98 protein-coding genes, 2 tRNA genes and 2 pseudogenes (2 of these 102 running past the window's edge) are annotated in these 115,343 nt (G+C 58.3%); 80 read left to right on the top strand and 22 right to left on the bottom strand.

Going from position 1 to position 115,343, the window contains the following annotated elements:
- The 8 genes from ABXR19_RS00780 to ABXR19_RS00745 all read left to right on the top strand — a co-directional run.
- A protein-coding gene (locus ABXR19_RS00780; protein ID WP_354599162.1) for a carbon-nitrogen hydrolase family protein crosses the window boundary here: on the top strand, nt 1-116 show its 3' end. It extends 697 nt beyond the left edge of the window; the window shows 116 of its 813 coding nt (coding positions 698-813); its start codon lies beyond the left edge, outside the window; the stop codon is at nt 114-116.
- Nucleotides 117-136: 20 nt separating this feature from the next.
- A complete protein-coding gene (tldD, locus tag ABXR19_RS00775) occupies nt 137-1,588 on the top strand; it encodes a metalloprotease TldD (protein ID WP_354599161.1) in 1,452 nt (483 codons plus the stop codon).
- A 289-nt stretch (nt 1,589-1,877) separates the two neighbouring features.
- Nucleotides 1,878-3,092, top strand: coding sequence for an acetylornithine/succinyldiaminopimelate transaminase (locus ABXR19_RS00770; RefSeq protein ID WP_354599160.1), 1,215 nt, complete (start codon nt 1,878-1,880; stop codon nt 3,090-3,092).
- 51 nt (nt 3,093-3,143) lie between these two features.
- On the top strand, nt 3,144-5,750 hold the full coding sequence (locus tag ABXR19_RS00765) for a PAS domain-containing hybrid sensor histidine kinase/response regulator (RefSeq protein ID WP_354599159.1): 2,607 nt from the start codon (nt 3,144-3,146) through the stop codon (nt 5,748-5,750).
- A gap of 181 nt (nt 5,751-5,931) precedes the next feature.
- Complete coding sequence (carA, locus tag ABXR19_RS00760) at nt 5,932-7,077, top strand: glutamine-hydrolyzing carbamoyl-phosphate synthase small subunit (RefSeq protein ID WP_435594288.1); 1,146 nt, start codon at nt 5,932-5,934, stop codon at nt 7,075-7,077.
- Between the two features lie 155 nt (nt 7,078-7,232).
- The gene (gene carB / locus ABXR19_RS00755; RefSeq protein WP_354599158.1) at nt 7,233-10,442 is read left to right on the top strand and encodes a carbamoyl-phosphate synthase large subunit; all 3,210 of its coding nucleotides are present in this window, start codon (nt 7,233-7,235) and stop codon (nt 10,440-10,442) included.
- Between the two features lie 5 nt (nt 10,443-10,447).
- Nucleotides 10,448-10,924, top strand: a complete 477-nt coding sequence (greA, locus tag ABXR19_RS00750; protein ID WP_354599157.1) for a transcription elongation factor GreA — start codon at nt 10,448-10,450, stop codon at nt 10,922-10,924.
- 4 nt (nt 10,925-10,928) lie between these two features.
- Nucleotides 10,929-11,381 carry a DUF4149 domain-containing protein gene (locus ABXR19_RS00745; protein ID WP_354599156.1) on the top strand — a complete coding sequence of 151 codons (453 nt, stop codon included), beginning with the start codon at nt 10,929-10,931 and terminating at the stop codon, nt 11,379-11,381.
- Between the two features lie 53 nt (nt 11,382-11,434).
- Here ABXR19_RS00745 and ABXR19_RS00740 read toward each other — a convergent pair whose 3' ends face one another.
- Nucleotides 11,435-11,911, bottom strand: coding sequence for a YhbY family RNA-binding protein (locus tag ABXR19_RS00740; protein ID WP_354599155.1), 477 nt, complete (start codon nt 11,909-11,911; stop codon nt 11,435-11,437).
- A gap of 47 nt (nt 11,912-11,958) precedes the next feature.
- On the opposite strand from ABXR19_RS00740, the gene ABXR19_RS00735 reads away from it, so the two are divergent.
- The 26 genes from ABXR19_RS00735 (at nt 11,959) to fusA (ending at nt 38,955) form a co-directional block, all read left to right on the top strand.
- The gene (locus tag ABXR19_RS00735; protein WP_354599154.1) at nt 11,959-12,576 is read left to right on the top strand and encodes an RlmE family RNA methyltransferase; all 618 of its coding nucleotides are present in this window, start codon (nt 11,959-11,961) and stop codon (nt 12,574-12,576) included.
- Nucleotides 12,577-12,689: 113 nt separating this feature from the next.
- On the top strand, nt 12,690-14,585 hold the full coding sequence (gene ftsH / locus ABXR19_RS00730) for an ATP-dependent zinc metalloprotease FtsH (RefSeq protein ID WP_354599153.1): 1,896 nt from the start codon (nt 12,690-12,692) through the stop codon (nt 14,583-14,585).
- An 80-nt stretch (nt 14,586-14,665) separates the two neighbouring features.
- Nucleotides 14,666-15,508, top strand: coding sequence for a dihydropteroate synthase (folP, locus tag ABXR19_RS00725; RefSeq protein ID WP_354599351.1), 843 nt, complete (start codon nt 14,666-14,668; stop codon nt 15,506-15,508).
- Between the two features lie 52 nt (nt 15,509-15,560).
- Nucleotides 15,561-16,913, top strand: coding sequence for a phosphoglucosamine mutase (glmM, locus tag ABXR19_RS00720; RefSeq protein WP_354599152.1), 1,353 nt, complete (start codon nt 15,561-15,563; stop codon nt 16,911-16,913).
- A gap of 104 nt (nt 16,914-17,017) precedes the next feature.
- Nucleotides 17,018-18,025: a PstS family phosphate ABC transporter substrate-binding protein gene (locus tag ABXR19_RS00715; RefSeq protein WP_354599151.1), complete on the top strand. Its 1,008-nt coding sequence runs from the start codon at nt 17,018-17,020 to the stop codon at nt 18,023-18,025.
- 126 nt (nt 18,026-18,151) lie between these two features.
- Complete coding sequence (gene pstC / locus ABXR19_RS00710) at nt 18,152-19,063, top strand: phosphate ABC transporter permease subunit PstC (protein ID WP_354599150.1); 912 nt, start codon at nt 18,152-18,154, stop codon at nt 19,061-19,063.
- Between the two features lies 1 nt (nt 19,064).
- Entirely contained in the window at nt 19,065-19,988 is a 924-nt protein-coding gene (gene pstA, locus ABXR19_RS00705; protein WP_354599149.1) for a phosphate ABC transporter permease PstA, read from the top strand.
- Between the two features lie 48 nt (nt 19,989-20,036).
- Entirely contained in the window at nt 20,037-20,819 is a 783-nt protein-coding gene (gene pstB, locus ABXR19_RS00700) for a phosphate ABC transporter ATP-binding protein PstB (protein WP_354599148.1), read from the top strand.
- Nucleotides 20,820-20,900: 81 nt separating this feature from the next.
- The gene (gene secG / locus ABXR19_RS00695) at nt 20,901-21,242 is read left to right on the top strand and encodes a preprotein translocase subunit SecG (RefSeq protein ID WP_354599147.1); all 342 of its coding nucleotides are present in this window, start codon (nt 20,901-20,903) and stop codon (nt 21,240-21,242) included.
- A 70-nt stretch (nt 21,243-21,312) separates the two neighbouring features.
- Nucleotides 21,313-21,397 (top strand) — tRNA-Leu (locus ABXR19_RS00690).
- Nucleotides 21,398-21,463: 66 nt separating this feature from the next.
- Nucleotides 21,464-21,838 carry an NADH-quinone oxidoreductase subunit A gene (locus ABXR19_RS00685; protein WP_354599146.1) on the top strand — a complete coding sequence of 125 codons (375 nt, stop codon included), beginning with the start codon at nt 21,464-21,466 and terminating at the stop codon, nt 21,836-21,838.
- A 48-nt stretch (nt 21,839-21,886) separates the two neighbouring features.
- A complete protein-coding gene (locus tag ABXR19_RS00680; RefSeq protein ID WP_354599145.1) occupies nt 21,887-22,381 on the top strand; it encodes a NuoB/complex I 20 kDa subunit family protein in 495 nt (164 codons plus the stop codon).
- The gene (locus ABXR19_RS00675) at nt 22,378-22,977 is read left to right on the top strand and encodes an NADH-quinone oxidoreductase subunit C (protein ID WP_354599144.1); all 600 of its coding nucleotides are present in this window, start codon (nt 22,378-22,380) and stop codon (nt 22,975-22,977) included. The genes ABXR19_RS00680 and ABXR19_RS00675 overlap by 4 nt, the downstream gene beginning before the upstream one ends.
- On the top strand, nt 22,970-24,223 hold the full coding sequence (locus ABXR19_RS00670; RefSeq protein ID WP_354599143.1) for an NADH-quinone oxidoreductase subunit D: 1,254 nt from the start codon (nt 22,970-22,972) through the stop codon (nt 24,221-24,223). Before ABXR19_RS00675 ends, ABXR19_RS00670 begins: the two co-directional genes overlap by 8 nt.
- 13 nt (nt 24,224-24,236) lie before the next feature.
- Nucleotides 24,237-24,713 (top strand): NADH-quinone oxidoreductase subunit NuoE, encoded by a 477-nt coding sequence (nuoE, locus tag ABXR19_RS00665; protein WP_354599350.1) that lies wholly within the window; start codon nt 24,237-24,239, stop codon nt 24,711-24,713.
- A complete protein-coding gene (nuoF, locus tag ABXR19_RS00660) occupies nt 24,710-26,026 on the top strand; it encodes an NADH-quinone oxidoreductase subunit NuoF (RefSeq protein WP_354599142.1) in 1,317 nt (438 codons plus the stop codon). The genes nuoE and nuoF overlap by 4 nt, the downstream gene beginning before the upstream one ends.
- Before the next feature lie 2 nt (nt 26,027-26,028).
- Complete coding sequence (gene nuoG, locus ABXR19_RS00655; RefSeq protein WP_354599141.1) at nt 26,029-28,362, top strand: NADH-quinone oxidoreductase subunit NuoG; 2,334 nt, start codon at nt 26,029-26,031, stop codon at nt 28,360-28,362.
- On the top strand, nt 28,362-29,411 hold the full coding sequence (nuoH, locus tag ABXR19_RS00650; RefSeq protein ID WP_354599140.1) for an NADH-quinone oxidoreductase subunit NuoH: 1,050 nt from the start codon (nt 28,362-28,364) through the stop codon (nt 29,409-29,411). Before nuoG ends, nuoH begins: the two co-directional genes overlap by 1 nt.
- A 3-nt stretch (nt 29,412-29,414) precedes the next feature.
- A complete protein-coding gene (gene nuoI, locus ABXR19_RS00645; protein WP_354599139.1) occupies nt 29,415-29,903 on the top strand; it encodes an NADH-quinone oxidoreductase subunit NuoI in 489 nt (162 codons plus the stop codon).
- Between the two features lie 39 nt (nt 29,904-29,942).
- A complete protein-coding gene (locus tag ABXR19_RS00640) occupies nt 29,943-30,581 on the top strand; it encodes an NADH-quinone oxidoreductase subunit J (RefSeq protein WP_435594293.1) in 639 nt (212 codons plus the stop codon).
- Complete coding sequence (nuoK, locus tag ABXR19_RS00635; protein WP_435594292.1) at nt 30,581-30,886, top strand: NADH-quinone oxidoreductase subunit NuoK; 306 nt, start codon at nt 30,581-30,583, stop codon at nt 30,884-30,886. The genes ABXR19_RS00640 and nuoK overlap by 1 nt, the downstream gene beginning before the upstream one ends.
- A gap of 7 nt (nt 30,887-30,893) precedes the next feature.
- Entirely contained in the window at nt 30,894-32,930 is a 2,037-nt protein-coding gene (gene nuoL, locus ABXR19_RS00630; protein ID WP_354599136.1) for an NADH-quinone oxidoreductase subunit L, read from the top strand.
- Between the two features lie 43 nt (nt 32,931-32,973).
- Complete coding sequence (locus ABXR19_RS00625) at nt 32,974-34,452, top strand: NADH-quinone oxidoreductase subunit M (protein WP_354599135.1); 1,479 nt, start codon at nt 32,974-32,976, stop codon at nt 34,450-34,452.
- 34 nt (nt 34,453-34,486) lie between these two features.
- Nucleotides 34,487-36,043: an NADH-quinone oxidoreductase subunit NuoN gene (gene nuoN / locus ABXR19_RS00620; protein ID WP_354599349.1), complete on the top strand. Its 1,557-nt coding sequence runs from the start codon at nt 34,487-34,489 to the stop codon at nt 36,041-36,043.
- A gap of 69 nt (nt 36,044-36,112) precedes the next feature.
- A complete protein-coding gene (locus ABXR19_RS00615; RefSeq protein WP_354599134.1) occupies nt 36,113-36,640 on the top strand; it encodes an NUDIX domain-containing protein in 528 nt (175 codons plus the stop codon).
- 263 nt (nt 36,641-36,903) lie between these two features.
- On the top strand, nt 36,904-38,955 hold the full coding sequence (gene fusA, locus ABXR19_RS00610; protein ID WP_354599133.1) for an elongation factor G: 2,052 nt from the start codon (nt 36,904-36,906) through the stop codon (nt 38,953-38,955).
- A 72-nt stretch (nt 38,956-39,027) separates the two neighbouring features.
- On the opposite strand, the gene ubiG is transcribed toward fusA, so the two are convergent.
- The 3 genes from ubiG to ABXR19_RS00595 all read right to left on the bottom strand — a co-directional run bounded on the left by ubiG (nt 39,028) and on the right by ABXR19_RS00595 (nt 42,054).
- The gene (ubiG, locus tag ABXR19_RS00605; RefSeq protein WP_354599132.1) at nt 39,028-39,735 is read right to left on the bottom strand and encodes a bifunctional 2-polyprenyl-6-hydroxyphenol methylase/3-demethylubiquinol 3-O-methyltransferase UbiG; all 708 of its coding nucleotides are present in this window, start codon (nt 39,733-39,735) and stop codon (nt 39,028-39,030) included.
- Between the two features lie 101 nt (nt 39,736-39,836).
- Nucleotides 39,837-40,559 carry an OmpA family protein gene (locus tag ABXR19_RS00600; protein WP_354599131.1) on the bottom strand — a complete coding sequence of 241 codons (723 nt, stop codon included), beginning with the start codon at nt 40,557-40,559 and terminating at the stop codon, nt 39,837-39,839.
- Nucleotides 40,560-40,731: 172 nt separating this feature from the next.
- Nucleotides 40,732-42,054, bottom strand: coding sequence for a TRZ/ATZ family hydrolase (locus tag ABXR19_RS00595; RefSeq protein ID WP_354599130.1), 1,323 nt, complete (start codon nt 42,052-42,054; stop codon nt 40,732-40,734).
- A gap of 115 nt (nt 42,055-42,169) precedes the next feature.
- Between ABXR19_RS00595 and gyrA the strand changes: the two genes are divergently transcribed.
- From gyrA to ilvN, 23 genes and pseudogenes are all read left to right on the top strand, one after another.
- On the top strand, nt 42,170-44,776 hold the full coding sequence (gene gyrA, locus ABXR19_RS00590; protein ID WP_354599129.1) for a DNA gyrase subunit A: 2,607 nt from the start codon (nt 42,170-42,172) through the stop codon (nt 44,774-44,776).
- Nucleotides 44,773-45,837 (top strand): prephenate dehydratase, encoded by a 1,065-nt coding sequence (pheA, locus tag ABXR19_RS00585; RefSeq protein WP_354599128.1) that lies wholly within the window; start codon nt 44,773-44,775, stop codon nt 45,835-45,837. The genes gyrA and pheA overlap by 4 nt, the downstream gene beginning before the upstream one ends.
- A 46-nt stretch (nt 45,838-45,883) precedes the next feature.
- Nucleotides 45,884-46,984, top strand: coding sequence for a histidinol-phosphate transaminase (hisC, locus tag ABXR19_RS00580; protein WP_354599127.1), 1,101 nt, complete (start codon nt 45,884-45,886; stop codon nt 46,982-46,984).
- 1 nt (nt 46,985) lies between these two features.
- Nucleotides 46,986-47,855, top strand: a complete 870-nt coding sequence (locus ABXR19_RS00575; RefSeq protein ID WP_354599126.1) for a prephenate dehydrogenase — start codon at nt 46,986-46,988, stop codon at nt 47,853-47,855.
- Between the two features lie 4 nt (nt 47,856-47,859).
- A pseudogene (gene aroA, locus ABXR19_RS00570) lies at nt 47,860-49,146 on the top strand (3-phosphoshikimate 1-carboxyvinyltransferase); the annotation flags it as partial.
- 11 nt (nt 49,147-49,157) lie between these two features.
- Nucleotides 49,158-50,876: an arginine--tRNA ligase gene (gene argS, locus ABXR19_RS00565; protein WP_354599125.1), complete on the top strand. Its 1,719-nt coding sequence runs from the start codon at nt 49,158-49,160 to the stop codon at nt 50,874-50,876.
- A complete protein-coding gene (gene cmk, locus ABXR19_RS00560; RefSeq protein WP_354599124.1) occupies nt 50,876-51,553 on the top strand; it encodes a (d)CMP kinase in 678 nt (225 codons plus the stop codon). Before argS ends, cmk begins: the two co-directional genes overlap by 1 nt.
- A gap of 112 nt (nt 51,554-51,665) precedes the next feature.
- On the top strand, nt 51,666-53,375 hold the full coding sequence (gene rpsA / locus ABXR19_RS00555; protein WP_354599123.1) for a 30S ribosomal protein S1: 1,710 nt from the start codon (nt 51,666-51,668) through the stop codon (nt 53,373-53,375).
- Between the two features lie 20 nt (nt 53,376-53,395).
- Nucleotides 53,396-53,680, top strand: coding sequence for an integration host factor subunit beta (locus ABXR19_RS00550; protein ID WP_354599122.1), 285 nt, complete (start codon nt 53,396-53,398; stop codon nt 53,678-53,680).
- A gap of 86 nt (nt 53,681-53,766) precedes the next feature.
- Nucleotides 53,767-54,063 (top strand): LapA family protein, encoded by a 297-nt coding sequence (locus ABXR19_RS00545; RefSeq protein WP_354599121.1) that lies wholly within the window; start codon nt 53,767-53,769, stop codon nt 54,061-54,063.
- Nucleotides 54,064-54,069: 6 nt separating this feature from the next.
- Nucleotides 54,070-55,245 carry a lipopolysaccharide assembly protein LapB gene (lapB, locus tag ABXR19_RS00540; protein ID WP_354599120.1) on the top strand — a complete coding sequence of 392 codons (1,176 nt, stop codon included), beginning with the start codon at nt 54,070-54,072 and terminating at the stop codon, nt 55,243-55,245.
- A 43-nt stretch (nt 55,246-55,288) separates the two neighbouring features.
- Complete coding sequence (locus tag ABXR19_RS00535) at nt 55,289-56,611, top strand: UDP-glucose dehydrogenase family protein (RefSeq protein WP_354599119.1); 1,323 nt, start codon at nt 55,289-55,291, stop codon at nt 56,609-56,611.
- The gene (gene rfaE1, locus ABXR19_RS00530) at nt 56,608-57,555 is read left to right on the top strand and encodes a D-glycero-beta-D-manno-heptose-7-phosphate kinase (protein WP_354599118.1); all 948 of its coding nucleotides are present in this window, start codon (nt 56,608-56,610) and stop codon (nt 57,553-57,555) included. Before ABXR19_RS00535 ends, rfaE1 begins: the two co-directional genes overlap by 4 nt.
- 3 nt (nt 57,556-57,558) lie before the next feature.
- Nucleotides 57,559-58,563, top strand: coding sequence for an ADP-glyceromanno-heptose 6-epimerase (gene rfaD, locus ABXR19_RS00525; RefSeq protein WP_354599117.1), 1,005 nt, complete (start codon nt 57,559-57,561; stop codon nt 58,561-58,563).
- Between the two features lie 147 nt (nt 58,564-58,710).
- On the top strand, nt 58,711-59,175 hold the full coding sequence (locus tag ABXR19_RS00520) for a ComEA family DNA-binding protein (RefSeq protein WP_354599116.1): 465 nt from the start codon (nt 58,711-58,713) through the stop codon (nt 59,173-59,175).
- 153 nt (nt 59,176-59,328) lie between these two features.
- Nucleotides 59,329-59,652, top strand: a complete 324-nt coding sequence (fdxA, locus tag ABXR19_RS00515; RefSeq protein ID WP_354599115.1) for a ferredoxin FdxA — start codon at nt 59,329-59,331, stop codon at nt 59,650-59,652.
- A 97-nt stretch (nt 59,653-59,749) separates the two neighbouring features.
- Entirely contained in the window at nt 59,750-62,470 is a 2,721-nt protein-coding gene (locus tag ABXR19_RS00510; protein ID WP_354599114.1) for a PD-(D/E)XK nuclease family protein, read from the top strand.
- A gap of 149 nt (nt 62,471-62,619) precedes the next feature.
- A complete protein-coding gene (locus ABXR19_RS00505; RefSeq protein WP_354599113.1) occupies nt 62,620-63,225 on the top strand; it encodes an HD domain-containing protein in 606 nt (201 codons plus the stop codon).
- A gap of 79 nt (nt 63,226-63,304) precedes the next feature.
- Nucleotides 63,305-66,628 carry a UvrD-helicase domain-containing protein gene (locus ABXR19_RS00500; protein ID WP_354599112.1) on the top strand — a complete coding sequence of 1,108 codons (3,324 nt, stop codon included), beginning with the start codon at nt 63,305-63,307 and terminating at the stop codon, nt 66,626-66,628.
- 103 nt (nt 66,629-66,731) lie between these two features.
- Nucleotides 66,732-67,211 carry a CBS domain-containing protein gene (locus ABXR19_RS00495; RefSeq protein WP_354599111.1) on the top strand — a complete coding sequence of 160 codons (480 nt, stop codon included), beginning with the start codon at nt 66,732-66,734 and terminating at the stop codon, nt 67,209-67,211.
- Between the two features lie 239 nt (nt 67,212-67,450).
- A complete protein-coding gene (locus ABXR19_RS00490) occupies nt 67,451-69,151 on the top strand; it encodes an AMP-binding protein (RefSeq protein ID WP_354599110.1) in 1,701 nt (566 codons plus the stop codon).
- Between the two features lie 333 nt (nt 69,152-69,484).
- Nucleotides 69,485-71,149, top strand: a complete 1,665-nt coding sequence (gene ilvB, locus ABXR19_RS00485) for an acetolactate synthase large subunit (RefSeq protein ID WP_354599109.1) — start codon at nt 69,485-69,487, stop codon at nt 71,147-71,149.
- A gap of 1 nt (nt 71,150) precedes the next feature.
- Nucleotides 71,151-71,453: an acetolactate synthase small subunit gene (gene ilvN / locus ABXR19_RS00480; RefSeq protein ID WP_354599108.1), complete on the top strand. Its 303-nt coding sequence runs from the start codon at nt 71,151-71,153 to the stop codon at nt 71,451-71,453.
- 15 nt (nt 71,454-71,468) lie between these two features.
- On the opposite strand, the gene ABXR19_RS00475 is transcribed toward ilvN, so the two are convergent.
- The 3 genes from ABXR19_RS00475 to trxB form a co-directional block, all read right to left on the bottom strand.
- Nucleotides 71,469-71,882, bottom strand: coding sequence for a hypothetical protein (locus tag ABXR19_RS00475; protein ID WP_354599107.1), 414 nt, complete (start codon nt 71,880-71,882; stop codon nt 71,469-71,471).
- Nucleotides 71,883-71,906: 24 nt separating this feature from the next.
- Nucleotides 71,907-72,806 (bottom strand): Smr/MutS family protein, encoded by a 900-nt coding sequence (locus tag ABXR19_RS00470; protein WP_354599106.1) that lies wholly within the window; start codon nt 72,804-72,806, stop codon nt 71,907-71,909.
- 127 nt (nt 72,807-72,933) lie between these two features.
- Nucleotides 72,934-73,890 (bottom strand): thioredoxin-disulfide reductase, encoded by a 957-nt coding sequence (gene trxB, locus ABXR19_RS00465; protein ID WP_354599105.1) that lies wholly within the window; start codon nt 73,888-73,890, stop codon nt 72,934-72,936.
- A 279-nt stretch (nt 73,891-74,169) separates the two neighbouring features.
- On the opposite strand from trxB, the gene ABXR19_RS00460 reads away from it, so the two are divergent.
- The 4 genes from ABXR19_RS00460 to ABXR19_RS00445 all read left to right on the top strand — a co-directional run bounded on the left by ABXR19_RS00460 (nt 74,170) and on the right by ABXR19_RS00445 (nt 79,211).
- Nucleotides 74,170-74,844, top strand: a complete 675-nt coding sequence (locus ABXR19_RS00460) for a Crp/Fnr family transcriptional regulator (protein WP_354599104.1) — start codon at nt 74,170-74,172, stop codon at nt 74,842-74,844.
- A gap of 85 nt (nt 74,845-74,929) precedes the next feature.
- Entirely contained in the window at nt 74,930-77,239 is a 2,310-nt protein-coding gene (locus tag ABXR19_RS00455) for a DNA translocase FtsK (protein ID WP_354599103.1), read from the top strand.
- Between the two features lie 20 nt (nt 77,240-77,259).
- Nucleotides 77,260-77,871 (top strand): outer membrane lipoprotein periplasmic chaperone LolA, encoded by a 612-nt coding sequence (gene lolA / locus ABXR19_RS00450; protein ID WP_354599102.1) that lies wholly within the window; start codon nt 77,260-77,262, stop codon nt 77,869-77,871.
- 17 nt (nt 77,872-77,888) lie between these two features.
- Nucleotides 77,889-79,211, top strand: a complete 1,323-nt coding sequence (locus ABXR19_RS00445; RefSeq protein ID WP_354599101.1) for a replication-associated recombination protein A — start codon at nt 77,889-77,891, stop codon at nt 79,209-79,211.
- On the opposite strand, the gene ABXR19_RS00440 is transcribed toward ABXR19_RS00445, so the two are convergent.
- On the bottom strand, nt 79,208-79,471 hold the full coding sequence (locus tag ABXR19_RS00440; protein ID WP_354599100.1) for a hypothetical protein: 264 nt from the start codon (nt 79,469-79,471) through the stop codon (nt 79,208-79,210). The two genes, ABXR19_RS00445 and ABXR19_RS00440, sit on opposite strands and share 4 nt — an antisense overlap.
- Nucleotides 79,472-79,736: 265 nt before the next feature.
- On the opposite strand from ABXR19_RS00440, the gene serS reads away from it, so the two are divergent.
- The 4 genes and pseudogenes from serS to ABXR19_RS00420 all read left to right on the top strand — a co-directional run bounded on the left by serS (nt 79,737) and on the right by ABXR19_RS00420 (nt 82,849).
- Nucleotides 79,737-81,026 (top strand): serine--tRNA ligase, encoded by a 1,290-nt coding sequence (gene serS, locus ABXR19_RS00435; RefSeq protein WP_354599099.1) that lies wholly within the window; start codon nt 79,737-79,739, stop codon nt 81,024-81,026.
- Between the two features lie 377 nt (nt 81,027-81,403).
- Nucleotides 81,404-81,562, top strand: a pseudogene (locus ABXR19_RS00430) (double zinc ribbon domain-containing protein); the annotation flags it as partial.
- A gap of 102 nt (nt 81,563-81,664) precedes the next feature.
- A complete protein-coding gene (locus ABXR19_RS00425) occupies nt 81,665-82,228 on the top strand; it encodes a hypothetical protein (RefSeq protein WP_354599356.1) in 564 nt (187 codons plus the stop codon).
- 30 nt (nt 82,229-82,258) lie between these two features.
- A complete protein-coding gene (locus tag ABXR19_RS00420) occupies nt 82,259-82,849 on the top strand; it encodes a hypothetical protein (RefSeq protein ID WP_354599098.1) in 591 nt (196 codons plus the stop codon).
- Nucleotides 82,850-82,930: 81 nt separating this feature from the next.
- Here ABXR19_RS00420 and ABXR19_RS00415 read toward each other — a convergent pair whose 3' ends face one another.
- The 6 genes from ABXR19_RS00415 to ABXR19_RS00390 all read right to left on the bottom strand — a co-directional run bounded on the left by ABXR19_RS00415 (nt 82,931) and on the right by ABXR19_RS00390 (nt 90,317).
- Entirely contained in the window at nt 82,931-84,175 is a 1,245-nt protein-coding gene (locus ABXR19_RS00415) for a PepSY-associated TM helix domain-containing protein (RefSeq protein WP_354599097.1), read from the bottom strand.
- A gap of 2 nt (nt 84,176-84,177) precedes the next feature.
- A complete protein-coding gene (locus ABXR19_RS00410; RefSeq protein WP_354599096.1) occupies nt 84,178-86,160 on the bottom strand; it encodes a TonB-dependent siderophore receptor in 1,983 nt (660 codons plus the stop codon).
- A 473-nt stretch (nt 86,161-86,633) separates the two neighbouring features.
- The gene (locus ABXR19_RS00405) at nt 86,634-87,416 is read right to left on the bottom strand and encodes a metal ABC transporter permease (protein WP_354599095.1); all 783 of its coding nucleotides are present in this window, start codon (nt 87,414-87,416) and stop codon (nt 86,634-86,636) included.
- On the bottom strand, nt 87,413-88,309 hold the full coding sequence (locus tag ABXR19_RS00400) for a metal ABC transporter substrate-binding protein (protein WP_354599094.1): 897 nt from the start codon (nt 88,307-88,309) through the stop codon (nt 87,413-87,415). Before ABXR19_RS00400 ends, ABXR19_RS00405 begins: the two co-directional genes overlap by 4 nt.
- Nucleotides 88,310-88,320: 11 nt before the next feature.
- Nucleotides 88,321-89,703 (bottom strand): TonB-dependent receptor, encoded by a 1,383-nt coding sequence (locus ABXR19_RS00395; protein WP_354599093.1) that lies wholly within the window; start codon nt 89,701-89,703, stop codon nt 88,321-88,323.
- A 538-nt stretch (nt 89,704-90,241) separates the two neighbouring features.
- Nucleotides 90,242-90,317: transfer RNA gene (locus tag ABXR19_RS00390), tRNA-Val, on the bottom strand.
- A gap of 125 nt (nt 90,318-90,442) precedes the next feature.
- Between ABXR19_RS00390 and gltX the strand changes: the two genes are divergently transcribed.
- Nucleotides 90,443-91,831: a glutamate--tRNA ligase gene (gene gltX, locus ABXR19_RS00385; protein WP_354599092.1), complete on the top strand. Its 1,389-nt coding sequence runs from the start codon at nt 90,443-90,445 to the stop codon at nt 91,829-91,831.
- 142 nt (nt 91,832-91,973) lie between these two features.
- On the opposite strand, the gene pflA is transcribed toward gltX, so the two are convergent.
- Both pflA and pflB read right to left on the bottom strand, forming a co-directional pair.
- On the bottom strand, nt 91,974-92,816 hold the full coding sequence (gene pflA / locus ABXR19_RS00380; protein WP_354599091.1) for a pyruvate formate-lyase-activating protein: 843 nt from the start codon (nt 92,814-92,816) through the stop codon (nt 91,974-91,976).
- Between the two features lie 118 nt (nt 92,817-92,934).
- Nucleotides 92,935-95,196, bottom strand: coding sequence for a formate C-acetyltransferase (gene pflB, locus ABXR19_RS00375; protein ID WP_354599090.1), 2,262 nt, complete (start codon nt 95,194-95,196; stop codon nt 92,935-92,937).
- Nucleotides 95,197-95,658: 462 nt separating this feature from the next.
- Here pflB and ABXR19_RS00370 point away from each other — a divergent pair, with 462 nt between their 5' ends.
- Both ABXR19_RS00370 and ABXR19_RS00365 read left to right on the top strand, forming a co-directional pair.
- On the top strand, nt 95,659-97,071 hold the full coding sequence (locus ABXR19_RS00370; RefSeq protein WP_354599089.1) for an MBOAT family O-acyltransferase: 1,413 nt from the start codon (nt 95,659-95,661) through the stop codon (nt 97,069-97,071).
- A gap of 32 nt (nt 97,072-97,103) precedes the next feature.
- Entirely contained in the window at nt 97,104-98,249 is a 1,146-nt protein-coding gene (locus tag ABXR19_RS00365) for an SGNH/GDSL hydrolase family protein (protein ID WP_354599088.1), read from the top strand.
- Here the strand turns inward: ABXR19_RS00365 and ABXR19_RS00360 are convergent, their stop codons facing one another.
- From ABXR19_RS00360 to rquA, 3 genes are all read right to left on the bottom strand, one after another.
- The gene (locus ABXR19_RS00360) at nt 98,250-99,314 is read right to left on the bottom strand and encodes an alpha/beta hydrolase (protein ID WP_354599087.1); all 1,065 of its coding nucleotides are present in this window, start codon (nt 99,312-99,314) and stop codon (nt 98,250-98,252) included. It abuts the gene before it with no gap.
- 77 nt (nt 99,315-99,391) lie between these two features.
- Nucleotides 99,392-99,595 carry a cold-shock protein gene (locus ABXR19_RS00355; RefSeq protein ID WP_354599086.1) on the bottom strand — a complete coding sequence of 68 codons (204 nt, stop codon included), beginning with the start codon at nt 99,593-99,595 and terminating at the stop codon, nt 99,392-99,394.
- 174 nt (nt 99,596-99,769) lie between these two features.
- Entirely contained in the window at nt 99,770-100,426 is a 657-nt protein-coding gene (gene rquA, locus ABXR19_RS00350; RefSeq protein ID WP_354599085.1) for a rhodoquinone biosynthesis methyltransferase RquA, read from the bottom strand.
- A gap of 236 nt (nt 100,427-100,662) precedes the next feature.
- Here rquA and ABXR19_RS00345 point away from each other — a divergent pair, with 236 nt between their 5' ends.
- The gene (locus tag ABXR19_RS00345) at nt 100,663-101,124 is read left to right on the top strand and encodes a bacteriohemerythrin (RefSeq protein WP_354599084.1); all 462 of its coding nucleotides are present in this window, start codon (nt 100,663-100,665) and stop codon (nt 101,122-101,124) included.
- 61 nt (nt 101,125-101,185) lie between these two features.
- Here ABXR19_RS00345 and ABXR19_RS00340 read toward each other — a convergent pair whose 3' ends face one another.
- The 3 genes from ABXR19_RS00340 to ABXR19_RS00330 form a co-directional block, all read right to left on the bottom strand.
- Nucleotides 101,186-101,560 carry a c-type cytochrome gene (locus ABXR19_RS00340; RefSeq protein WP_354599083.1) on the bottom strand — a complete coding sequence of 125 codons (375 nt, stop codon included), beginning with the start codon at nt 101,558-101,560 and terminating at the stop codon, nt 101,186-101,188.
- Nucleotides 101,561-101,563: 3 nt separating this feature from the next.
- Nucleotides 101,564-102,655, bottom strand: a complete 1,092-nt coding sequence (gene apbC, locus ABXR19_RS00335) for an iron-sulfur cluster carrier protein ApbC (RefSeq protein WP_354599082.1) — start codon at nt 102,653-102,655, stop codon at nt 101,564-101,566.
- Nucleotides 102,656-102,810: 155 nt separating this feature from the next.
- A complete protein-coding gene (locus tag ABXR19_RS00330) occupies nt 102,811-104,286 on the bottom strand; it encodes a B12-binding domain-containing radical SAM protein (protein ID WP_354599081.1) in 1,476 nt (491 codons plus the stop codon).
- Nucleotides 104,287-104,561: 275 nt separating this feature from the next.
- Between ABXR19_RS00330 and ABXR19_RS00325 the strand changes: the two genes are divergently transcribed.
- The 11 genes from ABXR19_RS00325 to ABXR19_RS00275 form a co-directional block, all read left to right on the top strand.
- On the top strand, nt 104,562-104,861 hold the full coding sequence (locus ABXR19_RS00325) for a DUF7684 family protein (RefSeq protein WP_354599080.1): 300 nt from the start codon (nt 104,562-104,564) through the stop codon (nt 104,859-104,861).
- A 62-nt stretch (nt 104,862-104,923) separates the two neighbouring features.
- Nucleotides 104,924-105,340 carry a GNAT family acetyltransferase gene (locus tag ABXR19_RS00320; protein ID WP_354599079.1) on the top strand — a complete coding sequence of 139 codons (417 nt, stop codon included), beginning with the start codon at nt 104,924-104,926 and terminating at the stop codon, nt 105,338-105,340.
- 70 nt (nt 105,341-105,410) lie between these two features.
- On the top strand, nt 105,411-107,549 hold the full coding sequence (gene metG, locus ABXR19_RS00315; protein ID WP_354599078.1) for a methionine--tRNA ligase: 2,139 nt from the start codon (nt 105,411-105,413) through the stop codon (nt 107,547-107,549).
- Nucleotides 107,546-107,818 carry a hypothetical protein gene (locus ABXR19_RS00310; protein ID WP_354599077.1) on the top strand — a complete coding sequence of 91 codons (273 nt, stop codon included), beginning with the start codon at nt 107,546-107,548 and terminating at the stop codon, nt 107,816-107,818. Before metG ends, ABXR19_RS00310 begins: the two co-directional genes overlap by 4 nt.
- 161 nt (nt 107,819-107,979) lie before the next feature.
- Nucleotides 107,980-109,620 (top strand): SulP family inorganic anion transporter, encoded by a 1,641-nt coding sequence (locus ABXR19_RS00305; protein ID WP_354599076.1) that lies wholly within the window; start codon nt 107,980-107,982, stop codon nt 109,618-109,620.
- Nucleotides 109,617-109,904, top strand: a complete 288-nt coding sequence (locus ABXR19_RS00300; RefSeq protein ID WP_354599075.1) for an acylphosphatase — start codon at nt 109,617-109,619, stop codon at nt 109,902-109,904. Before ABXR19_RS00305 ends, ABXR19_RS00300 begins: the two co-directional genes overlap by 4 nt.
- 125 nt (nt 109,905-110,029) lie before the next feature.
- Nucleotides 110,030-110,632 carry a peroxiredoxin gene (locus tag ABXR19_RS00295; RefSeq protein WP_354599074.1) on the top strand — a complete coding sequence of 201 codons (603 nt, stop codon included), beginning with the start codon at nt 110,030-110,032 and terminating at the stop codon, nt 110,630-110,632.
- Between the two features lie 145 nt (nt 110,633-110,777).
- Nucleotides 110,778-112,391: a methyl-accepting chemotaxis protein gene (locus ABXR19_RS00290; protein ID WP_354599073.1), complete on the top strand. Its 1,614-nt coding sequence runs from the start codon at nt 110,778-110,780 to the stop codon at nt 112,389-112,391.
- A gap of 220 nt (nt 112,392-112,611) precedes the next feature.
- Entirely contained in the window at nt 112,612-113,889 is a 1,278-nt protein-coding gene (locus ABXR19_RS00285; RefSeq protein WP_354599072.1) for an RsmB/NOP family class I SAM-dependent RNA methyltransferase, read from the top strand.
- Between the two features lie 32 nt (nt 113,890-113,921).
- Nucleotides 113,922-115,193 (top strand): mechanosensitive ion channel family protein, encoded by a 1,272-nt coding sequence (locus ABXR19_RS00280; RefSeq protein WP_354599071.1) that lies wholly within the window; start codon nt 113,922-113,924, stop codon nt 115,191-115,193.
- A gap of 2 nt (nt 115,194-115,195) precedes the next feature.
- On the top strand, nt 115,196-115,343 hold the 5' portion of the coding sequence (locus ABXR19_RS00275; RefSeq protein WP_354599070.1) for a mechanosensitive ion channel family protein. Its footprint extends 680 nt past the window's final position; only the first 148 of its 828 coding nucleotides appear in the window; it begins with the start codon at nt 115,196-115,198; its stop codon lies off the right edge, out of view.

Here is a 115,343-nt window from a genome sequence, read left to right as displayed (position 1 = left end):
AGATCGTCGCCAGTCTGGGCGCCGGGGCGGGCGTTGTGTGTGGGCACTTCGATCCGCAAAGAATTGCCAGCGTGCGCGAAAGCCTGCCGGCCCTTAAACACCGAATTTTTGACTGATTACAGGAAGCACCCTTCGCATGAGCCTCACCGCATCGCACTCCGCCCTCGATACCGCCAGCCAGATCCTGCTGGCGCCCTATGGCCTGAGCAACAGCTCGCTGGACAAGACCTTGGGCAGCCTGCTCGGTCACGATCTGACTTACGCCGATCTGTATTTCCAGTATCAGCGCACCGAGAGCTGGAGCCTGGAGGAGGGGATCGTCAAATCCGGCAGTTTCAACATCGAGCAGGGCGTTGGTGTGCGCGCGATTGCCGGCGAACGCACGGCTTTTGCCTATTCGGATGACATCAGTGCGGCGGCGCTGCAGGAAGCTGCGCTGACCGTGCGCTCGATTGCCGCACAGGGTCAGGCGCGGCGCGCCAAGGTCAAGGCTCGGGCGCAACCGCAGGCTTTGTATGCGGCCGTCGATCCTCTGCCTTCGCTGCAAGATGCGGCCAAGATTGCGCTGCTGGAGCGCCTCGAACAATTCGCACGTCAGGAAGATCCACGTGTGCTGCAGGCCATGGCCTCGCTCGCCGCTTCGTGGGATGTGGTACTGGTGGCGCGCAGCGATGGCGTGCTGGCCGCCGATGTGCGCCCCTTGGTGCGCCTGTCGTTGACGGTGATTCTGGAAGACGGCGGGCGTCGCGAGCAGGGCTCGTCCGGTGGTGGCGGACGCAGCGACTACGGCATGTTCACGGATGCCGTGCTGCGCGATTACGCCAAGCGCGCGGTGCATCAGGCCAGCATCAATCTGGCTGCCAAACCGGCTCCGGCCGGTACGATGACGGTGGTGCTGGGCAATGGCTGGCCTGGCATCCTCTTGCACGAGGCCATTGGCCACGGCCTGGAAGGCGACTTCAACCGCAAGGGCAGTTCGGCTTTCGCCGGACGCATTGGCCAGCGTGTCGCGGCCAAGGGCGTCACTGTGGTTGATGACGGCACGCTCGCTGGCCGGCGCGGTTCACTGACCATCGATGACGAAGGCAATCCGACCCGCTGCACCACGCTGATAGAAGATGGCATTCTCGTCGGCTACATGCAGGACATGCACAACGCCGGCCTGATGGGCGTGACACCGACGGGCAATGGCCGGCGCGAATCTTTTGCGCATCTGCCCATGCCGCGCATGACCAATACCATCATGCAGGCCGGCGACAAGGATCCGGCCGAGATCATCGCCTCGGTGACGCATGGCCTGTACGCCGCGAATTTCGGCGGCGGGCAGGTCGACATCACCAGCGGCAAGTTCGTCTTCTCGGCGGCCGAGGCCTACATGATCGAGAACGGCAAGATCACTTACCCGGTCAAGGGCGCAACCCTGATCGGCAACGGTCCGGACGTGCTGAACCGGGTCAGCATGATCGGCAACGATCTGGCGCTGGATCCCGGTGTGGGCACCTGCGGCAAGGATGGCCAGAGCGTGCCGGTCGGCGTCGGCCAGCCGACCCTGCGGATTGATGGACTGACGGTGGGCGGGACGGGTTGAGGCGTTACGCACAGGACTGAGCAATGAGTGCTGAGGACTGAGTAGCTGGAGAGCCGCGCGGGACGGACTTCTTCGGAGGTCTGTCTTGCGCAGGCATATCTGGCGGACTTGTACTGGCATGTGCTTTGTAGATCAACGCGCAGAGCGGCTCTTCAGCTGGCAGATGTCGATGAGCTTCGCCGCCCGTCGGAATGGGAGGGACACAAACAGTTCGCCGCGCTTTGCCCTTAAAATGCTGTCTGGCCGCTCGTGTGGGCGGCCTCGTCTTTTTTGAAAAAGGGGTTTTGAAGTGAAGCCTGCTGTTGAACGCGCCGATTTTGATCGCTACATGGTTCCCGTGTTTTCCCCGCTCGAGATGATTTTCGTGCGAGGCGAGGGCTCACGCCTGTGGGATCAGCAGGGCCGCGATTACATCGATTTTGGTGCGGGCGTGGCGGTCACTTCCCTGGGGCATGCCCATCCTGTAATGGTCAAGGCGCTGACCGAGCAGGCTGCCAAGCTGTGGCATGTGTCGAATTACTACACGAATGAGCCGGCGCTGAGCCTGGCGAAGAAGCTGTGTGAGGCGACTTTTGCCGAGCGCATTTTCTATTGCAACTCTGGAGCCGAGGCCAACGAGGCGGCTTTGAAGCTGGCGCGCAAGTGTGCGGTCGACAAGTATGGTCCGGAGAAAATCGACATCATCGCCTTCAACGGCAGTTTCCACGGCCGGACCTTCTTCACCGTGTCGGTGGGGGGGCAGGCCAAGTATTCGTCAGGCATGGGGCCGAATCCGGCCGGCATCGTGCATATCGATCTGCACGACGTAGAGGCGCTGCGTCGCGTGGTCGGCAAGAACACCTGCGCGATCATCGTCGAGCCGGTGGTGGGCGAGAGCGGCGTGGTGCCGGTGCAGCCGGAATTCCTCAAGCTGTTGCGCGAGTTGGCGACCGAGTTTGATGCCAGTCTGATTTTCGATGAAGTGCAGTCCGGCAATGGCCGCACTGGCGCGCTGTACGCCTATATGAATACCGGGGTGGTGCCGGACATTCTGACCACGGCCAAGGGCATCGGTGGCGGTTTTCCGATCGGTGTGATGCTGACCACCGCTGCGGTGGCGGACAAGCATTTCACCCCCGGCGTGCATGGCAGCACCTTCGGCGGCAACCCGCTGGCCTGTGCCGTGGCAGAGGCGGTATTCGACGTGATCAGTGCGCCGGACGTGCTGGCTGGCGTGAAGCGCAAGGCGGCGCATGCGGCTGAGCGTTTGCGCGCCATGGGTGCGCAGTACGGCTGTTTCTCGGAAGTACGTGAATCGGGCCTGTGGCTGGGCTGCGAGCTGACACCGAAATTTTCCGGTCAGGCTGGCGCGTTCATGGCGGCGGCAGCCAGCAATGGCGTGCTGCACATCGTGGCGGGGCCAAATGTGGTGCGTCTGGCGACCTCCTTGATCATCTCGGATGCCGAGCTGGATGAAGGGCTGGATCGTCTGGAAAAAACCTGCGCGCAGATGGCAGCGCTCTGATTCGATGTTGTGTGACGGGGCGTAAGCCCCGTCCTTTTATGCTTCAGGCTCATGCCGACAAAGCTCAAACCCTCTGATGCATCCAGTCCGGACCTCGCGGCTTTGCGCGATGCCTTGCGTGCACTGGCGGTGCGGACCGGGTTGAACGATAGCTTCGAAGATCCGGGGAGCGAGCCGCTCAAGCTGGCTTGGCGTCTGGTGCGTTTGATGGACCAGCAGCTGCGTGAAAAAGATCGCCTCTCGCTGGCGCTGGATAATCGCCATGACGGTTTGTGGGACTGGGATCTGCGCAGCGGCCAGTTCTTTCTGAGCGAGCTGTGGAAGCGCGGCCTGGGTTACGCCGAGGGGGTGTTCGGCAATACCCGGACGGATTGGGAGTTGTTGATTCATCCTGAAGATGTGGTGGCAGTGCGCGAGCGTATTGAACTGCATCTGGCTGGCGGCAGTGAGGATTTCGAGGCGGAGTATCGTCTGCGCGCACAGAATGGTGACTGGCGCTGGATCGCCACGCATGGCCGGGTGGTGGCGCGTGCGGCCGATGGACAGCCGGTGCGGGTGGTCGGGACGCATCGCAACGTGACCGAGCGCAAGGGCTGGGAGCTGGAGATGCTGCGCGCCAAGGAGGCCGCAGAATCAGCCAGTCGTGCCAAGGGCGATTTTCTGGCCAATATGAGCCATGAAATCCGCACGCCTATGAACGGCATCATCGGCATGACCGAACTGGCGCTGGATACGCAGCTGGATTCCGAGCAGCGCGGCTATCTGCAAACCGTAAAGTCTTCGGCTGAATCGCTGTTGGCGATCATCAACGATATTCTGGATTTCTCGAAGATCGAAGCCGGTAAGCTGGAGCTGGAAGATATCGAGTTTTCGCTGCCGGCAGTGATCTCGGATACCTTCAAGGCTCTGGCTTTACGCGGCCATCAGAAGGGCCTGGAGCTGGTGTTCGGCATCAGTCAGGACACGCCCCAGGTTCTGCGTGGCGATCCGAATCGTCTGCGTCAGGTGCTGATGAATCTGCTCGGCAATGCGATCAAGTTTACCGAGCACGGCGAAGTCGAAGTCTCCGTAAAAACAGTGCTGCGCGAAGGCTCGCAGGTGCGTCTGCAGTTCGATATCCGGGATACCGGGATTGGCATCGCGCGCAGCAAACAGGCGGAGGTGTTCGGCGCTTTCTCTCAGGCGGATACCTCGACGACGCGGCGTTATGGCGGCACGGGCCTGGGCTTGGCGATCTGCCGCAGGCTGGTAGAGCTGATGCGTGGGCGGATCTGGCTGGTTAGCGAGCAGGATGCGGGGAGTACCTTTTCATTTACGATCGAAGTCAGCGCCGTGCGTGATGCGGTCAAGTCCGAGCGACCGGATCCGCGCTATGCGCGCATGAATGTGCTGGTGGTCGAGGCCAATGCCGTGGCGGCGCGCGGGCTGGCGGGGAATCTGCGACGCTGGGGTTTCTCGGTGGATCTGGCGGCCAGCGGCGAAGAGGCCGATGCGCTGCTCAAGCAAGCCAGCAAGAGCGGTTTTCCCTTCGATATCATGCTGATCGACGCGAACATGCCGGATCCGGGCGGTTTCGCCTTGCCGGCCTATTTTCACGGTGAAGGCGCGCCCTGCGACCGGATCATCATGATGATGACCTCGGACAGCCAGCGTAACGATGCGGCGCGTTGCCGCCAGTTCGGGGTGCGCTCGAATGTCGTCAAGCCGGTGTCTTCCAATGACCTGCTCGACGCGATCCGCCTGGCGCTGACGCCAGCGCAGGATGAGGATGAGACGCTGGAAAGTCCGCTGGCCGAATTCCAGATCGATGAAAGCCTGATTCGTGCGCCGGGAGTCTCTCCTCCACAGAAAGCCCGGTCGGTTCTGCTGGTGGAGGACAACCCCGTCAATCAGACCGTGGCGACCAAAATTCTGCAGCGCGCCGGTTATGAGGTCGTCGCAGCCGGTGATGGGCAGGAGGCGATTGAGTGGTTCGAAAAACGGCGTTTTGATCTGATCCTGATGGATGTGCAGATGCCGGTGCTGGGCGGGCTGGATGCCACCAAGGCGATCCGGGCGCGCGAGGCGCGGCGCAGTTGGGCGATGTCCGGGCGCTGGGAGGTGACGCCGATCATTGCTATGACCGCACACGTGATGCAGGGTGATCGCGAACGCTGTCTTGAGGCCGGGATGGATGATTACGTATCCAAGCCGGTTCAGCCCTATGAGCTGTTTGCTGCGATTGAGCGAGTCAGTCGGCGCATGGAGGAGACTGATTTTGAAGGCGGTCTGGCCGCTCTGGCGGCAGGCGTGGATATGGAGGCAAACGACGCACCTGTGGCCGATCTGTCGCAAACCCGTGAGTTGCTGGATGGCGATGAGGCGTCCCTGCATGCCTTGATTGCGATTTTCCTGGCTGATTACGCCAAAAATTATGCTTTGCTGGAGCAGGCCGCGCGTAATCAGGATGGCAAGGTTTTGTGTGCGGTAGCGCATTCAATGAAGTCATCGGTTGGTGTTTTTGGCGCCGTGACGGCTGCAGAGACTGCGCAGCAAATTGAAGTGGCTGCGCGCAAAGGAGATGTGTCGCGGGCGATACATGGCGTGCCGGAATTGCTGGCCGAATTGTCGCGCGTCGCCGCCTATTTGCGCTCGCAATTACCGGAAGAGGGGCCTTGAGGCGCCGGCGATCCTTGCCGGAGGGCCCGGTTTCGGGCTATAATCGTCAGAGTTTGCAAGCGGGACTCGTCTGAAAAGACGGGTCCCGTTTTTCACGTCGGCAGCCCGGCTTGGCCCGTTGTTTTTTGACAGCGATTCAGCACAAGAGGCCCGATTTCACCGGTTTTCAGGAGTATTGATCGTGACGGACATCCTTTACGCCCTTCTCGCCCTCGCTGACGGGACAGTTTTTCATGGACAGGGTATTGGCGCCGTGGGCAGGAGCGTCGGTGAGGTGGTTTTCAATACTGCCATTACCGGCTATCAGGAAATTCTGACCGATCCATCCTATACCCGCCAGATTGTGACGCTGACGCACCCGCACATCGGCAATGTGGGCGTGAATCGCGAAGATTGTGAGTCCGGTCGCGTGTGTGCGGCGGGCTTGGTGATTCGCGATCTGCCGCTGCTGGTCTCGAATTTTCGCTCCGAGCAGACGCTGGATGCGTACATGAAGGCCGAGAACGTGGTGGGAATTGCCGGGATTGATACGCGCAAACTCACACGGATCTTGCGCGAAAAAGGTGCTCAGGCAGGTTGTCTGGTGACATCCACGAATGCCAAGGATCTGAATGTTGAAGCGGCCATTGCCGAAGCGCGGGGTTTTCCCGGTCTGGCTGGTATGGATCTGGCCAAAGTCGTTACGACGGACAAGGCCTACACCTGGACTTCCGGTGAGTGGAAGCTCGGCAAGGGCTTTATCGAGCAGGCTGAGGCGAAGTTTCATGTTGTGGCCTACGATTTCGGCGTCAAGAAAAACATCCTGCATATGCTGGCCGAGCGCGGTTGCAAGCTGACCGTGGTGCCGGCGAAGACTTCGGCTGCCGAAGTGCTGGCCATGAACCCGGACGGTGTATTCCTGTCCAACGGCCCGGGCGATCCGGAGCCCTGCGATTACGCGATTGCTGCTGCACGCGAATTCCTTGAGTGCAAATTGCCAACTTTCGGCATCTGCCTGGGGCATCAGATTCTGGGGCTGGCTGCTGGCGCAAAGACGCTGAAGATGAAATTTGGCCATCACGGTGCGAATCACCCGGTCAAGGACCTGGATTCTGGCCGCGTTTTGATTACCAGCCAGAACCATGGTTTTGCGGTGGATGAAAAAACGCTGCCTGCCAATGTGCGCGCCTCGCATGTATCCCTGTTTGACGGCAGCCTGCAAGGCCTGGTCTGGACGGATCGTCCGGCCTTGTGTTTTCAGGGGCACCCGGAAGCCAGCCCCGGTCCGCATGATGTTGCCTATCTGTTTGACCGTTTCATTGATCTGATGGCGGCAGCAAAACAGTAAGGTGAGAAGGGCAAAAGGGATGGGGTTTTGTCTCGCTTTGCCGTTTTGTCGAAAAGAATTCAGTCTTATGGAGAAGTGAAGAGCGTGTAAGGCCAGGCTGGGTGCAAAGGGTTTTATCCCTTCTCCCTTTCTCCTTCCCTCTTCCCGGTAAAGAAATGCCAAAACGCACAGACATTCAATCCATCCTCATCATTGGTGCGGGCCCGATCATCATTGGTCAGGCTTGCGAGTTCGATTATTCCGGCGCCCAGGCCTGCAAGGCCCTGCGTGACGAGGGATACAAGGTCATTCTGGTCAATAGCAATCCGGCCACGATCATGACCGATCCGAATATGGCGGATGTGACCTACATCGAGCCGATTACCTGGCAGGTGGTTGAGCGCATCATTGAGAAAGAGCGCCCCGATGCGGTGCTGCCGACCATGGGTGGGCAGACTGCGTTGAATTGCGCGCTGGATCTGTGGCGCAATGGCGTGCTGGATAAATACAAAGTCGAGCTGATTGGCGCGACCCCGGAAGCCATCGACAAGGCTGAAGATCGCCTCAAGTTCAAAGACGCAATGACCAAGATCGGTCTTGAGTCTGCGCGCTCCGGCATTGCTCACAGTATGGAAGAAGCAATGGCCGTGCAGGCCAAGCTGGGCTTTCCTTCCATCATCCGCCCGTCTTTCACCATGGGCGGCACCGGCGGCGGGATTGCCTACAACATCGAGGAGTTCAGCGAGATCTGTACGCGTGGCCTGGATCTGTCGCCGACGCGTGAGTTGCTGATCGAAGAATCGCTGCTGGGCTGGAAAGAGTTCGAGATGGAGGTTGTGCGCGACAAGCACGACAACTGCATCATCATCTGCTCTATCGAGAATCTGGATCCGATGGGTGTGCATACGGGCGATTCGATCACCATTGCCCCGGCACAGACCCTGACGGATCGCGAATACCAGATCATGCGCAACGCCTCGATTGCGGTGCTGCGGGAGATTGGTGTGGATACCGGCGGTTCGAACGTGCAGTTCGCGGTCAATCCCAAGGATGGTCGTCTGATCGTGATCGAGATGAATCCGCGCGTGTCGCGTTCGTCGGCGCTGGCGTCCAAGGCTACCGGTTTTCCGATTGCCAAGATTGCGGCCAAACTGGCTGTGGGCTTTACGCTCGACGAACTGCAGAACGACATTACGGGCGGTGTGACGCCGGCATCCTTCGAGCCGTCAATTGACTACATCGTCACCAAAGTGCCGCGTTTCGCATTCGAAAAATTCCCGCAAGCCAATGCGCGCCTGACGACGCAGATGAAGTCGGTGGGTGAGGTGATGGCGATGGGCCGCACTTTCCAGGAGTCCTTCCAGAAAGCCCTGCGTGGCCTGGAGGTCGGCGTCTACGGCCTTGATGAAATCGAGTGCGATCGCGAGGAGTTGGAGCTTGAATTGTCCAACCCCGGTGCGGAGCGCATCTGGTACGTGGGGCAGGGCTTCCGCGAAGGTATGAGTCAGGACGAAGTGCATCAGCTGACCAAGATTGATCCCTGGTTCCTGGCGCAAATCGAAGACATCGTGAAGTCCGAGAAGAATTTGGCCGGCCGTTCGCTGAAGAGCCTTGACGCTGCTGCGTTGCGTGGCCTCAAGCGCAAAGGCTTCTCGGACCGTCGTCTGGCCAAATTGCTCGGTGCCGAAGAAACGGCCGTGCGTCTGCATCGCCATGCCTTGGGTGTTCGTCCGGTTTACAAGCGTGTGGATAGCTGTGCTGCCGAGTTCGCTTCGAGTACGGCTTATATGTATTCCTGTTACGACGAGGAGTGCGAAGCGCTGCCGACGGATAAGAAGAAAATCATGGTGCTGGGCGGTGGCCCGAACCGCATCGGCCAAGGAATCGAATTTGACTACTGCTGCGTGCATGCCGCACTGGCGCTGCGCGAAGATGGCTACGAAACCATCATGGTCAACTGTAATCCAGAGACTGTGTCGACCGACTACGACACTTCGGATCGCCTCTATTTCGAGCCGCTGACGCTGGAGGATGTGCTGGAAATCGTCGCCATCGAAAAGCCGGTTGGCGTGATCGTGCAATTTGGAGGACAGACCCCGCTCAAGCTCGCGCGCGATCTCGAAGCCAATGGCGTGCCGATTATCGGTACCAGCCCGGACATGATTGATGCGGCTGAAGATCGTGAGCGCTTCCAGAAGTTGATCAACGATCTGGGCCTCAAACAGCCGCCAAACCGCACCGCGCGGACCGAGCACGATGCAATCCGCCTTGCTGCCGAAATCGGTTACCCGCTGGTGGTGCGTCCGAGCTATGTGCTGGGCGGTCGTGCCATGGAAATCGTGCACGAGCAGAAGGATCTGGAGCGCTACATGCGCGACGCCATCAAGGTGTCGAATGATTCGCCCGTGCTGCTCGATCGCTTCCTGAATGACGCGACCGAAATTGACGTGGATGCCATGTCTGATGGTACGCAGGTCATCATTGGCGGCATCATGCAGCACATCGAACAAGCGGGCGTGCATTCGGGCGACTCTGCCTGTTCGCTGCCGCCTTACACTTTGTCGGCTGAGTTGCAGGATGAGTTGCGTCGCCAGACCGAGATGATGGCGCGTGGTTTGAACGTAGTAGGCTTGATGAATGTGCAATTCGCCATTCAGGGCGAGACGGTGTATGTGTTGGAAGTGAATCCACGTGCATCACGTACCGTGCCTTTCGTTTCCAAGGCCTGCTCCCTGCCGCTGGCAAAAATTGCTGCACGCTGCATGGCCGGGCAGACGCTGGCTTCGCAGGGCGTGACGCGCGAGATCGTGCCGCCGTATTACTCAGTGAAAGAAGCCGTCTTCCCTTTCAATAAATTCCCCGGCGTGGATACCATTCTTGGCCCGGAAATGAAATCGACCGGTGAAGTCATGGGTGTGGGTAAGACCTTTGCCGAAGCTTTCGTGAAGAGCCAGCTGGCTGCAGGTGCGCGTCTGCCCTCGTCGGGAACGGCATTCATCAGCGTCAAGCAGACCGATCGCCCTAAGGCGGTCGATGTCGCGCGCGAACTGCTGGATCTGGGCTTCAAGGTTGTGGCGACCAAAGGTACCGCAGGCTACCTGAATGAAGCAGGGGTGATGGCAGTGACGGCGGTTAATAAGGTTGGGGAAGGGCGCCCGCATATTGTCGACATGATCAAGAACAACGAGATCGCACTGGTGGTGAATACCGTAGAAGAAAAGCGGCAAGCCATTGTGGATTCCCGTTCGATTCGTACCAGCGCGCTGGCTGCGAAGGTAACGATATTTACAACCATTGAAGGGGCGCGGGCCGCTTGTATGGGCATCCGGCATTTGAATGACCTTGAACCTTATGCGCTGCAGGATCTGCACGCACTGCTGAGCTGATCGCCATGGTAAAAACTCCCTTGACCGTGAATGGTGCAGCAATGCTGCGCGCTGAACTGCACCGCCTGAAAACGGTGGAGCGCCCAAGTGTGATCGCGGCAATTGCCGAGGCGCGTTCGCATGGCGATCTATCTGAAAACGCAGAGTACGATGCTGCCAAAGAGCGTCAAGGCTTTGTCGAAGGACGCATTGCCGAAGTCGATAGCAAATTGTCGACCGCCGAGATTATTGATCCGACCTTGCTGGATGCGGAGGGGCGCTGTGTGTTTGGTGCAACCGTGGATCTTGAGGATCTGAGTTCGGGAGGCCGTGTGCTGTATCAGATCGTGGGTGAGGACGAGGCTGATCTGAAGGCGGGGAAAATCTCGATTAGCTCACCGATTGCACGCGCGCTGATTGGCAAGTATGTCGGTGATGTGGCTGAGGTGCAGGCGCCTGGCGGTGTGCGCGAGTACGAGATCATCGACATTCGCTATATCTGACGCGATGCGCCAGTTCGCCCACTACCTTTACGTTGTTGCCATTACCTTGTGGGTAGGTTCATTGTGGGCAATCGGTTATATCTCGGCACCAACACTGTTTTTATTTGTAGCGGATCGTAGTCTGGCGGGTACCGTGGCAGGCAAGCAGTTTGCTGCTGTGGCTTATCTCGGGATGGCTTGTGCGGCTTATCTGTTTGCTTACCTCTTTTTCAGCGAGGGCGCGCGAGCTTTCAGACTGCTGGTTTTGTGGCTGATTGCGTTGATGCTTTTGTTAGTCCTCGCCGGGCACTTTGGCGTGGCGCCGATCATCGAGCAATTGCGTGGTGCGACCGCACGTGAAATGGTGGAAGGGGTTGTGCGCAACCGTTTCCAGACTTGGCACGGGATAGCGAGCCTGCTCTGGTTGATCCAAAGTGTGCTGGGGCTGGCTTTGGTGACGCAGGTTTTCAGGCGTTGAAACAAAAAAAGGACGGCAACCCTTTCGGGATGCGGTCCTTTGTTTTTTGAGGCTTAACGTGCGCTCTTGCGGGCGCGGCTGCTACCGGCGCTGGGTTTGCGATAGCGCGCTTCTGGAGCCCCTGCCATCGATTTGCGCGGAGCGTTGCCCGTGGTAGGCCGACCAGGGCGCTTGTCGAAGGCAGCTTCTTTTACGCGGGGCGGGCGTTTGCCACGACCCGGACGCTTGGCTTCAGGTGCGGCTTTGACGACATGCAGCTCGGGGTTCTCGCGGAAAATCACGAGCAGTTTGCCGATGCTTTGAACTGCGGCGCATTTGAGTTCGACACAAATCTGCAGCAGATAGGCGGCGCGGGCTTCGCGGTCATCCCCGAAGACGCGGATCTTGATCAGTTCGTGAGCCTTCAGTGCAAGGTCAATTTCTTTCAGGACGGACGCGCTCAGACCGTTACCGGCGATGCTGACTACGGGGTCCAGATGGTGGGCTTTTGCGCGCAGGTCGCGGCGCAGTGAAGATGATATTTCGAGCATTTGAGTGCAATTCCTTTTCCAAACGTTGATTTTACCTGTTATCGACCATGAAACGCAGCAAAACCAGTAAAGGCTGGATGCAGGAGCATCTGAATGACCCATGGGTGCTTAAGGCCAAGGCTGAGGGCATGCGTTCGCGCGCGGTCTATAAGCTTCTGGAAATCGACAAAAAAGACAAGCTCTTGAAGCCGGGCATGGTTGTGGTGGATTTGGGCTCTGCGCCCGGATCCTGGTCACAGGTGGCGGCTCCACGCGTCAAGCCAAGCGGCCAGTTGTTCGCGCTGGATATCCTGCCCATGGATCCTTTGCCGGACGTGAGCTTCCTACAAGGGGATTTTCGCGAGGCTTCGGTATTGGCCGAATTTGAACATTTGCTTGCCGGGCGTGCCGTGGACCTTGTTCTTTCGGATATGGCCCCCAATATGTCCGGGAACGCCGTCAGTGATGATGCCCGGATGATGTATCTGGCCGAGTTGGCGCTGGATTTCGCGCAGCAGCATCTTCGCCCAGGCGGCAATATGCTTATCAAGGTGTTTCAGGGCGCGGGCTTCATGGAGTACCGGACGGCAATGCTGAAGTTGTTCCAGTCGGTGCAGTCGCGCAAGCCGGATGCTTCGCGTGATCGCAGTGCAGAACTGTACTTGCTGGGCGTGGATAAAAAATGATGTGATCGATGGACCGTCGGCTAGATTGATTGTCGGCGGGAACGTTCAGACTTAGAATCGGTCAAGTACAAGTTATATCCGGCAATTTCAGCCGGAGTGAATCGGGAGTCACCTTGAACAACAACGTCTTCAAAAATGCCGCCATCTGGTTGCTGGTACTTGTGGTGGTTTATTCCCTTGTCAGTTCTTTCAGTAACCGTCAGGTTGCTCAGAACACGATGGAGTATTCCCAGTTTATGGATGAGGCCAAAGCAGGCCGCATTGACAAGGTGACGCTGGATGCCCAGAGCGATCTGGCCATCGTGACAACTCAGGACAAGCGTCAGATAACGGTGAATACGCCTCCGCGCGATCTGTTCATGGTCGAAGACTTGCGCAAATATGGTGTGGCCGTTTCCATCAAACCCAGAGAGGAGCAGTCGTTTCTGATAGGTTTGCTGTTTCAGTTGTTGCCGATCGCCTTGATGGTGGGTCTGTTCTTCTTCTTCATGCGGCAAATGCAGGGCGGCGGCAAAGGCGGGGCGTTTTCGTTCGGCAAGAGCAAGGCGCGGATGCTGGATGAATCGGCCAATTCGATCACCTTTGCGGATGTCGCGGGTTGTGATGAAGCCAAGGAAGAGGTCGCCGAACTGGTTGAGTTCCTGCGCGACCCCTCAAAATTCCAGAAGCTGGGTGGCCGGATTCCGCGTGGTGTGCTGATGGTGGGCTCCCCGGGTACCGGTAAAACCTTGCTGGCCAAGGCGATTGCCGGCGAAGCCAAGGTACCGTTCTATAGTATCTCTGGCTCTGATTTCGTCGAAATGTTCGTGGGTGTCGGTGCTTCGCGTGTGCGTGACATGTTCGAAAATGCCAAGAAAACGGCTCCCTGTATCATCTTCATTGACGAAATTGATGCGGTTGGCCGGCAGCGTGGTGCTGGTTTGGGCGGCGGGAATGATGAACGCGAACAGACCTTGAATCAGTTGCTGGTCGAAATGGATGGCTTTGAAGGCGCGTCGGGCGTGATTGTGATCGCTGCGACCAACCGGCCGGACGTACTTGATCCGGCGCTGTTGCGTCCGGGGCGTTTCGACCGTCAGGTTACCGTGCCGCTGCCTGATATCCGTGGCCGTGAACAGATCCTCAAGGTGCACATGCGTAAGGTGCCGGTGGCGCCTGACGTGGATCCGGGCGTGCTGGCGCGCGGAACGCCGGGCATGGCGGGTGCCGACTTGGCCAATCTGGTGAATGAAGCCGCTCTGTTTGCCGCACGCAGCAATAAGCGTCTGGTGGATATGGAAGATTTCGAGCGCGCCAAAGACAAGATCTTCATGGGCGCCGAGCGCAAGTCCATGGTGATCCTGCCGGAGGAAAAGAAAGCTACTGCGTATCACGAGTCTGGGCACGCCATCATCGGGTCTTTGTTGCCTGGCTGCGACCCGGTACATAAGGTTTCGGTGATTCCCCGTGGCCGTGCGCTGGGCGTGACCTGGTCCTTGCCGGAGCGGGATCGTTTCAGTCTGTATCAGGATCAGATGCTGGCCCAGATCAGCATGTTGTTCGGCGGGCGCGTGGCGGAAGATTTGTTTGTGGGCAATATTTCAACCGGCGCATCGAATGATTTCGAGCGAGCAACAGCGATTGCCCGCGATATGGTGACGCGTTACGGAATGTCCGAACTTCTTGGTCCGATGGTTTACGCCGAGAACGACGGGGAGGTCTTTCTGGGGCGTTCTGTGACAACGCACAAAAATGTGTCGGAAGCGACGATGCAGAAGGTCGACTCGGAAATTCGTCGCATCATTGACGAACAATATGCTTTGGCCAAACGCTTGCTTGAAGAGAATCGCGACAAGGTCGAGGCGATGACGGCCGCTTTGCTGGAATGGGAAACCATCGACGCTGATCAGATCAAGGACATCATGGCAGGGCGTGCTCCACGGCCGCCGAAGCCTTTGTCGAGTTCGCAGCCGCCAAAGCCGGATGAGGGCCCGGGAGCTGAGCCGAATGCGCCGGCGCCTGTTGTCTGAGCCACCTCACACTTGAATCAGCCCCGCTTCGGCGGGGTTTTTTGCTTGTATTGTCGAGGATGTTTTGCATGAGATCAGAAGTGCCTGTCTGGCAGTGCGGCCGATTCCGGCTCGAATTCGATGTGCCGGCAATCATGGCGATCATTAACGTGACGCCGGATTCATTTTCGGGCGATGGCTTGGCCGGATCGGTCGAGATGGCTCTAAAGCAGGGCGAGCAAGCTCTACAGGATGGCGCAAAAATTCTGGATGTGGGGGGCGAGTCCTCGCGGCCTGGTGCGGAATCGGTCAGCGTGGACGAAGAGTTGGCGCGCGTGATTCCTGTGGTGGAGGCTTTGGTGGGCTTGGGTGTGCCAGTCTCGGTGGATACGGTGAAGCCGTCAGTCATGCGTGCGGCGATTGCGGCAGGAGCGGCCATCATCAACGACATCAATGCCTTGCGTGCGCCGGGCGCGCTTGAGGCGGTAGCTGCCTCGGATGTCGGCGTGTGTTTGATGCACATGCAGGGCGAACCGCGCAGCATGCAACAAGCGCCGGTTTATGCGGATATTGTCGGAGAGGTGGAAGCCTTTCTGCTGGAGAGGTGCGCTGCGCTTGCGTCTGCAGGGGTGGGTGCTTCAAGAGTGGCTCTGGATCCGGGTTTCGGCTTTGGCAAGACGCTGGAGCACAACCTGAGCCTGTTTCAGGGCATGTCCCGTGTAATGGCCCATGGATACCCGCTCTTGGTGGGGGTGTCGCGCAAAACCATGCTGGGTGCGCTCACCGGACGGGCTGTTGGCGAACGTTTACCTGCCAGTATCGTGACCGCCGTGCTGGCTGCGCAGCGCGGAGCGGCTATTCTGCGGGTGCATGATGTGGCGGCAACGCGCGATGCCTTGGCGATGTGGGCGGCGATTGATCTGGATCGCCCGAACGTCTATTGAGACTTGTCCGTCAGACGGGCACAATCCGCATCCACTTGAGAGGGAATAGAACGTGGCGCGCAAATATTTTGGTACGGATGGTGTGCGAGGGCTGGTTGGGCAGAACCCGATTACTCCCGAATTCGTGATGCGTCTGGGTTATGCCGCGGGCAAGACGCTGGTTGCGCGCGAGCAACTGCAGCCCGGTGAGCATCCTGCGGTACTGATCGGCAAGGACACCCGGATTTCCGGCTACATGCTGGAAGCTGCTTTGGAAGCCGGTTTTGCGGCCGCTGGCGTGCATGTAATTCTTGCCGGTCCGATCCCGACACCGGCCGTGGCTTACCTGACGCGCGCCCTGCGCTTGCAGGCTGGAGTGGTTATTTCCGCCTCGCACAACCCTTACTACGATAACGGCATCAAGTTTTTCTCTGCGGGCGGCACCAAGCTGCCGGATTCGGTCGAGGAGGAAATCGAAGCGCATCTGGATGAGCCGATGGGCTGCGCAGAGTCATCGGCGCTTGGGCGTGCGCGCCGTATCGAGGACGCAGCAGGACGCTATATCGAATTCTGCAAGAGTAGCTTTCCGAACGATCTGAATCTGCGCGGCCTGAAAATCGCGCTGGATTGCGCCAATGGGGCTGCGTATCAGATTGCTCCAAAGGTATTTCACGAGCTGGGCGCCGAGGTGGTGAGTGTTGGCGTCGCGCCGAATGGGCTCAACATCAATGACGGTGTGGGTGCGACGGTGCCTGCCAGTCTGCGTGAGGCCGTGCTGAAGAGTGGCGCGGATATTGGCATTGCGCTCGATGGCGATGCGGACCGGGTGCTGATGTGCGATCGTGCCGGGGAACTCTATGATGGTGACAAGCTGCTCTACGTGATTGCTCGGGCCCAGCAGGCCGAAGGCAAGCTGGATGGCGTGGTCGGCACCTTGATGAGCAATCTGGGTTTCGAACATGCGATCAAGCGGCTGGGTGTCCCATTTTGTCGTGCCAAGGTCGGTGATCGCTATGTGCTCGAGCTGCTCATCGAAAAGGGTTTCAAGCTGGGTGGCGAGAATTCCGGTCATATCATCTGTCTGGATCGACACACTACGGGCGATGGCATCGTTTCGGCACTTCAGGTGCTGGCGGCTTTGCGTCTGCGTAATGAGAGTTTGCCTGAGGCCTGTGTTGACTTGGTTTTTTATCCGCAAAAACTTATCAATGTACGCATGAAAGCCGGCTTTGACTGGATTTCAGATGGCGGGATTGCGGCGGCGCAAGCATCAGCCGAGGCCGAGCTGGGGAGTGAAGGGCGCGTGCTGTTGCGCCCGTCCGGGACCGAGCCCTTGTTGCGCGTGCTGGTTGAAGGTGCGGATGGCGAGAAGGTCGAGCGCTTGGCGCGTCAGATTGCGGCGGCGGTTACATTGGCGGTTGAGTAAACACCAAAAATCAGCTTTCCATGGCGACTGTAGCAAAGCTGTAACAATCCGTTCATATACTCTGTAATGTTGGTGATCCGATCCAACTTGATAGGAGAAATTCAATGAATGGTTTCAAGCTGGCCGCCATGGCCATTGTGATTGCAGCGGGTTTTTCCGCTCTGGCCGCCAAGGCTCAAACAGTCGTCAAGGTCGACGGTTCCAGCACTGTGTTCCCGATTTCAGAGGCGGCAGCTGAAGACTTTCAGAAGCTGAAAAAAGGCGCTGTCAAGGTGACTGTGGGTATGTCCGGCACCGGCGGCGGCTTCAAGAAATTCTGTATCGCCGATGCCTCTTTGCGTATCGATGTGGCGGATGCCTCGCGCCCGATTACGGCAAAAGAAATGGAAGCCTGCAAGGCTGCCGGCGTCAAGTATGTGGAATTGCCGGTTGCGTTTGATGCATTGACGGTGGTCGTCAATCAAAAAAATCCGCTCAACAGCATCTCGGTCGAAGAGTTGAAGGCGATGTGGGAGCCGGCTGCACAAGGCAAAATTACCAATTGGAAGCAAGTTAATCCAGCTTTCCCTGATCGGGAGCTCAAGCTGTTTGGCCCCGGCACAGATTCCGGGACGTTCGAATACTTCACCGAAGCTACGGTCGGCAAGTCCAAGTCTTCACGCGGCGACTATACGGCCTCTGAAGATGACAATGTGCTTGTTCAGGGCGTCTCGCGTGACCTTGGTGGTATCGGCTATTTTGGCTACGCCTACTACGCAGAAAACAAGAGCAAGCTGAAGGCTTTGGCGATTACTCCGGCAGGTGGCAAGACGGCTGTGCTGCCCTCTGAGAAGGCTGTTATTGACGGCAGCTATAACCCGCTGGCGCGCCCGATCTTCATTTACGTGAATGCCGATTCGGCCAAGCGTCCTGAAGTGAAGGAATTTATCGAGTTTTACCTGAAAAATGCAGGCAAGTATTCGCAAGAGGTGAAGTACGTTCCGTTGTCGGCAGCCGACTACAAGCATGCTGCCGATAACTTCGGCAAGCTGCGTACTGGAACGGCTTTTGGTGGTCACAATGAAGTGGGTGTGAAGGTTTCTGATCTGCTTAAGCGCGAACCGAAAGAGTAATTTTGGGCGTGTAAGGGCGAAGCCCCGGGTTCCTTGATGGCGCCCGGGGTTTTTTTCGGTGATTTCAGGTGTTTGGCTTGGTACACTCAGATGATTCAAGTTGCTATAGCAGAGAGTGGGAGCGCCATGAGTGTGGTAAGTGATCGCTTGCGCAAGAGCAGGATGCGGAATATCCGGGAGACCGGAATTGAGGCCATTCTGTTTTTGGCTGCATTCATTTCTGTGGTGACGACGCTGGGGATTGTTTATATCCTGGTGTCTGAGTCCATGGATTTCTTTCGGCATGTGTCGATCGTCGATTTTTTAACCGACACACAATGGACGCCTCTGTTTGACGATGCTCACTACGGCATCATGGTTCTGATTTCCGGCACTCTGACCAGTTCGGCTGTGGCATTGTTTGTTGCTTTGCCGCTCGGTACGGTGATTGCCATCTATCTTTCCGAGTTCGCGAGTTTTGCGGTGCGTGAAGCCGCCAAGCCGATTCTGGAATTGTTGGGCGGGATTCCCACCATCGTGTTTGGCTATTTTGCTCTGATTACGGTTACCCCTTTTTTGCAGTCCTTGTTTCCCGAGTTGCCTGGATTCAATGTCTTGTCTGCCGGCTTGGTAATGGGGGTGATGATCGTTCCTTATGTCAGTTCATTGGCCGAGGATTCCATGCGCGCAGTACCGATGAGTCTGCGCGAGGGCTCTTATGCGATGGGAGCAACGCGCTTGCAGACTGCTTTGCGTGTCGTGTTTCCTGCAGCCATTTCCGGTGTGGGCTCTGGGTATGTGCTGGCAATTTCGCGCGCAATCGGGGAAACCATGATTGTGGCGGTCGCAGCGGGTGGTCAGCCCAATCTGACATTCAATCCGGCTGAATCAGCAATGACTTTGGCTTCATACATTGCCGGCGTTTCGCAAGGCGATCTACCGCAGGATTCTGTCGGTTATCAGACGATTTTTGCTGCCGGCCTGACCTTGATGGTGATTACTCTGGGTCTCAATGTAATGGGCCATTTATTGCGCAAAAAATATCGCGAGGTGTATTGATATGAAAGACGCTGATCTTCAGGCTATTCGTAATCTGATCGCAAGTCACAAGCGCAATGATGCGGTTTTTGCACTGCTGGGTATTCTTTGTTTGATGATAGGTGTGCTGACGCTGCTGGCCTTGTTTGGCGAAATGTGGGTGAATGGCGCGGAGCGCCTGAATCTTGATTTCCTGAGTAGTTTTCCGTCGCGCCGGGCAGGGCAGGCCGGGATTCTGGCAGCGTGGGTGGGGTCTGTATTGGTCATGCTGGTCACGGCTGCGTTTGCGATTCCGCTAGGCGTCGCTGCGGGTGTCTATCTTGAGGAGTACGCGCCGAAAAACTGGATGACCGACATCATCGAGATTAACGTTTCGAATCTGGCGGGGATTCCTTCGATTGTTTATGGCCTGCTTGGGCTGGGGATGTTCGTTTACACCTTGGGTTTGGGGCGCAGCATCTTTACGGCTGGCTTGACCTTGGCTCTGCTGATATTGCCGGTGGTGATCGTGGCGACTCGCGAGTCGATTCGCTCGATTCCGCAGATGGTGCGTGAGGCTGCTTACGCCTGTGGTGCAAGTACCTGGCAGACGGTACGAGATCACATCATTCCCTATTCGGCGCCAGGAATTTTGACGGGCGTGATTATCGGCATGGCCCGTGCTATTGGCGAAACAGCACCTTTGCTGGTGGTTGGGGCTGTGACCTTTATTGCTTATTTGCCGTCGGCGCCTTTTACGGGGGAGCCGACTGCAGGGCTGTTTGATTGGGCGTCTGCGGCCTTTACCGTACTTCCAATCCAGATGTTCAACTGGACTTCACGCCCTGAAGTCGCTTTTCAGGCCAATGCTGCTGCTGCTGGCCTGGTGCTGGTTTGCATGACCTTGCTGATGAACGCCACAGCAATCTGGCTGCGCTATCGTTTGCGCAAAAATATCAAGTGGTAATGCTGCTGCATTGCCGCCATTGAACCGATTTTGCAGAGAGAACATCAGATGACTATTGTGAGCACCCCTGAACGGATAAAGGCTGAAGTCAAGGATTTCAACTTTCACTATGGTGCGTTTCACGCTCTCAAAAACGTGAACATGCCTATCCATGAACGCAAAGTGACGGCCTTGATTGGGCCGTCTGGCTGCGGGAAGTCGACCTTGCTGCGCTCCTTTAATCGCATGCATGATTTGTATCCTGGCAACCGTTATGAGGGCGAAATTCGTTTGCATCCGGATAACACCAATTTGCTCGATAGTGCAGTTGATCCGATTGAAGTGCGGATGCGAATCAGCATGGTGTTTCAGAAGGCGAACCCTTTTCCCAAGTCGATCTACGAAAATGTTGCGTATGGCTTGCGCGTGCGAGGCGAGAGGAGTCGGGCAGTCCTTGATGAGAAGGTCGAGCAGTCCCTGCGTGGCGCAGCGTTGTGGGATGAGGTAAAGGATCGTCTCAACAGCCTTGGTGCGAATTTGTCTGGCGGGCAACAGCAGCGCTTGTGTATTGCGCGAGCCTTGGCGACAGATCCGGAAATCATCCTCTTTGACGAGCCGACTTCGGCGCTGGATCCGATTGCGACGGCAAGTATTGAAGAGCTGGTGACGGAATTGAAGAACAAGGTCACAATATTGATCGTGACGCACAACATGCAGCAGGCTGCACGCGTGTCCGATTACACCGCTTACATGTATCTGGGTGAGATGGTGGAGTTCGGGGTGACTGATCAGATGTTCATCAAGCCGCAAAAAAAGCAAACCGAAGACTACATCACGGGTCGATTTGGCTAGGATGGGCGCGGGTTTTCGTTGACCCCGCGCCTCTGCCTGTCTATACTTCCGGCTTTCGTTAAACAGCGCCTCGGGTCCAATATGGGTAGCTTCTGGTTCAGTCTTTTGCTTGTGCTGCACATCTTGTTGGGATGTTCCGTCATTGGCTTCGTGCTTCTTCAGCACGGCAAGGGGGCTGACATGGGTGCAGCCTTTGGTAGCGGCGCATCAGGCAGTCTTTTCGGATCCTCCGGTTCTGCGAACTTCCTCAGTCGCACAACAGGAATTCTGGCAGCGTTCTTTTTTGTTTCGAGCCTTACGCTTAGCTACTTTGCCTCAAAGTCGCATGTGCAAGGCCCGAGTGATTTGATGGAAGGCGTTGCTGCTCCGGTCGTGCCTGTTGTAGTGCCGGCGTCCGCGCCTGGTCAAGATATTCCGAAGTAAAAAATAGAATACGCGGTATGTGTGGCGGTCTTCGAGGCTGTTACATATAATCCGTGAGTGTTTCAGTAGTGCCGACGTGGTGAAATTGGTAGACACGCCATCTTGAGGGGGTGGTGGCGCAAGCCGTATGAGTTCGAGTCTCATCGTCGGCACCAGAGAGAATGAAACGCCCGCATGTTAGCGGGCGTTTTGCGATGGGCAGTTCCTTGTAGGAGGCAGAAATGCTGAATAACTACTTTCCTGTTCTGATGTTCATCGCTATTGGCTTGTCCATCGGTGTTGCACCAATGGTTTTAGGCCGTCTGTTAGGCCCCAACAGACCAGACCCACAAAAATTATCTCCCTACGAATGCGGATTTGACGCCTTCGAAGAGGCGCGCATGCGCTTCGACGTGCGTTACTATCTGATTGCGATTCTCTTTATCCTGTTTGATCTTGAGGTGGCGTTCTTGCTGCCTTGGGCGTCAATCGTCAAAGAGTTGGCGGGCACTGAGTCGGTTCGTCTGTTCGGGTTCTATGAAATGTTTGTGTTTCTCGGAATTCTCGTAATCGGATACGTGTACGTCTGGAGAAAAGGCGCGCTCGACTGGGAGTGATCTCGCGTCGCGACTGATCCAGGCGCCTATGTCAGCAAAGGGCGCTCTGTGAGTATTGAAGGTGTTTTTCGCGAAGGCTTCGTGACTACCTCGATGGATGCCGTCATTAACTGGACGCGTACCGGGTCGTTGTGGCCGATGACTTTTGGTCTGGCTTGCTGTGCCGTGGAAATGATTCACGCCGGCTGTTCCCGTTATGATCTTGATCGATTCGGCGTCGTGTTTCGCCCGAGTCCGCGTCAGTCTGACCTGATGATTGTTGCCGGCACCCTGTGCAACAAAATGGCACCCGCTTTGCGCAAGGTCTATGACCAGATGGCGGAGCCGCGCTGGGTGATTTCCATGGGTTCCTGCGCCAATGGCGGCGGCTATTATCACTATTCCTATTCTGTAGTGCGCGGCTGTGATCGCATTGTGCCGGTCGATGTCTATGTGCCGGGCTGTCCGCCAACGGCGGAGGCTTTGATTTACGGCATCATTCAACTGCAGAACAAGATACGCAGAACCAGCACTATCGCGCGTGAGGGAGTATCTGCTCAATGACCCGTCTGGAACGTTTGGCCGAGGTTTTGACTCGCGTGCTCGGAGAGCGCGCGGGTGGATTGAGTCTCGATCTAGGTGAGTTGACGCTTGACGTGAGCGCCGCCGACTACATTGAGGTCGCTCATCAGTTGCGAGATCATGAGGAGCTGGGTTTTGAGCAGCTGATTGATCTTTGTGGCGTGGATTATGCTGGCTATGCCGGTCAGATTGCCCATCCGGCCCGCTTTGCTGCGGTATCTCATCTTTTGTCTGTGACGAAGAACTGGCGTTTGCGCTTGCGTGTGTATGCCCAGGACGACAGTTTTCCCGTGCTGCATACATTGAACGATGTCTGGCCCGCGGTCAGCTGGTTTGAGCGCGAGGCTTTCGATTTCTTCGGGATCATGTTTGAGGGGCATCCTGATTTGCGCCGCATTTTGACGGATTACGGGTTTGTTGGTCATCCATTCCGCAAGGACTTTCCTGTGTCCGGATTTATGGAAATGATCTATGACAAGGAGCAGGGGCGCGTGGTGTATCAGCCCGTAAGCATTGAGCCGCGTGAAAATACGCCGCGCATCGTGCGCGAGCCGTCCTACGGGGGTGGCCGTGGCTGATATCCGGAATTACACGATTAACTTCGGGCCACAACACCCTGCGGCGCATGGCGTATTGCGCTTGATTCTGGAGCTTTCCGGTGAGGTCGTGGAGCGTGCCGATCCACACATCGGCTTGCTGCACCGCGGAACCGAAAAACTGGCCGAGACTCGCACTTGGATTCAGTCTGTTCCGTATATGGATCGTCTCGACTATGTGTCGATGATGTGCAATGAGCACGCTTACTGCATGGCGATTGAGAAATTGCTTGGCGTGCAGGTTCCCTTGCGTGCCCAGTACATACGGGTGATGTTTGATGAAATCACGCGCATCCTGAATCACTTGCTGAACATTGGTACGCATGCTTTGGACATCGGCGCGATGACCATGGTGTTGTATACGTTCCGTGAGCGCGAAGATCTGATGGATGCCTATGAGGCTGTCTCGGGTGCGCGCATGCATGCTGCGTATTATCGTCCGGGTGGCGTGTATCGTGATTTGCCGGATCAGATGCCCAAGTATCAGGTCAATAAATATAAAGACGCGTCGACCGTTAAAAAGCTCAACGTCGCGCGGGAAGGTTCTCTGCTGGACTTTCTGGATGACTTTACGCGGCGCTTCCCGACCTATGTCGATGAGTACGAAACGCTGCTGACCGATAACCGAATCTGGAAGCAACGTACGGTTGGTGTGGGTGTGGTGACGCCGGAGCGGGCTTTGGCGCTGGGTTTTACTGGCCCCATGTTGCGAGGTTCGGGTGTCGTTTGGGACTTGCGCAAGAAGCAGCCGTACGAAGTGTACGACCGTGTGGATTTTGATATCCCGGTGGGTACCAACGGCGATTGTTATGACCGTTATCTGGTTCGTATCGAAGAGATGCGCCAGAGCAATCGGATCATTCGCCAGTGCATCGACTGGCTGCGAGCCCATCCTGGTCCCGTCATCACGGATAGTCACAAAGTTGCGCCTCCATCGCGTGAAAAGATGAAGGGCAATATGGAAGAGTTGATCCACCACTTCAAACTTTTCACGGAAGGCATGCATGTGCCTGAAGGCCAGGTTTATGCCGGGGTGGAGCATCCAAAGGGGGAGTTTGGTGTGTATGCCATTTCGGACGGCGCGAACAAGCCTTGGCGCTTGAAGTTGCGCGCTCCGGGTTTTGCGCATCTGGCTGCGATGGATGAAATGGCTAAGGGTCACATGATTGCCGACGTGGTGGCGATTATCGGGACTATGGATATAGTGTTCGGTGAAATCGACCGCTGAGAACAAACCGACTATGTTGAGCATTGAGTCCTTGCGGCTAATTGACCGCGAAATTGCCAAATATCCTACCGATCAGAAACAGTCGGCCGTGATGGGGGCATTGCGCATTGCGCAGCAGGAGATGCATTGGCTCTCCAGCGAAACTATTGAGGAAGTTGCGTCCTACTTGGGCATGCCCGTTATGGCTGCGTATGAGGTGGCAAGTTTCTACAACATGTACGACCTCAAACCGGTGGGGCAGCACAAGATTACGGTGTGCACCAATCTGCCCTGTGCCTTGTCAGGCGGTGTTGAGGCGGCTGAGTATGTGAAGCAGAAGCTTGGCATTGGCTTCAACGAAACGACCGCTGATGGGAAGTTCACCCTCAAAGAGGGTGAATGCATGGGCGCATGTGGTGATGCGCCGGTGATGCTGCATAACAATCACAAGATGTGCGCTCGCATGACCTGTGCGCAGATTGATTCGCTCATCGAGGACTTGTCAAAATGAGCGAAACAAAGGTGATTCTTGCTGATCTGGATGGCGAGCGCACTTGGCGCATGGCTGACTACGTCAAGCGTGGTGGCTATGAGGCGCTGAAAAAGATCATTGCGGACAAAACGACGCCGGATGAAATCATCGGTTTGCTGAAGACGTCCAATCTGCGTGGTCGTGGTGGCGCCGGTTTTCCGACAGGTTTGAAGTGGAGCTTCATGCCCAAGGCCTACGTCGGGCCGAAATATGTTGTCTGCAATTCTGATGAGGGCGAGCCGGGCACCTTCAAGGATCGCGATATCCTGCGCTACAACCCGCATGCCGTGATCGAAGGCATGATCATCGCGGGTTATGCGATGGGCTGCGTAGCCGGCTACAACTACATTCACGGCGAGATTTTTGCCGAATACCAACGCTTTGAAGAGGCGCTTGAAGAAGCCCGCGCAGCGGGCCTTTTGGGACAGCGCATTCTTGGTTCGGAGTTCAGTTTCGACCTGTTTGCGCACCATGGTTATGGCGCCTATGTGTGCGGCGAAGAAACCGGTTTGCTCGAGTCGCTTGAGGGTAAGAAGGGGCAGCCGCGCTTCAAGCCGCCGTTCCCCGCCAGCTTTGGTTTGTACGGCAAGCCCACCACGATCAACAACACCGAAACTTTTGCGGTTGTGCCCTTCATTCTGCGCATGGGCGGCGAAGCCTTTCTTGCGTTGGGCAAGCCAAATAACGGTGGCACCAAGATCTTTTCCGTCTCAGGCCATGTAAATCGGCCCGGGAATTACGAGGTGCGTCTCGGTACGCCATTTGCTGAATTGCTGGAGATGGCGGGCGGCATGCGTGGTGGTCGCAAACTCAAGGCAGTGATACCGGGCGGATCGTCGGCGCCGGTATTGCCTGCAAGCATCATCATGGATACGACGATGGACTACGACGCCATCGCCAAGGCCGGTTCGATGCTGGGTTCTGGCGCCGTCATCGTGATGGATGAGAGCACTTGCATGGTCAAGGCGCTGGAGCGTCTGTCCTATTTCTATTTCGAAGAGTCTTGCGGCCAATGCACGCCTTGTCGTGAAGGCACGGGCTGGATGTATCGCATGATGCATCGGATCGAAAACGGGCAGGGCAGGGCTGATGACCTTGCCTTGCTGGATAACGTCGCCGAGAACATCATGGGCAGAACCATTTGTGCGCTGGGCGATGCTGCGGCAATGCCGGTGCGTGGGTTCCTGAAGCATTATCGCGACGAATTCGCCTATCACATCGAACACAAGCGCTGTCTCGTTCCCGTTGAATTGCAACGTGAAGGCAGCCGGATTTACGTGGCCCAGGATTGAGCATGCTAGAGATCGAAATCGACGGCAAGAAAGTGCAAGTCGCCCAGGGCAGCACCGTCATGGATGCTGCCAATAAACTCGGTACGCATATTCCCCATTTTTGTTACCACAAGAAATTGTCCATTGCGGCCAATTGCCGCATGTGTCTGGTTGAAGTGGAAAAAATGCCCAAGGCCGTGCCTGCGTGTGCCACGCCGGTGGTGGCGGACATGAAGGTCAGCACTCAGTCTGACAGGGCGCTCAAGGCGCAGAAGTCGGTGATGGAGTTTCTGCTCATCAATCATCCGCTGGATTGTCCGATCTGTGACCAGGGTGGCGAATGTCAGCTGCAGGATCTGGCCGTGGGTTACGGGGCTTCCGGTTCGCGCTATCAGGAAGAGAAGCGCGTTGTGTTTAACAAGAACCTCGGGCCGCTGATCAATACCGACATGACGCGCTGCATTCATTGCTCGCGCTGCGTGCGTTTTGGCCAGGAAATTTCCGGCATCATGGAGTTGGGGATTGCTAATCGTGGCGAGCATTCTGAAGTCATGGCCTTTGTTGATCGCTCGGTCGATTCAGAGCTTTCCGGCAACGCCATTGATCTGTGCCCGGTGGGCGCGTTGACCTCCAAACCCTTCCGTTTTGCTGCGCGTACCTGGGAAATGTCGCGTCGCAAATCTGTGAGTCCGCACGATTCGCTGGGGTCGAATCTGGTGGTGCAGGTCAAGCATGACGAAGTCAAACGCGTGCTGCCGCTGGAAAACGAAGAAATCAACGAGTGCTGGCTATCTGACAAGGATCGTTTCTCCTATGAGGGGTTGCGCTCCGCAGATCGTCTGACGGAGCCACAGATCAAGCACGGTGGCGAGTGGCATAAGGTTGATTGGCAGACTGCGCTGGATTACATCGTGCGCAGCTTGAAAGACATCAAGACTGACTTTGGCGCTGAACAAATTGCGGCTTTGGTTTCTCCGCACAGCACAATTGAAGAAATGTATCTCGCGCAGAAGCTGGTGCGCGGCTTGGGCTCCGACAACATCGACATGCGCTTGCGCCAGAGCGACTTCTCGCTGGATGGCAAGCGGGCCGGCGCGCCTTGGCTCGGGATGCCGGTTGCGAACCTGAGTACGCTGGATGCGACGCTCGTTGTTGGCAGCTTCCTGCGTAAAGATCATCCTTTGATGGCGCAGCGCCTGCGTCAGGCAGTGCGTCGTGGCGGCAAACTGGCGCGCGTCAATGTGACGAGTGACGACTGGCTGATTCCGCTGGTGGCGCAAAGCGTGGTGGCTCCAGCGCAGTTGGTCGCTGAGTTAGCTGCTGTACTCGCCGCACTTGCCGCCAAATTGAATGTTTCCGTATCAAGCGAATGTGCCGAGATCGTTGGGAGCGCAATTCAAAGTGAGGCGGCTCAGGCCGTGGCGGAAGTCCTTCTCACTGGCGAAAAGCGCGCCGTGCTCCTGGGGAATCTGGCCGCCCAGCATCCGAATGCCGCCTCGATACACATCCTGTCGGCGGAGATCGCTCGTCTGGCATCAGCCAGTTTCGGTATTTTGGGTGAGGCGGCCGGCAGTGTCGGCGGTTACCTGACGAAGGCGGTGCCAACGATCGGCCTGAACGCACGTCAAATGGTCGAGTCGCCGCGTAAGGCCTACATCTTGTTGGGAGTAGAGCCTGCACTGGATTGTGCTGACGGAGCTGTGGCCAAGGCCGCTCTCGCGCAAGCTGGCACCGTGATTCATATCGGAAGTTTTGTCGGTGATGCGGCCGAATACGCGGATGTGATGCTGCCGTCGGCGCCGTTTACCGAGACTTCTGGCAGTTTCGTCAATACCGAAGGTCGTTTGCAATCCTTCAATGCCGTCGTCAAGCCTTTGGGCGAGACGCGTCCGGCCTGGAAGGTGCTGCGCGTACTGGGTAATTTGTTTGCATTGGATGGCTTCGATTTCGAGTCTTCGGATGCGGTGCGGGATGAAGTTTTGGCAGGTGATTTCTCTGCCCGCCTGAGTAATGTTGTGAGTGGCGTTGTTCCCAAGGCGGATGCTGAGCCGACGGGTCTGCAGCGGATTACGGATATCGGCATCTACTCGACAGACCCTCTGGCTCGTCGCTCGCCTCCTTTGCAAAAGACGCGTGACGCGGCCGCTCCGCGTGCTCGCCTGAATCCGGCTACGCTTGCACAGTTTGGTATTGAAGCTGGTTCAGATGTTACAGTGAGTTCCTCGCAGAGCCGCATCCAGCTTCGCTCTCAGGCCGATATGTCTGTGCCGCAAGGCTGCGTGCGGGTCTCCGGAGCACATGCCTCAACAGTGGCTCTGGGAGCCATGTTCGGCGAACTTAGCGTGGAGCGCACCTGATGGATCAAATCCTCCAACCTTTTGCTGATCTATTCGGCCCGCTGTGGGTCGTGGTGTGGACCTTGCTCAAGATCATCGCCATTGTCGCGCCCTTGATGGGCGCTGTGGCTTACATGACCTTCGCCGAGCGTAAGGTGATTGGCTGGATTCAGGTGCGGATCGGGCCGAATCGTGTCGGGCCTTGGGGCCTGCTGCAGCCGGTTGCTGACGGCATGAAGCTGCTGTTCAAGGAAATCATTTCCCCGGCCAAGGCCAGTACGGGCTTGTTTTTCCTTGGCCCGATCATGGCGATCATGCCGGCCATGGCCGCATGGGCTGTAGTGCCGTTTGCTGACGGGTTGGTATTGGCCAATGTGAACGCAGGCTTGCTCTATCTGATGGCAATTACCTCGTTGGGCGTGTATGGCGTGATCATTGCCGGTTGGGCTTCCAATTCGAAATACGCTTTTCTCGGTGCGATGCGAGCCTCTGCGCAGATGATTTCCTATGAGCTAGCAATGGGCTTTGCGCTGGTTTGCGTGCTGATGGTGACAGGCAGTCTGAATGTTTCTGACATCGTGCGTGGGCAAGGACAAGGGTTGTTTGCTCAGATGGGCCTGGGCTTTCTGAGCTGGAATTGGTTGCCGCTGTTGCCGATGTTCGTGGTGTACTTCATTTCAGGAGTGGCCGAAACCAATCGTGCGCCATTCGACGTCGTGGAGGGCGAATCCGAAATTGTTGCCGGCCACATGGTTGAATACTCTGGCATGGCTTTTTCGCAATTCTTTATCGCAGAGTACGCCAACATGATTCTGGTGGCAGTACTCACCTCCGTATTTTTCCTGGGTGGATGGCTCTCACCAGTTGGGTTCTTGCCCGATGGCATCTGGTGGCTGCTGGCGAAGACCTCGGTGTTGTTGTTCTTGTTCTTGTGGCTCAGGGCTACTTTTCCGCGCTTCCGTTACGACCAGATCATGCGTCTGGGCTGGAAAGTGTTTATCCCCTTGTGCTTGCTCTGGGTGTTTGTGCTTGGCGCCTGGATCCTGTCACCCTTGTCGATCTGGAAGTAAATCATGGGTGCTGTGAAAAATTTCTTCGGCAGTATTGTTCTGTTCGAGCTCCTCAAGGGGTTGGCTCTGACGGGGCGGCATCTGTTCGCGCGCAAGATCACGATTCAATATCCGGAAGAGAAGACGCCGCAAAGTCCACGCTTTCGGGGCCTGCATGCGCTACGTCGCTACCCGAATGGCGAAGAGCGCTGCATTGCCTGCAAATTGTGTGAGGCAGTCTGTCCGGCGCTGGCGATCACGATTGATTCTGCGCAGCGAGACGATGGTTCGCGCCGTACTACGCGTTACGACATTGATCTGACGAAATGTATTTTTTGCGGGTTTTGCGAAGAGGCTTGCCCTGTCGATGCCATCGTGGAAACCCGGGTACTTGAGTACCACGGCGAGAAGCGTGGGGATCTTTACTACACCAAGCAGATGCTTCTGGCCGTGGGTGATCGCTATGAGGCGCAGATCGCTGAAGATCGTGCGGCCGATGCCAAATATCGCTGAAGCAGGAATGCAGAAGGTTTAACCGAGGGATCCATGGCTATTTCCTTTACGACAATTTGTTTTTATCTCTTCTCGGCGATTCTCGTCTTCGCCGGGTTGCGGGTCATTACGGCGCGTAATCCCGTGCACGCCGTGCTCTATCTGGTATTGGCCTTCTTTACCTCGGGCATGATCTGGATGCTGATGCAGGCCGAGTTTCTTGCGATTGCCATCATCCTGATTTACGTGGGTGCTGTGATGGTGCTGTTCCTGTTCGTGGTGATGATGCTCGACATCAATGTCGAAAAAATGCGTGAGGGTTTCTGGCGTTATCTACCGGTTGGCCTGGTGGTTGCAACGATCATGGTTGCTGAAATGGCTATGGTCCTGAATGGGCGTTATTTCAGGCTGGAAAGCCTGCCGGCTCCCCAAGCTGTTGATGTGGCCTACAGCAATGCCCAGAATCTCGCGCGCGTTATCTTTACGGATTACGCGTATCCCTTCGAGCTGGCTTCGTTGATTTTGCTCGTCGCGATGATTGCTGCGGTTGCGCTAACGTATCGACGCCGCGAAGGAATACGGCGTATCGATCCGTCGGCTCAGATTGCAGTGAAGGCAAAAGATCGTCTGGTGATTCATTCGATTCCAGCAGAAAAGGAAGAAATCGTGGCTGAGAGCACGGGAGATGTCGCGAAATGATGGTGCCGCTTTCACACGTCCTGATTCTTGGAGCCGTCCTGTTTTCGATCAGCGTGGTCGGGATTTTTCTTAATCGGAAAAATCTGATCGTATTACTGATGGCAATCGAGTTGATGCTTCTCGCCGTCAATATGAATTTCGTTGCATTTTCCAGCTATTTTGGTGATTCGGCGGGTCAGATTTTCGTTTTCTTCATCCTGACTGTGGCTGCAGCCGAGTCGGCAATTGGCCTGGCCATTCTTGTCGTGCTGTTCCGTAACCTGCGCTCCATTCATGTCGATGATCTCGACAGCCTGAAGGGTTGAGAGCCTGATGACTTCAATGCAGAAACTCTATCTCCTCGTGCCCTTGGCTCCGCTGGCAGGCGCCATTTTGGCGGGTCTGTTCGGCAAGCTGATCGGACGCACCGCATCACACTCGGTCACGATCTTGGGCGTTGCTACAGCCCTTGTCGCGTCTGTGTTCATTTATCTGGATGTGCAGGCCGGTAATGTTTTTAACGGAGCTCTCTATACGTGGGCGAGCAGTGGTGGAATTGATTTCGAAGTTGGTTTCCTGATCGATAGCCTGACCGTAATGATGATGCTGGTGGTGACTTTCGTGTCACTCATGGTGCATATCTATACTGTCGGCTACATGGCCGAAGACCCCAGTTATCAACGGTTTTTCAGCTATATTTCGCTGTTTACCTTCGCGATGCTGATGCTGGTGATGAGCAACAACTTCCTCCAACTTTTCTTCGGTTGGGAAGCCGTGGGCCTTGTCTCCTACCTGCTGATCGGCTTCTGGTACACGCGGCCGACTGCTATCTATGCCAACCTGAAAGCCTTTCTGGTTAACCGCGTCGGTGACTTCGGGTTTTTGTTGGGTATCGGTTTGATCGCCACATCTGCCGGCAGCCTGAATTACGCGGAGGTGTTTGCCAAGGCGCCGGAGCTGGTTCAGATGGTTGTGCCCGCAACGGGTTGGCCGCTGATGACGGCGATCTGTATCGGTTTGTTTATCGGTGCTATGGGTAAATCCGCCCAGGTTCCGCTGCACGTTTGGTTGCCTGACTCGATGGAAGGCCCAACCCCGATCTCGGCCTTGATTCACGCCGCGACCATGGTGACCGCCGGGATATTCATGGTGGCACGCATGTCGCCGCTGTTTGAATTGTCGGAAACCGCGCTGTCCTTCGTGATGGTGATTGGCGCAACTACAGCGCTGTTCATGGGTTTTCTCGGCATCGTTCAGAACGACATCAAACGTGTTGTGGCCTATTCGACCCTCTCGCAGTTGGGTTACATGACGGTGGCGCTGGGCGCTTCAGCCTATTCTGCCGCGGTCTTCCATTTGATGACGCATGCTTTCTTTAAAGCTTTGCTGTTCTTGGGCGCCGGCTCGGTGATCATCGGCATGCATCATGATCAGGACATGCGCAACATGGGCGGTCTGTGGAAGTACATGAAAATCACTTGGATCACCTCCCTGCTGGGCTCGGTGGCCCTGATCGGCCTGCCGTTTACCTCCGGTTTCTATTCCAAAGAGTCGATTGTCGAAGCCGTCAAGCTCTCGCAGCTTCCCGGGTCGGGCTACGCATATTTTTGCGTGATGGCGGGTGTGCTTGTTACCGCTTTCTACTCTTTCCGCATGTATTTCATGGTGTTTCATGGCAAGGAGCGCTTCGGTCATGCTCACGATCATCATGGGGATCACGCCGACGAGGAGTCCGCGTCGGATCATCATCATGGCTTGGCTCCCGGACAGAAGCCGCATGAGTCCCCGTGGGTCGTGACCTTGCCTTTGATCCTTCTTGCAGTGCCTTCAATCTTGATCGGCTTTATCACCATTGAGCCGATGCTGTTTGGCGAGTGGTTCAAGGGAACGATTTTCGTTAACGAGGCCCACAACGTCTTGGGTGAGATGCGCGAGGAGTTTCATGGCGCGTGGGCTATGGGGCTGCACGGGTTCAGCATCAAGTCGCCCGCCTGGTTCGCTTTGGGTGGGGTCGTTCTGGCCTGGTTCTTCTATCTCAAGCGCCCGGATATTCCTGCCGCGTTGCAAAAGCGTTTCGGATTTTTGTATACCTTGCTGGACAACAAGTATTACTTCGACCGTTTCAATGAGATCGTGTTCGCTGGCGGAGCTCGTGCCTTGGGGGCTCGTTTGTGGAAGGTCGGTGATCAGATGCTGATTGATGGCGTGATTGTGAATGGATCTGCGCGCCTTGTTGGCTGGGTCGCCAGGATGTCGCGCTTTTTGCAGAGCGGCCTCTTGTATCAGTATGCGTTCTGGATTGTCATCGGTGTAGTGCTGCTGCTGGCACTGTGGTGGCCCTACCTGAAGACCGGAGTGCTCGCGTCCTGAGGCGCGAGAACTTCAGACAGAAAAGAATTCACGGAAAGCAAAGATGACCAGTGTGCCTTATCTCAGTCTATCGATCTGGATCCCGATTTTCGGTGGTCTATTGACGCTGTGTGCGAATTCAGACCGCCATGCACACGTTGCGCGTGCGATGGGCCTGTTCTTTGCGCTAATGGGCTTTCTGGTAACGCTGCCGCTGTATATGCAGTTCGATGCGAGCAGCAGTGCTATGCAGTTTGTTGAATTCACGAGCTGGATTCGTGGGTTCAATGCGCACTACTCGCTTGGTGTGGATGGCATTTCCATGCCTTTTGTAGTGCTTAACAGTTTCATTACGGTGATTGTTTTATTGGCCGGTTGGGCGGTTATCCAAAAGAAGGTGGCACAGTACATCGCCGCGTTTTTGATCATGTCCGGTTTGATGAACGGGATATTCGCCGCGCAGGATGGTTTGTTGTTCTATGTGTTTTTTGAAGCTTCCCTGATTCCCTTGTATCTGGCTATCGGGATCTGGGGGGGCGCCAATCGTGTGTATGCCGCGTTCAAGTTCTTTCTCTACACCCTGGCAGGCTCTTTGTTGATGTTGCTGGCTTTTGTGTATCTGTTCCAGCATTCAGGAAGTTTTGCGATTGCTGACTGGCATGCGCTGAAGCTGGATATGCATAGCCAGACTTTGATCTTCTGGGCTTTCCTGGCGTCCTTTGCCGTCAAGGTGCCAATGTGGCCTGTGCATACTTGGTTGCCCGACGCCCACGTTGAGGCCCCTACAGGTGGTTCGGTTGTGCTGGCCGCCATTGCATTGAAACTCGGTGCGTATGGTTTTCTGCGTTTCTCTCTGCCCGTCGTGCCGGACGCAAGTCAGGCGATGGCGCCGGTCATGATCGCCCTGTCCCTGATTGCGGTTATCTATATCGGTTTTGTGGCGATTGTCCAGACGGACATGAAAAAGCTGGTTGCTTACTCGTCAATTTCACACATGGGTTTTGTAACGCTGGGATTTTTCATCTTCAATCCCTTGGGGATGGAAGGTGCACTGGTTCAGATGATTTCGCATGGGTTCGTTTCTGCCGCCATGTTTTTGTGCATTGGTGTTTTGTACGATCGCATGCATAGCCGGCAAATTGCAGATTACGGTGGCGTTGTAAATGTAATGCCCAAGTTTGCTGCGTTTTTCATGCTGTTTGCCATGGCGAACGCCGGACTGCCGGCAACCAGCGGTTTTGTTGGTGAGTTCTGGGTCATTCTCGGCGCAATCAAGTTCAATTTCTGGGTAGGCTTCGCGGCTGCAAGTACCTTGATACTTGGCGCGGCGTATACCTTGTGGATGTATAAGCGCGTGATGTTTGGTGCTGTGACGAATCCGAATGTAGCGGGGCTTGCCGATATAAATTTGCGTGAGGGATTTTTCCTTGCCGTGTTGGCTCTCTGTGTGTTGGCTATGGGGCTATATCCCTTCCCGATAAACGACGTAATGCATGCTTCAGTTGCTGATTTGCTCCGGCATGTCACTGCCGGCAAGTTGTGACCGATTGATCGATGCTTAATCGTACAGGCGCATGATGGAATTCCAGATACCCAGTTTTTCTCCCGCAGCCCCCGAAATAACGGTGGCTGCTATTGGCTTGTTCATGCTGCTGCTGGTGTCCTTTGCCCGCCGCAGTGCGAGTCAGATTACTTATTACCTGACGCACGCCGCATTGCTGATTGGTGCCGGAGTCACAATTTTTGTCGGTCGCGATTTTTCTGCAACTGTCGGCAAACTGTATGCTCAGGCTCCGCTCGGGGAATTTATCCGCAACATTGGGCAGATCGCTCTCGGCTATCTGGGGAGTAGCGAACCTCAGTTCACCTTTGGCCAGATGTATCTGGCGGATCCGCTTGGGGATTTGCTGAAAATTGCAGTTTGTGCGGCGGTTGCGTTGGTGCTTGTGTATGGCCGCCGCTATCTGCAGGATCGCAAGCTGGAGTCGCCTGAATACTACTTGCTGGTGTTGTTTGCGACGCTCGGCATCATGGTGCTGATTTCTGCTGCCAGTCTGATTACTGTGTATGTGGGGCTGGAGTTGCTGTCTTTGTCCTCATACGCACTGGTTGCGATCAATCGGGATTCGGTGCGTTCCACCGAGGCTGCCATGAAGTATTTTGTGTTGGGTGCTTTGGCATCCGGTCTGCTGCTGTATGGCATGTCCATGGTTTATGGCGCGACCCAGTCACTGGGTTTGGTGGATGTCGGTCTGGCATTGGTCGATCCGCAGACCGCTAATCGTACGGTATTGCTTTTCGGTTTGGTGTTTCTGGTGGCCGGCATCGCTTTCAAGCTCGGCGTCGTGCCCTTTCACATGTGGATTCCTGATGTCTATGAGGGCGCGCCGACTGCGGTAACCTTGTTTATCGCTTCCGCTTCCAAACTTGCCGCGTTTGCAATGCTCTGCCGCTTGTTGGCGTTTGGTTTGTGGGGATTGGTCGATCACTGGAAGTTGATGCTGCTGTTTGTGGGTGTTTCCTCAATTATTTTGGGAAATATTTCCGCGATCGCGCAAACCAATCTCAAGCGAATGTTGGCGTATTCCGGCATTTCACACATGGGCTTCTTGCTTCTGGGGTTCGCGTCGACAAGCCTGAATGGTTCAACTATTGCCTATGTGTCTGCACTGTTTTACGCGCTGAGCTACATGCTGACTACCTTGGCGGGCTTTGGCGTCATGTTGCTGATGTCTAGAGCCGGGTTTGAAGCAGAGGATATTGACGATCTCAAAGGCCTCAACAAGCGTAGCAGTTGGTGGGCGGGGATGATGGCGATAGTGATGTTCTCGATGGCGGGGATTCCGTTTTTCCTGGGATTTTTTGCCAAGTTCTTCGTTTTGCAGGCCTTATGGTCGGCGGGGCACGCGAGCTTGGCTGTGTTGGCCGTTGCAATGTCCTTGATTGGCGCTTTTTATTACTTGCGTATCGTCAAAGTAATGTTCTTCGATGAGCCAGTGAACTTGGCTCCAATCGAGGCGGGGCGTGGTGTTCGAACTGTATTGTCTGCAAACGTTTTGGCGCTGGCCGTGTTCGGGCTCTTCCCCGGGTTCCTGGTGCAGTTGTGCGTAATCGTGATTCAGAGCGTTCAGTAGGCTTGATCACAGGAAAAGAAAAGCCAGCATCGCTGGCTTTTTTTTCGAACAAATTCTATGGGTGAAGAAATGATCGAAACGCTCGTATCCAGTGAAGATGTTTTTTCAGGGAAGTTGCTCAAGGTTCTGCGCGACGAAGTGCGCTTGCCTGATGGCAGGACTGCTTTGCGTGAGTTTGTACGTCACCCCGGTGCGTGTGTTGTGATAGCCGAGTTGCGCCCTGGCGTGCTGATTTTTGAGCGCCAGTTTCGTTATCCATTGGACAGGGTATTTATCGAATTGCCTGCGGGGAAAATTGATTCGGGTGACACAATTTTGGAATGTGCCACGCGTGAATTATTGGAAGAAACTGGTTATACGGCTGCGATTTGGCGTCATCTCGGCACGATGCATAATTGCATTGGGTATTCGGATGAGCGTATCGAAATTTTTCTGGCTCAAGGTTTGACGGCGGGCGAGCAGAATCTTGATGAAGACGAGTCGGTTGAGGTGTTTGAAATGGCTCTTGATGAAGCTGAGCAGGCAGTTTTTGATGGGCGTATTACTGACGCCAAGACCATTACCTGTTTGTTCTGGGCCCGCAAATTTTTAGGTTGAAGGTGGTCGCTGCCGGAGGTTTTTTGCCTTTGCCTGAACAGCCTTGCTGCGCCTGCCTTTGCAGCATGGCTTGCTGAAGAGGCAAGCCAGGTGCGGTTCTTCAGGCGCCGTCTTGTGAGCTCTTGCGTATTCAATTTGCGCTGAGGTTGGGATGCTAAAAGCCCAGAAGGGCAAAGCTCTTCGCTGTGGTGAATGCCGATTGAAACCCTCTGGCTGCGGGTGTAGTGTGGATCCACACAATATCTACAAGAGGGGATGCGGATATGCTGGTTGCAGATAATCTTCGTACTCTGGCCATGTTTGGTCATGCGGGTTCAGGCAAAACCACTTTGATTGAGAATTTGTTGGCTCTGGCAGGGGCAATCCCAGTTGCAGGGAGTGTTGAAAAGGGTACTACAGTCTGTGATTACGATCCTCTTGAAAAAGAGCATCAACATACGGCGAAACTGGCGGCGGCGTATCTTGATCAGGGTGATGTCCGGGTGCAACTGCTTGATACGCCGGGCTTTCCTGACTTTGCCGGCCAAGCAATGGCGGCGCTGGATGCGGTTGAGACTGCCGCGATTCTTTTTAATCCCCAAAATGGCATAGAAATAAGTGCGTCCAGAGCGATGTTGTGGGCGCAAACCCGGAAGCTGTGCCGGATTGTCGTGGTGAATCGAATTGATGTGGATCGATTGAACTTGCCTGAACTTCTGGAGAGTTTGCAGTCCGCATTCGGTCGGGAGTGTTTGCCGATAAATCTGCCCGCCGAAGGCGGTAAAAAAGTTGTGGATTGTTTTTTTAATTTCACAGCCGGCCCGACGGATTTTGGCAGTGTCGAGGATGCGCATCGTGCGATCGTCGAGCAAATTGTCGAGGTCGATGAGGCCCTGACCGAACGTTATCTGAGTGGTGAAGAGATTGCACCAGATCTACTGCACGACGCGTTCGAGCAGGCGTTACGGGAAGGACATCTGATTCCGGTCTTGTTTACTTCGGCACGAAGCGGGGCCGGCTTGCGCGAGTTACTCGATTTTATTGTGCGCCTCGCGCCCAGTCCTCTTGAGGGAAATCCGCCTTTGTTTGAAAAGTGGCTTGGAGGACAAGCTGAGTCCGCTGAGCCGTTGAATGTCTCGCATTTGCCTGACGAGCATGTGATTGCGCATGTATTCAAGCTTGAGGTGGATGCCTATCTGGGGAAGATCGCAACGCTCCGCATACTGCAAGGAACGATTACTCCCGACAGCATGCTGTATGTCGGAGATGCACGAAAGCCTTGCCGGGTCGCCCATCTTTTCAGTGTGCAAGGGAAGCAATTGACGGCGATAAACAGCGCGGGGCCCGGCGAAATTTGCGCGATTACCAAGCTTGAGGATGTCGTGTTTGACGCGGTACTGCATGACGCACAGGAAGACGCGCAAATTCATTTTCGGCCTTTACCTATTCCGCACGCCGTGTATGGCTTGGCTGTGCGCGTCAAACGGCGCGGAGAGGAGCAGAAGCTAGCGGAAGTCCTGCATCGATTGGCGATAGAGGATCCGGGGCTCTATGTGGAGAGCGACCCCACTACACATGAGGTGGTGATCCGTGGTCAGGGCGAGATGCATTTAGGTCGGGTGCTGGAGCGGATGAGCGCGCAGTACAAGCTGGAGGTGGATAGTCATGCGCCGACCATTCCCTATCGTGAAACCATTACCCATACTGCGGAAGGGCATTGTCGTCATAAGAAGCAGAGTGGTGGTGCAGGCCAGTTCGGTGAGGTTTTTTTGCGCGTAGCACCACTGGCTCGGGGTGAAGGTTTTCGCTTCAAGAATGAAATAAAGGGCGGCTCTATTCCTGGCGTGTTCATTCCTGCTGTTGAGAAGGGGGTGCGTGAGGTTTTGGTTTCTGGTGCAATCGCAGGTTTCCCGGTTCAGGATGTTGAGGTCACTGTGTACGACGGAAAAACTCATCCTGTGGACGGGAAAGAAATTGCCTTTGTAACTGCGGGCAGGAAGGCTTTTCTAGACGCAATGAAAAGCGCTCGTCCAGTTGTACTGGAGCCTCTGGTTGATCTGGAAATTTCTGTGCCGGACTCCGCTTATGGTGACGTTTCGGGGGAGGTTTCGGTGCGCCGTGGTCAGGTAACCACTACAGGCAACACCCGTGCCGGCATGATCGTGATCAATGCCCGGGCTCCGCTGTCCGAACTGGCGGATTTTCAGAGTCGTCTGAAGTCGATTACGGGCGGGCAGGGGAGTTATACCCTGCAGCTGTCAGAGTATGAAGCTGCTCCGCTCAATGTTCAGCAGCAGCTGATGGCAGCATTCAAGCCGCAAGACGAGGAGTTGTGAGGCGTGCTGGCATGCCTGAAGAAGTCCGCCCAGAGCGGCTCTTCGGGCTGTTGCTTGCAAGACTTGATTCGCTCAGTTCTGCGGTTTGATTGCGCGCATCAGGTAGTTTATATCGCTGCCGTTTCCAAGGCTGTAAGTCTTGTTGAGCGGCTGATAATGCATGCCGATGAGTTCCTGAACCTCAAGATCAGCGTCGCGCAAATAGCGTGAAAGTTCTGCCGGCTTCAGGAATTTTGCATACTCGTGAGTGCCGCGTGGCAACATATTCAGGACGTATTCTGCGCCTACAATAGCGAATAAATAGGCTTTCAAGTTCCGGTTGATCGTCGATAGAAAGACATGACCGCCGGGTTTTACCAGTGTGGCGCAAGCCTTTACGATGCTGGCTGGATCAGGAACATGCTCCAGCATTTCCATGCAGGTGACGACGTCAAACGTGGCGGGGTGTCGTTTGGCGAATTCTTCGGCAGAGACATTTTGATAGTCAATACTCAGCTGACTTTCGAAAAGGTGCAAACGAGCGACGGCCAAGGCTTTCTCTGAAAGGTCGATGCCAGTAACTTTGGCGTCTTTGCGGGCCATGCTTTCGGTCAGGATCCCGCCGCCACAGCCGATGTCCAGCACCTGTTTGCCAGCGATTGAAGCGTGTTCGTCAATCCAGTTCAGGCGCAAGGGGTTGATTTCGTGCAGAGGTTTGAATTCCGACTCAGGGTCCCACCAGCGATGGGCCAATTCGCTGAACTTGGCCAGTTCCTTTTCGTCAGCATTGATGAGAGGCATGTGTTTCCTTGAATGTGCTGCTGAGTGATTGATTTCGATTGAATCAGAAGACGAAAAAAAACCCAGCCTGCGCTGGGCTTTTTTCTACTGCAGAAATTGGCTTACTTCGTGCCAACAGCTTCCAGTTCGACGCGGCGATCCGGAGCCAGACAATCAACCAACTTCTTGTTCTTGCCACTGTCAGCGCCCAGCTTTTCGCAGGTCTTGCCGGTGATAGGTTGAGCTTCGCCCTTGCCTTCAGTGTAGACCTTGTTAGCGGCGATGCCTTGACCAACCAAGAAGTCCTTGACCGCGGCAGCGCGCTTTTCAGACAGTTTCTGGTTGTAAGCCGGGGAGCCAATGCGGTCAGCGTGGCCGACAGCAATGATCACTTCCAGAGCCTTCAGTTTTTTCGCGTTGTCAGCGAAAGTCGTCAGGTTGCTCTTACCCATGTCGCTCAGGTCGGCCTTGTCATAGGCAAACAGCGCGTCGCTAGGCAGACTGACCTTTTGTGCTGCAGGAGCCGTACCGCCAGCAGGTGCGGCTGCCGGCTTGGCTGCCGGAGCTGCGGCTGGAGCTGCGGCTGGAGCTGCGACAGGAGCGTCGGCTTTGATTTCGCCGCAAGCAACGCCAACCGGCTTGTCTTCGGTGGTCATCACGCTCTTGATCAGATCAGTGGAGTAGTTGTTGCTGCGCAGGCAGTTGCCAAGGCCGTCTTTTGCAACGATGTTGCCAGCGCCCAGAACATAGGGCTGAACGGGCGCCGATTTCACGACGATCTGGGCTTGGGCACTGGCGGCAAAGCCAGCGATGGCTGCCAGAATGAACAAATGTGATTTTTTCATATTCTCCTCATTGCAAGTCTGATTGCATACAACATTTGGACAGAGCGGCTTCCCGATGCCCCCCATTAAAACTACCAGCCGACAAATAACTCTTGCCAAGCCGTTTTCAACTCTCCAGTGCAGCAAGTCTGTGCTTCAGATTTTGCTGTACTCAGCTTGATGGCAGAACCATTCAGCGCTTCGTGGCATTTTGCCACAGGCGTGAAATGCTCAGCAATTCTTTGTTGCTTGCATGCAACAGGCTGCCCGTTCGTACTCGGGGTTTGCCTTGAACCCAGACGTCGGTGACGGACTCTCGTCCGGCAACGTAAACCAAGTGCGAGGCTGGGTCATAGCACGGGGTGTTTTGTGGCGAGCCAAGGCTGACCGCGCACAGATCCGCCTCTTTGCCATGTTGAATGCTGCCGATCTGCTCTTGAAGGCCGAGAGATTGGGCTCCGTTCAGGGTGGCCATGCGGATAACTTGATGGGCCGGGAGCGCACTAGCGTCACCGCTAGTCACTTTTGCCAGCAGGGCGGCATGTCGCATTTCCTGAAAAATATCAAGGCGGTTGTTGCTGGCAGCTCCGTCCGTGCCCAGTGCGACATTGATACCTTGAGCCAGCATGCTGTTGACCGGGGCGATGCCGCTCGCGAGCTTCATGTTTGAAGTTGGGTTGTGAATAACCGAACAGTTTCGTGCGGCGATCAGTTGCTGCTCGCATTCGGTCAGGTATACGGCATGAACCAGTTGAGAGTTTGGCCCAATCAGGCCGAGGCCGTCCAGGCGAGCGAGTGGGCGAACGCCGTGCTGAGCCAGACTGCCACGGATCTCCTGAGTGGTTTCGTGTATGTGAATGTGAATGCCGGTGTCGAGTTCTTCTGCAAGGGTTGCAATCCGCTCGAAGCTTTGGTTTGAAACTGTGTAGGGGGCGTGAGGGGCGAGAGCAAAGTTGATGAGTGGATTCTCTTTCCAGTTTTCACGGGCTTGCAAGCCCTTGTGGAGATAATCGTCGGCTGTGGTTGCGTAGTTGCTGGGGAAGTCGATGATCGTGATGCCCAGCGCCGCGCGCATGCCGGCGTCGCTGAAGGCACGCGCAGCGTCATCCGGGAAGAAATACATGTCGCTGGCGCAGGTAATTCCGCCGCAAAGCATCTCAGCTGCGGCCAGAGATGTGCCGTCATAGACGAATTGGCTGGAAACGAGCTTTTGTTCCATTGGCCAGATTGCGTCTTGTAGCCAGGGCGTCAGCGGCAAGTCGTCGGCAATGCCGCGCAGCAGGCTCATGGCTGCGTGGGTGTGGGCATTGATCAGGCCCGGGAGGAGGACGTGCTCAGGCAGTTCGACGATTTCTGTTGCGGTGTAGCACTCGTGGCTTTTGTGAATGGGGAGTAGGTCAGCAATCAAGCCTTTGTCGATTACAACGGCGTGGTGCTCAAGAGTCGTGTTGGCGGGCTCAACCGGAATGATCCAGCGAGCTTCTATGATCAGATCGACATTGCGCAGAGTGTTCATGCGGGGTTGGAGGCTGATGGGTGGGTTATGGGGTGAATGGGGCCGCGAAGGCGGTTGGCGGGCATGTTACAATTGCCGTCTTTTAGCGCACTCAACCGGACCTTCATAAGCGCCTATGAATTCGTTTGCCAAGGAAACGCTGCCAATCAGTTTAGAGGAAGAAATGCGTCACTCCTATCTCGATTACGCGATGAGCGTGATCGTAGGACGTGCGTTACCGGATGTGCGCGACGGCTTGAAGCCTGTGCACCGCCGAGTTCTCTATGCGATGCATGAAGCCAATACAGTCTGGAATCGCCCGTACGTGAAGTGCGCGCGGGTTGTCGGCGAGGTTATGGGTAAGTTCCATCCGCACGGCGACTCGGCCATTTACGACACGCTTGTGCGGATGGCTCAGGACTTTTCACTGCGCTATACGCTGGTGGACGGGCAGGGGAACTTCGGTTCCATTGATGGCGATTCGGCCGCTGCCATGCGATACACAGAGTGTCGTCTGGAGAAGATTTCTGCCGACCTACTGGCGGATATCGACAAGGAGACGGTTGATTTTCAGCCGAACTATGATGGCAAGGAGTTGGAGCCGACTGTTCTGCCGGCGCGCATTCCGAACTTGCTGATCAATGGCTCCTCAGGGATTGCCGTGGGGATGGCGACCAATATCGCACCGCACAATCTTTCGGAAGTAATCGAAGCGTGTCTGACGCTGCTGGCCAGTCCGGATACAGATATTGAGGAGCTGATCAAGATTGTGCCTGCGCCCGATTTTCCGACGGCTGGCTTGATCTATGGCTTGCAGGGCGTACATGACGGCTACCGTACCGGCCGTGGCCGAGTGGTAATGCGCGCGCGCACTCACTTCGAGGACATGGAGAAGGGGAATCGCCAAGCAATCATCATTGACGAGATTCCCTATCAGGTAAACAAGAAGACCCTGATCGAGAAAATTGCCGAGCTCGTTGGCGACAAGAAAATTGAAGGGATCTCGGATTTGCGTGACGAGTCGGATAAGTCCGGCATGCGCGTAGTGATCGAGCTCAAGCGTGGTGAAGTAGCGGAGGTTGTGCTGAACAAGCTGTTCAAGCAGACCCAGTTGCAGGACACCTTTGGCATGAACATGGTGGCGCTGGTTGATGGCAAGCCGCGCCTGTTGAATCTGAAGCAGATGCTGGAGTGCTTCCTGTCTCATCGCCGGGAAGTGGTGACGCGGCGTACAGTGTTCGAATTGCGCAAGGCGCGTGAACGCGGCCATGTGCTTGAGGGCTTGGCGGTTGCGCTTTCCAATGTTGATGAAATCATTGCCCTGATCAAGGCGGCTCCGACGCCGAGTGATGCCAAACGCGATTTGACCGAACGGGTCTGGCGTTCGCAACTGGTGGAGGAGATGCTGTCTCGTGCGATGACGGATAGCTATCGTCCAGAGGGTTTGGCTGCCGAGTTTGGTTTGTCCAAGCAGGGTTATCGCCTCTCCGAAGTACAGGCTCAGCGCATTCTTGAAATGCAACTGCAGCGCCTGACCAACATGGAGCAGGACAAGATCGTTGGCGAGTATCGGGATGTGATGGCCGAGATCGCTGATCTGCTCGACATCCTTGCCAAGCCGGCGCGCATCACGGTCATTATTGATGGCGAGTTGCGGGCGATTCGTGAGCAGTTTGGCGATCCGCGCAAATCGGAAATCGTGCTGAATACTGCCGATATCAATATTGAGGATCTGATTGCGCCCGAAGACATGGTTGTGACCTTGTCGCATACGGGTTACTTCAAACGTCAGCCGCTGACGGATTATCGTGCGCAAAAGCGTGGCGGGCGGGGCAAGCAGGCTGCATCGATGAAGGAGGATGATTTCCTTGATCAGCTGTTTGTCGCGAATACGCACGACTTCATTCTGTGCTTCTCTAACCGTGGCCGCCTGTATTGGCTAAAGGTTTATGAAGTGCCGGAAGGTAATCGCACCTCGCGTGGCAAGCCGATCGTCAATCTCTTCCCCTTGCTTGAGGGCGAGAAAATCACTGCCGTGTTGCCGGTCAAGGAGTTTGATGAGGGCCACTTCATCTTCATGGCAACCGCACAGGGTACCGTGAAGAAGACGCCGCTCACTGACTTCTCCAATCCGCGCAAAGCCGGGATTATCGCTGTCGGTCTTGATGATGGCGACTTCCTGATCGGCGTTGCAATTACCGATGGTGATTGCAATGTCATGCTCTTCTCGGATGCCGGTAAAGCGGTACGCTTCAACGAGACGGATGTACGTCCGATGGGGCGTACGGCACGTGGCGTACGCGGCATGATGCTGGAAGATGGTCAGGCCGTATTGTCCATGCTGGTGGCGCAAGGTGAAACCCAGAGCGTGCTGACCGCGACGGAAAATGGTTACGGCAAGCGTACGGCGATTGGTGAATACACGCTGCATGGCCGTGGCACCAAGGGCATGATTGCAATTCAGTCCTCCGAGCGTAACGGCAAGCTGGTAGGGGCTGTGCTGGTCGATCCGACTGATCAGGTGATGCTGATTTCGGATAATGGTGTATTGATCCGTACGCCCGTGAAGCATATCCGCGAGTTGGGCCGTTCCACTCAAGGCGTCACCCTGATCAATCTGGATGCGGGTTCCCGTCTGTCGTCCATCGTCAAGATTGCTGACAGTGATGATGAAAGTGTCGAGGATGAGGGCGTTGCTGAGAGTGGCGGCGAAGAAACGGCAGGTGAGGGCAGTCCGGAATGAGTGACGAACTGCTGAAGTTGCGCTCAGAGATTGATCGACTGGATTCGGAGATACTGGAGCGACTGGCTGCGCGGGCTAAATGTGCGCAGCGAGTTGGGGAGGTCAAGCGCGGCCCACTCTATCGTCCGGAGCGTGAGGCGCAGGTTCTGCGCAATATTGCCGACAAGAATCCGGGTCCTCTGTCGAACGAGGCTGTGCAGCGGATTTTTCGCGAAATCATGTCCTGGTGTCTGGGTCTGGAGCAGCCGCTCAAAGTGGCCCATCTGGGGCCGCAAGGTACTTTTACCGAGGCTGCTGCCAGCAAACATTTTGGTGGTGCGCCGGTGCTTTTGCCACAGCAGACAATCGACGATGTGTTTCATGCCGTCGAAGCCGGGGCTGCTGAATATGGTGTGGTGCCGGTAGAGAATTCTACGGAAGGCGCGATCAGTCGCTCTCTGGATTTGCTGCTTTCTGGCAATGTGTCGGTGTGTGGTGAAGTCAGTCTGCGGATTCGCCAGAATTTGATGACGCGCGCGGCCGATCTGTCCGCCGTGAAGCGCATTTACTCCCACTCGCAGTCTTTGGCGCAGTGTAATGACTGGCTTGCGCATCATGCGCTGCATATCGAGCGCCATCCTGTTTCCAGTAATGCCGAGGCGGCTCGCCTCGCCGCGGCAGATCCGGAGGCCGCGGCCATTGCGGGTGAGCGGGCTGCGCAACTTTACGAGCTACCGATCCTGTTTGCCGGGATTGAAGACGATCCGAATAACACAACGCGTTTTCTGGTCATTGCCCAGCACGATGCTGGCCCGTCAGGGCGCGACAAGACTTCGCTGGTCTGTTCCGCAACGAACCGGCCTGGCGCTGTCCATGCCTTGCTGCAACCATTTGCCGATCAGGGCGTGAGCATGAGCAAGCTGGAGTCGCGTCCTTCGCGTACCGGCTTGTGGGAGTACGTGTTTTACGTCGACGTCGAGGGGCATCGCGAGGATCCCGCCGTTGCTGCGGCGCTGAGTGCTTTGGTTGATCGTGCGGCGTTCGTCAAGGTTCTCGGTTCTTACCCTGTCGCGGCCATTTGATTCGGGGCGTAGCGCCCTGTTTTTCCCGTTTCATCGGAGCTGATTCATGAGCATCGCACAGCGTGCCCCGGAGTACATTCGTAGTATCTCGCCCTATGTTCCGGGCAAACCCATCGCTGAGTTGGCTCGCGAAATGGGGCTGGATGAGTCGACTATCGTCAAGCTTGCATCCAATGAAAATCCATTGGGTATGAGTCCGAAGGCAAAGGCGGCTGCGGCAGCGGCCGTTGGCGATCTGGCACGCTATCCGGATGGGAATGGATTCGGGCTCAAGCAGGCTTTGTCACAAAAGCTGGGTGTGAGTACGGATTTTTTTGTGCTCGGTAATGGTTCGAATGATGTGCTGGAACTGGCTGCACGCGCTTTTTTGCCGGCAGGTGGCAGTGCTGTCTATGCACAGCATGCGTTCGCGGTTTATCCCTTGGTGACACAGAGTGTGGGGGCGCGAGGTATTGAAGTGCCTGCACGGTTCTATGGCCATGATCTGGCAGCAATGGCAGATGCGATTGCCGAAGACACTCGGATCGTATTCCTGGCCAATCCGAACAATCCGACCGGCACCTTCATTCCTAGCGCGCTGATCGAAGCTTTTCTCGAGCGCGTGCGCAGTGATGTGATTGTGCTGCTAGATGAGGCTTACAACGAATATCTGCCCTCGGAGCTGCGTTATGACAGCGTGCAGTGGCTGGCGCGCTTTCCAAATCTGGTGATCTCGCGCACCTTTTCCAAGATTTATGGTTTGGCAGGTTTGCGCATCGGGTATGCGGTTGCCAATCCGGCGGTTGCGGATCTGATGAATCGTGTTCGCGCACCGTTCAATGCCAACAGCGTTGCGTTGGCTGCGGCCGAGGCGGCACTGGGCGACGATGATTTTTTGCAGCGCAGCTTCGAGACGAACCGCGCAGGCATGGCGCAAATCATTAAAGGCCTGGATGCTTTGAATCTGGAGCACATTCTGTCGGCGGGTAATTTTGTAACGTTCCGGGTTGGCGATGGTGCAGGCGTTAATCGTCGCCTGCTGCAGCAAGGCGTGATCGTCCGTCCGATTGGCAATTACGGGATGCCGGAGTGGTTGCGTGTGACGATCGGCCTTGAGGCAGAAAATGTGCGCTTCCTCGAGGCTTTGGCCTTCGCACTGAAGGCCTGAAATGTTTGAACGAATTGTTATTTGTGGAGTAGGGCTGATCGGCGGATCCTTTGCGCTGGCCCTCAAGCAGGCAGGGCTCGTGAAGACCGTTGTGGGTATTGGCCGTCGCCGCGAGACCCTTGAAGAGGCCCGTCAGCTGGGCATCTTGGACGAGGTGGCAACGGACTGGGCTGTTGCGCTGAAGGGGGCGGATTTGCTCTTGCTCGCGATGCCAGTTGGTCAAATGGCCAGCGTGATGGCTGCCGCCGCGCCGCATCTGGAAGCACAGACCCTAGTGACGGACGCAGGTAGCACCAAGACGGATGTGTTTGAGGCTGTGTACACTCATTTCGCGCATCGTCTTGCAAACGTAGTGCCAGCCCATCCGATTGCGGGTGCTGAAAAAAGCGGCCCGTCTGCCGCTTGTGCTGATTTGTATGTTGGCAAGAAGGTTGTGCTCACGCCCTTGCCAGAGAACGAACCTACAGCCATTGAACGCGTGCGAGCAGCTTGGGCAGCATGCGGCGCGGTGATGAGTCAGATGAGCCCGCAGGACCATGATCGCGTGTTTGCGGCGGTCAGTCATTTGCCGCATTTGTTGGCTTTTGGTCTGGTTCATGAAATTCAGGCGCGCGGTAACGCTGAACAGTTATTCAGTTTTGCGGCTTCAGGTTTTCGGGATTTCACCCGGATTGCCGGGAGTCATCCCGAAATGTGGCGTGACATCTGTGTGGCCAATCGTCAGGCCTTGCTGGCTGAGCTGGATGCCTATCTGACTGAGTTGGCTTATTTGCGCGCGCTCTTGATGCAAGGTGATGGCAAGGCGCTTGAATCCCTGTTTGCCGAGGCTAGCGCGGCGCGCAACGCCTGGGCTGAAAAACACGCAAAGTAAAATCATGGAATTTCTTGATCTCCCTCCCTTGTCTCGCGCTCAGGGCATTGTGCGTTTGCCGGGTTCAAAGAGCATTTCCAATCGAACCCTGTTGCTGGCGGCCTTGTCTGAAGGAGTCACCGATATCCGGGATTTGCTGGCTTCGGATGACACGGATCGCATGCTGGATGCCCTGAAGCTTTTAGGGGTGGTTGTCGAAAAAACCGCTGAGCATGACTATCGGGTGGTCGGCGCTCCCGATGGTTTTGCCAACAAGGATGTCGACCTATTCTTGGGTAATGCGGGCACCGCTTTTCGGCCCTTGACAGCTGCGCTGGCGCTGGCGGGTGGGTCTTACAAGTTGCACGGCGTTCCGCGCATGCATGAGCGTCCGATTGGTGATCTCGTCGAGGGATTGCGTCAGATTGGCGCAGAGATCGAATATCTCGGCGCTGAAGGCTTTCCGCCCTTGCAGATCCGTCCTGCCAGTATTCGGTCGGGCGGCGTGGTCCGCATCAAAGGCAATGTCTCCAGTCAGTTCCTGACGGCCTTGTTGATGGCTTTGCCGACGACGGGCGTGGAAACGACTGTTGAGGTGATTGGCGAACTGATCTCCAAGCCTTATATCGAAATTACGCTGCGCTTGATGGCTCAATTTGGTGTCGAGGTGCTGCGCGAAGGCTGGCAGCGCTTTGTCGTTCCGGGAGGCAAGTCTTACGTTTCGCCGAGCGTGGTTTACGTTGAAGGCGATGCCTCGTCGGCATCCTATTTTTTGGCGGCTGGCGCGATTGCGGGTGGGCCGGTGCGTGTCGAGGGGGTGGGACGTAGCAGCATTCAAGGCGACGTGGCTTTTGCGCAAGCGCTCGAGCAGTTGGGCGTGCAGATCGAGATGGGCGAGAACTGGATTGAAGCCAAGGCTCCTGCGAGCGGAAAGCTCAAGGCCTTTGATATGGATTTCAATCACATCCCTGATGCAGCGATGACGCTAGCTGTGGCGGCTCTTTTTTGTGATGGCCCCTGCCGCTTGAACAATATTGGAAGCTGGCGCGTGAAAGAGACGGACCGCATCGCCGCCATGGCCACTGAGCTGCGAAAAGTGGGCGCAACGGTAGAAGAGGGCGATGACTGGCTCAGCATCCGTGCTCCAGAGCGGATTACTCCGAACGCCAGTATTGATACCTATGATGACCACCGGATGGCGATGTGTTTTTCGCTGATTTCCTTGGGGGGTACGCCGGTTCGGATTAACGATCCGAAGTGTACAGCCAAGACTTTTCCTGAATATTTCGACGTGTTTGCTAGCGTCACGCAGTAAGTGAAGACATGAAACAGACATTGATTGAATTGCTGGATGCACGCGTACGGGCTGCCTTGAATGCGGTTGGCTGTGAAGGTGCGGCAGCTGTTATTGCGCCTTCCGGTCGTCCGGAGTTCGGCGACTACCAGGCCAATGGCGTGATGGGGGCAGCCAAGGCGCGCAAGATGAATCCACGTGCGCTGGCCGAGCAGGTGCTTGCCCAATTGGATCTGGCGGAGATTGCCAGCAAGGTGGAGATTGCCGGGCCGGGTTTCATCAATATCACGATAGCCCCAGATTTTTTGGCGCAGCAGCTTGAGGCTGCTTTGGCCGACGAGCACTTGGGGGTGCCGCAGCCGGCCTCTCAGCGCGTTGTCGTGGATTATTCCTCGCCGAATCTGGCCAAGGAAATGCACGTTGGCCATTTGCGCTCGACGATTATTGGCGATGCGCTCGCGCGAGTGCTGCGTTTTCTGGGGCACCAAGTCATTGCGCAGAATCATGTGGGCGATTGGGGTACCCAGTTCGGTATGCTTACGGCGTATTTAATCGAAGCCGAGCAGGAGGGCGAGGTTGCGCTTGCGGATCTTGAGGATTTCTATCGTCGCGCCAAACAGCGTTTTGACGCCGATGAAGCGTTTGCGACGCGGGCGCGTGAGTGTGTCGTCAAGCTGCAAGGCGGTGATGCACAGGTGAATGCCCTGTGGCAGAAATTTCTGGATGTGTCCTTGCATCACTGTGAGAGCTTGTACGCGAAGCTTGGCGTGGGTCTCAAGCGCGAGGATGTTCGCGGGGAGAGTGCCTACAACGACGATCTGTCGGTCGTCGTTCGCGACCTGCAAGCCAAGGGCTTGGCAGTTGAGAGCGAGGGTGCGCAGGTTGTCTTTCTTGAGGAGTTCAAAAACAAGGAAGATCAGCCACAGGCCTACATCGTGCAGAAGCAGGATGGCGGCTACCTGTATTCGACCAGTGATCTGGCTGCGGTGCGCTATCGCGCAGGCTCACTGAAAGCTGATCGTGTGCTGTATGTCGTGGATGCTCGCCAAGCTTTGCACTTCCAGCAAATGTTCACGGTGGCGCGCAAGGCGGCTTACGCTCCTGAATCGATGAAGCTTGAGCATGTCGGTTTTGGCGTGATGCTGGGGGAAGATGGCAAGCCTTTCAAGACGCGCACTGGCGGTACCGTTAAGTTGGCTGAATTGCTTGACGAAGCCGAGCACAGAGCCTTTGCGCTGGTTAGCGAAAAAAATTCCGAGATGCCTGAAGCTCAGCGCCGCGAGATTGCGCATGTCGTTGGGATTGGTTCCGTAAAGTATGCCGACCTGTCGAAGAATCGCAACAGCGACTATGTCTTTAGCTGGGACAGCATGCTGTCGCTGGAAGGTAATTCAGCCCCCTATTTGCTGTTCGCATATGCTCGGATTGCCGGCGTTTTCCGCCGCGCCGAGAACTTCGATGCCGCAGCGTCGATTGTTCTGACTGAAGAGGCGGAACGTCAGCTGGCCTTGGCGCTGGCTCGCTTTGCCGAGGCTTTGCAGACGGTCGCGCGCGAAACAATGCCGCATTTCTTGTGTGCCTATCTGTATGAGTTGGCGGGCCAGTTCATGCGGTTTTACGAGGCTTGTCCTGTACTCAAAAGTGAGGGCTCGGTGCGTGAAAGCCGTTTGCGTCTGTGTCAGCTGACCGCGCGCACACTCAAGACTGGTCTGGGTTTGCTGGGTATCGAAACGCTGGAGCAGATGTAATGCCGGACCTGATTCCGGTTATTGCCATTGACGGGCCAACGGCCTCGGGCAAGGGGACGGTTGCTGCGCTAGTGGCTGAAAAGTTGGGTTGGCACTATCTTGACTCAGGCTCGATCTATCGGGTGCTGGCGCTGGCTGCCATCAGGCGTGGCCTTGATCTGGCCAATGAGTCGGGCGTGGCGGCTGCGGCGACAGGCTTGGATGTGGCATTTTCATCGGGCTCGGTTTGGCTGGATGGCGAGGATGTTTCACTGGATCTGCGGCGTGAAGAAACTGGCAATGCGGCTTCCAGGATTGCCACCTTGCCGGCTGTGCGGGCAGCGCTATTGGAGCGCCAGCGTGATTTCTGTGTGATGCCGGGCCTTGTGGCGGATGGCCGCGACATGGGTTCCGTGGTTTTTCCAGAGTCTTTCCTGAAAATATTCCTTACGGCGAGCGCTGAAGCGCGTGCCGAAAGACGCTATAAGCAGTTGATCGAAAAGGGATTGGCTGCTAATATCGACGATCTGCTGCGCGACCTCCAAGAGCGCGATGCCCGCGATGCTTCGCGGCTTGTTGCCCCCCTGAAGGCGTGTGCAGATGCGGTTTTGCTTGATACCACCAAGCTTTCCATCGACGAAGCAGTGCAGTTTGTGATGGATTTTGTTGTGCAGCGTGGAGCAGGGCGAGTCGCCTAATTGTCCGGCCGCTGACCGGCTTTGATTCGGGCTTCCGATCAGTCTTTGGCGTTTGCCGGGTTTTCAATCCTTTAACCTATGCCGTGCTTGCGCGGTACCGAGCCCTTTCCCTATGTCAACCACTGAAATTGAATCCTTTGACGACAGCTTTGCAGCTCTCTTCGAAGAAAGCCTAACTCGCCAGGAAATGCGTGCTGGTGAAGTCATTACGGCTGAAGTCGTGCGTATCGACAATAACTTCGTTGTCGTCAATGCTGGTCTGAAATCCGAGAGTTACATTCCTCTCGAAGAGTTCCGCAATGATCGTGGCGAACTCGAAGCAACTCCGGGCGATTACGTCCAGGTGGCAATTGAGTCCCTCGAAGATGGCTATGGCGAAACCCGCCTGTCGCGCGACAAGGCCAAGCGTATCGCCTCGTGGAACTTCCTGGACAAGGCGTTGACCGATGGCGCACTGGTCAAGGGTATGGTGACCGGCAAGGTCAAGGGTGGTTTGACTGTCATGACCAATGGCATCCGTGCATTCCTGCCGGGTTCGCTGGTCGACATGCGTCCCGTCAAGGACACCACGCCGTTCGAAGGCAAAGAATTCGAATTCAAGGTTATCAAGCTGGATCGCAAGCGTAACAACGTCGTTGTTTCGCGCCGCGCTGTGCTCGAAGTGAGCATGGGTGAAGAGCGTCAGAAGCTGCTGGAAAACCTGCAGGAAGGTACTGTCGTCAAGGGTATCGTCAAGAACATCACCGACTACGGCGCATTCGTGGATCTGGGTGGTATTGACGGCCTGTTGCACATCACCGATCTGGCATGGCGTCGCGTTCGTCACCCGTCCGAAGTGCTGACGGTTGGTGATGAAGTGACTGCCAAGGTTTTGAAGTTCGATCAGGAAAAGAACCGCGTTTCGCTCGGTATGAAGCAGCTGGGTGATGATCCGTGGGTGGGTATCTCGCGTCGTTATCCGCAGAGCACCCGTCTGTTCGGCAAGGTCACCAACATTACCGACTACGGTTCATTTGTTGAAGTTGAGCAAGGCATCGAAGGTCTGGTTCACGTGTCCGAAATGGACTGGACCAACAAGAACATTCACCCGACCAAGGTTGTCCAGCTGGGCGACGAAGTCGAAGTGATGATTCTTGAGATCGACGAAGAGCGTCGTCGTATCTCCCTGGGTATGAAGCAGTGTATGGCTAACCCGTGGGATGATTTCGGCGAAAACCACAAGAAGGGCGACCGTGTTAAGGGCGCGATCAAGTCGATTACCGACTTCGGCGTGTTTATTGGCTTGCCTGGCGGTATTGATGGCCTGGTTCACCTGTCTGACCTGTCCTGGTCGGCTACGGGCGAAGAAGCGATCCGCAACTTCAAGAAGGGCGATGAGCTGGAAGCCATCGTTCTGGCCATCGACATCGAGAAAGAGCGTATTTCTCTGGGCGTCAAGCAGCTGGATGGGGATCCTTTCACGTCCTTCGTGGCAACGCACGACAAGAACACCATGGTTCGTGGTGCTGTGAAGTCGGTTGATGCGCGTGGTGCAGTGATTGACCTCGGCGGCGATCAAGAGGGTTATCTGCGCGTCTCGGAGTTCTCCCGCGACCGTATTGAAGATCTCTCGACCGTGTTGAAGGTTGGCGAAGAAGTCGAAGCGATGATCATCAACGTTGATCGCAAGACTCGTTCGATCAACCTGTCGATCAAGGCCAAAGATCAGGCTGAGCAGAGCGAAGTCATGAACAAGTTGTCTTCGGACAACTCGGCAGCAAGCGGTACGACCAATCTGGGCGCACTGCTGAAGGCCAAGCTCAATAACGCTCAACAGCAATAAGTATTGCCGTGCCTGAAAGCATGACCAAGTCTGAACTGATTGAGCGTTTGACAACGCGCTTTCCGCAGCTTGGTGCGAAAGATGCTGATTTCGCGGTAAAGATGATTCTGGATGAAATGGCCGCGTGCTTGGCGCGCGGCCAGCGCATCGAGATCCGTGGATTTGGCAGCTTTGGCCTCAATTACCGGCCGCCGCGCGTGGGACGCAATCCCAAGTCAGGTGACAAGGTAATGGTGCCGGAAAAGTATGTCCCGCACTTCAAGGCAGGCAAGGAATTGCGTGAGCGCGTGGATCAAGTTGAGTGATGCGTTGTTGTGTCGCAAGTAGTATGAAGAAGGCAGCCTCCGGGCTGCCTTCTTTTTTGTCTCGGCCTGAAGGATAATCACGCACCATGCGAATTCTCATCTGGCTGCTGCGCGCAGCACTACTTATTCTGTTGTTGGGCTTCGCCATCAAAAATGATGGTGTAGTCACGGTTCACGCATTTTTCGATGCCGAGTGGCGCGTACCTCTGGTTCTACTTATGGCGACCATACTGGTGGCGGGCGTGTTGATTGGCGCCAGCGCGCTTGTCGGTACTGTTTTCATGCTTCGCCGCGAAGTGGCTCGTCTGCGTAAAGTCGCGCCCATGGTTTCTCCCTCAACCCGCCTGCGGCCTCGTTCTGACGATGCCTCGGATTCTTTCTGATCTCTCATGGATTTCGAACTCTGGTGGTTGCTGAGCTTGCCGCTGTTTTTTGGCTTGGGCTGGCTTGCTGCGCGCATAGATATCAAGCATCTGGTGCATGAGTCGCGCAGCCTGCCGCGATCTTATTTGCTAGGTCTTAACTTCCTTCTCAATGAGCAGCCTGACAAGGCTATCGACTCTTTTCTGGAAGCTGTGCAGATCGATCCGCAGACGGTCGAGCTGCACTTCGCGCTGGGTAGTCTGTTCCGGCGACGTGGCGAGCTGGATCGCGCGATCCGGATTCATCAGAGTCTGGTGGATCGCGAGGATTTGAGTCCAGAGCAGCGCTTGCAGGCTTTGGCTGAACTCGGCGAGGACTACCTCAAGGCAGGCTTGCTGGATCGTGCCGAAAATGTCTATCTGGGCTTGCGTGGCACGGCTAGAAGCGAAGCCGCCAACGATGCCTTGCTGGAAATTTATCAGCAGGAAAAAAACTGGCCACGTGCTATCGAAATTGCCAGAGATATGCCTCGTCGTGGCAGTCATCGCTGGGAAATCGATATTGCCAATTTTTACTGCGAAATTGCGGCAACCGCGTTGGCGCATTCTGAATTTGACGAAGCACATCGTCAGATCGCACTGGCTTTGGAGAGTAACCGCAAATGTGTACGGGCCAGCTTGTTGCTGGGCGAAGTGCTCGTCGCGCAGGGTAAGGATGCTGAGGCGGTTGCTGCCTGGCAAGAAATCGGCTTGCAGGATCCGACGTATCTGTCTCTCGTGGCGGAGCGCCTGATGGACGCGCAGCGTCGTTTGGGGCAGGAAGAAAAAGGCGCGCAGTTCTTACGCACCCACTTGGGTCAGACCCCGTCGCTGGATTTGCTGGAAATCGTTTTCAAGTGGGAAATCGAGAAGCAGGGGCCTGAAGCCGCGTATGCGCTGGTGCGGGATGAGCTCAAGCGCAATCCCACCATGCTTGGACTCGAGAAATTGCTGGAAGCTGCCATTCATACGGTGGACGGTGAGCGCAAGGGTGACGTGGAATTAGTCAAAGGGCTGATTCACGGTCATACCCGGAGGGTGGCACGCTATTGCTGCAAGGATTGCGGCTTCAAGGCGCGGCAGTTTTACTGGCGCTGCCCTGCCTGCGGAGGCTGGGAAACCTATCCGCCCAAGCGCACCGAAGAATTCGATCTGGCTGTCTGACGCAGCCGGTCTGCAAACACGATTTTTTATGGAATGAAGAACGATGAAAATCACCGTTGTTGGTACTGGTTATGTAGGTCTGGTGTCAGGCGCGTGCCTGGCTGAAGTAGGTAATGATGTGCTGTGCCTGGATCTGGATGCCGCGAAGATCCGCATCCTCAAAGATGGCGGCATTCCGATTCACGAGCCGGGGCTGGATCAGGTCGTGGCGCGCAATGTCGCGGCTGGCCGCTTGCGTTTTACGACCAACATCGAAGACGCCGTGCGTCACGGCACGATCCAGTTCATCGCCGTCGGCACGCCGCCGGATGAAGATGGCTCGGCCGATTTGAAGTATGTGCTGGCGGCCGCCCGCAACATCGGTCGCACCATGACCGACTACAAGGTTGTGATCGACAAGAGCACCGTACCGGTCGGCACCGCCGACAAGGTGCGTGCCGCGATCGCCGACGAACTCGCCAAACGTGGCGTGGAAGTGCCTTACAGCGTCGTCTCCAACCCAGAGTTCCTCAAGGAAGGCGCTGCCGTTGAAGACTTTCTGCGTCCTGACCGCATTGTCGTCGGCGCTGAAGATGAGCAAGCCATCAACCTGATGCGCGCGCTCTATGCCCCCTTTCAGCGTAATCACGAAAAGCTCGTGATCATGGACGTGCGTTCCGCTGAGCTGACCAAGTACGCCGCCAATGCCATGCTGGCCACGCGCATCAGCTTCATGAACGAACTGGCGATCCTTGCTGAAAAGATGGGCGCCGACATCGAACAGGTGCGTCAGGGCATTGGTTCTGATCCGCGCATTGGCTGGCACTTCCTGTACGCCGGCTGCGGCTATGGCGGCTCCTGCTTCCCCAAAGACGTCAAGGCGCTGATCAAGACTGCTGCCGATGCCGGCCAGCATCTGAAGGTGCTACAGGCCGTTGAAGACGCCAATGATGCGCAGAAGATGGTGCTGGTCGACAAGATCGTTGCCCGCTTCGGTGCCGACCTCTCCGGCAAGCACTTCGCCATCTGGGGCCTGGCCTTCAAGCCCAATACCGACGACATGCGCGAGGCCCCCAGCCGCGTGATCATTGATGAGCTGTTCAAGCGCGGCGCGACCCTGACCGCCTACGATCCTGTCGCCATGCCCGAAACCCGCCGCATCTTCGGCGAAGAGCCGCGCCTGAGCTACGCCGAGCGCCCGATGCAGGCGCTGGACGGCGCCGATGCGCTGGTGATCGTGACCGAGTGGAAGGAATTTCGCAGCCCCGATTTCGACGCCATCAAGGCCGTATTGAAGAGCCCGGTGATCATCGACGGCCGCAACATGTATGCGACCGATTTGCCGCGCGCTGCGGGTCTTGAATACTACGGAATCGGTCGTAAATGAGCGAACGTCATCCCCTGCCTGCCATGCCCGATACCTGCCGTGCGCGGGTGCTGGTCGTCGGCGACGTGATGCTGGATCGTTATTGGTTCGGTGAAGTCAATCGCATCTCGCCGGAGGCTCCGGTGCCGGTGGTTCATGTGCAGCGCACCGAGGAGCGTCCAGGCGGCGCTGCCAACGTGGCACGCAATGCTGCTGCACTTGGCGCCAAATGCTCGTTGCTGTCGGTGGTTGGCAACGACGAGCCGGCGCAGGCGCTGGAGCGCCTGCTGGCCGCTGACGGTGTAAATATCCGTCTGCATCGCGATGCCACCTTGGCTACGACCATCAAACTGCGTGTATTGGGGCGTCAGCAACAGCTTCTGCGCATCGATTTTGAAAATACGCCGACGCGTGAAGTGCTGCGCGACAAGCTGGACGCCTTCAAGGAAATGCTGCCCGATCATGACGTTGTGGTCCTGTCGGACTATGGCAAGGGCGGGCTCGTGCACGTGCAGGAGATGATCGATCTGGCGCGCGCCGCTGGCAAGATCGTGCTGGTTGATCCCAAGGGTGATGACTACAGCAAGTATCGCGGCGCCAGCCTGCTGACTCCGAATCGTTCCGAGTTGCGCCAGGTCGTCGGCAAGTGGAGCAGTGACGAGGATCTGAGCGAACGTGCTCAGCGCTTGCGTAGCGAACTGAATCTTGAGGCCTTGTTGGTCACTCGTTCGGAAGAGGGCATGTCCCTGTTTCAGGCGAGTGGTTCCGTGCATGAAGGCACTCGCGCACAGGAAGTGTTTGACGTCTCCGGCGCTGGCGACACGGTGATTGCCACGCTGGCCGTCACGCTGGCCAGTGGCGCCAGTCTGCTTGAAGCCATGTGTCTGTCCAATCACGCGGCCGGCATCGTCGTGGCCAAGCTGGGTACGGCAACCGTTACCCTCGAAGAAATGTTGGTGGAGTAAGCAATGTCCAATTATTACGTAGTGACCGGCGCCGCCGGCATGATCGGCTCGAATATCATCGCCGGCCTGAATGCGCGTGGCATCACGAACATCATCGCGGTCGATAACATGACCAAGGGTGACAAGTTCCGCAATCTGGTCGATCTTCAAGTTGCCGATTATTTCGACAAGCATGATTTTCGCGATGCGCTGAATTCCGGCGAATTCGATGGCAAGGTCAAGGCGATCCTGCATCAGGGCGCGTGTTCCAACACCATGGAGCACAACGGCCAGTACATGATGGACAACAACTACCGTTATACGGTGGATGTGCTGGAATTCTGCATCGCGCAGAAGGTGCCGATGCTGTATGCGTCTTCGGCCGCGACCTACGGCGCCAGCAGCACTTTCCGCGAAGAGCCCGAATTCGAAGGCCCGCTGAATGTGTATGGTTATTCCAAGGTGCTGTTTGATCGCGTCCTGCGCCAGCGCTGGAGTGAACTCACCGCGCAGGTGGTTGGTTTCCGTTATTTCAATGTGTACGGCCCGCGCGAAGAGCACAAGGCTGGTGCCGGCTCCTCTGTCGCTTTCAATGCCTTTCACCAGTTCCGCAAGGAGGGCAAGGTCAAGCTCTTCGTGGGTTGTGATGGCTATCCGGATGGCGGGCAGTTGCGGGATTTCATCTTCGTGGAAGACGTGGTCAAGGCCAATCTGTACTTCCTCGACAACCCGGACAAGTCCGGCATCTTCAATCTCGGTACCGGCAATGCGCAGAGCTTCAATGACGTTGCCGTTGGTGTGGTGAATGCATTCCGCGAGCATGAAGGCAAAGGCCTGTTGAGTCAGGCCGAGATGGTTCAGCAAGGCCTGATTGAATACGTCAGCTTCCCGGATGTACTCAAGGGCAAGTATCAGAGCTTCACCCAGGCAGACATTTCGCGCCTGCGTGCTGCGGGCTACACTGAGCCCTTCCATGACGTCGCCAATGGCGTCGGGAAGTACTGCAAGAAGCTCATGGGGAGCCTGTAACTCCGTTTGCAGACCGATCCTGCCTTTGTCGACTTCGCCTTGGTGTGCTCCAGCACTGCTGGCGTCTCGTCTTCGCGGCAGAATCGCTCTGAAAACGGAGCACACATCTGACTCCCCGCATTCATTTTTGAATAAGGGGAGTTTGTAATGCTGAAGAAACTGCTGGTAGGTCTCGTTACCCTGATTGCGACGATTGGCATGGCCATCGCCGCTGTGAACATCAATACCGCGACCCAGGAAGAGCTGGAAAGCCTGCCGAATGTCGGGCCGGTCAAGGCCAAGGCCATCATCGATTACCGCAAGACCAACGGTAACTTCAAGACTGTTGATGACGTCAAGAATGTCAAAGGCGTGGGCGACAAGACTTTCGACAAGCTCAAACCACAACTGTCGGTGAGCGGCGCTACCGTCGTCGAAGCTGCTCCGGCCAAACCGACAAAAGCCGAGAAGCCGGCCAAGGCAGCAGAAGGCAAACCTGCCAAGGCGGCTCCCGCAGCCGTTTCCGCACCGGTCGCCGAACAGTCGGCCACCAAGGCTGACAAGAAGGCGGCTGCCAAGGCTGAGAAGGCTGCAAAGAAGGCCGAGAAAGACGCCAAGAGCGGCGCCAAGTAAGCCTGTCCGGACGGCTGAAGATCTGTTTGCCACCAACGCCCCGCTTGCCGGGGCGTTTTGTTATGCCGGTATTCCCGGGAAATCAGGCGACGCCGTGTCTACAATCGGATATATTCGCCCCCGCGTTGTTTCCAATCAAGAAGAGAGTTCGACATGACCTATGTAGTGACCGAAGCCTGTATCAAGTGCAAATACACCGACTGCGTGGATGTTTGCCCGGTGGACTGTTTCCGCGAAGGCCCGAATTTCCTCGTGATTGATCCAGACGAGTGCATTGATTGCACCCTGTGCGTCGCCGAATGCCCGGCCGAGGCCATCTTTGCCGAGGACGACCTGCCGGCCGATCAGGAACACTTCACGCTGCTCAATGCCGAACTGGCCAAGGTCTGGCCGGCAATTGTCGAGCGCAAGGATCCGCTGCCGGACGCCGACGAGTGGGTCAAGGTCAAGGACAAGCTCGACCAGCTCGAGCGTTAATCGCCGCGCGGGCCGATTCGGCTCGCACGCGACAGAACAAGGCGCAGCGCCCTCACGGCCTGCGCCTTTTTCATGGCAATCGTGGCAGCATGGCGGCATGACGCTCGCCCTACAAAGTATCGCCCCCGACAGCCGCTTCCTGCCTGCCTGTGCAGACGCCTTGCTCGCACACGCCCGTCCCGCGCCGCTCTCCAATGATCTGTCGCGCGCGACCGTGCTCCTGCCCAATCTCAAGCTCGCTCCCGCGCTTACGCAGGCGCTATGCGCTGCTGCGGGCGGGGCCGTGCTGCTGCCGCGCATGGACACGCTCAACGGCATGGTCGAGCCCTGGCTAGTCTCGCTGGAGGCCTTGCCCGATGCGCGCCGCCAGCTGATCCTGCATTCGTTGCTGCGCGGCAAGGACTGGTTTGACGAAGCGCTGCTGTGGGATGTGGTCGGCGAGCTGGTGCAGCTTTTCGACGTGCTCACCGAACACGCGGTGAAACTGCCGGAAGGCGAGGGCGAGTTGCTCGCCCGGCTGGAAGCCGCGTTCGAGCTGAAGGCCTCCGAATCTTTGGCTTTCGAAGCCAAGCTCGTGAATACGCTGTGGCGTGCCGAGGCGCAGGGCCGGCCTTCGCGTACCGTGGCGCGCCTGCTTGCGACCAGTTCCTGGCTGGCGCAACTCGATGGCCCGCTGATCGTCGTCGCCGAAAGCGCCGAGCTGGGGCTGCTGCAAGGACTTATTGATCATGCCGCCACGCGCGTGCCGGTGTTGCTCCTGCGGCCGGATCGCAAGCTGGCCGAGGGCGCTCTGGGCGAACTGCTGCTGGCCGCCTGGCCGCTGGCGGAGACCGCACCCGCTCTGCACGAACGCGCCTGCCTGCTGAGTGCACAGACCGGCACGGCAGCGCGCGAACGCCTGCGCTTGGTCTCGGCCGAGAGTCTTGAAGGCCTCGGTCAGGCCGTGGCGGATCAGGTGCTGGACTGGATTCGCGCCGGCAAACGCGAGATCGCCCTGATCGCCTGCGACCGCCTTGCCGCCCGCCGCGCCCGCGCCTTGCTGGAACGCGAAGGCGTGCTGGTGCAGGACGAAACCGGCTGGAAGATGGCCACCACGCGCGCCGCCGCCGTTGTCGATGCCTGGCTGGAAGTCTTGTCGTCGGACGCCTATCACCGCGCCCTGATCGATCTCTTGCGCGCGCCGCTGCTGTTTGCCGACGTCGATCCGCTCGCGCGCGGCCGCGCCACCGAAACCATCGAACGTCTGATCCAGACCAGTGGCATCGTCAGCGGGCTGGATCGTCTGCTGGCCGAGGCGCAAGCCGACGCCGAGGCCGTCGCCTTGCTCGGCCGCCTGCGCGAAGCCCGCGCCGCCATGGGCCAGCAGCAGTCGGTGAGCATCGCCGAATGGCTGCGGCGCCTTGCCAAGAGCCTGGAACTGCTCGGCGCGCTGCCGCATTTTGCGCAGGATTTCGCCGGCCGCGAATGGCTGGAATGGCATGCCACCCGCCTCGCCGAACTGGCTGATGAAAAAAAGGACGAGAGCAGCAAAGACGTCGCCCGTTTCAACTTCGCCAACTGGCGCACCTGGTTCAACCGCCAGATGGACGCCCATCTGGTGCGCGACGAGAGCATCGACAGCCCGGTGATCATGACCCACCTGGCCGCCACGCGCCTGCGCAGCTTCGAGGCCGCGATACTCATCGGCGCGGACGCTGAACACCTCGCCCCGCCCAGCGCGCCGGCCTGGCTCACCCACGCCGGCGTGCGCCGCGAACTGGGTCTGCCGGGGCTGGAACGGGAGCGCCGCCAGCTGCGCGAAGACATGGCCGGCTTGCTGCTCGCCAGCGGCCAAAGCGTGATCGCCTGGCAAAGCCTGCGCCGCGATGAAGAGCTGATGCCGGCCGCCGAGGTGGCCGTGCTGACAGCCGCACTGGGCCTCGTTGTCGGGGTAGGGTGTGTGGAGAGGCACGCTGCGCGCGGCTCTGCAGCCAGTGCCGAATTAGGGCTGCTAACCCTGCCCGCGCCCAGTGTTCCGCCGCAGCGCGTGCCCGCCAGCCTGTCGGCCAGCGGCATGCAGACCCTGATCGATTGCCCTTACCGCTATTTCGCCCGTTACGTGCTGCGCCTGAACGAAGCCGAAGAACTCGCCGAAGGCATGGAAAAACGTGATTTCGGCCAGCAGCTGCACGGCATTCTCAACAGCTTCCACCAGCGCTTCCCCCTCATTACCGGCGAGGACGAAGCCCTGTTGCTGGCCGAGCTGGAAGCCATCACCGAAGCCGCCTTCGCCGAAGCCGTGGCGCGCAACTTTCAGGATCACGCCTGGCGCCTGCGCTGGCGTGCCCGGCTGGTCAGCTACCTCGACTGGCAACGCGAACGCGAAGCCGCCGGCTGGCGCTGGGCCGCCGGCGAAGAATGGATCGAGCGCGAACACGAACTCTCTGACGGCCAGACCCTGCGCCTGCATGGCCGCATCGACCGGCGCGATGTAAAGGCTGCGGCTGGGAGTGAGGAAACCGCCTTGCTCGACTACAAATCACGCGGCATCAGTGCGCTGCGCAAACAGGTCAAGGATCCGGACGACGTGCAGCTCGCCTTCTACAGCCTGCTGCGCGGCACGCGTATCGCCGAGACCGCCTACGTTGCGCTGGATGACGAAAGCGTTGGCGCTGTGGTGCAAGGCGAACCCGAAGAGCGCGCCGGCGCTTTGCATGATTGCATTACCGCCAGCTTCGACGCCCTGCACGCCGGCGCCGGCCTGCCCGCCAACGGCACGCCGGGGGCGTGTGCTTATTGCGAGATGCGTGGGCTGTGCCGCAAGGAGTGGGTGGGGTAAGCAAGGTTTTGTAGGGTGCAATCGGAGCGCCGTAGGCGCGCATTGCACCGTATGCGTTTGGGGACAATGGAAACATCTGGCGCAATGCCCTGCGGGCGATTGGCGCCCTACGATGGATGTGTCGGAACGGTCAAAAACAAGGAAGCTTTATGAGTAATGCAAGACTAGAACAGCAAATGGCCTTCATCATCGAGATGGAAAAGCTTAAGATCGTCTACCGGCAAAACGGCGTCCTCGGCGGCGCTCGGCACGAAAACACTGCCGAGCATTCTTGGCATGTCACACTGATGGCGCTGCTGCTGCAGGAGCACGCGCTGGATCAGAACCTTGATATCGTCAAAGTCATCAAGATGCTGATGGTGCATGACATTGTCGAGATCGATGCAGGCGATACCTGGGCTTACGACGCGGCCGGCTATCAGGACAAGGCGGCCAAGGAAGATGCCGCCGCCCAACGCATCTTTGGCCTGCTGCCATCAGATCAGTGCGAAGCCCTGATTACCGTCTGGCGCGAATTCGAAGTTGGTGAGACCCCCGAAGCCCGTTTTGCCGCGTCTTTGGACAGCATGAGTCCGGTGGTGAATTTTTACGCCACCGACGGTGTTGAAGGCGACACAGGTCGATTGAAAACCTCGCAGGTCTACGCGAAAAAGCGTTTCATCGGCGAAACCGCCCCGGCGCTGTGGCATTACACCCAGGATGTCATCAGGAAGTCTGGCGAGAAGGGTTTGTATCTTGAGGATATTGAGGCCTGATGTCTCACTTTGGTTGTGTTGCGCGGCTTACGCCTGCGGCTAACCCGCCCTATGTCCAAGTTCGACCCCGGAATCTGCAATGACCCCTGAACACCGCCAAACCCAACGCTTCCTTGCCCTCGATCCCGCCCGCAGCGTGACGGTGGAGGCTTGCGCGGGCAGCGGCAAGACCTGGCTGCTGGCTTCGCGGCTGTTGCGTCTGCTGCTGGCCGGCGCGCGGCCGGGCGAGATCCTGGCGATTACCTACACGCGCAAGGCGGCGCGGGAGATCGAGGCGCGGCTGCGTGGCTTGCTCTCTGAACTGGCGACGGCGCCGGAAGCGCAGGTCTTGAAGATGCTGACGGATCGCGGTTTGTCGGCGGCCGAGGCGCAGGTTTTGTTGCCGAAGGCGCGCGGCTTGTTCGAGGCGGTGCTGCATGCCGAGCCGGCGATCACGATCACGACTTTCCACGGTTGGTTTGCGCGCCTGCTCGGTGGTGCGCCGCTGGATAGTGGACTGGCGGGGCGTAGCCTTGACGCAGCCGCGTCCAGCCTGCTTGACGAGGCATGGGTGCTGTTGGCGGCCGACTGTGGCCGATCTGCGGATAGCCCCCTCGCACAAGCCCTGCTGTGGCTGTACGGCGAGCAGGGGGCTTTCACCACGCGCAAGCTGCTCGGCGGTTTTGTCGAGCGCCGCGCGGAGTGGCGGGTGTGGCAGGAGCAGTGCGGCGGCAGCGAGGGCGTGTCGCGCTGGCTGGATGCGGAATTCGGCGTGGGCGGCGATCCGCTGGCAGATCTGTTCATGCCGGCGCGGCTGGACGAGCTGGAAGAATTTGCGCGCCTGCTGGGGCAGAACACGGCGACGGATCAGGCCGCGGGGAATGCGCTGGCGCAGGCGGTGGTGGATGTGCGGGGTTCGGTAGGGGCGGCTTCAGCCGACCATGTGCGGCTGAAGCCGCACCTACAAGAGCGTGACGGCGGGGCCGCGTTTGAGACGATTCGCGCCGCCTTCCTGACCGCCACGAATTCATCTCGCGCCCGCAAGCCCGGCGCGGCGCAGGCCAAGCGCCTGGGCGCGTCTGGCGAGGAGCGTTATCTTGCCCTGCACAGCGAATGGAGCGCGCGCGTGATTGCGACGCTGGGCGCGCTGCAGGATCAGCGCAATGCGGAGCTGAACCGGCGCGCGCTGCTGGTTGGCGAGGCTTTGCTGACGCGCTTCGATGAGCTGAAGCGCCAGCGCCGGGCGATGGATTTTGCGGATCTGGAAGCGGAGATCGACAAGCTGCTGGCCAGCGAGGGCGGCGCGGCCTATCTGCAGGCGCGCCTCGACGCGCGCTACAAGCACATTCTGCTCGACGAGTTTCAGGATACGAATCCGCTGCAGTGGCGCATTCTGCGCGGCTGGCTGGACGGTTATGTGGGCGCCGGCGCGGCGCGACCCAGTGTGTTTCTGGTGGGCGATCCGAAGCAGTCGATTTACCGTTTCCGTCGTGCGGAGCCGAAACTCTTTATGGCGGCAGCGGAGTATTTCAAACGCGATTTTGGTGCCGAGCGCATCGGCAACGCGCATACCTTCCGTAATGCGGGCGGTATCGTCGATCTGGTGAATGCGGTGTTCGGCGCGGAGCCGCTGTTTGCCGGTTTCGAGGCGCAGACGACCGAGCATCCGGATTTGCCTTCGTGCATCGAATTGCTGCCGCTGATTGTAGGGCAGGCGGCGGAGGCTGAGCTGATTGAAGGCCTGCGCAATCCGCTGGAGACGCCGCGTGTGGAGGCTGAGGATTTGCGCCGCAGCGAGGAAGCCGCGCTGCTGGCGCAGCGCATTGGCGCGATGGTTGGCTGCGACGGTGAAGCCTGGCTGGTGCGCAGCAAGGATGGGCGCGAACGCGCCGCGCGCTATTCCGATGTGCTGGTGCTGACGCGGCGCAAGACGCAGCTGGCGGCCTACGAGGCGGCGTTGCGCGAGGCCGGGATTCCCTTTGTCAGCCCCGGTCGCGGCGGCTTGCTGGAGACGCTGGAGGCGCAGGATCTGTTGGCTACCTTGCGCTGGCTGGCCGACCCGGCGGACAACCTGGCGCTGGCGCATCTGCTGCGCGCACCGGCGTTTGCGTTCTCGGATGAAGACCTCTTGGCGATTTCGGCGGAGCCGGGTCTGTGGTGGTCCGTTTTGCGTGATCTAGCCGAGGCAGCTGTTGCGCCTGCTCATGTTCGGGCGGTGCGACTGCTCTCCGGATGGCTAGCCGCCGCTGCGCATCTGCCGGCGCATGATCTGATCGACCGCATCTTTCATCAGGCCGACTGGTTCGCGCGTTGCCGCGCGGTGCTGCCCGCGGCGCTGTGGCCGGGCGTGCATGCGAATCTGGAGGCGCTGCTGGAGCTGGCGCTGAACGTGGATGCCGGGCGTTACCCGAGTCTGACGCGTTTCGTCGATGAGCTGCGGCGCCTGTCGGTGTCGGATGACGAGGCGCCGGACGAAGGCCTGGTCGTGTCGGCGGGAGAAGGCTCGGGCCGCGTGCGTATCATGACGATTCACGGTGCCAAGGGCCTGGAGGCGCCGATTGTGTGGCTGATCGATGCCAACTCGCCGCCGCGTAATCCCGATGGTTACGGCGTGGCGATGGACTGGCCGGCGGAGGCGCTGGCGCCGCAGCACTTCTCGCTGCTCGGCAAGATCAGCGAGGCCGGGCCATCACGCGCGGCGATTCTGGAACGCGAAGCCGCCGCTGCCGAGCGTGAGGAGCTGAACCTGCTCTACGTGGCGATCACGCGCGCCGAGCAGGTGCTGATCGTCAGCGGCATCGAGCCAGCGAAAACCATGAATGCGGTGACACCGTACAAACGCCTTGCCTTGGCGATGGGCGCGCTGCAGGCGTCTGCAGGCTGTATCGGTGAAATGCCGCGCGGGGTGGGCGTCTCCAGCCTGCCTGCTCTGGAAAACAGACTGGGGGCGGCTCTTCAACCGGTGCCTGCGGTGGGGGCCTTGCGTCGTGCGGTGCTTGATCCACTTCAAGAAAGCAATGCCGGCATGGAATTCGGCACGGCGATGCACGCCTGGCTGGAGGCGGCCACCGCCAATTTGCCGCAGCCGAGTGTGGCGCCGGAAGTCGAACAGGCCGCACGCCGCCTGCTGGAGCGCCCGGCGCTGCGGCGCTTCTTCGATCCGGCGCAGCATCGGCGCGCGGCGAACGAAACGGCTTTCGTCGGTGCGGATGGCAAGCTGGGTCGCATCGATCGTTGGGTGGAATGCGAGGACGCGATCTGGGTGCTCGACTATAAAAGTGGCAAGCCTTCAGAAGAGGCCTTGATGGCCGATTACAGAGTGCAGGTTGCCGGCTATCGTGAAGTGTTGCAGGCGATTTTTCCGGATCGACCGGTCAAGGCACTGCTGGTGTTCGCCGAAGGGGGCGAGATCAGCGTGGAGTGAGCCGGTTTTGTAGGTGCGACTTCAGTCGCACGCCACGCTTGGCTGGCCGACTGAAGTCGGCCCTACTGACTTGCAGGCGCTTGCTTTCAGACTGGAGAACGACATGCTGCTCAGTGACGTGCTGGCCATCAAGGGCAAGCTGCTTTACACGATCTCGCCGCAGAAAACGCTGGCCGATGCGCTGGCGCTGATGACCGAGCAGGACATGGGCTCGCTGGTCGTCATCGAGCACGGCACCCTGATCGGCATGCTGACTTTCCGTGAGGCGCTGGCGGCGATTCACAAGGCTGGCGCGGCCTGGCAGGGCGTACTGGTTGGCGCCGCGATGCTGCGCGACCCGGCGGTGGGCGAGCCGCGCATGGATCTGCACGAATTGCGCAGCCACATGATCGATCATCATCAGCGCTATTTGCCGGTAGTGGAGGGCGGTGCGCTGCTCGGCGTGATTTCCTTCCATGACGTGGCCCGTGCGGTGCTGGAGGAGCAGGGTTTCGAGAGCGTGATTCTGCGCAACTTCGTGCGCAACTGGCCCGATGAGGTGCTGCCGGTGGGTAAGGCCAGCGCGAATTGCTCGGATCGTTGAGGCGATCCTGGATAAGTCCGAAACTGTCACGCCACGCGCGGCAGGTTGAAGAGCCGCGGCTGGCGGGCCTGTCGCGGCATGCAGGCTGGAGAGGCAAGCGGGGCGAGGTTCTTCGGCATACTTGTTTGCAACTTGGGCGTGCACTGCACAAAACCTCCGCCCATACCTTCAGGTATCCTCCTGCCCCTGACGCGCTACGGCAGATTTGTTGCAGTGCAATCTGATCAAGGGTTGGGTGGATGGATAAGCTCTGGTTGAAACATTACCCGGCAGGCGTGCCGGCCGAAATCGATGTGACGGAATACGCTTCGCTGGCGGATTTTTTCGAGCGAGGCGCCGCGCGCTGGGCGGAGAAGGTGGCCTTTATCAATATGGGCGCCGAGCTCACGTATCGGCAGCTGGATGAATTGTCTGCCCGCTTTGCGGCCTATCTGCAGGGCACGCTGGGCTTGCCCAAGGGCACGCGCATCGCGCTGATGATGCCGAATCTGCTGCAGTACCCTGTTTGCATGTTCGGTGCGCTGCGTGCCGGCTATACGGTGGTCAATTGCAATCCCTTGTACACCCCGCGCGAGCTGGAGCATCAGCTCAAGGATTCCGGCGCTGAAGCCATTGTCATCCTTGATAATTTTGCACATACGCTGCAGGCGGTGATCGGACGCACGTCGATCAAGCATGTGGTGGTGACGAGTCTGGGCGGAATGCTCAGCGCGCTGAAGGGTCGGGTCATCGATTTCGTGGTCAAGCACGTCAAGAAGAAGGTGCCGGCCTGGCGCTTGCCGGGTAGCGTGCGCCTGAGCGCAGCCTTGAGCCTGGGCGCGCGCCAGAGCCTGCGACCGGTGACGGTGACGCGCGAGGATATCGCCTTTCTGCAATACACCGGCGGCACCATGGGTGTGGCCAGAGGAGCAATGCTCACGCACGGCAACATCCTTGCCAATCTGCAGCAGGCGCACGTGTGGATCGGCTCGAACCTGCGCTGGGGCAGCGAGACGGTGGTGACGGCGCTGCCGCTGTATCACATCTTCTCGCTGACGGTGAATTGCTTTGTGTTCTTCATGATGGGCTCGCGCAATCTGCTGATTACCAATCCGCGCGATATCGGCGGCTTCCTCAAGACGATATCGAAGTACCCGTGGTCGGTGATTTCCGGGGTGAACACGCTGTTCAACGCGATGCTGCAGCATCCGAAATTTGCAACGCTGGATTTCTCGAACCTGCGCCTGTCGATCAGTGGCGGCATGTCGCTGCAGAAAACCGTGGCGGACAAATGGCGTGCGGCGACCGGCCATGCGCTGATTGAAGCCTATGGCCTGACCGAGGCTTCGCCGGGGGTGTGCTGTTGCCCGATCAATCAGACCGAGTACAACGGCTCGATTGGTCAGCCCGTGCCTTCAACCGATATTTCCCTGCGCGATGAAAATGGCCGTGAAGTGGCGCTGGGGCAGGCTGGCGAGCTCTGCGTGAAGGGCCCGCAGGTGATGAAGGGTTACTGGAATGCGCCCGCCGATACCGCTCAGGTCATGACGGCGGATGGTTATCTGCGCACGGGCGATGTGGCCGTGGTGGATGAACGCGGTTTCGTGCGCATCGTGGATCGCATGAAAGATACAATTCTGGTCTCCGGCTTCAACGTGTATCCCAACGAGGTTGAAGATATCGTTGCGACGCATCCGGGTGTGGCCGAGGTGGCCGCGATTGGTGTGCCCAGCGAGCAGTCTGGTGAGGCGGTGAAGATCTTTGTGGTGCGCAAGGATCCGGGGCTGTCCGAGAAGGATCTGATCGCCCACTGCAAAAAAAGTATGACAGGCTACAAGGTGCCGCATCTTGTTGAATTCAGAACAGATTTGCCCAAAACCAATGTCGGTAAAATTTTGCGACGCGCCTTGCGGGATGAGGAGATCCTGAAGGCGCGAACCAAGGCTGCGCGCGCTTCTTGAGGGGGTTCTTGCCTTGTAGGCCATGATCTTCTAGGGGTTATTCACAGGCTTTGGGGCTCTTGTGTGTTGTCGTCCCCTGTGCTTCAATTGAATCGCGTTTCTCACTTCTGTTTGGCAATTTTCTCGTGAACTCCACTTTCTACATCGCTGGTTCTTCTGCCCCCGTCATTTTGGTGACGGCCGTAGTCGTACGCGTAGTAGTAGGCGTAGGCGGCAACGCGCCGTAACGGGGACGAGTCGAACTTGAGGATTCAGACCCCGCCGGCGCGAGCCGAGCGGGGTTTTTTTTACTCCCTGTCCGGTCTGGCTGGCCCAACCATTAGGAGCAAGAACATGCAGTTAAACGGGGCCCAACTCATCATTCGGCTGCTCGAGCAGCAGGGCATTACCACGGTCGCCGGTGTTCCCGGCGGCCCCGCTTTGCCGCTCTACGATGCTTTGTCGCAGAGCACGATCATTCGTCATGTGCTGGCGCGTCACGAGCAGGGCGCAGGCTTCATCGCCCAAGGCATGGCACGCGCCACCGGCAAGGCGGCGGTGTGTCTGTCCTCGAGCGGTCCGGGGGCCACCAATCTGGTGACGCCCATTGCCGACGCGAAGCTCGATTCGATCCCGCTGGTGTGTATCACCGCTCAGGTTCCGAGCGCCATGATCGGCACGGATGCTTTTCAGGAGGTGGATACCTACGGTATTTCCATCCCGATCACCAAGCACAACTGGTTGGTGCGTGATGTCCGGGATCTGCTCGAAATCGTGCCGGCCGCTTTTCGCATTGCCGAGTCGGGCCGTCCCGGTCCGGTGTGGCTGGATGTGCCCAAGGATGTGTTGACGGCGGTGATCGAGATCGATGCGCTGCCGGCCATTGCCGTGCGTGATGCACTGCCGGAGGTGGGCCTTGATCAGATTGCCCGTGCCGCAGCGTTGATCAATGCTGCTAAAACGCCTGTGCTGTATCTGGGCGGTGGTGTGATCGCAGCGGATGCTTGTGAAGCCGCGGTGGCGCTGGCCGAGCGGGCGGGGCTGCCGACCACCATGACCTTGATGGGTCTTGGCGCGATGCCGGTCGATCATCTATTGTCGCTGGGCATGCTAGGCATGCATGGTGCGCGCTATACCAATTACGCGTTGGAAGAGGCCGATCTGCTGATCGTGCTGGGGGCGCGTTTCGATGATCGTGCTATCGGCAATGCCGACAAGTTCTGTCCGAAGGCTTCGATTATTCATATTGATATTGATGCGGCCGAGCTGGGCAAGATCCGTCGCCCGGACGTGGCGATCAATGGTGACGTGGCGCGTGTGCTGGCGTTGCTTGAGGGGCATGTGCAGACTAATCCGCGCCGTCAATGGGTGGATCGGGTGGATGAACTGAAATTGGCGCATCCGCTGGCCTTGCCGGGCGTGGAAGATCCGCGCAGCCATTACGGTCTGGTGCGTGCTATCGCCGATCTGCTGGATGACGAGGCGGTGATTGCTACTGACGTCGGTCAGCATCAGATGTGGGTGGCGCAGGCTTATCCCTTCCGTCGCGCGCGCCAGTGGCTGACTTCCGGCGGTCTGGGCACCATGGGTTTCGGTATGCCGGCCGCCATCGGAGCGGCCTTAGCTCAGCCGGAGCGTACGGTGGTGTGTTTCTCGGGTGACGGCAGCCTGAAGATGAACATCCAGGAAATGGATACAGCGGTGGAAGAGGACGTCAATATCAAGGTGGTGTTGATGAACAACCAGTCGCTGGGTCTGGTGCATCAGCAGCAGGATATGTTCTATGGCCAGCGCATATTTTCGGCCGACTACCGGCGCCAGACCAATTTCCTGAAGATTGCCGAGGGCTTTGGCATGCAGGTATATGACCTGGATTCGAGCGATGATCCGCGTGCCTTGCTGGCCGAAGCGCTGGCAGCCAAGGGGCCGGCGTTGATCCACTGCTCGATCGACGTGAATCAGAAAGTCTTCCCGATTGTGCCTCCGGGCGCGGCCAACACCGAAATGATTGGAGGCTGAGATGAATCTGCCCAGCGAAAACAAATTGCTTGAAAAGGTTGTGCTGGAACTGGCCGTGCGTAACCATCCCGGCGTGATGTCGCACGTGTGCGGGCTGTTTGCCCGGCGCGCCTTCAATGTGGAAGGCATTCTGTGCATGCCGGTGGGTGGGGGTGACGAAAGTCGCATCTGGCTGCTGGTGCGTGATGATGTGCGCCTGCCGCAGATGATCAGCCAGGTGGAGAAACTGGAAGATGTAATCAGCGTCGAGCGCCATGGCGCGGATCATCGGGTGTTCGAGCGGCTGGAAGAGTTCTTCCTGTAAATCCTGAACGAAGGCTTATGGAATGGATGCTCCGAGAACCTCATCTCGGAGCACTATCGAACGAATTTCCGGGTTCGTGTATTTCTCTTCTGGATCGACGGATTCGTCATCTTCCTTGTGGTGGAATTCCCCTTGGTCAAAAGCCGCAAAGACTTCCCCTGCGTAGGCCGGCAGCCGGACATCGTACCTCGCGCCGACGTACGCGTGCAGAGCATTCATTGCCGTGTCGGCGGCTTCAAAACTCAGGTTTTGGACCCAATATTCATGTGCTACGCGACGTGCAAAGCTGTCAAAGAATCTGTCTAGAGATAGTCTGAAAACATTTCTGCAGGCTTCGACATGGTCGTGCGACAGAATGCGAATGACTCGCTTACTGGGCTCTGTTTCCGAGGCGCTCTGGATCAGCTTGTCGAGTTCGATGAGGCTCATTTTCCGGTTCCAGTGAAATCAGAGTTACAACAGCGGCCCCGGCCGCACGGCCTTGAGCAGCACGATCAGGGCGCCGGCGCCACCATCGGGTAAACGTGCCTGACAGTAGGCCATCACATCCGCGTAGTTCATCAGCCAGCCGGCAACGAGTTTCTTCAGCACCGGCTCGCGCCCCGGCGAGCCACGGCCCTTGCCGTGCACCACGCGCACGCAGCGGACGCCGCGTTTTTTCCATTGCCCCATGCACGCGGCGAGCAGCTCGCGCGCTTCGTCGCGATTGCTGCCGTGCAGATCCAGTTCGTCCTGCACGACCCAGCGCCCGCGCCGCAGATCGCGCACGACGGAACGTGGCACGCCGTTTTCCAGATAGGTCAGCTCCTCGCCGCCTTCCATGCGCAATTCCAGCGAAGTTGGCGCGTAGATGGATTCGGCCAGTGCGGCCTGTTCGTCCAGTTCATGCTGGATCGGCAGGGGCTTGGGTTTGGGCGCTTCCGGGGTGATGCGGTCGGTGCTTATCGGGGTGACGCCGCGCAGGGCTGTGGCCAGATCCAGTGCCTGCCCGGAGAGCGGCTTGCCGCTTGAGTCTTCAGCCAGCCATGCTGCAGGCACCCAGTCCTCCTGACTGTTCGAGGTGGATGGCTGCAGAGGCTTATCCGGCGCGGCTTCGCGAGGGCGTGGGATAGGCTTGGGTAAAGGTTTCCGGATTTCTGCCTGATTGCTCGGCGGCAGGGCTTGCGCGCCGGCGATGGCGCTGCGGAACAGGCTGAGCTCGTCCGCGTCTTCAACAACAACAGCCCGCCGGGGGGCGGGCTGTGCTGCGTTGGAACGAGCGACCGGGCGGGCGGACAAGTCCGCCCCGGGGCCGCTTGAGTGCTTTGCCAGCTGGCGTTTCAGGTCGGCCAGCGGCAAGAGTTTGCGGCTCATGCTGTTTTGCGTGAAAGTCGCAGAGCGACTTCTCGAAGCTCTCCTCTCCTATTTGGGGAGAGGGGCTGGGGGAGAGGGAAACGGGCATGACTTTCATGCTCGTGCGTGGCTTTCAAAGTCATGACCGTTAGAGCGAACCGAGGTAGCGTTCCGCGTCGAGTGCCGCCATGCAGCCCGTGCCGGCCGAGGTGATGGCCTGACGGTAGATGTGGTCGGCCACGTCGCCGGCGGCGAAGACGCCCGGGATGGTGGTCTGGGTGGCGTTGCCGTGCTGACCGCCGTGCACCGTGAGGTAGCCGGTGTCGTTCATTTCCAGCTGATCCTTGAAGATGCCGGTGTTCGGGGCGTGGCCGATGGCGATGAAGACGCCGTGCAGGGCGATGTCCTTGGTCGCGCCGGTCTTGACGTTCTTGACGCGCATGCCATTCACGCCCTTGGCGTCGCCCAGCACCTCATCCAGAGCCGAATCCAGCTCCAGTGCGATCTTGCCTTCCTTCACGCGCTCCATCAGCTTGTCGATCATGATGGCTTCGGCGCGGAATTTGTCGCGGCGATGCACCAGCGTCACCTTGCTGGCGATGTTGGCCAGATACAGCGCCTCTTCGACGGCCGTGTTGCCGCCGCCGATCACGGCGACTTCCTGATTCTTGTAGAAAAAGCCGTCACAGGTGGCGCAGGCCGAGACGCCGCGCCCGGAGAATTTCTCTTCCGAAGGCAGGCCCAGATACTTGGCGGTAGCACCCGTGGCGATGATCAGCGCGTCACAGGTGTAGGTGCCGGAATCGCCGATCAGGGTGAAGGGGCGCTCGGTCAATTTGGCCGTGTGGATGTGGTCGAAGATCATTTCGGTGTTGAAACGGCGCGCGTGCGCCTCGAAACGGGCCATCAGCTCCGGGCCTTGCACGCCATCGGCGTCGGCCGGCCAGTTGTCGACTTCGGTGGTGGTCATGAGCTGGCCGCCCTGCGCCATGCCGGTTATCAGCACGGGTTTGAGGTTGGCGCGCGCTGCATACACGGCGGCAGAGTAACCCGCCGGGCCGGAGCCGAGGATGATCAGGGGATGATGCTGGCTGTTCGTGCTCATGGGGGATTCCTGCCGTGAAAGAGTTGAGTGCCGGATTATAGCCGAGGCGCTTCGGCGGGCCGATTGGCGTTGGCAATCGGGGCGATTGGTTTTCGTCGGTCAGGCCGGGCGGGCTTATTGTCAGTCTGGAATACTGAATGGTTCCATCCGTGATATTCGTCACATATACTTGCGCGAGTGTTCATGAAGGCGTCCTGCATCTGTAGCGCCTGCAGGCTTGGCTGTTGGTTTGGTATGACCTGTGCTTGATGTGTGGCATCAAGCACCCACGGAGGTTGAATGAGCAATAAGCATGCGGTTTCGGCAACGGCCTTGAGTACTTTGCCGGTATTCCAGGGGCTTGAGGCTGCGCATCTCGATGAAATCGCACGCCATGCCGGCATGCGCCGCGTAGCGCGTGGCGTTCCCGTGGTCCGGGCGGGCGAGGTGATGGACAACGTTTACTTCGTGCTCAATGGCAGCATGAAAGTGTTGATCTGTGATGAAGATGGGCGCGAGGTGATCTTTACGATCATCGGCCAGGGCGCTGTCTTCGGCGAAATGGGCATGCTCGACGCCGCCCCGCGTTCTGCCTCGGTGGTCTCGGCCATGGCGACGGATCTGGTGGTGTTTTCGCAAGCCGATTTTTTGCACATCATGAAAACTCATTTCGACGTGTGTTTGCGCGTGATGGGCAATCTGGCCCAGCGCTTGCGCGATGCGGATCGCAAGATCGAAAGTCTGGCCCTGATGGATGTGTATGGTCGGGTCGCGCGCCTGTTGCTGGATCTGGCCGAGCCCGTCGATGGTAAAAACGTGATCCGCAAGAAGATTTCCAAGCAGGATATTGCCAAGATGATCGGCGCCTCGCGTGAAATGGTCTCGCGGGTGATGAAGGATCTGATCGCCCGAGGTCTGGTTGAAGAGGGCGGTCAGGGGCAGTTGGTGTTGCTGGAGCCGATGGACGCCTTCTGATGGCAGGTGTTCGCCTGCAGGGCCGGCTTGGCGAGCCTGTATAATCCTCCTTCAATCTTTTCGCCTGCCCATAAGCCCGCCACTCATGCTGTTTCGTTCCGCCAATCGTCCGCCCGCCCAACCCCTGCCCGAGAAGATCGGTGCCTTGCTGCGTGAGGCGGGTTGGCTGCTGTTGGCTGCTGCTGGCATCTTTCTGGCGATGATCATGTTTGGTTACGCTCCGGCGGACCCCGGCTTTTCGCATGCGGTGGATGCTTCGCGGGTCGTCAATCCGGGTGGGCGCTTTGGCGCCTGGCTGGCCGACATGCTGCTGCAGCTCTTCGGTAGTTCGGCCTGGTGGCTTGTCATCCTGATGTTCTGGGGCTTGTTGATTGGCGGTCGGCGCTTCCGCGAAGAGATGGATTCCGATCATCGTTCACTGGTGATCGTGCTGGCAGGCTTTTTGATCGTGCTGCTCACCAGCTGCGGTATCGAAGCGGTGCGCTTTCACAGCAGTCACGCGAGCTTGCCGGGCGTGCCGGGCGGGGTGATTGGCACCGAACTCGGACGTATGGCGACGCGTTACCTTGGCTTTACCGGCGGCACGCTGATTCTGTTGGCGGCTTGGGCGGGCGGCTTGAGCCTGTTTGGCGGCTTTTCGTGGCTGGGCGTGGTCGAGAAAATCGGCTATGGCCTTGAGCGCGCGTGGGAGTTGAGCCAGAAGGCAGCTCAGCAGTGGCAAGATCGCAAGGCCGGTCAGGAAATTGCGGTCAAGCGCGAAGAGAAGGTCAAGCGCGAACGCAAGAAACGTGAAGATGCGCCGGTGGCCATCCATATCGAGCCGCCGAAATTCGAGCCGCTGAAAATCATCGAGTCGCGCACCGACAAGGATCGCCAGCAAGGTCTGTTTGGCAACGTGTCGGGTGGTGGTTTGCCGGCGCTGAACCTGCTCGACATGCCGAACAATGACGTGGAGCCGCCTTCGGTCGAGACGCTGGAATACACCTCGCGCCTGATTGAACGCAAGCTGGCGGATTTCGGTGTCGAAGTGAAGGTGCTGGCGGCTTATCCCGGCCCGGTCATCACGCGCTATGAAATCGAACCGGCAATCGGAGTGAAGGGTGCCCAGATCATGAATCTGGTCAAGGATCTGGCTCGCGCGCTGTCGGTGGTGAGTATCCGCGTGGTCGAAACGATTCCTGGCAAGGCCTGCATGGGCCTTGAAATCCCGAATGTGAAGCGCCAGACCGTGCGCCTGTCGGAGATTATCGGCTCCAAGGTTTATCACGACATGAATTCGGCGCTGACAGTGGCACTGGGCAAGGATATCGGCGGCAACCCGATGGTGGTTGATCTGGCCAAAATGCCGCATTTGCTGGTTGCCGGGACGACCGGTTCAGGCAAGTCGGTGGGTATCAATGCGATGATCCTGTCGCTGCTGTACAAGGCCGAGGCCGACAAGATCCGTCTGATCCTGATTGATCCGAAGATGCTGGAACTGTCTGTTTACGACGGGATTCCGCACCTGCTGGCGCCTGTCGTGACCGATATGAAGCACGCTGCACATGCGTTGAACTGGTGTGTTGGCGAGATGGAGCGCCGCTACAAGCTGATGTCTGCCATGGGTGTGCGCAATCTGGCAGGCTTCAACAAGCAGATTTCAGATGGAATGAGGTCCGGCTCGCCGATCAAAAATCCGTTCTCGCTGACGCCTGAGAATCCCGAGCCGCTCGAAACCATGCCGATGATTGTGGTGGTGATCGACGAGCTGGCCGATCTGATGATGGTGGTCGGCAAGAAGATCGAAGAGCTGATCGCCCGACTGGCGCAGAAGGCGCGTGCTGCGGGTATCCATCTGGTGCTGGCGACCCAGCGACCCTCGGTGGATGTGATTACCGGCCTGATCAAGGCCAACATTCCGACGCGCATGTCCTTTCAGGTTTCGAGCAAGATCGATTCCCGCACCATCCTTGATCAGATGGGCGCTGAGTCCCTGCTGGGCATGGGTGACATGCTCTATCTGGCGCCCGGCACCGGCCAGCCGATCCGCGTGCATGGCGCCTTTGTCGATGACAAGGAAGTGCACAAAGTCGTCGAATATCTCAAGACCACCGGTCAGCCTGACTATGTGGAGGGCATGCTGACCGGCGCCACAGAGGAAGGGGGCGAAGCGCTCAGCGACCTCTTTGGCGAGGGTGCGGGCAAGAGCGATGGCGAATCCGATGAGCTTTACGACAAGGCGGTGGCAATCGTGCTGCAGACGCGTCGCCCCTCAATTTCACTGGTGCAACGTCATTTGCGCATTGGCTACAACCGCGCTGCGCGTCTGATCGAACAGATGGAAAAATCCGGTCTGGTCTCGGCCGCTAATGCCACGGGCAGCCGCGAAGTTTTAGCTCCGGCGCGTGAGTCTTAAATCATTTTCGGGTATCTCCCATGAAGCATTTCCTGATCTCAGCCTTGTGTCTGGCTCTGCCGGCACTGGCCTCTGCCTCCGGCATCGAGCAGCTCCATCAATTTCTCGATGGCAGCAAAACCGCCAAGGCCAGTTTCACCCAGAAGGTGATCTCCAAAACGGGCCGCGCCGGGCAGAACGCCAGCGGCACGATGAGTTTCCTGCGCCCCGGCAAGTTTCGCTGGGAGTACACCAAGCCTTACAGTCAGCTGATCGTGGCCGATGGCAGCAAGCTCTGGAGTTACGACAAGGAGCTCAATCAGGTCGTCATCAAGCCCATGAGTCAGGCGCTAGGCGCCACGCCGGCGGCCTTGCTGGCCGGCAGCAATGATTTTCAGAAGAATTTCACCCTCAAGGAAGATGGCGCATCCGATGGCCTCGAATGGGTGGAGGCCACTCCGCGTAACAACGAGGCGGGCTTCGAGCGCGTGCGTATCGGCCTGAAAGCTAACCTGCCGCAAGTCATGGAAGTGCGCGATAACTTTGGCCAGACGACCGTGCTGTTGTTCAGTAGTTTCGAGCGCAATCCGACTTTGCCCGCAGATGCTTTCATTTTCACGCCGCCCAAGGGCGCGGATGTGGTGGGCGAATAAGGCTTTACCCCGCTTTCATGGCTGACTTGTTCTCCACTCCTCCGTCGCCTGACAAAGTACCCCTCGCCGAACGCCTGCGTCCGATTACGCTGGACGACGTGGTAGGGCAGTTGCATCTGCTCGGCCCCGGCAAGCCGCTGCGCTTGGCCGTGGAGTCGCGCAAGCCGCACTCGATGATCCTTTGGGGGCCGCCAGGGGTGGGCAAGACCACGCTGGCGCGCTTGATGGCGCGGCATTTCGATGCCGAATTCATGGCCTTGTCGGCGGTGTTTGCTGGCGTGAAGGACATTCGTGACGCCGTGGCGCAGGCCGAGATGCTGCGCGCGACGAGTGGCCGGCGCACCATCCTGTTCGTCGATGAAGTGCATCGTTTCAATAAGAGCCAGCAGGATGCCTTCCTGCCTTATGTTGAATCGGGCCTGCTGACTTTCATCGGAGCAACGACCGAGAATCCGTCCTTTGAAGTGAACTCCGCGCTGCTCTCGCGCGCCTCGGTGTATGTGCTCGAAAGCCTCAAGCCTGAGGAAATGCAGCAGCTTTTCGTACGAGCCTGCCGCGAAGCCTTGCCGGATCTGAGCTTCACGGAAGAGGCACGTGATCGCCTGATCGGCTGGGCTGACGGGGATGCACGGCGCTTCCTGAACGTGCTGGAAACGCTGGAGACGGCGGCTTCTGCAGCGGGCGTTAACGAAATCACGGGCGAGTTTGCCGAATCCACGCTGGCGCAGAGCCTGCGTCGTTTCGATAAGGGCGGCGAGGCGTTTTACGACCAGATTTCGGCGCTGCATAAATCCGTGCGCGGCTCGAATCCGGACGCTGCCTTGTACTGGTTCGTGCGCATGATGGATGGCGGGGCGGATGCGCTGTATCTGGGCCGGCGCATTGTGCGCATGGCGGTGGAAGATATCGGTCTGGCTGATCCGCGTGCGCTGACGATTTCGCTGGAAGCCTGCCAGACCTACGAGCGGCTAGGTTCACCCGAGGGCGAACTGGCACTGGCGCAGGCGGTGGTGTATCTGGCCGTGGCCGCTAAATCGAATGCGCTGTACATGGCTTATAACGAGGCGCGGCGCTTCGTGAAGCAGGACGTGAGTCGCCCTGTGCCGATCCATCTGCGCAACGCACCGACCAAGCTGATGAAGGATCTGGGCTACGGTAAGCAGTATCGCTATGCCCACGATGAACCCGGCGCTTACGCGGCGGGCGAGACTTATCTGCCTGAGGGGATGCCTGCGCTCAGCTGGTATGAGCCAACGGACCGCGGCCTGGAAGCCAAAATCGGGCAGAAGCTTGCTTACCTGCGAGGGCTTGATCGCACCGCGCGGGACGCTGAGGATTAGTGCAGCGGGTGGGCTGAACGAAACTCAGCATATACGTGAAGTACGTGCTCTGCTTTTTCTATGGCGCCATGAATCATGGCATCCGAGACCATGTCAGACAGGCAGCTGCAGATCAGTTTCACGCCTTCGTCGGTTTGCACCAGACTGCAGGCGAGCGGTGCGGCGACTTCATCCGGAATGTGTTGGTGTTCGGCGAAAAGTTCGACTTCGTCATTGGTGAGATCGCAATAGTCGAGACAATCTTGCATCGTCAGCATCATCGGACTCCTTGGCTGGGGGTTATGTTGCATGTGACTGTTTTTATTGTTTCTACACATTCCAACCTAGAGCACGTTCCCGGGATAGCCAGTTGCCATTGGCTATATGCGGTCTGATGTGCAATTGCATTCTCCAATGCCGGCCGCAAGCCCTGTTGCAGAGCGTTCAATACGACCGGGTATGTGTGAAATCTTTGCGCTGCACAAAGAGCGTTTCCGCTGCCTCGTGTAAACTGCGCGCTTCTGCGAAATAACCCTCCTCACGCCCATGCTAGATATCGTACAACTCCGCACCCAGCTTGAAAGTGTCGCCCAGCGCTTGGCCAGCCGCAATTTCGCGCTGGATGTTGTTGCTTTCCAGAGCATGGAAGACGAGCGCAAGACCCTGCAAATGCGCACGCAAGAGCTGCAGTCCAAACGCAACAGCCTGTCCAAACAGATCGGCATGCTCAAGGGCAAGGGCGAGGACGCCTCCGCGGTGATGGCTGAAGTCGCCGGTCTGGGTGAGGAGCTCAAGTCCTGTGAAGAACGCTTGGGCGCGCTGCAGGAGCGTCTGAACGATTTCCTCGCACGCATTCCGAACCTGCCGAATGAGGCTGTGCCCGTCGGCAAGGACGAGAGCAGTAACGTCGAGGTGCGCCGTTGGGGCACACCGCGCGATTTCGGTTTTGCCGTCAAGGATCACGCCGATCTGGGCGAGCCGCTGGGCCTGGATTTCGACATGGGCGCCAAGCTGGCGGGTGCGCGCTTCTCCTTTCTCAAGGGCGGCATGGCGCGCCTGCATCGCGCGATTGCCCAGCTGATGCTGGATACGCAGACCGGTGAGCACGGTTATACCGAGTGCTATACGCCTTACATCGTCAATCCGGATGTGCTTTTTGGCACCGGCCAACTGCCCAAGTTTGCCGATGATATGTTCCGCGTGGAGCGGGGCGGTGATGGTTCGCAGACGCAGTACTTGATTTCGACCTCGGAAATTTCGCTGACCAATACCGTCAAGGATTGCGTGCTCAAGGCGGAAGAGCTGCCGATCAAGCTGACCGCGCACACGCCGTGCTTCCGTTCCGAAGCCGGCAGCTATGGTCGCGACACGCGTGGCCTGATCCGCCAGCACCAGTTCGACAAGGTCGAAATGGTCCGCATCACGCGCCCGGAAGAAAGCTACGTCGCCCTCGAAGAAATGGTCGGCAACGCCGAAGCCGTGCTGCAGAAACTGAATCTGCCGTATCGCGTGGTGGCTCTGTGCACCGGCGACATGGGCTTCTCAGCGGCCAAGACCTACGATCTGGAAGTCTGGCTGCCGGCGCAGAATACTTTCCGTGAGATCTCTTCTATCTCCAATTGTGAAGCCTTTCAGGCGCGCCGTATGCAGGCTCGTTTCAAAGCCGAAACGGGCAAGAACGAGCTGGTGCACACCCTGAATGGCTCCGGCTTGGCGGTGGGGCGTACGCTGGTGGCGGTGCTGGAAAATTACCAGCAGGCCGATGGCTCGGTGCTGATTCCTGAGGCGCTCAAGCCTTACATGGGCGGGCTGGAAGTGCTGGTGCCGCAGGCGTGAGATAGCCCTCAGCGATGCGTCTGGCAAAAACTCCCCGCGGGGAGTTTTTGCTTTGTGCCGTTAAGCGGAGTTTTTCTGCCCTTGGGCCTGCCCTTTGGAGCACTGCAATACTTGCTTGGAGGCAAGCCGGTAAGATTTCCCTCTCGCCTGAAAACGGGAAATCCAGCATCTGGCGAGAGGGTGCTTGTGAAGGCGCTCTGCGCAAGGGTTTTCAGCCTGCCGTGCTGGAGAGCGTCTCCCAGCCTGCCTGTACAGGCATGTGATGCGTAAAGACGACAATCTGCTGTGTTCTGAGGTTCCGTTGAAGTGTCAGTAGGTGATATGTTCTGTGGCTTGTGTGGTCCAGGAATGGCCTGAATGTTTCGCGGGAGAGTCGGATGAACTGCAGCAAGTGTCAGAACGAATTGAAGCCGGGCGCCCAGATTTGCGGCCAGTGCGGCACGCTGGTGAGCGCTTCGGCGCCTGCGTCGGCCCCTGTATATGTATTAGGCTGCCTGGCTTGCGGAGCGCCGCTCGCGCCTGGCGCTACAGTGTGTGGCAAGTGTGGCGCCTCGACAGCGGAAGACGAGTCGAACATGACCGTAATTCTGCCGCGCAAGGCCGCCGCCCCTTCGCTCGCAACCCCGGCACCGCCGCCGGTGCTTGAGGCCGCTGATGGGGCAACGGTGATTCTGTCGGCAGGAAAAGCGACTAAACCGACTCCGCTTGTTAATGATATGGCTACGCCGACGATGCGTTCGCCGGAAAGAACGGCGCAGGCTGATATGTCGCTGCGCATGCCGCCGGTGTCGATGGCTTTGGAGCGTGAGCGTCAGCATGGTGACGAGGAGGCCGAAAAGAAAGGAAAAACCGTGTTGGTGGCAGTTTTCTCTGCCATCGCACTTCTTGTGCTGATTGCCTTGGGTATGGGATGGTATCTGACGCGGGAAAGCGCGCCGCCCAAGCCTGTCGCTGAACCGGCCGAGGCCTCTGCGCCACTGGCTGAGCCGCAAGTGGCGCCGCCGGTCATGGTGGAACAGTCCGTGCCGGTCCCGGCCTCTGCACCGGTGCTTGAGCTTGCCCCGGCGCTTGTGCCGGAGTCAGCCTCTGCACCTGAGCCGGTGGCCGTACCCGATAAGCCTGTGAGCAAACCTAAAGCCGCGCGAAAATTGAGCGAGGAAGAAGAATATCTGCGCCAGATTCGCCGCCAGTTGGGGCAGTAATACCGGATTTATTTTTCAGGAGATGATGCAATGAAACGTGTAGTGATGATTGCTGGTTGTATGTTGTTGGCTGCTTGTGCCAGTGAAGCCCCCAAGACCCAGGCGCCGCCTCCACCAGAAGAGAAGGCGCCGGTATATCTGCCCAAGCCGGTGACGAATCTGTTCAATCCGTGGCTTTTGGTTCGTGACAGCGATGTGGCGGATGCACGCGCTTTTGACAGGATGATCAACAAGCCCGGTGTGCCCATGCAAACCGAAGTGAGCCGGGTGGCGCAGAAGAATGATGAAGGCCGTACTTTGGTTGTCGATATCTGGAAGGGCACCAATATCGGGCTGTTGCCCACCGCGTTGAAAAAACGCAGTCCGGAAATTCAGCGCACGGTATCTCTGGCCGCCGAGTTTGCGGGCGGGCGTGGCGAGCAGGCACGCTTGATCGTCTCGGTGAGCGAGGCTGACAAGCCGACGGTGAAAAAATGGGTCGAGGCAGGCCTGGCCAAAGCCAAGGGGCAATACCCGACGGAAGTGCAGTGGAAGCCCTTGAATTTGAAGAAGGGCGATGTGCCTTTCATCCGGATCGAACCGGCTGATCCGCAATACGCTTTCGGGCCTTTCACCAAGTAAGGTGAATGTGCAGCCAACAAAAACGCCCCGTTTCGGGGCGTTTTTGTTGCTAGTCTCAGGACTCAACGCTATCCCGGGTGCTCATGCTTGCGGGCTTGCTCCGGCCGTTGCACTCTCCAGCGGTTGTAAAGACTGTTGAGCTCGCACCTGCTTTGTCGCGAGTCGGGCTCGGCGCTTGCGAGCCCAGATGACGACACCGGTTACGCTGAAACTGGCAATGACCAGCCCCAGTATCGAAACAAGGATGCGACCCGGCAGGCCAACGATGCGTCCGGAGTGTAACGGGAATTGGGCCTGCATGAAGATGTCGCCCGCACTGCCTTCGCCGGGCACCCATGCGCCAGCAAAGCTGCCGTCGCTTCCCTCGAAATGAAGCCAGGGATTGCCGAGACCGCCGTCACCGTGTTCCTTGCCGGACGCGTAGAAACTAACGCCATACAAATCGGCTTCCGGTGAATAAAAAATGCCGCCGGCAGGTGTCATCCAGGCCCGTCTGATGGCTTCTGCTTTTGCTTTCTCCAGAATGGTTTCGCGACTGACTCCGGGGCTGGAGGGCTTGTCTGGCGCGCTGAAGTTACGCCCCTCCCAAGGTGAGGGGCTCAGTGTCGAGATACGATTGACCAGTGGGCGCACCACCTGAAGTTGCAGGTTCATAGAAACGGAGGTGACTGCGATGATCAGCAGGAGTGGCCAGATCCATACACCGCCTGAGCGATGGAGGTCGAAGTTGAGTTTGTAGCTTCCTTGCTGCCAACGGAAGGCGAAGGATTTTTTCCAACTCGACAGTTTCGGAAACGAGATCCACAGCGAAACGAAGCAATCGATTGTCCAGACAATCGCGAGAATACCCATGAATATCACACCGGCTTCGATACCGCCGACGTTCGGCAAGTGCATGCTGTAATGCAGTTTGTAGAGAAAAGGCAGCAGGTTTTTACGGCTCAGTGAGATTTCTCCCCACATGCGCCTGGCCTGAGGCTCTCCACTCACGGGATCAAGTGCGATCTGGTTGAAGTCAGCCTTGTGGGCGGAGCCCGTTGCCGGATCGATGCGAGGAAACACCCGGATATTCAGGGCATGGCCCGCCTCGATATTCAGCGGAAGCCAGGTGACCTGCATGCCTTTTTCAGATGACTCGAACTGCTTCGCCAGGGCGAGCGGGTTTTGCGCAAACCCCTCGGAAGTTGCCTTGAAAAGCTGTGGATTGAGCCACTCGTCAAGCTCGTGATCCCATGAAATGACGGCCCCGGTTGCTCCCGAAATGAAGAGGAACGCCGCTGCGGCAAGGCCGAACCATCGGTGCATTACAACCAGGGCCGTCCGCATACTCAGTACTTCCAGTCCAGTGTCAGACTCGCGCTGCGTGGGGCGCCGTAGTAGGCCTGGCTCCAGTACAGGCTGCTGAGATACTTTTCGTCAGTCACGTTGTTGACATTGATCCTGGCGGAGAACTGCCGGGTGAAGGCGTAGCGCGCCGTCAGGTCAAGCAGTGCATAGGCATCCTGTTTCGTCACGACGGTGGCAGTTTCGTCGCGGTGGGTATCACCGCGCCAGCGCAAGCGTGCACCAAGATCAAGTGCCGACAAGGCCTGCCAAGTCGTAGAGAGGTTGAACAGGTGCTTGGGCACGTAAGTGCGGGCGATTTCCCCTTCGGCTGTGCGAACGCTGATTGCGGTGTAGCCGGCACTAATCTTCACGCTTGGCAGCACCTGACCCGCAGCTTCGATCTCGTAACCCTGCGAAGAGGTGTCGATCCCTTTGTAGACCGCTGTCGCGCCAATATAGCCGGCACTTTCGTGCAGGTTTTTCTGACGCGAACGGAAGAGCGCCAGTGAGGCGTTCAGACGCTTGTCCGTGGATTCGAATTTCAGTCCGCCTTCAACGTTGTGGCCGCGGGTTGGCTTGAGGCGTTGCAGGTTTTCATCCAGCTCGTTCTGCGGATTGAAGATCGAGGTGTAACTTGAATAGGCAGACAGCACCGGGGTGAGCTCATACACGATGCCGGTATAAGGGCTGGTGTTGCTGTCGGCGCGACCACTGTCTTCGCCATAGCTGAAGCCTTCGGTGGTGATACGGGTATTGTTGGCGCCCAAGATCAGTTTGAGCTTGTCGCTTGCCTGAAGTTTGGTCGCTGCGAACAGGCTGCGGTGACGGTCGATGAAGTTGCTGCCGTTGTAATAGGCGTCAAAACTTGGCTCGGGATAGGCGCCATTCCAGTTTTCAAGCCCGGGCAGGGCGGTGCCGATCCCCTGGCCGTAGCTTGAGAGATCGCTCAGTGCCGAACGTGCGTAGCTGATGCCGATGATTGCTTCATGCTCGCGTCCGAACAGATGGAACGGGCCGCTGGCACGTACGTCGTATTGATCCTGGCGCTTCTTCATCTCATACATGGAGGGATAGCTGTAAAGCCCCAGTCCGGTGTCGCTGTCCGGTGTGCCGTAAACGTAGAAGAGCTTGGAGTCCTGTTTCGTTTCCTGGTGTGTCACGGTGGCTTGTGCCTGCCAGCCATTGTCAAAGACATGTTTGGCTTCCGCAAATGCGATCTGGTTTTCTACGTCCCAGTAGGCCCAGTCTGCCGCTGTGCTCGTTGAGCGGTCATAGTTGGTTTGCGTGCCGTTCGCTGTGTACAGTGGCAGCGCTCCCCACATCGGGCTCTTGGGCTGATTTTTCTGGTAGGTGTAGCCGGCAGTGATGCTGCTGGAATCACCGACGTCAGCTTCCACCACACCATAGAAGAAATTCTTGCTGTGATGGTAACGATCCAGGTAAGAGTCCTTGTCATCGGCGGCAACGACCATGCGGCCGCGCAGGCGACCGGATTCGATCAGGGCGCCTGAAACATCCGCTTCCAGACGTTTGGCGTCCCAGGATCCATAGCTGAGGCTGCCGGAAGCCTGAAAATCGCGAGTCGGGCGTTTGCGCACAAAGTTCACGGTGGCCGATGGATTGCCGCTGCCGGAGGTCAGGCCGTTTGCACCCCGAATCACCTCGATGCGGTCATACATCGCCGTATCGATATCACCATCCTGGATCTCGTAGACGAAGGGAACGCCGATTCCATCGGTCTGGAAGTTGGTGATGTCGAACCCGCGGGCGGTGTAATAGGTGCGGTCTGTTTCCGGACGCTCCACGCTTACTCCTGTCACGCCGTCAAGCGCGTCGTTCACGTTGGTCAAGCGGAAGTCGTCGAGCTGGCCGCGCGTGACGGTGGACACCGCCTGCGGTGTCTCGCGTTGCGTCAGGCTCATGCCGGTCGCGCCCTTTACGGTGCGAATCGTGTATTCCCCGGTCTTTTCGCTTGGCGGCTGCATACCCGTTGCGGCGCCTGTGACTTTAACCGGCGCCAGCGTCACGGCTGGTGCCGAACTGTTGCTTGACGGTTCAGGGGTTTTGTTGGCGTCCGTACTGTTCGGCTGAGTTGTCTGAGCATGCAGAGGAGCCGTGAAAATCAGCAGCAAGGCGGCAGGGATGGCTTTGCGAAGCAGGGGAGAGGATTTGTACGGTGTCATGGTGGCAGAGAGTCTTTATGGGGTTTGAAATAAAAGCCCATAATAACGCAAATGATAACTGTTCGCATTTGGTGGTGATAATTTTGTTGTTTTAGAAGACTTTGTCGCCGTGAAGGATTGTTGGGTTTGGTGGCTGTCGCGCTTTGCCGGATTGCGCAGGATGCGTTTGATAAGGGCGGCGTAGCCCAAGTTGATCGGGGTGCGTGATAAGGATTCGTGAGTCCCGTTCTGCAGTCTTTTCAGATCTGCCCGGAGCACCGCCCCGGGCTTGGCTGTCAGGGCTGCCTGTCTGCAGAGCAAGTCTGGGGGCGGATCTTCGAGCATGCGGCCAGAAGCAGTCCCAGCCCGGCCATTGCCAGCACCACCACGGCGCCGCTGGGCAGATCGAATACGGCCGAGAGGGCCAGCCCGAGCAGATAGGCCAGCGCGCCCAGCGCCCAAGCGACGGGCAATCGTCGGCGCAGCCAGGCTCGGGTGGCCAGTGCCGGAATGATCAGGCTGGCAAACACTAGATACACCCCGACCAGCTGCACCGAGGCGGTGACGGCCAGTGCGAAGAGCAGATAAAAACCGGCGCGCCCCAGGCGCTGGCCGGTGCCGAACCAGATCGCCAGCACAAGGATCGTGAGGACCGCCATCTGCAGCAGTTGTTCGCTGCTGACCCACAGGATCTGCCCCACCAGCAGATCCTTCAGATGCTCGCCGCCGTGCGGGTTGCCAGCCAGGAGCAGCAAGCCGGTGCAGGAGGCGATGACGAAGAGCACGCCGATCAGCGCTTCCTGAATCTCGGGCCAGCGCCTCTCGGTCCAGGTCAGGAGCAGGGCGCCCAGCGCTGCAGCACTGAGCGCCGAGATCTGCACGGCCCAGCCCTGCGCTTCGAAGCCCATCACATCGGCGGCGATGACGCCGATGCCGGCGATCTGAGCGATGGCCAGATCGATGAAAACGATGCCGCGTTCGAGCACTTTCATGCCCAGCGGTACATGCGTGGCCAGCACCAGAAGCCCCGCCAGCAAGGCGGGGCCGAGGATGCCTGCGTCAAGGCCGGCGAGGGTCATTTGGTCGCTTTCAGGAGTCGGGCGATGGTGTCGTCAAACAAGGCGAACAGGTCTTTCGCCTGCGCATTGCCGCCGACCGTGAAGGGCAGCACGACGACCGGGATTTTCGCCCGCTCGGCCAGCCAGTCGCTGCTGCGCGCGTCGTTGTAGGCCGCGCGGATGATCAGCTTGGCTGGCGTCTGTTGCAGGCGCGTCAGCACTTCAGCGAGGTACGCGCTGCTCGGCTCGACGCCGGGCTTGGGTTCCAGCGTTGCGACCTGCTTCAGACCCAGCCAGTCTTCCAGATAGGGGAAGGCCTTGTGCTGCACGGCAATCGGGGTGCCACGCAGTGGGGCTGCGTCCTTCTCCCAGCGGGCCATCGCGGTTTTCCAGCGCGCAGCGAAATCGGCCTGGCGCGCCGTGTAATACGCGGCATTGGGCGGATCGATTTGCGCCAGACGTTTGGCCAGCGCATCGGCCACCAAGGCGATGTTGCGCGGGTCGGTCTGAATGTGCGGATTGCCGGCTGCGTGCACGTCGCCATCGGCGCGATCCAGGCGCGTGGGGATTTCCAGCTTGCGCACGTAGGCCGCGGCTTCGAAGTAGCCGGGCTGGCCGGTTTGCACTTTGGCATTGCCGGACTGACGCTGCAGTACCGGCAGCCAGCCGATTTCCAGCTCGGCGCCGGTGCAGGCCAGCAGGTCGGCGTTGCGTACGGCGGCAATCAGGCTTGGCCGTGCCTGGATGTGATGCACGTCCTGCAAGGCAGTGGTGGCGCTGTAGATGCGGGCCTTGTCGCCGGCCAGTTCCTGCGTCAGGGCGGCCCATTCGGGCTCGCACGCGACGACATTCAACGCAGCTTGGGCGAGGCTGCTGCTCAGCACGAGGCTGGCGGCGATCATCAATTTTTTCATCGTCATATTCCTTAGTAGCTGTGCGCGCCGTGGGCGCCGAGACTCATCTGGTATTGCAGGAAGAACTGGTCGTCCTTCACGCCTTCACGTGCCTGATCCTTGGCGTATTGCAGGCGGATGCGCGAGAACTCGCTGGGCGACCAGTCCAGCATCAGGCTGCTGCGTTTGGGCTTGTAGCCAGTGTTGGCGAGGAAGTCGCCGTTGCTGGCGTAATCCACCGTGCCGCTGTCGAGTTGATCAAAGCGTGCGCCCACGCGCCAGCGCGGCATGAACTGGAAGACGCTCTGCATGTACCAGCCCGCTTGTGCCGAGCGATAACTGTCGCTGAGGTTCTGTGCGGCGGTGTCATAAGCGAGCTCGCCCGTTTCGCGACGGCGGAAGTATTCGCCCTGCAGTTTCAGATTGATGCGCTCGGCATTGCCGTTGGGCGCCCATTTCCACACGCCATCGATCACATACAACTGGCTGCGGCCGGAGAAGCTGTTGCTGACCTCGCTGCCGGCCAGATCCGTTGTGTCGTAACTGCGCTCGCGCGGTGCGGCGCGCAGCCAGGAGGCGCCGACTTGCCAGCTCTGACTCGTGCCGATATCGCCACCGGTGTGGGCGAAAAGCGCTGTGCTGCCTGCGCCGTTCTTGTTGCGCGTGTTGCCGGGGAAGCGCTCGCCCGCGCCCACATCCATGCCGAGTTCGAGGAAGGTGGACAGCGGCGCGACCCACTTCAGCTGGGCGCCATCCTGTGAATACTGCCCGCCGAGGAAAGCCTGATTCGCCAGCGGCGCATCGACGAAGTCCCAGGTGTGGGCGTGCTGACTGTTCATGTAACCGATGCCGGAGAAGAAGCGTCCCGCTTTTGCTTGCAAGCCTTTCGGCAGCGCGGTGGTCTGCACAAAGGCTTCTTCGACGCCGATTTCGTTCTCGCCGGAGATCGCCAGCGTGGCCTGACCATAGAAATATTGGTCGATATTGGAGCGCAGGCCCAGTTCGGATTCGCCGAGGCTGAAGCTGCGCTTGCCCGGGCCGATCTCGTCGCCGGAGGGGACGAAGTTGCTCATCTTCCAGCTGCCCGGATCTTTCGACAGATTGGCGTAGGTGCCGGAAAGTACCAGCGAGATCTCCGGGTTGAAGGCGTTGGCGCTTGGCAGGTTGGGCGGTGTTGCCGGCGTGGTGGCGAGTTTTTCGGCCGTGCTGGCGGCGCTTTGCTGCGCTGCTGCGGCTTTGCTGTCAGTTTGCGCGAGGCGCGCTTCCAGCTCGCGGATACGAGCTTCGTAGCTCTGGCGCAGTTGCTCGATGTCCTTGCGGATCTGTTGCAAGTCGGCGTTGTCGGCAGCCTGTGCGGCCAGGGGGGTGAAACTCAGGCCAAGCACGGCCAGGGCAAGTGTCTTGCGGATGAACATGGGGGAAATCCTTGTCGGTATCGATGGCTGACCGGCGTGCAGGGCACGCGACGAGCGCTCAGCGCAGGTGGCTGAAGGCTCGGTCAGAAAACAGAATTTTTGAGTGATGCTCAGAGAGCCGCGCGGGGTGGGGCTCTTGAGTGATAGGCCGTGGAGATGGCCTGATCATGGACTTGTACGGGCAGGGTGTCTGCACAGGCATGCTGGATGCGAGTCTCCGGACAGGCATGTTGGCTGGCCGCTGCTGCCGAAAGTACGGAGAACGCCAGACAGCTGACGCAGATTTTGTCTGGCGCAGGCAGCTGTTCCAGCTGTGTGCCGCTGCGCGCGTCGAATGAGTGCTGGTGTGAAAAAGCGTGCGCGGCAGCACCCAACTGCGAGAACAGCATGCAGCAGGCAAGCAATAGCGCGAGGGGGATTGATTTGCGGTGAAGCATGGCGAGGCGGAGTTTAACGCAACTAAGTTGCAATTGGTTGCGTCACCTTGCTTTTTTGCGTGAACGAAAAAGCCCGGCGCAAAGGCCGGGCTTTCAAATTCTGGTAGGCGATACTGGACTCGAACCAGCGACCCCGTCCGTGTGAAGGACGTGCTCTACCAACTGAGCTAACCGCCTGCAAGATCGGGGAAAAATCTGTTCCCGTCACAAGAGAGGCCGAATTATAGGGAGAGATTCCCGCTTCGTCAAAGGTTTGATCGCTTAAAATGGCGGACTTCCGTTTTGATGATGAATCGCACGCCATGAGCACTCCTGTCCGTACCCGTTTTGCCCCCAGCCCGACTGGTTATCTTCACATTGGCGGCGCGCGTACCGCGCTGTTTGCATGGGCTTACGCCCGTCACCACGGCGGCAAGTTTGTCCTGCGCATCGAAGATACCGACGTTGAACGCTCCACGCCTGAGGCCGTGCACGTCATCATCGAAGGCATGAAGTGGCTGGGTCTTGAGCATGACGAAGGCCCGTTCTATCAGATGCAGCGCATGGAACGCTACAAGGAAGTGCTGGGTGAAATGCTGGCGGCGGGCACGGCTTATCACTGCTACACGCAGCCCGATGAGCTGGAGGTGATCCGCGAGGCGCAGCGTGCGCGGGGCGAGAAGCCGCGTTACGACGGTCGCTGGCGTCCCGAAGCGGGCAAAACCTTGCCGACGGCTCCGGCTGGCGTGCAACCGGTGGTGCGTTTCAAGAATCCCGCCGATGGCGTGGTGGCTTGGGATGATCTGGTCAAGGGGCGGATCGAGATTGCCAATGCTGAACTTGATGATCTGGTGATCGCGCGCGCCGATGGCACGCCGACCTACAACTTTTGCGTGGTGGTGGATGACTGGGATATGGGCATTACCCAAGTGATTCGTGGTGACGATCACGTCAACAACACGCCGCGTCAGATCAATATCCTGAAGGCGCTTGGGGCCCCGGTGCCGCAGTACGCGCACTTGTCGATGATTCTGGGTGACGATGGCCTGAAGCTTTCCAAGCGCCGCAATTCCGTCGCTGTCACGGATTTTGATGCTGCGGGCTACTTGCCGGAAGCGTTTGTGAATTATCTGGCACGCCTGGGCTGGAGCCACGGCGATGACGAGATCTTCTCGCGTGAGCAGTTCGTGGAGTGGTTCGATCTGGACCACATTACGCCGTCGGCAGCGCAGTTCAACACCGAGAAGCTGCGCTGGCTGAACGCGCACTACATCAAGCTGACCGAACCGGCGGTGCTGGCCGCTGATACGGCCAAGCGTCTGGCTGCGCGCGGCGTCAATCTGGCGGGCGGGCCGGATCTGGCGGCGGTGGTGGCTTTGTATCGCGAGCGCGTGGCCACGCTGGTGGAACTGGCGGACAGCGTCGAGCCGTATTACCTGCAGGTGCAGCCGAGTGCCGAGCTGGCCGCGCAGCATCTGACCGAGGCGGCGCAAGCCGCGCTGCTGGTCCTGGCCGGCAAGCTGGCGACGGCCGCTTGGGACAAGGCGGCACTAAGCGCGGTGATCAAGGAATGTTGTATGGAGCTGGGCCTGAAGATGCCGCAACTGGCGATTCCGCTGCGCGTGAAGCTGCTGGGCGTGGCGCAAACGCCAGCGATTGATGCGGTACTGGAAGTGCTGGGGCGTGAGGCAGTGTTGGCGCGCTTGAAATAAAGCTGCCTGAAGAGCCGCTCCTGACTTGCCTGTCAGGGCAGCCTGCCCCAAGAGCAAGGCGGGGTGCGCGTCTTCAGTATGCCTCTGTTTCACACATGAAAAAGCCGACCTGCGGGTCGGCTTTTCCTTTTTCGGAGAGGTTTCAGCTCGGGCAATTCAAGCCATACGAGCGGAACAGCGCCTTGGCGGCCTCGGTGGCTTCAGGCGTAGGCGTGGGCGTGTCGCCCAGCTCGTACTTCATGCCCATTTGTTCCCACTTGAACTTGCCCAACTGGTGAAAGGGCAGCACGTCCACGCGCTCGACATTGCCGAGGGTGGCGGCAAATGCAGCAATCCCCTTGATGTTTTCAGGCGCGTCGGTGAGGCCGGGTACCAGTACGAAGCGGACCCACATCGGGCGTTTGCGCGCGGCCAGACGGCGGGCGAAATTCAGCACGGGTTCAACCTGCTTGGCGGTGACGCGCAGATGGGTTTCCGGATCCCAGCTCTTGATGTCGAGCATGAACAGGTCGATGGCGTCCAGATCGGCGTCGGAGAGGCGATCGCCCAGATAGCCGTTGGTGTCCAGCACGGTGTGCACGCCCATGGCATTCGCACCACGGATGATGTTCATCACGAAGGGCGCCTGCACCAGCGGTTCGCCGCCGGAAATGGTGAGGCCGCCACCGGAAAAGCGCAGGTAGTCCTTGTACTTTTTCAGCTCGTCCAGCACGTCGTCCACGCAGGAGAGCTGGCCGTTTTTCAGTTTCCAGGTGTCGGGGTTGTGGCAGTACTGGCAGCGAAATTCGCAACCGGTCGTCCAGAACACCACGCGCATGCCGGGCCCGTCGACGGCGGAGCCGGTTTCCTCGGAATGTACGAAACCCCAGCGCCCTTCCTGCGCCAGGCGATCGGCATCAGCGTCGTCCATCGTGTTGTCGACGGTACGCAGTTCGAAGCGACTGCCTTTAAGTGAGCCTTTGGCGGGTTTGTCTGCAGGTGTCATGGTGTGTTCCAGATAAAAAAGTCCCGGCACCGTTTGCACAATGCCGAGACTGGATTGTGACGGAGTTTCGAGGCTCCGCCTACAGGGTGGAATCAATCCACCCTGGCATGCTTACGACTTAAACCTCGCCGTGGAATGTCCGATTTATTACATCAAGTTGCTGCTCTTTGGTGAGCTTGATGAAATTCACGGCATAGCCCGACACGCGGATCGTCAGCTGCGGATATTGCTCCGGGTGCTCCATGGCATCGACCAGCGTGTCACGATTGAGCACATTGATGTTGACGTGGAAGCCTTCGATACCGAAGAAGCCATCCAGCGAACGGGCCAGATTCTGCACCTGGTCCGTACGGGTGGAGCCCAGACCGCTCGGAACAATTGAGGAGGTCATGGAGATGCCATCCTGACAATGCTCGTACGGCAGCTTGGCAACCGACAGGGCCGAGGCCATGAAGCCCAGCTTGTCGCGGCCGTGCATCGGGTTGGCACCCGGGGCGAAAGGCTCACCTTTGCGACGACCGTCCGGCGTGTTGCCGGTGCTCTTGCCATACACCACGTTGGACGTGATGGTCAGCACGGACTGGGTGTGCAGGGCATCGCGGTAGGTGCTGTGCTTGCGCAGCTTGTTCATGAAGGTTTCAGCCAGCCAGACGCCGAACTGATCGACTTCGTCATCGTTGTTGCCGAATTTCGGGAAGTCGCCTTCCGTAACGTAATCGGTGATCAAGCCGGTCTCGTCACGTACAACCTTGACCTTGGCGAATTTGATAGCAGACAGCGAGTCAGCCACTACAGACAGACCAGCAATGCCGAAGGCCATCGTGCGCAGCGGGTTGTAATCGTGCAGGGCCATCTCGATACGCTCGTAAGCGTATTTGTCGTGCATGTAATGAATCACGTTCATTGCATTCACGTAGGTCTTGGCCAGCCACTCCATCGCGATGTCGTAATTTTTCATCACGGCATCGAGTTCCAGCGTGTCGCCCTGGATCGGCTCGAACGCCGGCATGATCTGCTCGCCAGTCACTTCGTCGCGGCCGCCGTTGATTGCGTACAGCATGCACTTGGCCAGATTGACGCGAGCGCCGAAGAGCTGCATCTGCTTGCCAACGCGCATGGCGGACACACAGCAGGCAATCGCCGTATCGTCGCCCCACGCCGGACGCATCAGGTTGTCTGATTCGTACTGGATTGAGGAGGTGTCGATGGAAACCTTGGAACAGAACTTCTTGAAGCCTTCCGGCAGCGCCGGCGACCAGAAGACGGTCATGTTTGGCTCAGGTGCCGGCCCCAGGTTGTACAGGGTCTGCAGGTAGCGGAAGCTGGTCTTGGTGACCAGTGGACGGCCATCTTCGGTCATGCCGCCAAGAGATTCCGTCACCCAGGTCGGGTCGCCGGAGAACAGTGCATCGTATTCCGGGGTGCGCAGGAAGCGGACGATGCGCAGTTTGATCACGAAATCGTCGATGATTTCCTGTGCCTGAACTTCGTTCAACGTGCCTTCAGCCAGATCGCGCTCGAAGTAAGCATCGAGGAAGGTTGAGGTACGGCCCAGTGACATGGCGGCGCCGTTCTGTTCTTTCACTGCGGCGAGGTAACCGAAGTACAGCCACTGTACGGCTTCTTTGGCGGTTGCTGCCGGCTTGGAAACATCGAAACCGTATTTGGCAGCCATGACCTTCAGTTCGGTCAGCGACTTGAGTTGCTCGGACAACTCTTCACGGTCGCGGATGATTGCGTCGGTGGAGTGAGCTGCGTCGATGGATTTCTTTTCCAGCTTCTTCGCTTCGATCAGCTTGTCGATACCGTAGAGCGCCACGCGGCGATAGTCGCCGATGATGCGGCCACGGCCATACGCGTCGGGCAAACCGGTCACGATATGGGAGCGGCGTGCTTTCAGTACGTCAGCGGGGTAAGCGTCGAACACGCCTTCGTTGTGGGTCTTGCGATACTTGGTGAAAATCTCGGCAACTTTCGGGTCGACCGGGAAGTTGAAGGCCTTCAGACCGTTCTCCACCATGCGCCAGCCGCCATTCGGGAAAATCGCACGCTTCAGCGGCGCATCCGTTTGCAGACCAACGATCACTTCATTGTCTTTGTCGATATAGCCGGCGTCATGCGCGGTGATCGAAGTCGGGATGTGAGATACATCCAGCACGCCTTTTTCGCGCTCTTGCACGAAGAGTTCGGACAGCTTGGCCCAGATGCCCGTGGTGCGGGCCGTGGCGGGCGCGAGGAAGGTGTCTTCACCTTCGTACGGCGTCACGTTAGTCTGGATGAAGCTGCGGACATCCACAGCTTGTTGCCAGGTGCCGGTTTTGAAGCCGCGCCAAGCGTGTGCAACTGCGCTGTCGATAGAGATATTGTCGCGTTCGGACATTAGAGCCTCCAGTGAATTAAATCGAAACTTGTTGTCTGTCTTGGTCGGGCGTTGCTGTATTTTTATCGTAAATATGCATTATCGGCATCGGCGCTGTGATTCTGATGGTTCTTTTGGCAAGCCGCACCGCTACTGTTAATACCCGTAATCCTAGTGGGTGCGTTCGGGAAAACCGAATCGAATGTTCGGATCTTGTTATAAAGGAATGTGAAGGTGCACTGCACCATTCTTATGGTGTTGAAATATAAGAATTTTTTCGATGCTTTTTGCATCGCGTCAGGCAGTTTTTGGAGGTGTGGCGTTGTTTTCTGGTTGAACTCCCGGAAGTTGCCACGCTTGAATCAAGGGTTTTTGGCCTCAAGGCGACGGAGGGAGTCATGAATCCTCCGCTGAGTCGGCCTTTCCGGCCCTGGTTTGGTAACATGTGCGCCGCATTTCACCTTGCCTCGATTGTCCCGCCGCATGCTGTTTCCGACGTTTGAATACGCGCTGTTTTTTTTGGTTTCCCTGTTGTTGGCGTGGGGCTGCCTGCGTTGGCATGCCGCGCACAAGCTGTTGCTGCTGGCGCTGAGTTATGTGTTTTACGGCTTCTGGGATTGGCGCTTCGTGCCCTTGCTGTTCGGTATTTCACTGTGGGGCTGGATTGCCACGCGTGGCATCCAGCACGGCGCCCGGCCACGCTTGTGGTTGCTGCTGGGCGTGCTGGGGTGTCTTGGTGTTCTTGGCTATTACAAGTACAGCGCATTTTTCCTGGAGAGCCTGATCGATCTGGCCGCCTTGAATGGCCTGATCCTGCCGCTCGAAATTGATTCCCCTTTGTTGCCCTTGGGGATCTCTTTCATGACCTTTCACGCCATCTCCTTAATGATGGATGCGTTGCGTGGCAAGCTTGATGAGCCGGTACCGCTGGGTGATGCGCTGCTCTACGTAGCCTTTTTTCCGCAGTTGATTGCCGGCCCGATCCTGCGGGCTTCGACGTTTTTGCCGCAATTGCGCCAGGCGCCTGATCCTGCGCGCATCGATACTTCGCGCGCGCTGTTGCTGATTGTGGGTGGTCTGTTCAAGAAGGTGGTGATCGCCAATACCTTGTCTACCTTGCTGGTCGATGATGTCTTTGCGAACCCGGCGGCGATGACCGCAAGCCAGGTGCTGCTGGGCATTTATGGCTACGCGGCACAGATTTACTGTGATTTTTCCGGTTACACCGATATCGCCATTGGCTGTGCGTTGTTGCTCGGCTATCGCTTTCCCGACAACTTCAATGCGCCTTATACGGCGGCTTCGCCGCAGGAGTTCTGGCGGCGTTGGCACATATCCTTGTCGAACTGGTTGCGCGACTATCTGTATATCTCGCTCGGCGGATCGCGCGCCGGGCATTGGCGTACATCCTTGAATTTATTGCTGACAATGTTGCTGGGTGGCTTGTGGCACGGTGCGGCGTGGAATTTTGTCGTGTGGGGCGGTTGGCACGGCTTGATGCTGATGGTGCATCGTGAGTGGGACGGTTTCTGGCGCACCCGTGGAGGCGCCTGGCGTGAGTCTGTCTGGTGGCGCTGGTGTGCGCGCCTGCTGCTGTTTCATGCGGTATGTCTGGGCTGGGTGTTTTTCCGTTGCGCCGATTTTGCCTCGGCTCTGGCGGTTCTGGAGCGGCTGTGGCGCGGGGTGTGGACGATGGATTTGCCGACTGGTCCGCTGCTTTGCGTACTCGCCGGAATTGGCTTGCAGTATGTGCCGTCGCGCTGGATGCTGCGTTTGCAACTGGCTGGAGTCCGTATGCAGCCTGTGTTGCGTGGAGCGGCTTTCGCGGGATTGTTGGTGTTGATTGAAGTCCTCGGACCGAGCGAGCCGGCACCCTTCATTTACTTCCAGTTCTGAAAATGCTGCGCCGATACGAATCCCTCTCGCGAATGTTTCTGACACTCCTGGTTGCGTTGCTGTTTGGCGCGCTGCTGGAGGTGGATGGCTTGTACATCTGGGCCGAGCGCCTTGGCGTGGGGCCATTGCGTGAGCAGGCCGTGACGGCGACTGCGGCCTGGAAGCGCTGGCTGCAGCCGCTGGGGCTGGGTGTGGTGCGGTTCTCTGTTCTGCAGGCCAAGGCGGAATTGGCCCCGTTGATGCTGGGTTCAAGTACTGCGGTGCCTTTGGCCGAGATTGATCTGGCAAGTGTTGGTGTGCTGCCGGTTTCTGTCGAGGCTGCGCAAGCGCCTTTGGTGCGAGTGCCGATGCTGGTAAGTCCAGAGGCACGGGAAGATTTCGAGCCCGAGTTGTTGGTGACGCGCGCACCGTTTTTGCCCGCGACGACGCAATCCATGCCGGTGGAGGCTGGCGCGGGTCTGCAGGTCGCCCTGGCGGGTGACTCGATGATGGCGGTGGGTCTGGCGCCCGCGTTGTCACGTGGTCTGGTTGCCGACAAGGGCGTGCGCTTGCTGCGCGCGTATCGATCCGGTACGGGCCTGGCGCGACCCGAGGTTTATGACTGGTTGCAGCAATATCCGCAGATGCTTGGCTCGGCGCAGCCGCAGTTGGTGATTTGTGCGCTCGGCGCGAATGACGGACAGAATGTGCAGGTCGGCAAGAAGGTGCTGGAGTTCGGCTCGCCAGAGTGGGATGAGTTTTATCGCGCGCGCCTGACGGCTTATCTAGACATGCTGCTCAAACAGCAGGCGCGGGTGCTGTGGGTCGGCATGCCGGTCATGAAGGAGCGGCGTTTCGCGCAGAAGATGCTGCATATGAATGCGCTGGTGCGGGCGGAATTGCAGCGCTATCCGGCAGTTACCTGGCTGGACCCGAATCCGACGCTGGGTTACGCCGACAATGCCTTCGCGCAGTACCGCGCAAACGAGCATGGCAAGCTGATCAAGATGCGCGCGGATGACGGCATCCACATGACGGATGAGGGCGCTGGCTACCTGCTGGTACCGATTCGCGATTGGCTGGTGCGTACGGCGCCGCTGGCCCGTCCTCTGGCATCCGCGACATCCATGGCGACCCCGCAGAGGCTTGGCGTTCCGACGACTTCGGTCGTGGAAGAGGAGCTTGGCAAGGCGTTCTGATCAGCGCCGGCAGGGGTCTTCGACAAGCGCTTCAGCATACGGCTTGCCGCTGGGCCAGCGGCCGAGGAAGCGGTTTTCCACGCCGTGGCGACTGAAAATCTCTTCGGGATATTCCTTGCCATCCACCCAGTCCAGCAGGCGCGTGGCCAGTCGCCAATAACCGTAATAATCGAGCAGGTTGAGCGAGGCTGAGGCCTCGAAGTCGTTTTTTCCGGGAATGCTGGTCGGCACGGGTGCGCGCGAATCGGGGAAGTCGTAGCGACTGTCCGGCGCGCCTGGGGAGCCATGACCGGCCTGGATACGCGCGCCTTCGTCACTGTCGGATGGGAGCAGGATCAGAGTGCGTTGCTGCTCAGACAGGTGACACAGACGCGCTGCGATGCTGCGTGCGGTCGGCACGCCAATCTGGCTGTCCGCCATGCCTGCGACCAGTACCGTCGGCAAGTTGCGGGGGAGGGCTTCGACGCGCCCGATGATACTTTCAGCCAGGGCGCCTCTGGCAACGTGAGGCGCATCGCCCGGGGCGATCAGCAGCATTGCACGTGGCGCGGGCAGGCCGAAACGCTCGGGCTTGAGGGCAAGGTTCAGTGAAATCGAAGCGCCCATGGAAAAGCCCAAGTAGAACACCTTGTTGGTGTCGACGCGTTCCGGGTAGCGCATCTGTAGTAGCGCCAGTGCGCTGGCGTCGGCCTGACCGGCGATTTCGGTAACGCGCTGCGGTGGTGTCTGATCGCCATCCTGATACACAGGAAAGATCACGACCGCACCGCGGCGCACCAGCAGATCGATCAGCCCGCCAAAATTCTTCGGATTCATGCCCAGCCAGCCGTGGTGGAAAAACACCAGCGGCGCGCGGGTAGCGCCCGGGTTCTGTGGCATGAAGATGTAAGCGCGAGAAGGCCCCTCGCCAACTGTCATGACTTCCACATTGCGGTGAAGGCGTTGTGCCTGCCAAGCTTCGGGCGCGTAGCGCGCACTCAGAGTTTGGGCATCATCCTGTGCGCTGGCAAATTGCGGCAGGAGGATGGAGAGAAATAGCGCAGTGGCGAGGCAGCGTTGCAGCATGGATTCGAAAGCAGAGCAAAGGTCAAAAGAAAAAGCCCGGCACGCAGCCGGGCTTTTCAGGCAATCAAGTGATCCGCTTAATCAACGCGGATGCTGGAAGCCTGTTTGCCCTTCGGGCCTTCGGTGATTTCGAAGCTCACGCGCTGATTTTCAGCCAGTGAGCGGAAACCTTTGGATTCAATTGCGGAGAAGTGAGCGAAAAGGTCTTCGCCACCACCGTCCGGCGTGATGAAACCAAAACCCTTAGCGTCGTTGAACCACTTGACGATACCAGTTGCCATGTTCGATGCATCCAAAAAAAAAGTACAAAAATCCGGGCCGGGCCCGGTCGGTACGAATTCAAAGTCGAATTCGTGCCCGGAAATATGGGCCTTTGCCTGAGCCTTGGCAAGAGGTTTTGGGCGCTGCAGCTGACTTTGATGCGGAATTGCCCACTTGGACAGGATCGCAGTAAATCAGGCGATTTGTTTGTGTTTGACGCTCACGACCTGATACACCCCGCCAAACACCGTTTCCTTGCGCCATTCAAAGCGTTCGGGTTCGCTGGCGAAGTGCGAAATTTCGTGATCCCACAGCGCTTCGGCAAAGGGTTCGAGCAGGCGGTTGACCCATTTCAGGATGTAGCGGATTGGCTGCCAGCGCGCTGGAGCGTGGTAATCCACGAACAGGACTTCGCCATGTGCAGGCATTTGTCCCAGCATGTTGTCGACGATGGCGCGTTTCCAATGATCGGGGACTTCATGGAGCAGGAAGAAGCTGCAGATCAGGTCGTAAGCCGTCCCGGTTTCACCCCTATGCAGGCCCGCATCCTGACGCATCACCTTGGCCCAGGGCAGTGCGTCGAGCTTGGTATGCGCATGCGCAATCTGGATGGGCGTCACGTCGGTCAGATGGAAGCAGCCTGTTGTCCCTGTGGCCTGCGCGGCGAGATGGACGAGATCGCCATATACATGGGCCACTTGCCAGACGCGCATGCCGGGTCGAATGCGCGCGAGGTAGCGGCGCATCAGACGTCGATCATTGCCGAACAGCAGAGTCTTGACGACCAGATTGTGATCCAGCCAGCGCACCCAGGCCGGATTGACATAGGCCCAGTCATAGACTTCGGTCATGTATGCAGGCATATCAGTACAGGGGGCTGGATGGCCGTGTTTGGGCGCTGGGCGGGCAAGCTGCCGATCTTGTTCAGCAGTCTCGTAAGTTGTGTCGATCATAGCGTGAAACCTGTTGCAGACGCTCAGGACGATAGCAGTTAGTAATTCGTGAGGACTTGCGCTGGCCCAAAAAAAATCGCGATCCAGCGCATTAACATCTGCGTCAGGCAGGCAGGCAGGCAGGCAGGCGGTGCGTGCGTCACGATACGTTCCGACTGGGTTCTTGGGTGGCGGGTTTATTGTTGGGGGCAGCGATGCGTGTGGTGCAGTGGAGTGAGGCGCTCTGCGTGGGTGATGTGCAGATTGATGCCGATCATCAGGAGTTGTTTGATCTGCTTGATTGCTTGCGTCTGGCTGTGCGTGAAAACCAGCCTGAGATGGTGGCTGTCGGCATCCTGTCTGAGCTGGTTCGGCGCACCGAAGCGCACTTCCGTCTGGAGGAGCAGTTCATGCATCGCATCCAGTACGCCGAGTTAGCTGCGCACAAGGCTGAGCACGACAAATTGCTGGCGCAGGTGCGTGAATTGCATGCCAAACTGGTCGAGGGAGGTCTCAAGTTGACGCTGTCCGTCTTTCAGTTTCTCTACGGCTGGCTGGCCCGGCATATCGAAACCAAGGACAAGGCGCTGGCCGTGGTTTTGAATAAACCTGCCTGAAGAACCGCACCAGGCTTGCCTTAGCATGATCCTGTAAACCGTAGCTGATCTATGCGGGCTGCTATGGCTTTTCCTGTTGCAACCAGGCGATAAGGTCGGCGACTTCGGCCGGGCTGGGCTTGCTGAGCAGGCGCATTTTGCTGCCCGGCACGTCGGTCTTCGGGCTCGCCAGATATTGAGTCAGGCGCGTCGGCGACCAGACAATGCCAGAGGCTGCCATGGCGGCCGAATAGTGATAATTCGGCGCGCTGCCCGCCTTGCTGCCGAGCACGCCAGCCAGTGAGGGGCCACGCTTGTTTTTGCCAAGCGTCACAGTGTGACAGTCCGCGCACTGATCTTCGAAAACCGCCCGGCCCTCGGCCGGGTTGGCGCCGTGGCCCGCCAGCGGCAGGCACAGCGTCACCAGCGCGGCCAGGCGAGAGACTCGTCTGCGCATGCTTCAGTCTTTATTGACCACAATCGTCGGGAATTTCAGACGCATGTCGCGCTGCTTCTCGGCAATGCTCACCGCAATCCTGCGGGCGATGCTGCGGTAGGTCGCGGCAATTGTGCTGTCCGGTTCGGCAACGACCGTCGGTGTGCCGGCGTCGGTCTGGCTGCGGATCTTGATGTCCAGCGGCAGGGCGCCGAGGAAAGGCACTTCGTAATCCGCACACATGGCTTCGCCACCGCCCGCGCCGAAGATGTGTTCGGCGTGGCCGCAGTTGGAGCAGACGTGGATGCTCATGTTTTCGACGATGCCAAGGATCGGGATGCCGACCTTCTCGAACATCTTGAGGCCCTTGCGCGCATCGAGCAGGGCGATATCCTGCGGCGTGGTGACGATCACCGCGCCGGTCACCGGCACGGTCTGGGCGAGGGTGAGCTGGATGTCGCCGGTGCCGGGCGGCATGTCGATGACCAGATAATCCAGATTGTCCCAGGATGTGTCGAAGAGCAACTGGCGCAGGGCCTGGGTGACCATCGGGCCGCGCCAGACCATGGGTTGTTCCGGATCAATCAGGAAGCCGATGGAGTTGGCCTGCAGGCCGTGGGCCAGCAGCGGCAGCATGGTCTTGCCGTCGTCCGAGGCGGGCTGGGCGTCGGCGATGCCGAGCATCTGTGGCTGGCTGGGTCCGTAGATGTCGGCGTCCAGAATGCCGACACGGGCGCCTTCCTGCATCAGGGCCAGGGCGAGGTTGACCGCGGTGGTGCTCTTGCCCACGCCACCCTTGCCGGAGGAAATCGCGATGATGTTCTTCACGCCCGGCAGCAGTTTGACGTTGCCCTGCACGGCGTGCGCGACAACCCTGGAGCTGACGCTGGCCTTGGCCGTGGTGATGCCGGGTAGCGCAGTGGCGGCGGCTTCGATCTGGGCAGCGATGCTGGTGTGCTGGCTGGCCGCAGGGTAGCCCAGTTCAATGGTGATCTCGGCGGCTTCACCGCTCAACTTGGCCGATTTGATGGCTTTGGCGGCAGCAAAAGGCTTGGCTGTGTTCGGATCGGTCAGGGCGCCGAGGGCGGCGAGAAGGTCTTGTTCGGATGTGCTCATGGCTGGGGATGTTTAATAGTTGATGGTTTTAGTCAAGTTTATCATGCCGTGAGAACGTGGCTCTGCGCAGAGGTGCAATTTACTGTCTTCCAAGAGCCGCTCTGGATAAGCCTGAGCGGGCAGGGTGCCTGTAGAAGCCCGCTGCGCGCAGATCTTCAGGGTGATCCGACCGCCATGCCCGACGGGAATTTGTTGCGCAGGTAGTGCAGCGGCGGAAAGCTCAACACATCCGGCAGGAAGCGCCAATAGGGTGCGGCCACGCCGAACTTGTCGAGCCAGCTGTAAAGCTGGCGCTGGCGGTCGGTGATGGCGCCGTCGGCCGCATGCACGATGCAGGGATTGCGCGAGAAGGCGAGGCTGACGCGGTCGATCAGGGCTTGTTCGCTGACCAGCGGCGAGTGGTAGAACACGCCGCTGGAAAGGTCGGTGTCGGCGCTGATGTAGCCCTCGGCAATCGCCTGTTCGGCCAGTTCGGTGCGGGGCAGGATGCGGATGCCGTTGAAAAATACCGAGAGAAATTGCCGCCCGGTCAGGCGTGTTTCGGCAAAGCGGATGCTCTCTTCGGCGGTTTCCATGGTTTCGCCGGGACCGCCGAGCATGAAGAACCAGAAGCTTTTCATGCCGGAGACGCGTGCGCGATCCACGCAGGTATTCACGTGCTCCATCGTGAAACCCTTGCGGAAATTTTTCAGCATCTCGTCGCAGCCGGCTTCGGGCGAAATCAGCATGGAATTGAAGCCGGCGCGCTTCATGATCGGGAAGAGTTCCGGCGGCACATCGCGTGGATTCACGCCCATCACCGTAAAACTGGCTTTCACCTTGCGGCGGATGATTTCCTCGCAAATCTCGATGGCATGCGAGGCCGGCGTGTTGAAGGTGGAATCCACGAATTCGAAAGTGCGCGGGCCCGCGTCGCGCAGCACCTGCTCGATTTCATCGACCACTTCGCCGGGCGGGCGCAGGCGCAGCTTGCTGCCTTCGACCAGCGGATAGGCGCAGTAGCTGCATTTCATGCCGCAGCCGCGTTTGCTCTGCACCGGCCAGGTGCCGCCGCTCTTCTGATAGTTGTGCCAGGGCACGAAGTTCTGCATGCCGGAGCGATCAAAGCCCGGCAGCAAGACGGTCGGGTTGCGGCGCGCGACGCCATCCTGCCAGTAACACAGGCCGGGCACATCGGCGAGCGGCGTGCCGTGCTCCAGCGCATCGAGCAGCGCCGGGAAAGCTACTTCGCCCTCGCCGACATTGGCGAAATCGGCGCCGAACAGGCTCAGCGCGCGTTCGGCCAGAATCGAGATTGCCGGCCCGCCCAGCACCAGCGGTACCGGCGTGCCGTCGGCCTTGCGCGCATGCTGACGGATCACCGCGACCTGCTCGCGTAGCGCATCCTGCGGCGAGACGAAACGCTGGCTGACCACGTTGTCGATATTGCGGATCGACAGGCCGACCACGTCCGGCTTGAAGGCGATGATCGCCGCGGCCAGATCGCCGGTCAGATTCAATGAGAAGGCCAGATCCAGCAGCTTCACGGTATGCCCGGCCGCTTGTGCGGCGGAAGCGACATAGCTCAGGCCCACCGGCGCGGCGGGCTCCATTTCACGGCTCTGGTTTGAATAGATGAGCAGGGTGCGCATGAGGCTGGGAGCGAAGAGAGTGAAGCCCGCAGGCTAACAAAGCCGCGAGCCGGCCAACACGATGAAGATCAAGAATTGGCCTGCAAAGCCATGCTCCAAACAGCCGCACGGGATCTGGCTTTGCAGCCTGCCTGCTTGTACAGCCATGCTGCGCGCGGATCTTCAGCTAGGTATGCTGCAGACGTCCGTCGGGTGAGGCCTCTGGAGGGTGGCGCTTGCCTTGATGTCTTTCGGCCGCTAGTGTGCCGCTAACCTTTTTCGAGCTGGACTAACCAATGGCAAAGTGTGTCGTACTTCATTCGCTCTCGAAATATTCGGTTGTTCATGAGCCAGTTCTTCGAGAGCTTTTGACCGGGAAGCCAGATTTGTTTGCGGTGACCGGGGTTGATTGTCAGGCGTGGGAAGATGCGATGGATTGGTTGTGCGTCGATCTTGACGTCAGCAACGCGCTGCCCGGAGCTTTTTGTAACACAACCTCGCATCCAGGGGAGGCGCTGCCTGATGTGGTCGCGTTTGCAGAACAGTGGTGTTCTTTGAATGGTTGGCCGGTTGATGTTCGGGTTGTTGAAATTTAGTGCAGCGGTCCTGACGTGACTTGAGGGCGTTTTTCAAGGGTTTTAGTTCTTCGAGGTTTGTAATGCACATCCGTCCTTATCAGATCGCCGACGAAGCCGCCGTGATTGCCCTGTGGCAAGCCTGCGGCCTGACGCGTGTCTGGAATAATCCGGCGCTGGATATCGCGCGCAAGCTGACGGTGCAGCCTGAACTATTCCTGGTTGGCGAAATTGATGGCGAAATCGTTGCCAGCATCATGGCTGGTTACGAGGGCCATCGCGGCTGGGTTAATTATCTGGGCGTGGCGCCGGCACAGCGCGGCAAGGGCCTGGCGCGAGCAATCATGACGCGCGTCGAGGAATTGTTGCTCGCGCGGGGCTGCCCGAAGATCAACCTTCAGGTGCGTGCCGATAATGCCGATGCTTTGAGTTTCTACGCGGCGATTGGCTATGGGCAGGACGCCGCTTTGAGTCTGGGCAAGCGCCTGATTGTGGATTGAGGCCGGGCGCGGCGCGGCGCTTTGCTAGAATGCGGGTCTATCCCTTGTGCTTCCAACAAAAAACTTCGAAATGACCGCTCCTATCCGCAAGATCTTCGTTACCAATGCGCTGCCTTACGCCAACGGCGACATCCACCTCGGCCATCTGGTCGGCTATGTGCAAGCTGATATCTGGGTACGTTTCCAGCGCATGTGTGGCAACACGGTGCATTACGTCTGTGCCGACGACACGCACGGCGCGCCGGTGATGCTGCGCGCCGAGAAGGAGGGCATCACGCCCGAAGCCCTGGTCGAGCGCGTGCGTGGCGAGCATCTGCGCGACTTCACCGATTTCAGTGTGGCTTTTGATAATTATCATTCGACGCACAGCCCGGAAAACCGCGCCTACGCAGAAGACATCTACAAGAAGCTGCGTGACGGCGGGATGATCGAGACGCGCTCCATCGAGCAGTATTACGATCCGGTCAAGCAGATGTTTCTGGCTGACCGCTTCATCAAGGGCGAGTGCCCCAAGTGCGCGGCCAAGGATCAGTACGGCGACAGTTGCGAGGTCTGTGGTGCGGCCTACGCGCCGACCGAGCTGAAGAATCCCTACTCGGCCGTGTCCGGCGCGACGCCGGAACTGCGCTCGTCCGAGCATTATTTCTTCCGCCTGTCCGACCCGAAGGCCGTGGAATTCCTGCGCGAATGGACGCGCGCGACGAATGCCGACGGCTCGCGCCGCATGCCGCCGGAAGCCTCGAACAAGATGCGCGAATGGCTGGGCGATGCGGGCGAAAACAAGCTCTCTGACTGGGATATTTCGCGTGACGCGCCGTATTTCGGCTTCGAGATTCCTGACGCGCCGGGCAAGTATTTCTACGTCTGGCTGGATGCACCGATCGGCTACCTGGCGAGCTTCAAGAATTATGCAGGTCGCGTCGGTTTCGACGTGGCTGATTACATCGACCCGGTGAAAGCAGCCGCCGCCGGTACGGAGATGGTGCACTTCATCGGCAAGGACATCCTGTATTTTCACGCCCTGTTCTGGCCGGCAATGCTCGAATTCGCTGGTTTCCGCACGCCGAATTTCCTCAACGTGAATGGCTTCCTGACCGTTGATGGCGCCAAGATGAGCAAGAGCCGTGGCACCTTCATCACGGCGCGCAGCTATCTGGAACAGAAGCTCAACCCGGAATGGCTGCGCTACTATTTCGCCGCCAAGCTGAACTCGAATATCGAGGATCTGGATCTGTCGCTGGACGATTTCGTCGCCAAGGTGAATTCGGATCTGGTTGGCAAGTTCGTGAATATCGCCAGCCGCTGCGCCGGTTTCATCAGCAAGCGCTTCGAGGGCAAGCTGCTCGCCAGCGATGCTGCCGCACTGGAGCCCTTCATTGCCGAAGCCACGATTGCGTCGATCACCAAGGCGTTCAATAACCGTGATTACAGCAGCGCGCTGCGTGAAGTGATGCGTCTGGCCGATGTGGCCAATGTGTATGTGAATGACGAGAAGCCCTGGGAGCTGGCGAAAGACCCGGCTCAGGTCGAGCGTCTGCATCGCGCCTGTAGCACGGCGCTGAACCAGTTCCGCGCCCTGACGATCATGCTCAAGCCGGTGCTGCCCACGCTGGCCACGCAGGTCGAAGCCTTCTTCGGTGTGGCGCCGTTTGTATGGAGTGATCTGGGTGCGCCGCTGCCGGCCGGCCACACGATCAACACCTACGCCCACCTGATGACCCGCATCGAGCGCAAGCAGATCGATGCCCTGATTGAAGCCAATAAGGAAACCCTCGTGACTGAAGTGAAGCAACCCGAACCGGCCCAGAAACATGCCCAGCATCAGGCACACGCGGCGCAGGTCGAGGCCGCGCAGGCCGATGAGTTCGAGCCTTTCATCAGCATCGATGATTTCGGCAAGGTCGATCTGCGTATCGCGAAAATCGTCTCGGCCGAGCATGTGGAAGGCGCGGCCAAGCTGCTCAAGCTGATGCTCGATATCGGCGAGGAGAAACCGCGTCAGGTCTTTGCCGGCATCAAGTCGGCCTACGATCCGGCCTTGCTGGTCGGACGCCTGACGGTGATGGTGGCTAATCTGGCGCCACGCAAGATGAAGTTCGGCATGTCTGAGGGTATGGTCCTCGCTGCCTCCGACGATAAGGGCGAAGTGCCGGGTCTGTTCATTTTGTCGCCCGACGCGGGCGCAGCACCCGGCATGCGGGTGAAGTGATGCTGCCCACCGGCCGCAAGCGTTTGCAGCTCACGCCCCGCGTCTTCATGTGGTTGGGGCTGGATGTCTTCGGCATGCTGCTGTTCGCGGCCGGGGCGATGTTTCTGGCTAATGGCGAGGCGCTGCTGGTGAAGTTTCCGACCAGCATTGTCGAATCTGCAGTATCGCTGGTGGCAGGGGGCGTGTTGATGCTGATCGCAGCGGCGAATCTGCTGCGTGAGGCTTTGCCGCAGGCAGATCGGTCGAAAGACAAGGATTTTAAAAAGTAAATGTGAGATGCCTGAAGAGTCGCTCTGCGCGGCCTTCTTCAACAAGGGTGGCTGGAGAGGCAGGCGGAGAGCGGCTCTTGGCGGTGTCGGCCATGGCAGGCGGATTTCGCCTTGTGCAGGCGTTAGACCGGTGACACGCTGGTTTGCTGAGGAGGGTTGAAATGGTCTCGTTTCACAAGTTTCACCCCAAGCTTCTCGACTCCCTTAAGGGCTATACGCGCGCCATGCTCGGCCGTGATATTTCGGCCGGGGTTACCGTCGGCGTGCTGGCTTTGCCGCTGTCGATGGCGTTTGCGATTGCCAGCGGCGTCAGCCCTGCGGCCGGCATCTGGACGGCGATCATTGCGGGTTTCATCATCGCGGCTTTTGGCGGCTCGCTGGTGCAGATCGGTGGCCCGACTGGCGCTTTCATCCCCATCCTGTATGGCATCGTGGTGGCGTACGGCGTCAACAACATGCTGGCGGCGACCTTCATGGCGGGCATCATCCTGCTGATGATGGGACTGACGCGTATGGGAAATCTGATCCGTTTCATCCCGATTTCGGTGGTGATCGGCTTTACCAATGGCATCGGCGTGGTGCTGGCGCTGTCGCAGATCAAGGATTTTTTCGGCATGGGCGGCGAGGCCTTGCCGGCTGAATTCTTTGCGCGCATGCAGGCCTTGATTCAATTGGCGCCGACCATCAACCCGTACGCGGCTGGGCTGGCGCTGGCGACGGTGGCGTTGAAGTATGCCTGGGATGCGCTCGGGCGGCGCTACCCGCGTGCTGCCGCAGTGCCAGCGCTGCTGATGGGCCTGTTGCTGGGTACCGCGCTCGGGGTGTTGCTGGATTTGCCGGTCGAGACCATTGGCAGCCGTTTCAACGGCATTCCGCAAGGTTTGCCATCGTTTTCCTTCCCCTTGCCGGAGTTGAGCCGTCTGGGCAGCCTGTTGTCGCCAGCGATCACGATTGCCTTGCTGGGAGCCATCGAGTCTTTGCTGGCCGCGCGTGTTGTGGATCCGCAAGTTGATGACAAGCATGATCCGAATCAGGAACTGATCGCGCAGGGGATGGCGAACATTGCGACGCCTTTTTTTGGCGGGATTGCGGCGACCGGTGCGATTGCCCGCACCTCGACGAACGTGCGGGCCGGTGGCCGTACGCCGGTGGCGGGCATCGTGCATGCGCTGACCCTGCTGGCAATTGTGCTGGTGGCGGCGCCGCTGGCGGCCTGGGTGCCGATTCCGGTGCTGGCTGCGATCGTGATCGTGACGGCCGTGCGTATGGGCGAGTGGCATGAGTTTGTGCGCCTGAAGCACTTCTCGTGGAATTACCGGATTGTGCTGCTGGCAACTTTTTTCCTGACGGTACTCTTTGATCTGACCATTGCGGTGGAAATAGGCATGCTGCTGGCCAGCCTGTTCTTCATTTACCGGATGCAGGATCTGACCACCGCCGAGCCACTTGGCGTGACTTTGCGTCCCGGCTTGCTGGCTTTTGAACTGCGCGGTTCGCTGTTCTTCGGCGCAGTCGCCAAACTCGATGCGCAGATCGATCCGGCGCGCCTGGAGGTCGAGGTGCTGGTGCTGAATATGCGCGATGTACTCAATATCGACACGTCCGGTGTCGATTGGTTGGAAGGTTTGCACAAGGGCTTGAGCAAGAAGGGCGCTTCGCTGGTGTTATGTGCGTTGGGCAAGCAGCCGCTGTCGATCCTGCGGCGCTCCGGTTTCGGGGCGGAAATCGGGGTGCATAACCTGTGTGCGGACATCGATGCGGCCTTGCAGCGGGGGCGTGAAATCCAGGGTGAGACTGAATGAGTCAGGACGAAGATGTCGCCCGTCATCTGCTGATTCGCGGCATCGTGCAAGGCGTCGGCTTTCGCTGGTTCATGGCACAGGAGGCGCGCAAGCTGCGTGTGAATGGCTGGGTGCGCAATCTGCGTGACGGACGGGTCGAGGCTCTGCTTTGTGGTCCGCAGGCTGCGGTAGCTGCGATGATTCACTGGGCGAGCTTTGGTCCAGCAGGTGCCCGAGTGGACGAGGTGTGGGTGGAAGAGTCGCCAGAGCGGGCGCAGGGCTTCGAGAGACGTCCAACTATCTGATCAATAGGCTGAGTTAATCGACTTCGGGGTTTACCTTCAAGGCAGCGGCAACCATAATCGGGATTCCTAAAACCCTTCGGTGCACTCAGGTAAGCGCCGGATAAAAGCAAGAGAGAGGATTCATCATGGCCGTTCTGGTTGGCAAGCAAGCCCCCGATTTCACCGCTACCGCGGTTCTGGGCAATAACGAATTCAAGGACATCACCCTGTCCGAAGTGAACAAGGGTAAATATGTCGCGATCTTCTTCTACCCGCTCGACTTCACCTTCGTGTGCCCGTCCGAGCTGATCGCTTTCGATCACCGTCTGGAAGAGTTCAAGAAGCGCAATGTCGAAGTTCTGGGCATCTCGATTGACTCCCAGTTCTCTCATCTGGCCTGGAAGAATACGCCGGTCGACAAGGGCGGTATCGGTCAGGTCGGTTACACCATGGTGGCTGACGTCAAACACGAAATCTGCAAGGCCTATGACGTCGAACTCGCTGGCGCTGGCGTGGCATTGCGTGGCACCTTCCTGATCGACAAGAGCGGTGTGGTGCAGCATCAGGTGATCAACAACCTGCCGTTGGGTCGCGATATCGACGAGCTGATTCGCGTGATCGACGCGCTGCAATTCTCTGAAGAGCACGGAGAAGTCTGCCCGGCTGGCTGGAAAAAAGGTGCCAAGGGCATGACCGCTTCGACCGCTGGTGTGGCTCAGTATCTGGCCGAGAACGCCAAGGCGCTCTAAGTTTTCACGTTGGTTTCATAAAAAACGCCCGGGGGCTTACGCCCTCGGGCGTTTTTCGTATTCTGCCTGCCTCAAGAACTATTGTTTCTCGGTCGTTAATAGGCCTGAACGATTGATTAATACTGCAATGATCCGGGAGGTGGGAATGAGTATCGCGCGCAAAATTAGTTTGTTGATCCTGATGGCGCTGGTGACTTGCGCGGCCTTGGTGGGGGTGTCGCTAACGGGCTTGAACCGGATCAAGGGTGGTGTCGACAACATCACGACCACCACGCTACCTGCCGTGATGGCTGCCGGGGAAGTTCGGGCAAAGTACCTGAGCGCACACGCTGCAGCATTCGACCGGATCTCGATCACCGATGCCGAGGCTGCAAAGGTGGCGGACGCGCACATGAATAGCTTGGTCGATGGCATCATCAAGGAGATCAACCTGTACACCGAAAAGGCGACAGGTGAGGAAGAGAAACAAGTACTGAACGAGGCCAAGCTCGGCATTTCAGCCTACATCTCGAAAATGACCCAAGTGCAGAATCTTGCCAAGATGGGGGAGCAGCAGATGGCGCTGGGCGTCATGCAAACGCAGATCGGCCCCGTGCACAAACGCTTGTCGGATGCCTTTGATGGCCTCCTCAAGATCAAGGCGGCAGAGGCAGAGGCAGTGGCGCAGGAGGCTGGCCAAGCTTTTTCAGCGACGATCACCGTGACGCTTGTTGCCGCAGCTCTTGGCTTGGCCCTGATCGGCGTCCTGGGTTTCTTTCTGGGACGTTCGATTACCGCGCCGCTTGGGGCAATGCAGCGTGCTATCGAACGCACTGCCGAACAGCTTGATTTTCGTGACCGCATCCCGGTGCGTAGCCAGGATGAGGTTGGCCGGACGCTGGAGGCTTACAACGCCTTGCTGGCCAAGTTGCGCAGCAGTTTTTCTGAAATCCAGCAGGCTACCGGGCGGATGCAGGTTGTGACAGGGGAGGCGGAGGCCAGTGCGCATCAGATTGCCGATAATTCACTGGCGCAGAGTTCGGCATCTACCAGCATGGCAGCGGCAATCGAGGAGCTGACGGTGAGTATTTCCGTGGTCTCGCATCAGGCCGAGGAGGCAAGTCATCATACGCAAGCGTCGCGAGACAACGCTACGCGCGGGTCTGAAGTAATTTTGGCCACTGTGCGGGGTATTCAGACCATTTCCGGCACGGTGCGTCAGGCTGCAGAGCGCATTGATGCCCTGCGTAGCGATAGTGACAGCATCTCCTCCGTGGCCAATATCATTCGCGAAATTGCCGATCAGACCAATCTGCTTGCCTTGAATGCGGCCATTGAGGCGGCGCGGGCTGGTGAGCAAGGCAGGGGTTTTGCGGTGGTCGCTGACGAGGTACGCAAGCTGGCTGAGCGCACGGCCAAGTCCACCCAGGAAATCACTACGCTGCTCGGGCGCATGCAGGAAAGTGCGCGACTGGCAGTGGATAGCATGAGTGTCGCGGTCAAGGAAGTGGATGCGGGTGTGGAGAACGCCCAGCGTGCTGGCGAGTCGATCCAGGGGATTCAGCAGGGCTCCGGGGCGGTGGTCAGCATGGTCGATGAGATTTCAGATGCAGTGCGCGAGCAGAGCAGCGCCAGTACCATGATTGCCCAGCAAATCGAACAGATTGCGCAGATGACCGAGCGCAATTCGGCAGCGGCCAGTTCTTCCGCACAGGCGGTGGATCACATCGCGACGATGAGTCGGGGGATTGCTGACGCGCTGGCGGCCTACAAGGTGTAATCGTCGGGGCTCTTGAAGAGCCGCTTTCAGACTTGCTCTGCAGGGATATGCCTTGCAGCGCCTTTACTGGAGAGGGTCTGCGCGATGGCTGCTGCGAGATCCTTGTTCGGTGAGACTCTACGAGCTCATTAGTGCGAAAAATTCATCCATTGATGTGTTTCAAGCATGAACAAAGCCAATTCATTGGCAGCAAGGGGGGCTCCAATGGGATAATGGCGGGATGACTACGAACATTACCTCCCCCCAGCTTGAAGCCGCTTCCGATGTACTCGAAGACGTGCTGCGTTTCCAATACCCCGCCGATAGCGTGGTTTCCGCATTTTTTCGCCATAACCGCAATGCCGGCGTGCATGACCGCGCCTTCATTGCCGAAGCTGTATATGGCGTGCTGCGCAATTTGCGTCAGCTTCAGGGTGTTGTCGGCGATTCCGTGCGTGCCCGCAAACTCGTGCTGGCCTGGTTGATCCGCATTGAAGGTTACTCACAGCGTCAGCTCGCGCCGCTGCTCTCCAAAAACGAACTCGACTGGATCGTCGAAGTGAAAGCGGCTGCTTACACGCCGACCACACTCGGCGAGCGCACCAACATGCCGGACTGGCTGGCTGCACGGCTGGCTGCGCAGTTCGGCGGCGAGGACGCGGAAGAAAAGCTGCTGGCCCTGGCTACCGCTTTCAACCGCCCGGCACCGCTGGATCTGCGCGTGAATCCGCTCAAAATCGAGCGCGATGCAGTGCTGGAACGCTTCAAGATTGATGGCATTGCCGCCAGCGCGGGTCAGTATTCGCCGCTGTGCATTCGCCTGGAATCGCGGATTTCGCTGCAGAAGCATCCGCTGTTTCTCGATGGCAGCATCGAGGTGCAGGACGAGGGCTCGCAGCTGCTGGGCTTTCTGGTGGGCCCGAAGCGTGGCGAAATGGTTGCCGACTTCTGCGCCGGTGCCGGCGGCAAGACGCTGCTGCTGGGCGCATTGATGCGCTCGACCGGGCGTCTGTATGCCTTTGATGTGTCCGAGAAGCGTTTGCTCAAGGCCAAACCGCGTCTGGCGCGTGCAGGCTTGTCAAACGTGCATCCGGCCGCTATCGATCACGAAAACGATTCGCGCATCAAGCGTCTGGCCGGCAAGATGGATCGCGTGCTGGTCGATGCTCCATGCAGCGGCTTTGGCACCTTGCGTCGCAATCCGGATCTGAAATGGCGTCAAACCGAGCCGGGCGTGATCGAGTTGAGCGAAAAGCAGGCGCGCATTCTCGCCGCCGCTTCGCGTCTGGTGAAAAAGGGCGGGCGTCTGGTGTACGCCACCTGTTCCTTGCTTGATGTCGAGAATGATGTGGTGGTTGACGCCTTCATCGCCGCGCATCCCGAATACAAGCAGATTCCTGCGAATGAAGTGCTGACCGAGGCCAAGATCGCGCTGGATACCGGCGATCGCTTGCGTCTGGATCCGCTGACGCATGGCACGGATGGTTTCTACGCCGCGGTGTTTGAGCGCATCGCCTGATCGGCTTGTGACTTTCACGCTAAAGGACTTGCATGGATAGCCTGTATGCCGAGCTGTTGAGTTTGCTGACGAACCCCGCTGCGCGGCATGAATTGCTGGTGCTGGCTGCCTTGATCGGGCTGGCGGCACTGCTGGCGCGCAGGCTGCGCAAACAGGTGGTCAGCTCTCTGGATGCTGGCGGCGTGCGTCAGCTGGTGTTTCCATTGCTGGCCATTCTGTTCTTGACGGGGCTGCGCTTTACGGCCCATCACTATGGCTGGAAGCTGCACTTTGTGGCCGTGGCGGTGCAACTGCTCTGGGCCATGGTCGGTATCCGTATGGTGGTGTATGCCGTGCAGCGCGGCTTTCCAAAGGCGCTGTGGGTAGCAAGTTTCGGCCGCAGCATTGCTGTGCTGGTGTGGTTGGGCGTGGCACTCGATTTGCTGGGAGTTTTGCCTGAACTGATTGCGTGGCTGGACAGCTTTGTGCTGCCACTGGGCAAGTCTCACGTTTCTTTGTGGAACGTCTCACAGGGACTGGCCTCGGTATTGGCCGCGCTGGTGTTTGCTCTGTGGTTGGGCGGCGTGATCGAGACGCGGCTACTGCAGATGTCCGGGCTGGATTCGAGCGTGCAGGTGGTGCTCTCGCGCATCGTCAAGGCCGTCCTCATTCTGGTTTCGATTCTGGTCGGCATGGAGCTGGTGGGACTGGATCTCACCACACTGTCGGTTTTTGGTGGGGCGCTGGGTGTGGGGCTGGGCTTTGGCATGCAGAAAATTGCCAGCAACTACGTCTCCGGTTTCATCATCCTGCTGGATCATTCGATCCGCCTTGGCGACATTATCCAGGTGGGCACAGACCGGGGCGAGGTGATGCAGATCACCACGCGTTACACCGTGCTCAAGGCCGGTTCTGGCTCGCATTTTTTGCTGCCGAACGAGACGCTCGTTGGATCGGTAGTGATCAACGACAGCTATTCCGACCCGCGCGTGCGCGTGGCTGTGAAGGTGCAGGTGAGTTATCAGAGCGACGTGGAACGCGCACTGGCAATCCTCACTGAATTGCCTCAGCAGCAGGAGCGGGTCATTGCCGATCCGGCTCCGCAGGCTTTTCTGGTTTCTTTCGACGATAGCGGCATGACGCTGGAGCTGGGGTTCTGGATCAGTGACCCGGAAAAGGGCCATCTCGAAATCCGCTCCAATCTGAATCGCGCCATCCTGCGCCGTTTCCGCGAGGAGGGGGTCGAAATTCCCTATCCGCAGCGCGAAGTTCGTTTGCTCAATCCGGCCGTGGTGCAGGCTCCTCTCACAGTCGAGGGCGTTTGAACATGGATAAGTCGCTGCAGCTGCTGGATCAGGCGCAGGCCGTGGTGGTGACACAAGCCGTGAGTTTCGGTCCCAGGCTGCTGGTGGCGCTGATCATTCTTGCCGCAGGTTTCTATGCCGGGCGCTGGGTCGGTAAGATGCTCAAGCATT

It is taken from the genome of Uliginosibacterium flavum, from assembly GCF_040566545.1.
Taxonomy (GTDB): Bacteria; Pseudomonadota; Gammaproteobacteria; order Burkholderiales; family Rhodocyclaceae; genus Uliginosibacterium; species Uliginosibacterium flavum.
The sequence above is the reverse complement of the archived record's forward strand: the minus strand, read 5'-3'. Positions and strand labels throughout refer to the sequence as shown.

What these genes read in the sequence shown, in the direction of transcription:
- tldD (WP_354599161.1), top strand. Translation starts at nt 137, where the DNA reads ATGAGCCTCACCGCATCGCACTCCGCCCTCGATACCGCCAGCCAGATC.
- ABXR19_RS00765 (WP_354599159.1), top strand. Translation starts at nt 3,144, where the DNA reads ATGCCGACAAAGCTCAAACCCTCTGATGCATCCAGTCCGGACCTCGCG.
- carB (WP_354599158.1), top strand. Translation starts at nt 7,233, where the DNA reads ATGCCAAAACGCACAGACATTCAATCCATCCTCATCATTGGTGCGGGC.
- greA (WP_354599157.1), top strand. Translation starts at nt 10,448, where the DNA reads ATGGTAAAAACTCCCTTGACCGTGAATGGTGCAGCAATGCTGCGCGCT.
- ABXR19_RS00745 (WP_354599156.1), top strand. Translation starts at nt 10,929, where the DNA reads ATGCGCCAGTTCGCCCACTACCTTTACGTTGTTGCCATTACCTTGTGG.
- ABXR19_RS00740 (WP_354599155.1), bottom strand. Translation starts at nt 11,911, where the DNA reads ATGCTCGAAATATCATCTTCACTGCGCCGCGACCTGCGCGCAAAAGCC.
- ABXR19_RS00735 (WP_354599154.1), top strand. Translation starts at nt 11,959, where the DNA reads ATGAAACGCAGCAAAACCAGTAAAGGCTGGATGCAGGAGCATCTGAAT.
- ABXR19_RS00715 (WP_354599151.1), top strand. Translation starts at nt 17,018, where the DNA reads ATGAATGGTTTCAAGCTGGCCGCCATGGCCATTGTGATTGCAGCGGGT.
- pstC (WP_354599150.1), top strand. Translation starts at nt 18,152, where the DNA reads ATGAGTGTGGTAAGTGATCGCTTGCGCAAGAGCAGGATGCGGAATATC.
- pstA (WP_354599149.1), top strand. Translation starts at nt 19,065, where the DNA reads ATGAAAGACGCTGATCTTCAGGCTATTCGTAATCTGATCGCAAGTCAC.
- pstB (WP_354599148.1), top strand. Translation starts at nt 20,037, where the DNA reads ATGACTATTGTGAGCACCCCTGAACGGATAAAGGCTGAAGTCAAGGAT.
- secG (WP_354599147.1), top strand. Translation starts at nt 20,901, where the DNA reads ATGGGTAGCTTCTGGTTCAGTCTTTTGCTTGTGCTGCACATCTTGTTG.
- ABXR19_RS00685 (WP_354599146.1), top strand. Translation starts at nt 21,464, where the DNA reads ATGCTGAATAACTACTTTCCTGTTCTGATGTTCATCGCTATTGGCTTG.
- ABXR19_RS00675 (WP_354599144.1), top strand. Translation starts at nt 22,378, where the DNA reads ATGACCCGTCTGGAACGTTTGGCCGAGGTTTTGACTCGCGTGCTCGGA.
- nuoE (WP_354599350.1), top strand. Translation starts at nt 24,237, where the DNA reads ATGTTGAGCATTGAGTCCTTGCGGCTAATTGACCGCGAAATTGCCAAA.
- nuoF (WP_354599142.1), top strand. Translation starts at nt 24,710, where the DNA reads ATGAGCGAAACAAAGGTGATTCTTGCTGATCTGGATGGCGAGCGCACT.
- nuoG (WP_354599141.1), top strand. Translation starts at nt 26,029, where the DNA reads ATGCTAGAGATCGAAATCGACGGCAAGAAAGTGCAAGTCGCCCAGGGC.
- nuoH (WP_354599140.1), top strand. Translation starts at nt 28,362, where the DNA reads ATGGATCAAATCCTCCAACCTTTTGCTGATCTATTCGGCCCGCTGTGG.
- nuoI (WP_354599139.1), top strand. Translation starts at nt 29,415, where the DNA reads ATGGGTGCTGTGAAAAATTTCTTCGGCAGTATTGTTCTGTTCGAGCTC.
- nuoK (WP_435594292.1), top strand. Translation starts at nt 30,581, where the DNA reads ATGGTGCCGCTTTCACACGTCCTGATTCTTGGAGCCGTCCTGTTTTCG.
- nuoL (WP_354599136.1), top strand. Translation starts at nt 30,894, where the DNA reads ATGACTTCAATGCAGAAACTCTATCTCCTCGTGCCCTTGGCTCCGCTG.
- ABXR19_RS00625 (WP_354599135.1), top strand. Translation starts at nt 32,974, where the DNA reads ATGACCAGTGTGCCTTATCTCAGTCTATCGATCTGGATCCCGATTTTC.
- nuoN (WP_354599349.1), top strand. Translation starts at nt 34,487, where the DNA reads ATGGAATTCCAGATACCCAGTTTTTCTCCCGCAGCCCCCGAAATAACG.
- ABXR19_RS00615 (WP_354599134.1), top strand. Translation starts at nt 36,113, where the DNA reads ATGATCGAAACGCTCGTATCCAGTGAAGATGTTTTTTCAGGGAAGTTG.
- fusA (WP_354599133.1), top strand. Translation starts at nt 36,904, where the DNA reads ATGCTGGTTGCAGATAATCTTCGTACTCTGGCCATGTTTGGTCATGCG.
- ubiG (WP_354599132.1), bottom strand. Translation starts at nt 39,735, where the DNA reads ATGCCTCTCATCAATGCTGACGAAAAGGAACTGGCCAAGTTCAGCGAA.
- ABXR19_RS00600 (WP_354599131.1), bottom strand. Translation starts at nt 40,559, where the DNA reads ATGAAAAAATCACATTTGTTCATTCTGGCAGCCATCGCTGGCTTTGCC.
- ABXR19_RS00595 (WP_354599130.1), bottom strand. Translation starts at nt 42,054, where the DNA reads ATGAACACTCTGCGCAATGTCGATCTGATCATAGAAGCTCGCTGGATC.
- gyrA (WP_354599129.1), top strand. Translation starts at nt 42,170, where the DNA reads ATGAATTCGTTTGCCAAGGAAACGCTGCCAATCAGTTTAGAGGAAGAA.
- pheA (WP_354599128.1), top strand. Translation starts at nt 44,773, where the DNA reads ATGAGTGACGAACTGCTGAAGTTGCGCTCAGAGATTGATCGACTGGAT.
- hisC (WP_354599127.1), top strand. Translation starts at nt 45,884, where the DNA reads ATGAGCATCGCACAGCGTGCCCCGGAGTACATTCGTAGTATCTCGCCC.
- ABXR19_RS00575 (WP_354599126.1), top strand. Translation starts at nt 46,986, where the DNA reads ATGTTTGAACGAATTGTTATTTGTGGAGTAGGGCTGATCGGCGGATCC.
- argS (WP_354599125.1), top strand. Translation starts at nt 49,158, where the DNA reads ATGAAACAGACATTGATTGAATTGCTGGATGCACGCGTACGGGCTGCC.
- cmk (WP_354599124.1), top strand. Translation starts at nt 50,876, where the DNA reads ATGCCGGACCTGATTCCGGTTATTGCCATTGACGGGCCAACGGCCTCG.
- rpsA (WP_354599123.1), top strand. Translation starts at nt 51,666, where the DNA reads ATGTCAACCACTGAAATTGAATCCTTTGACGACAGCTTTGCAGCTCTC.
- ABXR19_RS00550 (WP_354599122.1), top strand. Translation starts at nt 53,396, where the DNA reads ATGACCAAGTCTGAACTGATTGAGCGTTTGACAACGCGCTTTCCGCAG.
- ABXR19_RS00545 (WP_354599121.1), top strand. Translation starts at nt 53,767, where the DNA reads ATGCGAATTCTCATCTGGCTGCTGCGCGCAGCACTACTTATTCTGTTG.
- lapB (WP_354599120.1), top strand. Translation starts at nt 54,070, where the DNA reads ATGGATTTCGAACTCTGGTGGTTGCTGAGCTTGCCGCTGTTTTTTGGC.
- ABXR19_RS00535 (WP_354599119.1), top strand. Translation starts at nt 55,289, where the DNA reads ATGAAAATCACCGTTGTTGGTACTGGTTATGTAGGTCTGGTGTCAGGC.
- rfaE1 (WP_354599118.1), top strand. Translation starts at nt 56,608, where the DNA reads ATGAGCGAACGTCATCCCCTGCCTGCCATGCCCGATACCTGCCGTGCG.
- rfaD (WP_354599117.1), top strand. Translation starts at nt 57,559, where the DNA reads ATGTCCAATTATTACGTAGTGACCGGCGCCGCCGGCATGATCGGCTCG.
- ABXR19_RS00520 (WP_354599116.1), top strand. Translation starts at nt 58,711, where the DNA reads ATGCTGAAGAAACTGCTGGTAGGTCTCGTTACCCTGATTGCGACGATT.
- fdxA (WP_354599115.1), top strand. Translation starts at nt 59,329, where the DNA reads ATGACCTATGTAGTGACCGAAGCCTGTATCAAGTGCAAATACACCGAC.
- ABXR19_RS00510 (WP_354599114.1), top strand. Translation starts at nt 59,750, where the DNA reads ATGACGCTCGCCCTACAAAGTATCGCCCCCGACAGCCGCTTCCTGCCT.
- ABXR19_RS00505 (WP_354599113.1), top strand. Translation starts at nt 62,620, where the DNA reads ATGAGTAATGCAAGACTAGAACAGCAAATGGCCTTCATCATCGAGATG.
- ABXR19_RS00500 (WP_354599112.1), top strand. Translation starts at nt 63,305, where the DNA reads ATGACCCCTGAACACCGCCAAACCCAACGCTTCCTTGCCCTCGATCCC.
- ABXR19_RS00495 (WP_354599111.1), top strand. Translation starts at nt 66,732, where the DNA reads ATGCTGCTCAGTGACGTGCTGGCCATCAAGGGCAAGCTGCTTTACACG.
- ABXR19_RS00490 (WP_354599110.1), top strand. Translation starts at nt 67,451, where the DNA reads ATGGATAAGCTCTGGTTGAAACATTACCCGGCAGGCGTGCCGGCCGAA.
- ilvB (WP_354599109.1), top strand. Translation starts at nt 69,485, where the DNA reads ATGCAGTTAAACGGGGCCCAACTCATCATTCGGCTGCTCGAGCAGCAG.
- ilvN (WP_354599108.1), top strand. Translation starts at nt 71,151, where the DNA reads ATGAATCTGCCCAGCGAAAACAAATTGCTTGAAAAGGTTGTGCTGGAA.
- ABXR19_RS00475 (WP_354599107.1), bottom strand. Translation starts at nt 71,882, where the DNA reads ATGAGCCTCATCGAACTCGACAAGCTGATCCAGAGCGCCTCGGAAACA.
- ABXR19_RS00470 (WP_354599106.1), bottom strand. Translation starts at nt 72,806, where the DNA reads ATGAGCCGCAAACTCTTGCCGCTGGCCGACCTGAAACGCCAGCTGGCA.
- trxB (WP_354599105.1), bottom strand. Translation starts at nt 73,890, where the DNA reads ATGAGCACGAACAGCCAGCATCATCCCCTGATCATCCTCGGCTCCGGC.
- ABXR19_RS00460 (WP_354599104.1), top strand. Translation starts at nt 74,170, where the DNA reads ATGAGCAATAAGCATGCGGTTTCGGCAACGGCCTTGAGTACTTTGCCG.
- ABXR19_RS00455 (WP_354599103.1), top strand. Translation starts at nt 74,930, where the DNA reads ATGCTGTTTCGTTCCGCCAATCGTCCGCCCGCCCAACCCCTGCCCGAG.
- lolA (WP_354599102.1), top strand. Translation starts at nt 77,260, where the DNA reads ATGAAGCATTTCCTGATCTCAGCCTTGTGTCTGGCTCTGCCGGCACTG.
- ABXR19_RS00445 (WP_354599101.1), top strand. Translation starts at nt 77,889, where the DNA reads ATGGCTGACTTGTTCTCCACTCCTCCGTCGCCTGACAAAGTACCCCTC.
- ABXR19_RS00440 (WP_354599100.1), bottom strand. Translation starts at nt 79,471, where the DNA reads ATGATGCTGACGATGCAAGATTGTCTCGACTATTGCGATCTCACCAAT.
- serS (WP_354599099.1), top strand. Translation starts at nt 79,737, where the DNA reads ATGCTAGATATCGTACAACTCCGCACCCAGCTTGAAAGTGTCGCCCAG.
- ABXR19_RS00420 (WP_354599098.1), top strand. Translation starts at nt 82,259, where the DNA reads ATGAAACGTGTAGTGATGATTGCTGGTTGTATGTTGTTGGCTGCTTGT.
- ABXR19_RS00415 (WP_354599097.1), bottom strand. Translation starts at nt 84,175, where the DNA reads ATGCGGACGGCCCTGGTTGTAATGCACCGATGGTTCGGCCTTGCCGCA.
- ABXR19_RS00410 (WP_354599096.1), bottom strand. Translation starts at nt 86,160, where the DNA reads ATGCAGCCGCCAAGCGAAAAGACCGGGGAATACACGATTCGCACCGTA.
- ABXR19_RS00405 (WP_354599095.1), bottom strand. Translation starts at nt 87,416, where the DNA reads ATGACCCTCGCCGGCCTTGACGCAGGCATCCTCGGCCCCGCCTTGCTG.
- ABXR19_RS00400 (WP_354599094.1), bottom strand. Translation starts at nt 88,309, where the DNA reads ATGAAAAAATTGATGATCGCCGCCAGCCTCGTGCTGAGCAGCAGCCTC.
- ABXR19_RS00395 (WP_354599093.1), bottom strand. Translation starts at nt 89,703, where the DNA reads ATGTTCATCCGCAAGACACTTGCCCTGGCCGTGCTTGGCCTGAGTTTC.
- gltX (WP_354599092.1), top strand. Translation starts at nt 90,443, where the DNA reads ATGAGCACTCCTGTCCGTACCCGTTTTGCCCCCAGCCCGACTGGTTAT.
- pflA (WP_354599091.1), bottom strand. Translation starts at nt 92,816, where the DNA reads ATGACACCTGCAGACAAACCCGCCAAAGGCTCACTTAAAGGCAGTCGC.
- pflB (WP_354599090.1), bottom strand. Translation starts at nt 95,196, where the DNA reads ATGTCCGAACGCGACAATATCTCTATCGACAGCGCAGTTGCACACGCT.
- ABXR19_RS00370 (WP_354599089.1), top strand. Translation starts at nt 95,659, where the DNA reads ATGCTGTTTCCGACGTTTGAATACGCGCTGTTTTTTTTGGTTTCCCTG.
- ABXR19_RS00365 (WP_354599088.1), top strand. Translation starts at nt 97,104, where the DNA reads ATGTTTCTGACACTCCTGGTTGCGTTGCTGTTTGGCGCGCTGCTGGAG.
- ABXR19_RS00360 (WP_354599087.1), bottom strand. Translation starts at nt 99,314, where the DNA reads ATGCTGCAACGCTGCCTCGCCACTGCGCTATTTCTCTCCATCCTCCTG.
- ABXR19_RS00355 (WP_354599086.1), bottom strand. Translation starts at nt 99,595, where the DNA reads ATGGCAACTGGTATCGTCAAGTGGTTCAACGACGCTAAGGGTTTTGGT.
- rquA (WP_354599085.1), bottom strand. Translation starts at nt 100,426, where the DNA reads ATGACCGAAGTCTATGACTGGGCCTATGTCAATCCGGCCTGGGTGCGC.
- ABXR19_RS00340 (WP_354599083.1), bottom strand. Translation starts at nt 101,560, where the DNA reads ATGCGCAGACGAGTCTCTCGCCTGGCCGCGCTGGTGACGCTGTGCCTG.
- apbC (WP_354599082.1), bottom strand. Translation starts at nt 102,655, where the DNA reads ATGAGCACATCCGAACAAGACCTTCTCGCCGCCCTCGGCGCCCTGACC.
- ABXR19_RS00330 (WP_354599081.1), bottom strand. Translation starts at nt 104,286, where the DNA reads ATGCGCACCCTGCTCATCTATTCAAACCAGAGCCGTGAAATGGAGCCC.
- ABXR19_RS00325 (WP_354599080.1), top strand. Translation starts at nt 104,562, where the DNA reads ATGGCAAAGTGTGTCGTACTTCATTCGCTCTCGAAATATTCGGTTGTT.
- ABXR19_RS00320 (WP_354599079.1), top strand. Translation starts at nt 104,924, where the DNA reads ATGCACATCCGTCCTTATCAGATCGCCGACGAAGCCGCCGTGATTGCC.
- metG (WP_354599078.1), top strand. Translation starts at nt 105,411, where the DNA reads ATGACCGCTCCTATCCGCAAGATCTTCGTTACCAATGCGCTGCCTTAC.
- ABXR19_RS00305 (WP_354599076.1), top strand. Translation starts at nt 107,980, where the DNA reads ATGGTCTCGTTTCACAAGTTTCACCCCAAGCTTCTCGACTCCCTTAAG.
- ABXR19_RS00300 (WP_354599075.1), top strand. Translation starts at nt 109,617, where the DNA reads ATGAGTCAGGACGAAGATGTCGCCCGTCATCTGCTGATTCGCGGCATC.
- ABXR19_RS00295 (WP_354599074.1), top strand. Translation starts at nt 110,030, where the DNA reads ATGGCCGTTCTGGTTGGCAAGCAAGCCCCCGATTTCACCGCTACCGCG.
- ABXR19_RS00290 (WP_354599073.1), top strand. Translation starts at nt 110,778, where the DNA reads ATGAGTATCGCGCGCAAAATTAGTTTGTTGATCCTGATGGCGCTGGTG.
- ABXR19_RS00285 (WP_354599072.1), top strand. Translation starts at nt 112,612, where the DNA reads ATGACTACGAACATTACCTCCCCCCAGCTTGAAGCCGCTTCCGATGTA.
- ABXR19_RS00280 (WP_354599071.1), top strand. Translation starts at nt 113,922, where the DNA reads ATGGATAGCCTGTATGCCGAGCTGTTGAGTTTGCTGACGAACCCCGCT.